Consider the following 84573-nt stretch of genomic DNA (forward strand, 5'->3'; position numbering starts at 1 on the left):
GACGATCACCGAGGTCAGTGCCCAGTCGGGCGAGGTGAGCCAGCCCACCGGGTCCACGCCGATCACGTGCAGGGCGTAGTTCACCACGCCCGACTCGCTGTTGAACATCCAGGACCAGCTCGACGCGGACACGATCAGCGGCAGCAGCCAGGGGATCAGGAACAGGGCCCGCAGGGTCGGGGCCAGGCGGAAGTGCCGGTTGAAGAAGACGGCGAGGGCGAGCCCGATGACGTACTGGAAGGCGATCGAGACGAACGTGAACACCAGGGTGTGGCGCAGCGCCGGGCCGAACGTCGGGTCGTCGAGCACCTTGCGGAAGTTGTCCCAGCCGGTGAAGGGCGCGTCGCCGGAGACGAAGGAGCGGACCGTGTAGTCGCGCAGGCTCAGATCGAGGTTGCGGTAGAGCGGATACAGGTAGAAGGCGGCGAGGTAGGCGATCAGCGGTGCGACGAAGGCGAGCGCGGCCAGCCGGCCGCGTAACCGGCCGGGACGTCGCGGCGACGCCGCGTCGGAGCCGGCCGCCTTCGCCTCCGCCCGCCGGGGCCGGTCTGCAGGGACGACGGTCATGTCGGCCTAGCCCTTCTGCGCGCCGGCCTGGGCCGTGTCGAGAGCGGACTGCGCGCTCTTGCCGCCGGAGAGCGCGGCCTGGACGGCGGTCCACAACGGCTGGGAGATGGTCGGGTATGTGGTGCCCAGCCCGCCGCTGGTGCGGCCGCGCGCCGCCGCCACCGCGGCCACCCACGGCTTCAGCTTCGGGTTCTGCCTCACCTGCTCGGCCTGGACGGCGGCGACGGGCGCCACGTAGGTGAGCGTGGTGTCGCTGGCCAGCAGGTTCGCGTCGCTGGTCAGACAGGTGACGATCTTCCCGGTGACGTCGTAGCGGGCGGTGTCCTTCTGCACGGGCACCGTGACGAACTCGCCTCCTGTCGGCACCGGCGCCGAACCGCCCTTCTGTGCGGGGATGTTGATGACGCCGTAGTCGAAGCCGGCCTTGTCGGCGTTGCCGAGCTGCCAGGTGCCGTTCTCGCCGAAGGCGTACTCGCCGGTGGCGAACTCCTGCCAGCTGGTGGTCTGGGTGTTCTGCAGGACGTCCTTGGGAGCCAGTCCGTCGTCCACCCACTGCTTCCACAGTGACAGCGCGGCCACGCCCTTCGCCGAGTTCAGCTCCTTGAGGTCGGCGCCCGCCCCCCAGAACCAGGGCAGGAACTGGAAGCTGCCCTCCTCCGTGCCGATCGCGGAGAAGGTGATGCCCTTCTTGCCGGTCGACCTGACCTTCTGCAGGGCCGCGGTGAGGGAGTTCCAGTCCTTGACGGAGGCCGGGTCGACGCCGGCGGCGGACAGGACCTTCTTGTTGTAGTAGAGGCCGAGCGTGTTGGCCCCGATCGGGATGCCGTACGCGGCCCCGTCGATGGTGCCGGCGCCGATGATGTTCTGCTGGACCGACTTGGTGTCGAGACCGAGGTCGCTCGTCCTGTTGAGGATTCCCGCCTCCACCAGGGTGGAGACGACGGGGTTGTCCACCAGCATCACATCGGGCGCGTTGCCCTGCTGGGCGGCCAGCAGCGCCTTGTTGCCCAGGTCGGTGGTGTCGTAAGCCGTCCGCTTGAGCGTGACGCCGGCCTTGGTCCCGCACCGGCTGACGCGCTTGCCCCACGCGGAGGAGGCGTCGAACTGCGGGTACGGGTCCCAGAAGGAGTAGGTCCCGCCGCCGGCGTCGGAGGCGCCGGAACTGTCCGAGCCCCCTGCGCAGGCGGCGAGCGACGCGAGCGTGCCGACGGCGGCGAGCGCGGCGAGGAGGGTGCGGCGGGACGGTATCACGGGGTGACCTCGTTGTCGTAGTGGTCTGTAGTTGTCCGTGGTGGTGCGTGGTGGTAGGTGGTGGTCCGTGGTGATTCGTCATGGTCCTTGGCGGTCCGCGGTCCTGCGGTCGTCGGTGCGGGGCGTGGCCGCCGTGAGGCCGCGCGGGAGCCGGGTTCAGGACAGGGGCAGCCAGACGCGCATGCCTCCGTCCTCGCGGTTGGCCCAGGCGTAGTAGGGGACTGCGGTCAGTTCGACGCGGTCGCCGCCGTCCGGTCCGGGGATCTCGACCGCGTCCGCGGGGACGTAGGGCCACCAGCCCCGGTCGGGGACGGCGCGCCGGCGGCCGGCCGCCACCACCGTCGTGACGCCGCCGAGCAGGTCGGGTCGCTGTTTCACGACGAGCGGGCGGGTGGGGTCGAGGACGATGTCGTCCAGACCGCCGTCGGGATGGTCGGCCTGTTCCAGGCAGTACACGAGAGGTCCGCGCTCGATCGCGACACAGCCGCGCACCGCGTCCACCCGGGGGTCGGCGGCGGTCAGCCGGGGTTCGAGCGGCAGCTCCAGGACCACTTCGTCGCCGGGCGACCAGGTGCGCTCCAGGCGCAGCCAGCCCTCGGCCGCGGGCGCGTCGTACGGCTCTCCCGCGCAGCGGACGCGGAAGTCGCGGGACCACTGCGGGATGCGCAGGGAGAGCGTCCAGGGCCGGTCGGCGGGAGTCTCCTCCACGGTCAGGCGGATCGTGCCGTCCCAGGGGTAGTCCGTCTCGGCGCGCACGGCGATGCCCTCGGCCGTGTAGCGGCCGCCGACGTACTGGTGGATCTGCAGCCCCGATGCGTCGCCGCTGGCCAGGTAGTGCTCGAGGCTCGCCAGCAGCCGCATGACGTTGGGCGGGCAGCACGCGCAGCGGAACCAGCGGGTGCGGCGGGCCGACTGGTCGCCCCCGGGGTCGGTGTGACCGTCGCGGACCTGGAGCGGGTTGACGTACAGCCAGCGCTCGCCGTCCAGGGAGACGCCGGCCAGGAAGCCGTTGTAGAGGGTGCGTTCGATCAGATCGCCGTAGCGGGCCTCGCCGGTGAGCAGGGCCATGCGCCAGCTCCACTGGACCGAGGCGACGGCCGCGCAGGTCTCGCAGTAGGCGCGCTCGTTGGGCAGTTCGTACGGGTCCCCGAAGTCCTCCGCGTCGTGATGGGCGCCGAGTCCGCCGGTCAGGTGCGTCTTGGTGGCGGTCATGGCCCGCCACAGCCGTTCGCCCGCCGCGCGCAGTTCCGCGTCCCCGGTCTCCAGCGCCAGGTCGGCCGCCCCGGCCAGCAGGTACAACTGCCGTACGGCGTGCCCCTCCACGTCCGTGGCCTCGCGCAGCGGCACGCGGTCCTGGCAGTAGGCCTCGCCGCCGAGCAGACCGTGTCCGTAGCGGTCGACGAAGTAGCCGGCCAGGTCGAGGTAGCGGCGCTCCCCGGTCTCCCGGTACAGCTCGACCAGGGCGGTCTCGACCTCGGGGTGTCCGTCCACGCCGTCGACGGGCCTGCCGCTGCCGGGCGGTCCGAAGACGGAGTCGATGTGGTCGGCGAACCGGACCGCGACGTCGAGGAGTTCGGTCCCGCCGGTGGCCCGGTGGTGGGCGACCGCGGCCTGGATGAGATGGCCCGCGCAGTACAACTCGTGGCCCCAGCGCAGGTCCTGGTAGCGCCGGCCGTCCTTGACCAGCTGGAACCAGGTGTTGAGGTAGCCGTCGGGCTGCTGTGCGGCGGCGACCAGGCCGACGATCCGGGCCACCTGGTCGGCCAGACCTGGGTCAGGAGCCTGGGCGAGCTGCCAGGCGGCCGCCTCCAGCCACTTGTACACGTCGGTGTCCACGAAGGGGTAGGCGCCCCGGAACTCGCCCTCGTCCGCGCCGGCCGCGAGCCGCAGGTTGTGCAGGTTCCCGGCGGACTCCAGCAGTTCCGGTCCCTGCGGGACGCAGACACGGGCGTTGGTCGCGCGGCGGGCGTGCCAGAAGCCCGTGGTGATGCCCACCGCCGTGGGGCGTAACGCGGCACGGGCGTCCGGACCGAGGCGGACCGGCCCCGGGGCGGGGAGGGCGGAACGGGTGCGGGGCATGACTCTCCGGGGGTGAGGGCGCCGAGGAGGAGGGGCGAGTCGGCGTCTGATGCGGAAGCTGGTTGGGAAACCGTTTTCTCGTCGTGAAAGTAGAGGGCAGCGGACCTGTACGGTCAAGAGCCCGGGCACGGATTCTTCTGGCCCGCGCACGGATCTCCCCGGACTGGCGCATCCCGTCACCGCCTGCCACCATGGCGGACGTCCCCTCGCTGAGGAAAAGGTTTGCTCGTGACCTCTGCTCCAGGTTCTCCCTCCGACGGCCGGGCCCGGCTGACCGACGTCGCCGCCCTCGCCGGCGTCAGCGTCGGCACGGCGTCGAAAGCGCTGAACGGTGGGGGGCGCATGCGTCCCGAGACGCGTCAACGCGTGATGGACGCGGTCGAGGAGCTCGGATTCAGGCCGAACCAGCACGCGCAGAGCCTGCACAGCGGCCGCAGCTGGACGGTCGGCCTGATGACGACGGACGGCATCGGCCGCTTCAGCATCCCCGTGCTGCTGGGCGCCGAGGACGCGCTCGGCGCGGGGAAGATCTCTGTCCTGCTGTGCGACACCCGGGGCGACTCGATCCGTGAGCAGCACCATCTGCGCAACCTCATGGACCGCCGGGTCGACGGCATCATCGTCGCCGGACGCCGTACCGACCCGCGGCCGCCGCTGCCCGGGGTGGAGTCCGTTCCCGTCGTCTACGCGCTCTCACCGTCCACCGATCCCTCCGACACCTCCGTCGTCACCGACGACCGCGGGGGAGTGCGGCTGGCGATCGACCATCTGGTGTCCACCGGACGCACCCGCATCGCGCACGTCACCGGTCCCGAACACCATGCCGCAGCCCGCGAACGGGCGCGGTACGCGGTCGAGGAACTGGCGGACTCCTCGCTGGAACCGTCGACGCGGCGGATCCACTTCGGCGAGTGGAGCGAGGCGTGGGGCCGTCGGGCCGCCGACGCGGTGCTGCGCACGGCCCCGGACACGGACGCCTTCTTCTGCGGCAACGACCAGATCGCCCGGGGTGTGGCGGATGCCCTGCGCGAGCGCGGGGTCGCGGTGCCGGCGGACGTCGCCGTCGTGGGCTACGACAACTGGGACACCATGGCCCTGGCCAGCCGTCCGCCGCTCACCACCGTCGACACCAACCTCGCCGAGATCGGCCGGATCGCCGCCCTGGAACTGCTGCGGGCCATCGACGCCGGGCCCGGGCCCGGCGTGCACACCGTGCCGTGCCGACTGGTGGTCCGGGAGTCCAGCTGAGCGACGCCGTCGAGGTGCGGCCCCGAGGCCGTGCCGTCACCGGGCCCTGTCCGACGCCCACGACGCCCGAGGGCGGGGCCGTGGGCCGCCTGGAGGGCGCCGTGCTCAGGGGCGGGGCGCACGCGCCCGGCTCCCGTGAGGACCGCTCACCGGCGAGCGGCTGACCGGGGCGAGCGAGGTCTCCTTCGGCGGCTGCCGCGTCCTGCCCGTCACCGGCCGGGGCCGGGCGCTCATGACGTCGGGAACGGTGCCCGCCGCCGTCGGGCCCGGCCGCGTCGAGGCCCGCCTCCGGGGCCTCCTCCGGGGGACGCGGTGGCCGGGAACGAACACGCGGCGCGACCGGGGCCGTCGCTCAGACGTTGCGGCGGTACTGGCCGCCCACCTCGAAGAAGGCGTCGGTGATCTGCTGGAGGGAGCAGACCCGGGCTGCGTCCATGAGGACGGCGAAGACGTTGCGGTCGTTCACCGCCGCGTCCTTGAGGGCGGCCAGCGCCGTATGCGCCGCGTCACGGTGACCTGCCTGGAAGTTCCGCACGCGCTCCAGCTGCGAGAGCTTCTCCTCCTCGGTGGCGCGGGCGAGTTCGATGACGCCGGGCTCGGCGGTGTCGGCGTGCGGGTTGCGGAAGGTGTTCACGCCGATGATGGGCAGCGTGCCGTCGTGCTTGCGCTGCTCGTAGAGCATCGACTCGTCCTGGATCCGCCCGCGCTGGTAGCCGGTCTCCATGGCGCCGAGCACGCCGCCGCGCTCGCTGATCCGGTCGAACTCCTGCAGCACCGCCTCCTCGACCAGGTCGGTGAGCTCGTCGATGACGAACGACCCCTGCAGGGGGTTCTCGTTCATCGCCAGGCCCCATTCCCGGTTGATGATCAGCTGGATGGCCAGGGCCCGGCGCACCGACTCCTCGGTGGGCGTGGTCACCGCCTCGTCGTAGGCGTTGGTGTGCAGGCTGTTGCAGTTGTCGTAGATCGCGATGAGCGCCTGCAGACTGGTGCGGATGTCGTTGAAGTCCATCTCCTGGGCGTGCAGGGAGCGTCCGGAGGTCTGGACGTGGTACTTCAGCTTCTGGCTGCGCTCGTTCGCGCCGTACTTCTCCTTCATGGCGACGGCCCAGATGCGGCGGGCCACCCGGCCGAGGACGGAGTACTCCGGGTCCATGCCGTTGGAGAAGAAGAACGACAGGTTGGGCGCGAAGTCGTCGATGTGCATGCCCCGGGCGAGGTAGGCCTCCACGTAGGTGAAGCCGTTGGCCAGGGTGAAGGCGAGCTGGCTGATCGGGTTCGCCCCGGCCTCGGCGATGTGGTAGCCGGAGATGGACACCGAGTAGAAGTTGCGGACCTTCTGCGCGATGAACCACTCCTGGATGTCGGCCATCATCCGCAGGCTGAACTCGGTGGAGAACAGGCAGGTGTTCTGGCCCTGGTCCTCTTTGAGGATGTCGGCCTGGACCGTGCCGCGCACGTTCGCCAGCGCCCGCGCCCGCAGTTCGGCCGCCTCCTCGGGGGAGGGCGCGCGGCCCTCGGCGGCGCGGAAGGCGTCCGTCTGCTGGTCGATGGCGGTGTTCAGGAAGAACGCCAGGACCGTCGGAGCCGGTCCGTTGATGGTCATGGACACGGAGGTGGTGGGCGCGACGAGGTCGAAGCCGTCGTACAGCGCCTTCATGTCGTCCAGGGTGGCCACCGACACGCCGGAGGTGCCGACCTTGCCGTAGATGTCGGGTCGTTCGTCGGGGTCGCGGCCGTAGAGGGTGACCGAGTCGAACGCGGTGGACAGGCGGGTGGCCGGCTGGCCCTCGGAGAGCAGTTTGAAGCGTCGGTTGGTGCGGAACGGGTCGCCCTCGCCGGCGAACATGCGCGCCGGGTCCTCGCCGTCGCGCTTGAACGGGAACACCCCGGCGGTGAAGGGGAACCGGCCGGGCAGGTTCTCCCGGCGCCAGAACCGCACCAGTTCGCCGTGGTCGGTGAAGCGGGGCAGCGCGACGCGCGGGATCTTGTTCCCCGACAGCGACTCGCGGGTCAGCTCGGTGCGGATCTCCTTGTCCCGGATCCGCACCACCTGCTCGTCCCCGGAGTAGGAGGCCACGACGGCCGGCCACTCGCGGAGCTGCTCGGCGATCGCGTGCGGGAGGCCCGCTCGGGCCGTTTCGAGGAGCCCCCGCACGTTCGCGGCGTCGGAGCCGGCCTCGGCGAGCTCCTCGCCGACCGTCTCCAGGCGCTGCACCCGGCGCGCCGCCTCGGCCAGCCGGTCGGTCTCGGCGTGATAGGCGCGGATGCTGTCGGTGATCTCGGCGAGGTAGCGCACACGGTCCGCGGGGACCACCTGCCGGATCGCGGAGGAGTGGCGCACGTCGACCGGCGCCAGCGTGCCCTCCGACAGCGGCAGTCCCTTCTCCGCCAGGGCGGCCTTGAGATGTTGGTGGAGCGCGGTGACCCCGTCGTCGTTGAAGGTGGCCGCCGAGGTGCCGAACACCGGCATGTCCTCGGGCCGCATGCCGAACGCCTCGCGGTTGCGCACCAGTTGACGTCCCACATCACGCATCGCGTCCTTGGCGCCGCGCCGTTCGAACTTGTTGATCGCCACGACGTCGGCGAAGTCGAGCATGTCGATCTTCTCCAGCTGTGAGGCGGCCCCGAACTCCGGCGTCATCACGTACAGCGAGGTGTCGACGAACGGCACGATCGCCGCGTCGCCCTGGCCGATGCCCGGCGTCTCCACGATCACCAGGTCGAAACCGGCCGCCTTGACCACGTCGATCACGTCGGACAGGTGCTCCGGCAGCTCATGGCTGCCGCGGGTGGCCAGGCTGCGGAAGAAGACCCGGTTGCCGTCGAGCGAGTTCATCCGGATCCGGTCGCCGAGCAGCGCGCCGCCGCCGCGCCGCCGGGTGGGGTCCACCGCGATCACCGCGATCCGCAGCTTGTCCTGCTGGTCGACCCGGAACCGGCGCACCAGTTCGTCCGTCAGCGACGACTTGCCCGAGCCGCCGGTGCCGGTGATGCCCAGCACCGGGGTGTTCCGCCCCGCCGCGGTGGCCCGCAGCTGGTCGACGAAGTCCCGCGGCAGCTTGCCGAGTTCCGCGCCGGTGATCGCGCGGGCGATGGCGAACCGGTCGCCGGCGAGCACACCGGACGCGTCGGCAGGCTTGCCGTCCCACAGATCGAAGTCGCAGTCCCGGACCACCGAGTTGACCATCCCGGCCAGGCCCATCCGCTGCCCGTCCTCCGGTGAGAAGATCGTCACTCCGGCGGCGCGCAGCCGGGCGATCTCCTCGGGGACGATGACGCCGCCTCCGCCGCCCACCACCCGCACGTGATCCGCTCCCCGCGCGTGCAGTGACTCGACCAGGTACTCGAAGTACTCCACGTGCCCGCCCTGGTACGAGGAGACGGCCACGCCGTGCGCGTCCTCCTCCAGCGCCGCGTCCACGACCTCCTGGACGGAGCGGTTGTGCCCGAGGTGGATCACCTCCGCGCCCTGGGACTGGAAGATCCGCCGCATGATGTTGATCGATGCGTCATGCCCGTCGAACAGGGCCGAAGCCGTGACCAGACGGACGGGGTGCACGGGACGGTGCAGATCGCTCATGGGGCCTTCCCAGACAGATCACGGTAACGCTGACTGAGAAAATAGTAGGACGTCCTAGTAAATGTTGCGAGTGCGGTGTGACCGGATGCACAGACAGTGAAGGGGGAAAGCGGAGGGGGACGGCGGCGGGGAGAGCCGAGCCGCACGCGGAGGCGGGGCCGGTGCCCGGGGGCGGTCGAACGACGCCCCCGCGCCCCCGGGGCCGGCCGGGGCGGGGCGGGGGCCCCGCCGGCCGGTCGGCTCGGCGCTCTCGGATCAGAGCTGGCCGGACGCCGAGATGGTGATCTTCGCCGAGGTGTTGCCGCCACGGGAGCCGAGCGCCTCGATCTTCCTGACGAGGGCCATGCTGTCCTCGTCGGCGACCTCGCCGAACACCACGTGCTTGCCGTCGAGCCAGTCCGTCACGACCGTGGTGACGAAGAACTGCGAGCCGTTGGTGTTCGGGCCCGCGTTGGCCATGGACAGCAGGCCGGGACGGTCGTGCTTGAGCTGGAAGTTCTCGTCGGCGAACTTCTCGCCGTAGATGCTCTTGCCGCCGGTGCCGTTGCCCCGGGTGAAGTCGCCGCCCTGGAGCATGAAGGAGGGGATGACCCGGTGGAAGGAGGAGCCGGCGTAGCCGAAGCCCTTCTCGCCGGTGGCCAGCGCGCGGAAGTTCTCCGCCGTCTTCGGCACGACGTCCTCGAAGAGGTTGAAGTTGATGCGGCCCGCGGGCTCGTCGTTGATGGTGATGTCGAAGTAAACCTTGATCGTCATACCTCTATCCTGCACGGTCCCCCGGGTGCTGTCGCACCGCGGGGTGCCGTGTCGCGGGCCCGCGGCCTCACGGGCGTCTCGCCCCGGCCGGGCCGGGCGGATCGGCGACCACGCTGATCTGCGCAGACGTCGCACGCACGGTCAGTCGACCGGCCAGGTGTGCGCCGGCGCGTTGAGATGCATGTAGTCGATGTACTGCCGCGTCATCCGGCGCAGCGCCTCATGGCGGCCGACGTGGGCGGCGGCCGAGACGCGATGGAACGCCTCCTTCTGCCAGACGGCCCCGTTACGGCCGGTGACACAGCGCTGCTCGATGATGCCGAGCAACGGCTCCCGCCAGGCCGCGTCCATGCCGGAGCGCTCCAGACCCCGGTGGGCCAGCGGCAGCAGCCGCCGCAGGACCAGCTCCGGCACCGGCACCTCGCCCGCCCCGGGCCAGTACAGCCGCGCCTCGATGCCGTGCCGGGCCGCCGCGTGCAGGTTGTCCTCGGCGGCCCGGAAGGACATGCGCGACCACACCGGCCGCTCCTCCTCCACCAGGGCACGGGTGATCCCGTAGTAGAAGGCGCCGTTGGCGAGCGTGTCGGCCACGGTCGGGCCGGCCGGCAGACAGCGGTTCTCCACCCTGACGTGCGGCTGGTCGTTCGCGACGGCGTACACCGGGCGGTTCCAGCGGTAGATCGTTCCGTTGTGCAGGGTCAGCTCGGCGAGTTCGGGCACGTCCCCCGCGGCCAGCGTCTCGCGCGGATCCTGGTCGTCGCAGATCGGGAGCAGCGCAGGGAAGTAGCGCAGGTTCTCCTCGAAGAGGTCGAAGACGCTGGTGATCCACCGCTCTCCGAACCACACCCGGGGGCGCACGCCCTGCACCCTGATCTCCTGCGGGCGGGTGTCGGTGGCCTGCTCGAACAGCGGGATCCGGGTCTCGTGCCACAGCTCCCGGCCGAACAGGAACGGCGAGTTCGCCGCCAGTGCCACCTGGACGCCGGCGACCGCCTGCGCGGCGTTCCAGTACGGGGCGAACTCGTCGGGGGAGACCTGGAGGTGGAACTGGGTGCTGGTGCACGCGGCCTCGGGGGTGATGGTGTCCGCGTAGGTGCGCAGACGGTCCACGCCGTCCAGCTCGATGCGCAGGTCCTCGCCCCGCGCGGCGAAGACCTGGTCGTTGAGCAGCCGGTAGCGGGCGTTCTCCGACAGCGCCTCCTCGCCGACGTCCTCCTGCCGCAGGGTCGGCAGGATCCCGACCATGATCAGGTGTGTGCCGACCGAGCCGGCGCGCTCCTCGGCGTGATTGAGCGCGGCACGGATCTCGGACTCCCAGGCGTCCGGCCCGCCCTGGGTCAGACGGCGGGGCGGAACGTTGATCTCCAGGTTGAAGCGGCCCAGCTCGGTGGACCAGGCCGGGTCCGCGATCGCCTCCAGGACATCGGTGTTGCGCATGGCCGGCTCGGCCTCGTCGTCGACGAGGTTCAGCTCGATCTCCAGGCCCACCTGCGGCCGCTCGGACTCGAACCGGGACTCGCGCAGCATCTGCGCGAACACGTCGAGGTTCTCCTGCATCTTGACCCGGTACCGGCGGCGGTCCTCGCGGGTGAAGACCAGCGCCGGGACATCTCGTCCCATCGGTCCTCCCGGCTCGCCCGGTGGCGGACGCCTCGTGCCTCCAGCCTGGCACCACGGGCCGTCCGGCACCACGCGGAACGACGGACGCCGCCCGGGGTGTGCGTGCGGCCGTCGAGACGTCCCGGATCGGGGCGTGCCGGAGCGGGGCGTCCGGGCGGCCGGGGCGTCCCGGACGGGTGCCTCAGGCGGGGCCGGACGTCTGGCCGGTCAGGCGCCGCAGCTTCCGTTCGGCGTCCCGGGCCTCCTGTTCGGCCCGGGCCACGGCGTCCGCGGCCGCCCGGCGCCGTTCGTCGGCCGCCCGGCGCTCCCGCTCCGCCCGGCGGAGGTCCTCCTGCGCATGGCGCAGGTCCTGCTCGGCCCGGCTCAGCCGCTGCTCGGCCTCGGCCTGCTGCCGACGTGCCTGGTCCTGGCGGTCCTGTGCGTGCCGCAGTTCCCCCTCGGCGTCCGCGTGCGCCGCCCGCAGCTCGCCGAGCCGACGGCCGGCCGACTCGGCCGCCCGGCGGGCCTCGTCCTCCTGCTCCTGCCGGCGACGGCGCCGTTCGGCGAGTTCGTCCTTCGCCCGCGACCGCGCCGACGGCTGCGACGACTTCGACGGCCGCGGCGCAGCCACCGCTCCGGCCGGCTCCCCGGTCGTCGTGCCTGCGCCGGCGGGGAAGTCCGCCGGCGGCGTCAGGGCGTTCTCCAGGCGGCCCGCGGCCCATCGGTCGGCGGCGTCCTGGTCGGCGAGCACGGCGCGCAGAGTCGCCTCGACGTCCTGCCGGGCCGCGTCCGAGAGCCTGTGACCGGCCTCGCCGGCCAGCTCGGCGGCCTGCCGGGACAGCGCCGAGACGATGCTCCGCCGCTGCTCGGACAGCTCCTTGATCCCCTCGGCGTCCAGGTTCCCGTAGGCCTCACGCAGCGCCCGCCCCAGTTCCAGGAAGCGCCGGCTCTCCTGTCCCCGCGCGCGCAGCAGCAGGTTCGCCGCCCAGGCCGCGAGCGTGGGGCGGCGCGCCGCGTGGATCCTGCGGGCGTCCTGCGGCCGTCCGTCGGTCCTGGCCGCGGCGGCCCGCTGCTCACGCAGCGAGACGAAGTCGGACGGCGGCGTGGCGTAGAGCTCGTCGAGGACCTCCTCCACGTCGTGCGTCCCGCCGGGCCGCCGCACTCCCTTGCCCACCATGATCGCCAGCTTCCACCCGCCCGGCCGGTGACGCACCTCGAGGCCGGTCCCCGCCCCCGTCCCGTCCCCGCCTCGTTCCCGTATGACGTGGGCGTCGTCCGGAGCCCGTTCGCCGTACGTCCGCTGACGTCCCGACAGCACCGGCCGGCCGCACTGTTCGGCGGGGCGACCGGCGACGAGGGGACAGGTTCGCGCACACGCGCCGGACGGAGGGCCACGGCGGGACCGTCGTCCTGCCGGACGTGTGCGCCTGGCGGGCCGGGAGGACCGGGCAGCGGGTCGGCGGGTCGGCGGGGGCGATCACGTCGGCTTCGTCCACGGCGCTCACCGACGGGGCGACGGAGGAGCGGCCCGCGCGCCGCTGACGGGCACGGCCGGGCAGGACGACCGCACGGCTGCGGGACCGGATTCCACGCCGGGCCGGAGAAGCGATGACGCCGCCGCCCCGGCCCGTGCGTCAGCGACTGCGCAGGGCGCTGGTGGTGAAGAATCCCGTAGCTGCGGCGCTGACCAGAGCGCAGACGGCCAGGAGGGCGGTACGTCGCATCGAAGGGCCTTTCCGGTGATGACGAGTGGGTCCTGCCCAACGCCGCCGGGCCCCCTGCCGGTTCGCTGTCGGACCTGAGCCACTCGTTCGGACGCGGCCAGGCGTGTGCGGGCCCACTCCGGGCGGACGGCACGACGCGCGGGCGCCGCACCGGACGGGCGGCGCCGGCGGGCGACCAGCAGCCGTCGCGCCCTGCCCGGCACGGCCGCCTCCGCCCGCTCCCACCGCCCGCCCCCGGGCTCCCGCCCGCGCCGGCCTGGCCGGCGACCGGGCCGGCGGTCGGGTCGGCCGGCGTTCCGGTCAGCCGTCGACGGCGGGATGTGACCGCCTCCATTGCACCGAGGGCGTCGGGCGGCCAGTCTCTGTCCTCGCACGTTTTTCCGAAGAACTGTTATTCGTCGCTTCCGTGGAGATCCCCGATGCGACGGACAGCATCGTTCGGATTCGACGACAGGGAAGCTGCAATGAGTGAACGGCACACGGTGGAGGCGACGGCGCTGGTGACCGCCGCGCGAGCGGGCGACCAGGCGGCCCAGGACGCGCTCGTCGGCGAGTACCTCCCGCTCGTCTACAACATCGTGGGCCGGGCGTTGAACGGCTCGGTGGACGTGGACGACGTCGTGCAGGACACCATGCTGCGCGCCCTGGACTCGCTCGGCGCGCTGCGCGATCCGGAGAGCTTCCGCTCCTGGCTGGTGGCCATCGCGATGAACCAGGTCCGGGCGCACTGGAACCGGCGGCAGCCGACCGGTGCCGCCGTGGACGAGGCCGACGAAGTGGCCGATCCGGGCGCCGACTTCGTCGACCTGACCATCGTGCGACTGCAGTTGTCCGGCCAGCGGCAGGAGACCGCGCGGGCCACGCGCTGGCTGGAGCCGGACGACCGGGGGCTGCTGTCCCTGTGGTGGCTGGAGTGCGCCGGTGAACTGACCCGTGCCGAGATCGCCGAGGCCCTCGCCCTGACGCCGCGGCACACGGCGGTCCGCGTCCAGCGGATGAAGGCTCGACTCGAGGCGGCCCGCGTGGTCGTGCGGGCCGTGGACGCGCAGCCGCCCTGCCAGGAGCTGCGCGGTGAACTCGCGGGCTGGGACGGCCGGCCCTCGGCGCTGTGGCGCAAGCGCATAGCCCGGCACGCGCGCGAGTGCGCGCAGTGCTCCGGCCTGTGGAGCGGACTGGTGCCCGCGGAAGGGCTGCTGGCCGGTCTCGCGCTGGTCGCGGCGTCGTCCGCCCTGCTCGCCCGGACGCGCTCCGCCGCCGACGCCGTCGCCCTGGCCGGTTCGGCGTCCTCGCTCCCCGAGGGCGGACCCGACGTCACCGTCCGGCCGGGCTCGCGCCACGCGGAGGGCGGCCGGACCGCCTCCCGTACCGCGGCCCGGCGCAGGCGGCGCACCCGGCGACGCGCGGTCGGCGGCGCGATCGCGGCGGCATGCCTGGCGGGCGGCGGCCTCCTCTACTTCGGCCTGCGGCCGCAGGACGGGGCGCAGGACAGCACCGCCGTACGACCCGTGGACGACGCGCTGGTCACCGGCCGTCCCACGCCCCGCCTCGGCGACGAGAACCCGCCGTCCTCCTCCCCGACGCCGTCCGCCTCGCCGAGCGCGAGCGTCTCGCCGCGTCCCCGCAAGAGCGCCACCGCGTCCGCGTCGCCCGCGGCGAAGCCGGCCGGGTCGCGTCCGCCGGCCTCCCGGACGCCGACCGTGCGGTCCGGGTCGTCCGACCGCTCGGCCCAGGTGATCGCGCTCGTCAACCAGGAGCGGGCGACGGCGGGCTGCGGGCCCCTCACCGAGGACCCCCTCCTGCGCAAGGCCGCGCAAGGGCACTCCGACGACATGGCCGCCCGCGGCTACTTCGACCACACCGACCCCGACGGCGTCGACCCGGGTCAGCGCATCACGGCCGCGGGCTACCGCTGGTCCACGTACGGGGAGAACATCGCCATGGGGCAGCAGACGGCCCGGTCGGTGATGACCTCCTGGATGAACAGCCCCGGTCACCGCGCCAACATCCTCAACTGCGCCTTCAAGAACATCGGCGTGGGCATCCACGACGGGGCGGGCGGCCCGTGGTGGACGCAGAACTTCGGGGCCAAGCTCTGAGAGCTCCGAGCTCTGACCGCGCTGCCCGCTCCGACCGGGTGCCGCGACTCCGCGCGCCGGGAGGAGCGGGCGCGCGTCGTACGGACCGGCGCCCCACGGTTCCACCGCCGCTACCCCGCCGTCGCCCCGCCGCCGTCGCCCCGCCGCGCCGCGTGGTCGCGCGGCCCCGGGCGGCAGGTCATCCGCCCGAGGTCAGGTGGGCTCCCGGGTCGGCCAGGCGTCCGGCGTTCGCCCGGTCGGCCAGCAGGCGCCGCACGGCGGGCGCGGGCATGCGGACCACCACCGGCTGCGGCAGCGTCACCTCCTGCACGGCCGTCGAGCCCCGCCCCGACACCCGGTCGGACACCTGGGCCACGACCCGTACGTCCAGCGTGAACTGCACCAGCACCGACTCGAACTTGGGCTTGTGCAGCGGCATGGAACCGGCGCCGTTGGCGGTCGTGTCCGTTGCGCTGCCGACGCCCTCCGCGACCCCGAGGAGCTGGTTCAACCGGAACTCGTCGGCATTCAGGACACCCGCGCCGAACAGACCGCGTGCCGACCTGCCGTGCTCGTTCGCCTGCTGGCCGTCGCCCCCGGTCGGGCGCGGCGCGTCCAGCCCGCTCTGCGCGACGGTCTCGAACGTCATCTTGTCGCCCACCCCCAGCACCCGGCCGCCGCGCAGCCGGGCGTGCAGAGAGGTGTGCAGGTCCTGGCCGGACGCGCCGGTCGCGTGCACCGGCGGGAGGTCCACGCCCGCGGCGGTCAGCAGCGGCAGCGCCGCGATGAGCCACTCCGTGGAGACGGCCTCGCGCAGCAGATGGAAGGCAGCCTCTCCGCCGGTGCGGAAGCGTGCGCTCCCGCCCGCCCGCCGCACCGCGTCGTCCACGGCCTGCTGTACCCGGGGCGTGCCCTGGAACCCGTTGACCTGCGCCTCCATCGGCAGCCGCACCCCACCCCCGCGCCAGGCGCCGAGCCGGTCGGCGCCGCCCTCCGAGGCGTCGAACCCGCGCCTGCCGGCCTGCCGGGACGGCACGGGAACGAGCTCCGCGAGAGCGCGCAGGTCCGCGGTGAGGACGCGATGGGTGAGCTGCAGACCGTCCAGCTCGGCCAGGGCCACCCGGCGGTCGCCCTCGAAGATCTCCAGGCGCGCCGCCATGGGAAGGCTCATCCGGGCCGACGGCGCGGACGCCGCCTCGGCGACGGTCTTCACCCCCGTCTGGGCCCGCCCGACGTTCACCGAGCGCCGCGAGTCGCTCGCCGACACGCCGAGGCCCGCGGCCGCGCCGACGCCCTTCAGCTGCCCCGCGCCGCCGTCGGGCTTCCCCGAGCCCGCCAGCACGCCCTCCACGCCCCGGCTGTCGCTCTCGTCATGGGCGGCCGCCCGCTGAGCGGCGGCGGAGGTGATGTACTCCATGTCCCGGCCGTCGGACGCCGTCTGCGCGTACCTGCCCCGACCGGTCCGGCGGACGCTGAACACCGCCCGGTAGGGCCGCTTGCGGCCGTCGAACAACTCGACGCCCACACCGCCGTCCATCGCGCTCGACAGCAGGCCCGCGGAGCCGTCCCGGTCGAGCACCCGCAGCAGCCGCTGCACGTTGTCGTGGCGGTCCGTCAGCCGGGTCCGCGGCAGCAGGCCGTCGGCGAGGGGCGCGCCGAGCCTGCCGCGGACCGCCTCCAGCAGGGGCACGAAGTCGGGGAGGTCCTCGATCATGCCGAAGCCGAGCGGCAGTCTCCGGGGCAGCCCGGGGGCGGGGGCCGGCGACGGCCTCTCGGCCCCCTTCGCGGAACTTTCCGTCCCTTCCCCCTCGGTTTCACGCGTCCGCGTGGCCCGCGAGGGCTCGCCGCTCTTCCCGGCGGCCGCCCTGCCGCCCGTGCCGGAGACCGCGTCCTCGCGCCGCTCCTCGCCGGGCACGGTCAGCCCGGCCGCCCGCACCTGGTCCGCGGTGAGCCACACGGACACGGCCGCCGGCGCCGTGCGACCGCCGCGGGCCACGTACGGGCCGCCCCCGGTCACCTTGACCTCGGCGACCATCCGCACCACCAGATCGCACTGGACGAGGTGGAGAGCGCTCTTGCGGGAGGTGTGGGCGTTGCGTTCCACGGTGCCGACGAGGGTGTGCGCCGCGGTGTCCCCGGCGCCCAGGGTGCGGCCGGCCGCGACCCCCTCGGCGAGCCGCCACTCGGAGCCGTTCTCCAACCCCGTCAGCCCGCCCTGCACCGTGGTGTTCCGGCTCCTGCCCTCCTGGCCGGTGACCTGGTGCCCGCCCAGCACGAACGTCTCGGTGCCCGCCCCGGCGCCCTGGTGCACGATCCGCGGGGCGGTCAGCGCGAACCGGACGCCGACCGCGCCGTTCAGCTCGGCCGCGCGCCGCGCGTACCGCAGGCCGGACACCACCCAGCCCGCGGACACCGCCTGCCGCAGCGCCGCCGTCACGGCCTGCGGACCGAACCGCTCCTCGATCGCGAGCCGGGGCGCGAGCCCCTCCGTCTCCAGTGCCCTGTCCCTGCGCGGCCGCCCCGCGGGATCCCGCTCGTTCCGTGCCGCGGCCCGTGCCAGCAGGTCGAACGCCAGCTCCCGCACGGGCCGTCCGTCGCCGACGGTCTCCACCAGCGTCCAGTCGCGCAGGCCCCCGCCGCCCAGCTGCGCGGGAGCCAGGCCGGCCAGGTCGCCGATGCCCGCCGCGCCGAAGTCGGCGTTCCCGGGGTGGTGTCGCGCCCTGCGGGAGGCGGTGCCGGTGTCCAGCCGCTGCTTGCCGGCGTCGTCCAGGGTGAACGCGGTCGGGGTGAGCAGCCGCACGTCCTGCGCGTCGAGCGGCAGCGTCTCGAGGTGCTCGGCCGTCGGCGTGTCCCGGCCCGGCGCGCCCGGCGTGAGGGCGCGGGCCGTCTTGCGCTGCCTGCTGGTCATGGTGACGCCCACGCTCAGACTCAGCGCCCCGCCGAACACGCTCGCGCTCTCCGAGCCGTTGGTGAGGACGTCCGTGCGCAGGGTCGGGCCGGCCTGCCCGCGCCGGGTCGTCGTACGGCCCTTCTCGGCGCGCGCCGACAGCGTCAGCGCGCCGGGGATCAGCCGGAACTGCCCGAGGGCCATCCCGGCCACGGTCCGCGAACTCGCCCGCCCGCTCTGCACGTTGCCGGAGACGCTCGCGTGGGAGCGCACCAGCCAGTCCTCCCTGTCGCCGAGATAGCCGGTCTCCCGCAGCGAACCGGTGACCCTCAGCTGCACGTCGTGCGTGTGGAAGCGGGACTTGCGCCGCATCCGCACCCGGATGCCCGACGACAGCAACTGGTCCTTGTTGACGCGCAGGTTGGTCTCCGACAGGACGGTGACCAGCTCGCGGTAGTTGCGGCGCTGGACCTCGGCCTCCTCCGGGCCGGGCTCGCGCTCCCGCTCCTCCTCGCCGAAGGCGGGCAGATAGCCGGCCAGCCGGGGGTCGGTCGCGAAGAGCTCCCGCACGGCCCGCATCATGGGCTCGGTGTCCAGCCGGCTGATCGCCACGCTGGACCCCATCGCGCCGAAGGGCAGATGCCGTACGAGGTGCTCGGGCGCCAGGCCCGCGGCCCCCCGCTCCTGAGGTTCCGCACCGGCTCCGCCCCTGCCGTCGGCGTCCCGTGGCTCCGGCGACCCGTGCGTCCGCGGTGTCTCCTGCGCTCGGCCCTTCCCCTTGCCCTCGGTCTCCCCGGGGCCGCCGGAGTTCCCGGCGTCCGTGCCCGGCCGCAGCGGCCGCTTCACGAACTCGCCCGCGGTCACGCCGTCCGGCAACGGCAGGCCCAGCTCCTTGGCCTCGTCGGCGCGCAGACTGATCCACACCCGCATGGAATGGTGCGCGGTGCGGCCGCCGCCCCGCGCCCGGGTCAGGGGCGAGCTGGGACCGCTGCCCTCGACGGTGAACAGGACCGTGCCCAGATAGAGCACCTTCTCGCCGCGTACTTCCGCGCCCTGCCGGCTGGACACCGTCTGCTCGGCGACGCTGAACCGCGTCTGACGCGCACCGACCACCGGCATGACGGTGCCGCGCACGGCCGCGGCGTTGCCGAGGACGCCGAACCCCGCCGCCGGGCCGACGCCGAAAGCCCCGCCGCGGCCCTTGCCCGCGGTGTCCGTGACCGCGTGCTGGGTCTGCTGGTGGGTGCGCAACTGCGTCTTCCCGGTGCTCCAGCCCGGAGCCAGCCCGGTGATCGCGGCACGCATCCGGTAGGTGCCCGTGGTGCTGCCGTCCCGGCTGGTCAGATCCTCGCCGACCACCCCTTCGCGCAGCAGCCGGGGCAGGTCCTCCAGCACCGTCGCGGTGGCGGTGGCCTCGTACAGCCTGGCCCGGCCGGGGGCGCCGGGCCAGGTCAGCGACGGATGCAGCGCAGCGGCGACCGCGTCGAAGAGCCCGCCGCCGCCCTGGTGCGGGGCGGCGGTGTCCGCGACGGCGAGCGGGGCCATCGAGTCGGCCAGGGACACCGCCCGCGCGGTCGTGGCCTCCACCGGACGCGGCGGCGCAGACGCCCCGGCGGAGACCGGCACCAGATGCTCCACCGGCACGCGCATCGTGAGGGCGCCGGTCCCGCTGAAGCGCCGCGCCGCGCGCGTGCCCTCCTTGCTGAGACGCACGCCGTAGCGCACGCGGCGCGGCACCTCGACGGACCCCTTGTCGCTGCGCAGCACCCGGGGTTCGGCGACGGCGCGCTGGGTGCGCGAGTCCCGGGACGACTGGAACGGCTGGGCGTTGACGGTGGCCGCCGCTCCCGCCCAGACGGCGGGCGCCACCGGGGCCAGCCCGAACGCGGTGAACGACAGGCCCTTGGAGGCGGAGGACCCCGCGCTGTGGGCCACGGCCGCCGCGGTCTGGTGCTGCACGTCCACCTTGGTGGCCGCGCCCTCCGCGTCGGGGTTCGTGAGGGAGAAGACGCCGGGCCGGTCGTCGTCGGCGGGGGAGACGGTCACCGTGACGTCGTAGTGGTCCGTGCCCGGGGACCCGGAGACCGCGAAGGCCCGGCCGCGCCCGTAGAACGACTCGGGCCGCCCGGCGAGTTCCGCGGCGATCTCGGCGACGACGCCGTCGCGGCGGCCCACGTGGGCGGCGAGGGTGTCCGTGACGAACTCGTGGCCGGTGAGGCCGTACGCCGTCGACAGCCCGCCCGCCTCCATGTACCGCAGATACGGCGGGAGTTCGAGGGCGTCGTCGTCGACCTCGGGGAGCGCGTCCAGCGCCGGCCGGGCGCCGCGGCCGGCGGCGGAGGAACCTGTCCGTCCGGCCGCGGACGTGCCGGTCCGGCCGGCTGGACCGGCCCCTCTGAGGGTCGCGACGGTGGCCGCGTTGCCCGCGGTCTGCTGCAGCCCCAGCAGGGGGTTCGGCTCACGGCCGGGTCCGGCCGCCCGGGGCCCACGGGGCGCCGGGGAGAACCGCTCGCGGGCACTGCCGTGACGGTCGCCGCCCGGCTGTTGTCGATCTCGCACGCGCGTCAGCGTAGGGACGGACCGACCGGCCGGCGGCCGGTGCACGAAGTGTTCAACTCCCGTACGTCCAGGCGTCGTCGACCCACTCCGCAGCGACGCCTGGACCGGTCAGCCGAACCTGATGTCGGCCTGGCCGAACACGCAGTTCACGCCGTCCGCCGTCGCGTCGAGCTTCTCGGGCTCGCCCCCGGTCACACCCCGGAACTTCTGGCAGGGCACGATCTCGCGGTCGGGGTCGCCCAGCACGGTGATGCCGCTCAGCCGGGCCGTGTCGCCGAAGTTGCCGTTGATCCCGACCAGTTCACCCCCGGGAGCGGTGGCCGTGACGTTCTCCAGCACGACGTCGCGCCGGAACTGCTTCGAGCAGTTGCCGCAGGAGCGCACGAGCTTGCCGAAGTCGGCCACCTCGAAGTTCCGCACGGTCAGCGTGCCGGCCCCGTTGAACTGGAACACCTTGTCCGCGGCCCGGGCGGCGCCACCGCCGTTGACGACGTACCTGGCGTCGGCCGACTCGCCGAGGAAGGTCGCGGCGTCCTCGCCGACGTCCTCCCAGAACACGTTCTCCAGGGTGCAGCCGCCCAGACAGTGGACGCCGTCCGCGGCGGGGGCGCCGAGGACGACGTTCTTCAGGACGGCGCCGTCGGCGAGTTCGAACAGCGGGTCCTGGCCCTCTTCCTGACCGTCCCCGGCCGGCGCGCCCGCTGCCGTGAACCGGGTCCGGCCCCCGTCGAAGACGCCGGTGACCCGTCGTGTCGCGGTGAGCTGCACCTCGCCGGCCGCCTGCGGCCCGGCGAGCACCCGCACACCCGCCGCCGTGCCGCCCGCCTGCGGCCGGTCGGTCGCGAGAGCGGCCTGCGCCGCTATCGCGAGGCTCAGGACGCCGGCCGCGACCGCGGCGATCAGCGGAGTTCTGTTCTGAGACCTGCGGTGCCCGGAGTGGGGAGAGCGAGCTGTCACGTGATCACCGCGCCTTTCCGAAAGCAGTCAGGACTGCATACGGGCACCGCGGCACGGGTGTTCACCGGTACGGACGGGCCGGGCGGGGGTGGCCGCGCCCGACATGCGGCCACCCCCGCCCCTGTGATCCGGGCGCTCCCGGGCCCCGAGCGAATGTCTCGGGGAGGAGGGCCGGAGGCGTCCCGGAGGTGTGCTCCGCCGGCCGTGCGAACCGCGGTCCGGGCGTCGCACCGCGGGGACGGCGGTTCGAGCTCAGTAGGTGTGCAGGGTGAGTCCGTAGCGGCCGAGGATCTCGTTGACCGGCTGGAACCAGGTCTCGCCGCCGGAGGAGCAGTTGCCCCAGCCGCCGGAGGTGACGCCCTGTGCCTGGTCCCCGCTGATGAACGAGCCGCCGGAGTCGCCGCCTTCGGCGCAGACGCTCGTCTTCGTCATCTGGTGCACGGCGCCCTGGCTGTAGTTGACGGTCTCGTTCTTCGCGAGCACCGTCCCGCAGTGCCAGTGGGTGGTCGACCCGGAGCGGCAGACGGAGGAACCCACGGGCGCCTCGGCGGAACCGCGCACCAACTGGTCGGGGACCGTGCCCCAGCCGAGCACGACCGGCACGGTCCACCAGCCGCTGCCCACGCTCACCCAGGCGTAGTCGTTGTCGGGGAACGAGGAGCCCCGGAACTCGCCGACGTACGAGCCGTCCCAGCCCCGGACGCCCGCGCCGGCGCCGCCGCAGTGGCCGGCGGTGACGAACCCGCCGTAGACCGAGAAGCCTATGGAGCAGCGGACGTTGCCGGTGTAATAGGGGTCGCCGCCGACCGTGCCGGCCGCGAAGGTGCGCGGGGTCGCCGCGACGGTCTCGACGGAGACGGGAGCGGTGGCGCGGGCCTGCGCGAGGAAGCGCCGGACATCGTTGTCGTCGCGCCGGTCGCGGAGGACCGTGATCACGACGCTGTTCGCCGCCGGGTCGACGTGCCAGCTCGCCACCGCGGCGGGCGCGGTGAGCCGGTCGACGCGTGACTTGGCCGCGTCCAGCGTCCGCGCGCTGTGCTGGACGACGCGGACCACGGCTCCCGCGGAGCCGATCGCCGCGCGCGTGGCCTGCGACGCCCGCGAGGTGACGGCCACCGTCAGACGGCCGTCGGCGGCGTCGAACCACGACCCGGCGTACGCGGGGCCCGCCGTGCGGCGCGCCTCCGGTTCGAGCGAGGCGGCATCTCGCTCGGCCCGCAGCCGGGCGCTCGCCTGACGCTCGGTGAGCCCGAACTGCTGCCGCATGGCCCGCAACAGGCCTGCGGAGACGGGAGCCGCATCGCCGACGGCGGAGCCGGGCGCGTGGGAGGAGGAGTGTGTGGCGGGCGGGGCCGAGGCCTCGCCGCTCGCCGCCGCGGGGGAGATGCCCGCGCCGACGAGCCCGCCCAGGGTCAGCAGTGCGGCCAGACAGAGGCGGCCGGACCTTGTGCGTCTCATGGGAGTTGCCCTTCGTCGTTCCAGGAGTGGGGGTGGAACAGGGGCGGAACAAGGGTGGAACACATGCGTGAGAGCGCTCTCAGGTGGGGCGGGCAGAGCTTATTCCTTACTGAGTGTCAGGTCTATGCCAATGCGGAGACGGGTTTCGGACGCAGCCCGCCGCTCGCCGCCCCGTACCCTTTCCGGGTGCCGTCCTCCCGCCTGCAACGTGTCGCCGTCCTCGTGCTCGAAGGGGCGAAGCCGCTCGACGTCGGCATCCCCGCGCAGGTCTTCTCGACCCGCGCGAGCATGCCGTACGAGGTGCGGGTGTGCGGCGCGGCGCCCGGCCTGGTGACGGGCGGCGACGGCCTGTCCTACCACGTCGCCCACGGGCTCGAGGCGCTCGCCTGGGCCGACGTCGTCTTCGTCCCCGGCTACCGCCACCCCGACCGGGACGCCCCGCCGCGGGCGGTCGTCGACGCGCTGCGCGCCGCCCATGAGCGGGGCGCCCGGCTCGCCGCCATCTCGACCGGCGCCTTCGCGCTCGCCGCCACGGGCCTGCTCGACGGCAGACGCGCCACGACCCACTGGCACTACACGCGGGCGCTGGCGGCCGGACACCCGCACGTCCGGGTCGACGAGAACGTCCTCTTCGTCGACGAGGGCAGTGTGCTGACCTCGGCCGGCGCCGCTTCCGGCATCGACCTGTGCCTGCACGTCCTGCGCCGCGACCTCGGCGTGGCCGCCTCCAACCACGCGGCCCGGCGGCTGGTCGCGGCCCCCTACCGCAGCGGCGGCCAGGCGCAGTACGTGCCGCGCAGCGTGCCGGAGCCGCTCGGCGAGCGATTCGCCGCCACCCGCGAGTGGGCGCTGCACCACCTCGACGAGCCCCTCACCCTGGAGACCCTGGCCCGGCACGCGGCCGTCTCGGAACGCACCCTGTCGCGGCGCTTCGTCGAGGACACCGGATACACCCCCATGCAGTGGGTGATGCGCGCCCGCATCGACCGGGCGCGTGAGCTGCTGGAGCGCTCCGAGCGCGGCGTCGAGCAGATCGCGGGCGACGTGGGCCTCGGCACCGGCGCGAACCTGAGGGCGCACTTCCAGCAGATCCTCGGCACCACGCCGAGCGAGTACCGGCGCACGTTCACCCGCGGCGAGTAGCCGCGACCGGCGGTTGGCGGGATCCTTGCGAACCATGGCGCTCACGCCCGGGTCACCCGCGGGCGCGGCGCGCGAGGCTGGTGACGAACCGAAGGGACATCACTCATGACTCGCATCGCCATCAACGGATTCGGCCGCATCGGACGCAACGTGCTGCGCGCGCTCCTGGAACGCGACAGCGACCTGGAGATCGTCGCCGTCAACGACCTCACCGAACCGGCCGCCCTGGCCCGGCTGCTCGCCTTCGACTCGACGTCCGGCCGGCTGGGCCGCCCGGTCGCCGTGGACGGCGACGTCCTCGTCGTCGACGGCCGCCGTATCAAGGTCCTCGCCGAGCGCGAGCCGGCGCAGCTGCCCTGGGCGGCGCTGGAAGTCGACATCGTGCTGGAGGCGACCGGCCGGTTCACCTCGGCCAAGGCCGCCCGCGCCCACCTCGACGCGGGCGCGCGCAAGGTGCTCGTCAGCGCGCCCTCGGACGGCGCCGACGTCACGCTCGCGTACGGCGTCAACACGGACGCCTACGACCCCGAGCTGCACACGATCGTCTCGAACGCGTCCTGCACCACCAACGCGCTCGCCCCGCTGGCCGCCGTCCTGGACGACCTGGCCGGCATCGAGCACGGCTTCATGACGACCGTGCACGCCTACACGCAGGAGCAGAACCTGCAGGACGGCCCGCACCGCGATCCGCGCCGTGCCCGCGCCGCCGGCGTCAACATCGTCCCGACCACGACCGGCGCCGCCAAGGCGATCGGCCTCGTGCTGCCCGACCTGGACGGCAAGCTGTCCGGCGACTCCATCCGGGTCCCGGTCCCGGTGGGCTCGATCGTCGAGCTCAACACGACCGTGGCCCGCGACGTCACCCGTGACGACGTGCTGGCGGCGTACCGCACGGCCGCCGAGGGCCCGCTGGCCGGCGTCCTCGAGTACTCGGAGGACCCGCTCGTGTCGTCCGACATCACCGGCAACCCGGCCTCGTCGATCTTCGACTCGGCGCTCACCCGTGTCGAGGGCCGCCACGTCAAGGTCGTCGCCTGGTACGACAACGAGTGGGGCTTCTCCCACCGGGTGATCGACACGCTCGAACTCCTCGCCGCCCGCTGACCCGGCCGTTCAACGGGCCCGGACGGACACCGCGCGGACGGTCGTCCGGACCGGCGGACAGCCCGTGCGGCAGGTCTGCCGCCGGCCAGGCCGCGCCCGCGGTGGCGCGTCCCGGCCTGAGCGGGCCCGGCGGCCCGCGGAAGCCGTGCGTGAGGTCCAGCGAACCCGGCGTCGGCCGGGCCGGGGCGGGACCGGGTCAGCCGTGGAGCAGGGTCTGGCGGGGGGTGCGCCGGTAGACCTCGCGGTAGAGCGAGGCGAAGCGGCCCGGGTGGAAGAAGCCCCAGCGGGCCGCGACCTCGGTGACCGTCGTCTCGGCGTGGGGGTCCGCGGCCTGCAGTTCCCGGTGGGCGTGGGAGAGCCGGACCCGGCGAAGATGGGCGAGCGGCGTGCTGTCCAGGTGCCGGCGGAAGGCGTACTGGAGCGCGCGGACGGTGACGTGCGCCTCCGCCGCGATGTCGGCGACCGTGATCGGCTGGTCGGCGTGGTCGTCGATGTAGGCGAGCGCCCGGCGCAGCGCGTCCGGGTGCGCGTCGCGGCGGTCGGCCGGCGTGGGGTCCGTCAGCGCCGTGTTGGGGAACGTGCTCAGCACGGTCGCGGCCAGGTGCTGGGCGGCGGTCGACACCACCAGCGGCTGGTCCGCCACGGCCGGCTCGGTCAGGACGTGGTCGCGGACGTAGGTGATCGCCTGCCGCAGCCGCTCGGCCGCGGCGGGCGAGTGCGGCCGGTGGCCGGTCAGCCGGACCGGCTCGGTCAGGGTGGGCGCCGCGGTGGCGGCCACCTGGTCCAGGAGGGCGGGGTCCAGCATGGTGATGTTGTAGCGGGCGCCGCAGACCCGGCCCGCGTAGGACAGCGTCGGCGGTGCGAAGGACACCACGTCACCGGGGCCGAAGGAGTCCTCGACCCCCTGGTACACATGATCGCGGATCGTGCCCTCGTGCACCGCGCACAGGCAGATCCGGTTCAGCGGGGTGACGGCGTAGCTCATGTCGAAGTCGAGGTCGAGCTCGTCGACGGTGATCGGGCCGAGGCCGCTGCGGCTGATCCGCGCCCGGCTCGTCTCCGGCGTGTTGCTGCCGATCCGCATCTTCGCGTAGGCGCGGCTGAGGAAGTCCTCGGTCCGCTCCAGGTCGTCGCTGTCGAATGTCAGCGTGTGCATGCGCCCGGATCTCCTCGCCCTGACACGGTGTACGTCGATTCAGCGTACGTATGCCCCACATTTCCTCCACGAAGCCCGCGCAGCCGATGCGCGACCGGACCTTCTTTCGTTGTGCGGCCGGTCTCCCCCGGATTCTTTCGTTTCCCGGATCGCGGCGAGCGTCCCGGCCGCGCAGAGTGGACCGGAACTGCGCCCTGCGCGTGCTGTGTGCCGGTGCCCCCGGGGGCACAAGGAGGAGAAGCGACCTCGCATGCCGGACAACGACGAACTCGTACAGAAGGTCGCCGCCCTCGAGGAGGAGGTGGACCAGCTGCGCCGGGCGTTGGCCTCGCGCGCCGAGATCGACCAGGCCATGGGCGCGGTGGCGGCGGTGTGCCGGATGAGCCCCGAGCACAGCTGGGACGTGCTCAGGCAGGTCTCCCAGCACACCAACATCAAGCTGCGCGAAGTCGCCCAGCACGTCATGCGCTGGGTGGTGACCGGGCGTCTCCCCGACGAGATCCGCCCGGCGATGCGCGCCGCGCTGCTCAGGACCCGGCATCGGGCCCGGCACGGCGCCGCGCCCGGCCTTGGCGCCGAACCCGGGAGCTGTGCCGGACCCGACCGCGGCGCCGGGAGCGGCGACGGCCGGGAGCCGGCCGCCCAGGAGGCGTGAGCCCGCGCCGCGCGGACCGCCCGGCCGGGACGCGGCCGTGCGGGGGCGGCCGCTCTCTGGCATCCTCGACCCTCGGCCGGACCTGGTGTGTCCGAAGGGCCGGACGCGACGGGCAGGCGCCGAACGGCGAGAGCGGGGGAGCAGTGGGCGAACGAGAAGCCGTCACCGAGGCCGGGACCGCGTTGGTGGTGCGTCGCCGGCCGCCGACGCCGGCGGGAGCCGCGGTCCTGGTCCTGCACGGCGGCCGGGAACACGGCCGTGAGCGGTCCCGGCCCTGGCACCCGGCGGCTCTGCGGATGCGTCCCGTGCTGCGGGCCGCCCTCGCCGCGACGGACCGCCGGGACGTGCTGCTGGGCGAGGTCCGCTACCGCTACCGGGGGTGGAACGCGACCGCCGACCCGGTGGCCGACACCGTGCGCGCCCTCGAGGAGCTGCGCGCGTCGACGGGCGAGGTGCCGGTGGTCCTGGTGGGGCACTCGATGGGTGGCCGGGCGGCGCTGCGGGCGGCCGCCGACCCCTCGGTGCACGCGGTGCTGGCTCTGGCGCCGTGGTGTCCGCCCGGCGAACCCGTCGAGCATCTCGGCGGGACGAGCATCGTCGTCCTGCACGGCGACCGTGACCGGGTGACCGACCCCGAGGAGTCCGCGCGGTACGTACGCCGCGCCCGTCGGGCGGACGCGCGCGCCGGTCTCGTCCTCGTGCGCGGCGGGGACCACGCGATGCTGCGCCGCGGCGCCGACTGGCATCGGGCCACCGCCTCGGTCGTCGCCCAACTGCTGCGTCCTGAGACAGGGTTGACGGGACTCGCCGGTGAAGCCTGTGCGGCACAGGACTCTCTGAGGTGGTGAACGGGACCGCATCCGGCCGCGCGGCGGGCAGTTCGCGTGCCCTCGGTGTCGGCACTCGCCGCCCCGTCGGGGACAATACGATGATGTCGTCGCCCGCGGTCGCCTTGCCGAACCGTCAGGCGACGTCCCGTAAACGCCGGTTCGCCCCCTCGGATCGTCGGCCGTGTCCCCTGTCCGTCCTGCCGCGTCGGCCCGCCCGACCGTCCACGAAAGCAGAGCCTCTCCGGTGATTTCCGCCTTCGACGACACCCCCATCTACCACCGTCTCGTCACCGAACGCGGCGACGTGCCCGCCGATGTGCGCGGCGAGGCCGAACGCATCAAGCGCGCCCTGGACCGCGTCATGAGCGCCCCGTCCTCCTTCGCCCAGGGAGGGCTGCCCGCGCAGCGGTCGTTCTTCTCCTGAGGACGCGACCGGACGTCCCGCAGGTAACGGACAGCGAGGGATTAGGCCTCCCGTCGCGTGCTCCCGGCGGCACCGCCGGACTCGTCACGCCGGCAGCGGCCGCAGCAGCGTGGCGACGCGCACGAGCGGCAGCCGGCGGATGACGCCGACGCCGACGAACCGACGACGCCGATGGCGACGTAGAGGCCCGCTGGACAGGACGACCTCCTGGGCGGGCGAGCCGGCCGGCACCGGCCCGCTTCGTCCTGTACACCCCCCAGGACGCACCACCGGCCCACCGTCTTCCGTCCCGGCACAGGCATGCCCCGCTCCGGTCCCGGCGCGCGAAGCCTCACCGCACGCTCGGCCCCCCGCGCCGGCGCGCCGCCATGCCGTCGGCTCTTCCGCCCGCGCCGAGCAGCCCGGTGGGCCGGAACGGCTCGGCCGCCTCCAGCCGGGGCAGCTCGCGCCGGGACATACGCAGGACCAGCGGCGGCAGCGCCGCGCGCACCCCCTGCACCAGGCGCAGCCAGGCCGGGACGTAGACGGCGGTGCGCCGGTGCTCGACGGCCGCGGCGAGCCGCCGTGCGACGAACTCGGGCGGATACACGCGCCGGGCGGGCCCCGGCATGTGGGCGCGCAGCTCGCGCAGCACCGCATGACGGTCGGCGTCCCGGACCATGTCCGTGTCGGTCCAGTTCAGATAGGCGATGCCGACGGCCACGCCGTGCTGGGCCACCTCGGCCCGCAGCGCGTGCGCGAAGGCCTCCACGCCGGCCTTCGACGCGCAGTAGGCGCTCATCAGGGGAGCCGGGCCCAGCGAGGCCGTGGAGGCGATCTGCAGGAAGTAGCCGGCCGTCGCCAGCAGGTCCGGCAGGAACGTGCGCGCCGTCAGGGCGCTCCCCACCAGGTTGACGTCGACGACCCGCCGCCAGGAGGCCATGTCCACGCGGGCGAACGGCCCGCCCTCGGCGACGCCCGCGTTGGCGACGACCACGGACGGCGGCCCCAGCCGCGCCCGCACGGCCGCCGCCGCGCGGCCGAGCGCCTCGGCGTCGGTGACGTCGGCCTCCAGAGCCATGGCGGGGCCGGGCAGCGACGCGGCCAACTCCCGCAACGCCTGCCCTTCGTGCCCGATCAGCGCCAGCCGGGCGCCGCGCCGGGACAGTTCCCGCGCCTGGGCCGCGCCCAGTCCGCGCGCCGCTCCCGTGATCACGACGGTGCGGTCTTGCAGGGGACTCTCGTGCACGGGCTGCTCCCTTCCTCGACGATGGTGACGTTCAGCCGGTGGAAGGCCTCTTCGCACCGGTGCGGTCGCGGCGGGCCAGGACCCGCTGCAGGTACGTGCGGCCGGGCGGGACACGGCGGCGCAGTGCCGCGCGGGCCGCGTTGGCCCCCGGCGCCCCGTGGACGCCGCCGCCCGGGTGGGCGCCTGCGGACGCCAGGAACAGTCCGCGCACGGCCGTCTCCGGGCGCCCGGTGCCGGCCAGCGGACGGAAGAAGAGCTGCTGGTGGAGCGCGGTCGTGCCGCCGTTGATCGCGCCGCCGTGCAGGTTGGCGTCGAGTGACTGCAGCGTGGGCGGAGCCAGGACGCGCCGGGCGCGGATCAGGGCCCGGAAGCCGGGGGCGAACCGCTCGACCTGCCGTTCGATCCGGTCGGCCATCACCTCCTGCTCCCTCGCGTCCCAGACACCCGTCAGTCCCGCGTCGCCCGCGTCGCCCGCGACCTCCTGCGGGACGTGGGTGTAGGCCCAGGCCGCCTCGGTGCCGGCGGGGGAGCGGACCGGGTCGGTCGTCGTCATCTGGCCGAACAGCGCGAAGGGACGGTCGGGGATGCGGTGCATGGCGATCTGGGCCGCGAAGCGGGTGAGCTCGTCGAGTCCGTCCGCCAGATGCACGGTTCCGGCCCGCCGGGCCGCCTCGGCCTGCCAGGGCACGGGCCCGTCCAGCGCCCAGTCGACCTTGAAGGTCGCGAAGTCCCACTGGAATCGCTCCAGGTCGGCCGAGACCTGGGCGGGCAGGTGTTCCGGCTCCAGGAGCGACCCGTACAGCGCGGGGACCGACACGTCGGCCAGCACGGCGCGACGTGCGGCGACCGGCTCGCCTTCCGTGGTGCGCACCCCGACCGCCCGCCCGTCGCGGACCACGACCCGGCCGACCCGCTGCCCGCAGCGCAGGGAACCGCCGCGGGAGCGCAGCCGCTCGACCAGCGCGGCCGTCAGGGCGCCGGAGCCGCCGACCGGCGCGGGAAAGCCGTAGCTCTGGCCGAGCATCGACATCAGCCAGCCGAAACCACCGCTGCCCGCGGCCTCCGGGGCGAGATCCGCATGCAGGGCGTTCCCGGCGAGCAGCAGCCGGCCGCCCTCGCCCGCGAACTCCTCCTCGCCCATCCGGCGCACCGGCAGGACGAGCGTGCGGGCCATGCGCAGCCCGCCCGCCCCGCGCAGCCGGGCTGCCAGGCGGGCCGTCGCCCGCAGCGGCGGGAAGGGGGTGAACAGCGCGTCGAGGATGTCGGGGCGCAACCGCTCCCAGACCTCGTGCAGCCGGCGCCAGGCGTCTCCGTCACCGGGCCCGAAGGCGTCCAGCGAGTCGGCGGTGACGGCGATCCTGCGGTCCAGGAGCGCGCAGCGGCCGTCCGCGAGGGGGTGGGCCAGGACGCTGGGCGCATGGCTCCACCGCAGGCCGTGCTCGTGCAGCCGCAGCCCGGACAGGACGGGGGAGGAGGCGGCCAGCGGGTAGAAAGAGCTGAACAGGTCGTTGACGAAAGCGGGGTCGACTGCCCGGTCGTGCCGCACCGCGCCCCCGGGTTCGGGCTGTTCCTCGAGCACCTCCACGCTCCACCCTGCGTCCACCAGGAGGTTCGCCGCGACCAGTCCGTTCGGTCCGGCGCCGATCACCACCGCGTCAGGCATCGCCACCTCCGGGGGCGTGCGAGAGCGCCGCGCCCGTCCGCGGCCGCCGGCCTCGCGTCCGCCGCGACGACGTGGCGCCGGCCGCCCGCCGCGCGCAGCAGTCACCGTCGGCGAGCGGGGCCCGCACGGACCTCGCGGCCGCTCCGACCGGTCGATGCCGAACCGCCACCCGTGCCTCCTGCGATCGCTGCGGACGAGGTTCGCCAAGTGCCCATATCGGCGATCGTCAACCCTGTCGCGGTGTGCGGGGCGGGCTCCGGGGCAGGAGTGACACCTGTGGGGAGGTCGCGATGTCAGTGCCGTGATGAAGGATGCCCCAGGTGAGATCAACTCCGGCTCAGCCGGGTAGGCGGTCTCATGTCCCCCGTCCAGGAAAGGTCACCGACGATGCCGCTCACCGCCGACCAGCCGCAGATCCTCGACATACGTTCCGCCGCGCGTCGCCCGACGCGTGAGGAGTGGGCGGCGCCCGTCGCGCCGCGCCCCGTCGTCGCGGTCGTGGCCGGCGTGCCCCGCCCCCGCGAGGCACGGCGTCAGCCCCTCCCCGCCGCCGCGCCGCGTCCCGCCGCCGCGCCGCGCCGCGGGGGGACCGACGTGCTGCGCATCGTCTCCGACCCGCGTACGCCCGTGTTCGTCACCGAGCACGCCAACGGACGCCGGGTGTACGGCTACTGGCGGCCGTTGGACGCCGAGGGCGGGCGCGGAGGCTGTTACGTGGCCCTCCCGGCCGCCGAGTGCGACGAGTTGTACTCGGCCGGCCGGATCACGCTCGGCGAGCCGGTCACGGACCCAGCCAAGACGACCTACCGGGTCCTGCCCGCGCGTACCCGGGCCGCGGCCGCCCGCCCGGCGCCCGCTCCCGCGCCGGCCGCGCCGGCCGGACCGCGCCGGCGCGCGTCGCGGGCGGCCTGATCGGCCGGTTCGGGGGTAGCCGACGTCCAGAAGCGGTCCGCACGACGACGGGCGACGCCGACGGAACCACAGAGGGACCGATCAGGAGACGTGCAGCAGGACCGTGCAGCGGGACCGTGCGGACGGACTGCGCAGACAGACCAGGGGAGGAGAACGATGAGCGTCATCCAGCGCATCAAGGAGTTCAGCAGGAGCCCCCAGGGGCGGCGCACGATCGAGCAGGTGCGCCGTACCGCGGCCGACCCGCGCCGTCGTGCCCAGGCACGCGGGCTGCTCGCACGGCTGCGCACCCGGCGCTGAGCGGCCGACGGCCCCTCACAGCGCTACGCCCAGCCCGCCCGCCGTCCTCCCGACGGCGGGCGGCCGGCTGTGAGGGGCCGTCGGCCGCTCAGGAACCGCGGTCAGGAACCGGTGGTCTGCGGGCTGAAGCAGGCCGTGATGGTCTTGCCGTGCGGGCACGGGTGCGCCTCCCAGCTGTCGGCCAGCGCGTCGACGAGGAACATGCCGCGTCCCCCGGTGCGGTCGGTGCTGGGGCTCCGGGGAGCGGGCAGCTCGGCCGACTCGTCGTGGACCGCGATGTGCAGACAGCGGCTGTCCCAGGTCATCACGAGCTGCGCGTCGCTGTGCGCGTGCCGGTGGGCGTTGGTCACCAGCTCGGAGACGGTCAGCAGCACGGCGTCGACCGTGTCCGGAGCGGTGGTGGCCCAGCCCAGGGTGTCGAGGTGCCGCCGGGCCCAGTCGCGGGCCGTCTTCACCGTGCACTCCAGGGGCAGAGAGCGGGCCCATCCGACGGCCCGCAGTGCTGATCGGTCCATTCCTGATCCCTCCGAGAAACCGTCCACCGGCCCTCCGTCTACCCCCGGACGCCGAGGTGACGCCGCGCCCGCCGCGGTCCACCCGGCGGGCGTGCGCCTCACATCCCTCCCGACACCCCCGCCGCAGCGGTCCTCCCGCGGATTTTCCAGGCATGGTGGAGACATGATCGTGCTCGCCCTGCTCTTCGCCGTCCTCGGGGCCGCCAGCAACGCGGTGGGCACGGCGTTCCAGCGCAAGGCCGCCTCCACCGTTCCCCGGGGCGGCGGCCTGCGGCTGCTGCGTGCCCTCGTGCGGCGGCCCGCCTGGGCCATCGGCATCGCCGGCGTCATCGGCGCCGCGGTGTGCCAGGCGCTGGCCCTCGTCAACGGGCCCATGGCTCTCGTGCAGCCCGTGTTCATCCTGGAACTGCCGTTCGCCCTGCTGGTGGCCGCGCCCCTGCTGCACCGCCGGCTGTCGGCCGACGCCTGGCGGGCGGTCGCGGCGGTGGTGGCGGGCCTCGCGCTGCTGCTGGCCTCGGCGGCCCCGCACGGGACCCGGCAGCAGGGGGCCATGGAGCGGTGGATCCCGGTCCTGGCGCTCTGTCTGGGCGCGATGGCCGCCGCGGTCGCCCTCACGCGTACGTCCGCTTCGCCGTTGTTCCGGGCAGCGGCGCTGGGCTCGGCCGCGGCGATCGGCAACGCCCTGACCGCCGCCCTGATGAAATCGTCCACCGGGCAGCTCGCCGACGACGGACTGCCCGCCTTCCTGACCGCATGGCAGACCTACGGCTTCGCGCTCACCGGCATCGCGGCGGTCCTGCTGCTGGAGAACGCGCTTCAGGCCGGCCCCCTCACCGCCTCGCAGCCTGCCCTGACCATCGGCGACGCGACGGTGAGCCTCCTGCTGGGCATCGTCCTGTTCGACGAGGAGATCCGGTCCGGCCGGTGGCTGCTGCCCGAGGCGATCGGCGTGCTCCTCATCCTGGGGGGAGTGGTCCGGCTGACGCGCGTGGTGCCCCACCTGTCCGACGTCGTCCACTGAGAACGGCCGTGCGGGAGCGGCCTGATCACTCCGGACAGGCCACGGTGTCCTTCTGCAGTTCCACCGCCGCCAGCAGGCTCAGCTTCTTCTCCGCCCGGCGCAGCGCCCTCACCGCCGCGATCGAGGAGACGTCGCCCGTGAAGCCGACGGCGGCCAGCCGGGAGCGCACCCAGTCGGCGCGCAGCCGGGTCTCGGTGGCCTCGGCGGCGGCCCCGACGAGCGCGACGGCGCGCTCCAGGCCCGGGCGCTCCTCGGGGGAAGCCCCGGCCAGGGCCTCGCGCAACGCCGCCGTGACCACGTCCGCGTCCCGGACGACCAGCACGAAGTTGTGCTTCTTGTTGAGTCCCGCGATTCCTGTCATGCGGATCATCGTGGCCCCGAGTGCCGCCGCTGCCAAGCGACTTGAGGAGCCTCAGAGCCTTCGTCGGAGTCGGGGGCGAGCCGGGCGCGGGGCGGGGTAGGCGGGAGGGAGCAGACCGACGAAGGGAAGCCCATGACGACCTACGTGATCACCGTCCCCGGCACGTTCACGGCCGGGATCGAGGACGAGGCGCGCACGCGGCTGAGCCGGGCCCTGCGGCCCGCCGATCCGCATCACACCCGGATGGGCGACGCACAGGACCTCGACCCTCTCACCGTGAACGAGGACGACACGTTCACCATCCGGCTCGCCGTCGAAGCGGACAGCGTCCCCCACGCGGAGGAGGACGCCCGCAGGCTCGCGGACGCCGCCCTGCGCGCCGCCGGTCTCGACGGGAGCGACGCACCGCTCGGGCCTGCGGTGATCACCGGCATCGACTCCGAGATGTGAGCTGCGGGCCGCCCGCCGGCGGCGCACGCCCGCGGGCCGCGACTCCGGGTCAGCGGCCGCCCCGTCCGTGTGCCAGGCGCTGCCACACCGCGCCCGCCATCGCCTCCTCGCCCTTGGCGTTGGGGTGTGCGGGGGCGGCGGGCGAGGCGGGTTGCAGCGGTTCGACCCACCGGACCTCGGGGGACGTGCACATGTCGTGGCCGACGGTCGGCCCGTAGGTGTCGACGTACTCCGCACGGTTCCAGCGGGCCACCAGGCGGAGCATCAGGTTCAGGCGCCTGCCGGTGTCCCTGAGGTAGGGGAAGTCGCCCGCGGCGAAGGGCACCGACGGCGCGCAGCCGCTGCCGTCGTCGGGCAGCAGGTCGGGATAACCGACGAGGAGGACCCGGGCCCGCGGAGCACGGTCGTGCACGGCCCGAAGCACCCGCGCGATGCTGGGGGCGGTCTTCGCGATCCTCACCGAGAGCTCGTCGACGCCCGACGTGCCGAAGTGACGTCGGCACGGATCGCCGACCGGGTCCTGCGAGGCCACCTGCGCGCAGGTGGCGATGATGGAGCCGAAGCCGATGTCGTTGCCGCCGACCTGGACGGTCACGAGGTCGCTGCCGCGGTTCACCGCGTCCAGCTGGGGCCCGTTGGCCCCCTGCGGCTTCCACATGTTCTCGGTGGTCGCCCCGCTGCAGCTGACGTCCTTGAACTCGGTGGCGCGCAGCCTCGCGGCGACGAGGGAGGGGTAGTTGCGGTCGGAGCGTGCGCAACCGGGGTCCACCTGGCGGGGGATGAAGGGTCCGGAGGTGTAGGAGTCGCCCAGCGCCGCGTAACGGACCGCGCCGCTCGCCCCGTGCGCCGCGACCGGCGTCGCAGAAGCGGCGACCAGAGCACAACCTGCCAGTGCGGACAGCCAGGTGACGCCTCGTCGGCGACCGCCTGCCGGCCTCGCCGTGCCTGTTTCGCGTTGCATCGAGTCTCTCCCCTCGCGGCCCGTGTGCCGCCGTCGCCGAGTCGTGAGGCGGTCGTGACGGCCCGACCGGGCTTGTATACCGCCCGGTCGGTCGCCGGTGCCAGACTCGGGAGCGAACCCGTTCGCCTCGTGGAAGGAGAACCGACATGCCTGAGGGATGGCAGTGGGACAAGACCCTGTTCGCCGGAAGCGCGGCCTACTACGAGCGCGGCCGGCTTCCGTACGCTCCCGGGTTCGCCGAGGCCCTGGCCGCCGCTCTCGGTCTGGACGGCCGGGGCCGGCTCCTCGACGTGGGCTGCGGGCCGGGCGTCGTCCTGCTGGCCCTGGCGCGCTTCTTCCACGAGGCGGTCGGCCTCGACCCCGACGAGGACATGCTCGCCGAGGCCGAGCGGCAGGCCGGACGCCGTGGCGTGGGCAACACCCGGCTGGTCGCGGCGCGGGCCGAGGAACTCCCGGCGGGTCTGGGGGAGTTCAGAATGGTGGTGTTCGCCCAGTCCTTCCACTGGACGGACCGTGACCACGTCGCGGCGACCGTGCTGCGGATGCTGGAGCCGGGCGGCGCCCTCGTCCACATCAGCGAGCTCCAGGACCCGCCCGCCGCACCGGAGCCGACGCCGTCGCCCGCGCCCCCCTACGAGGAGATGGCCGCGCTGGTGCGCCGGTACCTGGGCCCGGTGCGCCGGGCGGGACAGGGAACGCTCGTCGACGGCACACCGGACGGGGAGGGCCTCGTCATCGCCCGGGCCGGCTTCGAGCACTTCGGGCGACTCGTCGTGCCGGCCGGAGGGGTGACCGAGCGCACCGCGGACGACCTGGTCGCCTGGGCGTTCTCCCGATCCGCGTCCGCACCGCACCTGTTCGGCGGCCGGCGGCCGGACTTCGAGCGGGACCTGCGGGCGCTGCTGCGGCGGGCGGCGCCCGACGGCCGCTTCGCGGAGCGTCTCCCGGACACAGAGATCATGATCTGGCGCAGGCCGTCGGCCACATGAGCCCGGGGCCTGCTCCGGGCGGGCTCGGCGGCTCGGCGGGGCCGTCGGCCGAACCGGCCGACGGCACGACGCCCGCCGTCATGCGTGACGCGCTGTCCCACGGAGACGGCTCGCGGTGGACGGCTGCCTGCGGCGCCTCTGCGCACTCCCGAGCCGCCGTACGTGCCCTGCCCGGCCCGTTCGGGTCCATCGGCCTACGTGGAAAGGGCATTGGCGGAGCGTCAGGAAATCATGGGCTCACCTCGCTCCGGGCCCGCCTGATCCACCGCAGGTCCGGCCGGGGCCGGCGTCCTGCACCCGGCGGCTGACGGCGCCGCGCCGCCGGGGCGCCCGCACGCCCCGGGAGACCCGTGAGACCCGGGTGCCACCGTGCCGATCAGGCCCGCGAGACGCGGGGGGACGGCGGACCGGGCGTGGCGCTCGCGCCCGCCGGGTGGGCCGCCTCGCTCCGGGTCTCCAGGGCGTGCAGGACGGCCGCCATGTCCTCGCCGCCGTGCCCCTGGGCGACAGTCTCGCCGTACAGGGCGTGACAGACGTCGAGCAGCGGGGAGACGAGGCCGGTCCCGCGGGCGGCCTCCGCGATCAACCGGTTGTTCTTCAGGATGTCCGCGGCGGCCGCCTGCACGCTGAAGTCACGCTCCAGCAGCTTGGATCCCTTGACCCGGGAGACGGCGCTGGCCATCGGGCCCGCGTCCAGCACGTCGCGCAGCAGACGCCGGTCGAGCCCGTGCCGCTCCGCGAAGTGGAAGGCCTCGGCCAGCCCGGTGACCAGGGTGATCAGAAACAGGTTCACCGAGAACTTCATGAGCAGCGCGCCCGGGACCCGGCCGCAGTCGAAGGTCTCCCGGCACAGGGGGGCGAGCAGCGGACGCACGGCCGCCACGGCGTCGTCGTCGCCCGCGAGCAGCCCGACCAGTTCCCCTCGCTCGGCCGGGACGCGGGACCCCGACACCGGGGCCTCGACGTAACGTCCGCCGGCCGCACGGACGTCCGTCTGCAGGCCGGCCGAGTACTCGGCGGACGTGGTGCCCATGTGGACGACCGTGTGCCCGGCGACGCGGGAGGCGAAGGCGGGGGCGCCGCGCCCGAGCACGTCGTCGATCGCGGTCTCGTCCGCCAGCATGAGGATCACGGTCCCGGCCCGGTCGAAGACCTCGCCGGGGCTCGCCGCGACCTCGGCCCCCAGCGCGCGCAGCGGCGCGCAGCGGCCCGGGGTGCGGTTTCCCACGACGAGAGGCGTCCCGGCACGGGCGAGGTTGCCGGCCATGGGCTGTCCCATGACCCCGAGTCCGATGAATCCGACGTGCACGACGCACCGCCTTTCCCGCCTCCCGCGCCCGACCGGGCCGTCTCGCACGGCCGGGCAGCCGCGGGCGTGCCCAGAGGGCCGACTATGACGACGGTCATAGTAGTCCACTTCATGACCCCCGTCATAAGGTGGACCGGGTGGGTCCGGAGCAGTCACGCAACGGCCGGAGGAGGTCGACGATGGCGGTGTCCGAGCGGGGGCCGCGTGAGCGGATGGTCTTCAGCGCCGCCCAGCTGATCCGGCGCGAGGGGGTCGCCGCCACCGGCATGCGCGAGGTCGCCGCCCACGCGGGCGCGCCGCGCGGCTCGCTGCAGCACTACTTTCCGGGCGGCAAGGAACAACTGGTCAACGAGGCGGTGGGCTGGGCGGGCCGGTACGCCGGCAACCGCGTCGCCCGCTTCCTCGCCGCACTGCCCGAGCCGACGCCCGCCGCGCTGTTCGCCGAGATGGTGCGGCAGTGGACCGACGAGTACGAGGCCGCAGGTTTCGCGGGAGGCTGCCCGGTGGCGGCCGCCACGGTGGACTGCGCGCAGTCCACCGACTCCACACGGGAGGCGACGGCCGCCGCGTTCGCCGCCTGGACCGCTCCGGTGGCCCGCGCGCTGACGGACCTCGGCGTGCCCGGGGAGCGGGCCGAGCCGCTCGCCACGCTCATGATCAGTGCCCTGGAAGGGGCGATCCTGATCGCCCGCGCGGAGCGCGACGTCCGCGCCCTGACGACGGTGGCCCACGAACTGGGCCCGCTCCTCGACGCGGCGGTGCGCGAGCGGACCTGACCGGCCGCCCCGACCTGACCGGCCGCTCCGACCGATCGCTCCGACCGGCCCGCCGGTCGGCCGCGTCAGAGCGCGGCCAGGAACTTCTCCAGCCGGGCGAGCCCCTCGCGCAGTTCGCCGGCTGACGCCGCGTACGAGAGGCGGACGTGCGTCTGCGCCGAGTGCACGCCGAAATCCCGGCCCGGCGTCAGGGCCACATGCGCCTCCTGCAGGGCTCGTTCGCAGAACTGCCACGAGGTGAGCCCGGTGCCGCTGACGTCGAAGTAGACGTAGAACGCCCCGTCGGGCGGGACGGGCACCGGCAGGCCGATCCGCGCCAGGCCGTCCAGGACGAGCGCCCGGCGTTCCGCGAACTCGGCGCGGCGGGCCTCGCACACCGCGAGGGACTCGGCGGTGAAGCAGGCCAGAGCGGCGTGCTGGGCGGGAACGGACGCGCAGAGGAAGTAGTTCTGAGCCAGGCGCTCCATCGCGGGCACGAGTCCCTCGGGGACGACGCACCAGCCCAGCCGCCAGCCCGTCATGCCGAAGTACTTCGAGAAGCTGTTGACGACGACGGCGTCGGGGTCGAACGACAGGGCGCTGCGCGGCGGACGGCCCCGGGCGTCGTGGTCGGCGAGCTCCAGGTAGATCTCGTCGACGATGCGCCACGCGTCGCGCTCCCGGGCGACGTCGCAGATCGCGGCGAGTTCGCCGGCCGGAACCGACGTGCCCGTGGGGTTGGACGGGGTGGCGACCATGACGCCGCGCGTGTCATCCGTCCAGCTCGCCCGCACCGAGGCGGCGTCCAGCTGGAACCGGCTCCCGGCGGTGGCGGGCACCAGGGTGACGCGCGCGCCGAAGCTCTCCGCGATCTGCCGGTTGCAGGGATACGACGGGTCGCCGATGAGCACCTCGTCGCCGGGGTCGATCAGCGCGGCGGCGGTCAGCACCAGCGCGGCCGAGGCTCCCGCGGTCACGACGATCCGGGCCGGATCGACCTCGACCTCGTGCCGCTCCGCGTAGAACCGGGCGATGGCCTCCCGCAGCGCGGGGAGCCCGAGGGCCTCGGTGTAGGCCATGGGCCGCCCGTCCATGGCCTCCCGCATCGCGCTGAGGACGGCCGGTGGCGCGCCGAAGTCGGGTTCGCCGAGGCTGAGTTTGACGATATGACGTCCCCCGGCCTCCAGGGCCGCGGCCTGCTTGCCGAACTCCATGGCGTAGAACGGAGCGACGGCCCGCGCCCGTCGCGAGATCCGTGGGGTGCTCATGCCGCGGCCTCCTGCTCTGTTCCCTGCTGCGTCCGGTCTCGCACGGTTCTCCTTCGGCTCGGGCCTGTGGCTCAGCCGATTATCGACCGCTCGGCGCGGCCCTCGTCACCCGGCCCGGCGCGATCCGCCGCCTCGGAAACGCTGACGAACGAGTCGTCGGCGAGGACGGCGTCGGCCGACGGCGGACCGTCGGCGGTCAGCCGGTGCCGCGGGTCGGATGGCCGTGGCCGCCCGGGACGCAGCACCGGCACGCGTCGGACGGCGTTGCCGGCGAACCCGCCCCGGTTCCGGGGCTGTTCCGGCGACCGGGCGTTTCCCACCCCGTCACCGGCCCCGGAAGTCCCGGTGACTGCGCGTGGCCGGCGCCGGCCGGTCCCGCCCGAGGCCCTCGCCCGGCGCGGCCGGCCGGGGTGGGTCGCCCACGTCGGCGGGTCGACGCCTCACGCCCCGATTCTCCTCCTCGCCGGGGAGCCGTGCAGGCGGCGCCGGCCGGTGGCGTCGGCCGATGGCTCCGGCCAGCGGTGATCCGCGGCGGTCCGTGCTTCAGAGGCTCGCCGCGTGGTCGGGGACGTAGGTCTGCAGATCCCTCGGCGGGCGCTCGTAGCCGGTCGACGCCGGCCGCTTCGGGAGTTCCAGCACGGGCGGCGGCACCTCGTGGTACGGCACGGTCGACAGCAGATGCGCGATCATGTTCAGCCGGGCCCGGCGCTTGTCGTCGCTCTCGACGACGAACCAGGGCGCCTCCGAGATGTCGGTGTGCACCATCATCGCGTCCTTGGCCCGCGAGTACGCCTCCCAGTGGGTGATCGACTCCAGGTCCATCGGCGACAGCTTCCAGCGCCGCAACGGGTCCTCCAGCCTGCGCCGGAAGCGGTCCTGCTGCTCGGTGTCGCTCACCGAGAACCAGTACTTGCGCAGCAGCACACCGTCCTCGACCAGCATGCGCTCGAAGATCGGGCACTGACGCAGGAACAGCTGGTGCTCCTCCTTCGAGCAGAACCCCATCACGTGCTCGACCCCGGCGCGGTTGTACCAGGACCGGTCGAACAGCACGATCTCCCCGGCCGCCGGCAGGTGCTCGACGTACCGCTGGAAATACCACTGGGTGCGCTCGCGCTCGGTCGGCTTCGGCAGCGCCGCGATCCGTGCCACACGAGGGTTGAGGTGCTCGGCGACCCGCTTGATGGTGCCGCCCTTGCCGGCCGCGTCCCGCCCCTCGAACACGATCACCATCCGGGTGCCCGACGCCCGCACCCACTCCTGCAGCCTCACCAACTCCGTCTGCAGCCGCAGCAGTTCCTTCTCGTACTCCCTGCGCGGCAGAGTCGCCGCCTTCTTGCCGGCCATGCCGCCTCCACCGCCCGATGATCCGTACGCCGCCGACTTCCGGAGTCCGCGCCCCGGTCCGGGCTCGAACACCAGGACGCCACCGTACTGATCTAGGAGGCGCCGCGCACCCCGGCGCCCGCCACGGCCGGCCCGCGTCCTCCCGCGCCCGGGGACGGATCCGGCCCTCCCCGCGGGTCCGGTTTCGCGCTCACACCGGACGGGTGGGGCTCGGCGGGGTCATGACCCAGCGGATGGCCCGGGTCAGCATCTGTCCGGTGGGGCGTACGGCGAGCCCTTCGACGACCGGCACCCGGGGCAGCCACAGCATGCCGCGGGCCCAGGGCGGGAGCAGGGCGACGGCGTTCGCGGCCAGCCCGCCGTAGAAGGGCCGTACGGCGAGCGGCACAGGGGGCCGGAGCAGCAGGAACCGGGCGGCGGCCCGCGCCTCGGGCGTGGCCCGGAGCTCGGGCCGGTAGCCGGCCAGGCGCTCGGCCAGCTCACGGCGGTCGCGCGGCGGGTCGCTCACCCCCAGCGCCTCGGCGACCCGGGCCGTGTCGGCGACGTAGCCGTCGTAGCCGCCGGCGTCCAGCGGAGCGGCTCCGAAGCGCTCATGGGCGCGCAGGAAGCTGTCCGTCTCGGCCGCGTGCACCCAGCCGAGCAGATGGGGATCGGCCGCGTGGTAGGGCACGCCCTCGGCCGTCGTCCCGCGGATCCGGTCGTGGATGCCGCGCACGTGGTCGACGGCCCGCTGGGCGTCCTCGGCGGTGCCGTACGTCGTGACGGCCAGGAAGGTGCTCGTGCGCTGGAGCCGCCCCCACGGGTCGCCCCGGAAGCCCGAGTGCCCGGCGACCGCCGCCATGGCGAGCGGATGCAGGGACTGCAGCAGGAGCGCGCTGAGACCCCCGATGAACATCGAGGCGTCACCGTGGACGACGCGGACCGGGCGGTCCGGCCCGAACCACCGCGGGCCCGGGGTGTCGTGGATGCGGGCGCGGTTCGCCGGTCCGTCGGGTCCGGCGACACGCCGGAACAAGGCCTGTCCCAGCTGGTCGCGGACGCTGGTCAGCACGGTCGGTCACCCCTCTTCCGCTGCCCGGTCTTCTGCAGTCCCGGTCTTCCGCTCTCCGGCTCCTGTGCTGTTCCGGCACTTCTGCTGCCCGGTCTTCTGCTGTCCAGTGTCCTCGATGTCCTCGATGTCCGCCCGGACCCGGGTGGCCGCGGGCCGTGCACGGGCGAGGCGGCGTTCAGGAACCCGGCCGACGAGGGCCTCGGCGCTGGTCACCGCTGGTCCGGCGGAGCGTCTCGGCGTGGCGTGCGACGTCGTCGACGCGGGCCGCGAGGTCGGGGTGGCCGGACGACAGATACGTCCGCGTGTCCGTGAGGGGGCCGACGAGGGCGGCGGCGTCGTCGGCAGCGAGGGCCGTGCCGAGCTCGACCAGCGGGGCCCGGGCGGCGGCCGGGAGGTCGGCGAGTGCGGTGATCTGGCCGGCGAGCCGGCGCAGGTCCGCCGCGTTGGCGCGGGCCCAGGCGGTGACGGTGCGGTCGGCCGCGCGCCGGTCGCGGGTGGCCTGCACCCGCTGCTCGCTCGTGGACCCGGGGTTTCCGGGGCGTACGCGAAGGTAGCGGCGTTCGGCGGCCTGCCGGCTGGAGACGCCGAGCGGCTGGGCGAGGTCCGCCCAGCTGGCCCCCGCCTGGCGGGCCTCCTCGATCAGCCCCGGCTCCCATGCGGCGAGCTGGTCGCGTACCTCGCGCAGCATCAGCAGCGCGGCGAGCGCCTGCTCTGATCCGGTCCCGGCCGCGCCGGGCGGCTCTCCGCCCGGCTGCTCGCCCTCCGGGGACGTCCGGGCGGTGTGCAGGGTCTCGTGGATCGTCCGGAGCGCCGCGGCGGCCAGGAAGGAGGCCGGGGTGAGATCGCGGGCGCGGGGAACGGCCTGATCGTCGGTGGTCATGGAGCCTCCAGGACACTGTCATCACTTCGACGACATTCAACTTGTCATCACTTCGATGACATGTTACAACGGGTGTCAGGTGAACCGCATTGGCAGCTACGTGCCTGGCCCGAACACTGGAGGTGTCCCCCGATGTTGATGCGCACCGACCCGTTCCGTGAGTTCGACCGACTCACCCAGCAGCTCCTGCACACGCCCGGCACCTGGTCGCGGCCGTCGGCGATGCCGATGGACGCCTACCGCGAGGGCGAGGAGTACGTCATCGCCCTCGACCTGCCCGGCGTCTCGCCGGACGCCATCGACGTCGACGTCGAGCGGAACATGCTGACCGTCAAGGCCGAGCGGCGACCCGTCGCCAAGGCGGACGACGTGCAGATGGAGCTCTCCGAGCGTCCCCTGGGCGTCTTCTCCCGGCAGGTCGTGCTGGCCGACACCCTGGACACCGAGCGCATCGAGGCGCACTACGACGCCGGTGTCCTCACCCTGCGCATCCCGATCGCCGAGCGCGCCAAGCCCCGCAAGGTCACCGTCGGCGGCGGTTCCGCGCACAAGGAGATCAGCGGCTGAGCGGACCCCGCGGACCGCACCACCCCCACCCCTGACCACGGGCGCCGTCGGCGGCCGGCGGGCGAGCCCGGCCGCCGACGCGCGCACCGCGGACCGCAGACGAGAAAGGCAACCGCGTCACCGATGTTTTCGCTGCAGGAACGCCCGTCCGCCGTCGGCATGACGTTCGAGCAGATGCTGGAGAGAGTGCGGTACGAGGGCGCGTATCCGACCCGGGCACGGGCCGAGGAGTCCGTGCGTGCCGTACTGGCCGCCCTCGGGCGTCAGATCACCGGCGACGAGCGTGTGGCACTCGCGGCGCGGCTGCCGCAGGAGGCCGCCCGCGTCCTCACCTCCGAGATCCCCGCCGGGGAGGACCTCACCGGCTGGGGCTTCGTCAAGGACCTGGCGTCCCGCACCGGCGGCACGGCCGCCACCACCCGCTGGGACGCCGGCACCGTCCTGCGCGTCGTGGCCCAGCTCGCCGGCGAGGAGCTCCTCAGCCGGATCCTCGCCCGGCTCCCTTCCGGTTACGCCCTGTTGTTCGGCCGCGCCGAGCTCGTCCAGGCGGCCTGAACGGCGCGGGCACGTGGACGTACCCGCACCCGGTGAGGAGCTCGCGGCCATGGCGGCCGCGGGCTCCCGCCGGTTCGGGCACCCCGCCCGGCCGAGGCATCGCCCGGCTCACCGGGCCACGCACCGACCGGCGGCCGAACCCCGACGGCGCACGGCCGACCGCTCGACCGACGGCGACCGCTCGACCGACGGCCCGGCCGACCGGGCGGGCGGATCGGCCTCGGGGCGGGTCAGCGTGTGACCGTGCTGCGCTCGCGGAAGCGTTCCGACCGCTCGGCACGGTCCTGCTCCTCGCAGACGCGGGCGAGCCGGGCCAGCATCGCGCGGTGCCGCAGCTGGATCACCGCCTCCGCACCGGCGTTGTGGAACCGCCCGCCCGCCCCCTGCAGCGGGTGTTCGTCGACGATCACCAGACAGTGTTCGCCCCAGGGGCGCAGCTCGACGGCGATCCGCGCGGTGCCCAGTACGCCCGCGTGGGCCTCCAGCTCCAGCTCGGAGCCCTCCTCGCAACGCCGGACGACGGTCTCGTTGGTCAGCTTGAGCGGGCCGAGGCGCACCGCGTAGCCGATCGCCGCACCGACCTGCGGCCACTGTCCCCGCACGGGTTCGGAGGACGACGTCCCGACCACCCAGTCCGCATAGCGGCTGCCGTCCGAGAGGACGGCCCACACGGTCCGCGGACTCACCTTGATCAGACGATGCCGTACCGCCACTCCACACCTCCAGGACACCGGGACTCGGTCCTCTGCCAAGTGCCCGGCCCTGCGAAGACCAACCGGCAGACAGCCGATCTGTCCGCCCATGCCGGGGGAGAGGCCCCGACCGGCTGTGGGTGGTGCTGACACCACCGACAGCCGGGGTGGTGGCCGGAGTGATTCACGGACCGGGGCAGCCTAGCGTCACACTGCATGGGACTTCTGAATCATCCGCGCACGGCGACGGCGACGGCCGCTCTGGCCGCCGCGCTGGCGCTGGCGGCGGCCGCCGTTCCGGCCGCCGCATCCGGCCGGCCCGCCCCCGCCTCCGCCCCGCGCCTCTCGGCCTCGCCAACGGCGTTACCCGGCTGCGGCTCGCACACCGCCCTGCACGGGACGCTGCGCACGCTGACCGAGGACGACGGCCTCGCCGGGGCCGCCGTCGAGGTCACCGATCCGGTCTGCGGCCGCTGGAACGACGCGACGGGAACGGCCGATCTCGCCACCGGCCGCCCCATGAACGCCCAGGACCGGCTCCGCGCCGGCAGCGTCACCAAGACGTTCACCGCGACGGCCGTCCTCCAGCTGGCCGCCGAGCACCGCGTCGACCTGGACGCGCCCGTGGCCCGCTATCTGCCCGGCCTGATCGCGAGCAACGGCTACGACGGCCGGAAGATCACGGTGCGCCGGCTGCTCCAGCACACCAGCGGGCTGCCCGACTACCTCGAGGGCTCGGAGTGGGAGCACCCCGGGCGACTGCGTTACCGCCACTTCACCCCGCGCGAGCTGATCGCGCGGGCGCTCACCCTGCCGGCCCCCGGGACGCGGCCCGGCTCCGGATTCCACTACGCGACCACCAACTACCTCGTCGCCGGCCTGATCGTCCAGGAGGTCACCGGTCGCTCGGCCGAGTCCGAGATCACCCGTCGCATCATCCGGCCGCTGGCCCTGCGCGACACCTACTGGCCCGGCGACGACCCCCGCCTGCGAGGCCCGCACTCGCACAGCTATCACGCATCCGACGCGGATACGGACGCCGACGCGGTGCGCACGGACGGCACCGACTGGAACATGACCTTCGGCGGCGTCGGCGGCGCGCTGGTCTCCTCTCCGGCCGACCTTGAACGTTTCTTCGGCGCCTTGCTCGACGGCCGGCTGCTGCCCTCGGAGCTGATGGCGCAGATGCGACGGACGGTGGCCGCCGACGCGGACCGCCTCTGGCCGGGCGCCAGGTACGGGCTCGGCCTGATCTCCAGCCCGCTGCCCTGCGGCGGGGTGTGGTGGGGCCATGCGGGGACCGTGCCGGGCGGCCATCGCGCCCTCGGCGCGGTGGGCCCCGGCGGGCGCCGCGTGGCCGTCGCGCTCAATGAGGTGCCGGCCACGGAAGAGGCCGAGGCGGACTTCCGCGCCGTGGTCGAGGCGGCCCTGTGTGAAGGCCGCCCGCCGCATTCCGCCTCCACCGCCCCGCCCGGTCCCACCTCCACCGCCCCTGCGCACGCCACGCCCACCGCCCCCCGGATCCCCGCCGCCCGAACCCTCACCGCCCGGATCCCCCACACCGCACAGGAGTCCGCATGAGCCTGCGTGCCGCCGCGCTGGCCCTGACCGCCACCGCCGGTCTGACCGTCCTGCCCGCTTCCCCCCAGCCCTCGACTCCGGCCGCCTCGGCGACCACCGCCGCCTCCTCGTCGTCCGCGTCCGGACGGCCGTCCGCCGACGCCCTGGCCCGCTACCACCACCAGCGGCCGACCTGGAAGAGCTGCGTCCTCGGTCCGGGCGACGCCGCCGGGCAGGAACTGGAGAAGGCCGGGGCGCGCTGCGCCGACGTCACCGTGCCCCTCGACTACGCCCACCCCGACGGCCGCACGATCACCGTCGCCGTTTCGCGGATCAAGGCCGCCGACACCGCGCACCGCGTCGGCTCGCTCCTGCTCAACACGGGCGGCCCCGGCGGACAGGCCGTCGCCGACCCGCCCTGGGTGCGCGACGCGATGAAGGACGTGGGCGGCCGCTACGACATCGTGGGCATGGATCCCCGGTTCGTCGGCCGCAGCACCCCGCTGGACTGCGGCTGGCCCACCGGCAGCCCGTTCCGCTGGGCCGGCGAGGACCGGGCCGGCTTCGCCCGCGTGACGGCCCTCGCCCGGGACCTCGCCGACCGGTGCCGCAAGACGAACGCGGACGTGCTCCCGTACGTCACCACCCGCGACACGGCCCGCGACATGGACGTCGTCCGCGCGGTCCTCGGCGAGCGCCGTATCTCCTACCTGGGCTACTCGTACGGCACGTACCTCGGGGAGGTCTACGCCACGATGTTCCCCGGCCGCACCGACCGCATGGTCCTCGACGGAGTGATCGACCCGGCCCGCTACAGCCCCCGGCTGCTCGTCGGCACCGAGGACGCCAACGAACGGGCGCTGCGCCACTGGGCCGCCTGGGCCGCGCAACGCCACGCCGAGTACGGCCTCGGCGCGACCCGTGAAGCAGTCCTGGCCACCGTCGACCGGATCCGGCGCACCGCCGCCGAGCGGCCCCTGGTGATCGGCGGCGGGTCGTCGGCGACCTACCGACTCGACGTGCACACCGTGCCGTTCGTCGTCTTCAACGGTCTGTCGGACGACACGGACGCAGCGCGACGGTCGTTCGCGTCCTCCGTCCGCACCCTGCACCAGGCCGCGCGGGGGCGGCACGCCGAACCGGACGCCGACTTCGCGAGCGCTCTGGACTTCCTGCTGAAGGGCGGCGCCGGCGGGTCGGCCTACGGCAGCGTGCAGACCGCGATCCTCTGCGGTGACGTGCCCGCCCCGCGCGACCCCGAGGTTTACTGGCGGGACGTCCGGCGCAGCCGTGAACGCCACCCGCTGATGGGACCGTTCACCCACGACATCACCCCGTGCGCCTTCTGGGACCGGCCCCGCGAACGAGCCACCGTGGTGCGACGCGACTTCCCCGCCCTGATGGTCAACGCCACGGGAGACCCCCGCACCACCTATGCCGGGGCGACCGCGATGCACGGCGCCTGGGCCAGCTCGCGTCTGGTCACCGTCGCCGGCTCCGACCGGCACGGCGTCTACGGCGCGTACGGCGACGACTGCGCCGACAGCACGGTCAACGCCTACCTGCGCACGGGCAGGCTGCCGGCCGCGGACATCACCTGTTCGGGGCCCCGTCCGGACGGTGATTCCGCCGCGGCGGGGTAGAGGGACGTCGACCGGCCGCCCCCCACGCGGGCGAGTCTCCCCGGAGAAGGAGTGAGCATGACCGACGACGCCTACCTGTTCCTGCTCGACGACGCGACCACGACGCTCGGCGTCCCGCCGTCAGCCGTCGGCGACCTCGCGTGCATGGACACTCCCGCGGTGCAGGCGTGGCTCGCCGCCCAGGGAAGCTCGGCGACGTCGCCGCTCCTGCGCCTCCTGCCGCCGGAGGAGCGGGGGGCCGTCCCGGAGGGAGCGGAACGCCTGCCGGTCCCGCTCAGCGACGAGGAGCTGTCCCGTGTGCGCTGTCGGACGGCCCCGGCGGCGCTCGCGGACCTGGAGGAGGAACTCCTCGCCTACCGGGACTGTGCCGGCGGCAGGGACGGCCTGATCGGGAGGGCGCTCGCCGCCGGCGTGCCGCCGCACCGCATCGTGGAGCTGACCGGCGTGGATCCCACGACGGTGACGGCGGCGGCCGAACGATGACCGCGGCGGCCCCGGCCAGGAGCGGAGCAGAAGCTCAGGGGTGAGGCTCCGCGGTCGCCGCCGCACCGTCCGGCGTCCGTCGGCGCGTCGAACGGACCCGCGCCGCCCGGCCCGTGCCGTCGGCGGAGCGCTCGCCGTGTCCCGGGCGCGGCCCCGGGCAGGGCGGACGCCATTGCCGGCGACGTCCGCTCTGCCGGCCCGACGGGGTCACAGCCCGGTGACTTTGGCGCTCGCCGACAGCTCGTAGACCAGGGTGACCGTGCGCCGGCCGCCGGGTGGGAGGACGAGGTTCCACCGGGCGATGCCGTCCGCGTCGACCGTGTCGGGGGCGGGGGAGCAGGCCTCTTCCCGTATGCGTGTCTGCACCGCCGAGACCTCGGACACCGGGATCCGCTCGCGCAGGACGACCGTCTGGTCGCCGTGTTCGCCGGGGGTGGAGAACCTGGACAGGTGAAGCCGTACCGTGCGGGTGATCAGGGTCCGTTGGGTGAGCGCGGAGGTGTCGCGGGTCTCCTCGGTCTGCCGGGTGATCCGGTGGTCGTCGCGGCTGCCGTAGGCGAGCTCGGCGGCGGCGCCCGGAGCGGTGAAGTCCAGTGCGCCACGGCCGCTGAAGCCGCTGTGGCGGACCAGGTCGACGGGGCCGGCGAGGAGTGCGTGGCCCGACAGGTTGTCGAACCGCACCACCTGGGTGACCAGCGGCGACAGCTCGGGTGCGCAGGCGTACTCGATGCCGGCGGTCGTGGTGAAGGCGGACAGCGGCACCCGGTGGGCACGGCCGTCGGCGGGCACGGAGACCGGCGCGGGGGCGCTCAGCACCCGGACCTCGCCGCCGTCGTCCACCCCCGGCAGGCCGAGCACCGGGGCCGGCCCGAGGCCGAAGACGTCCTCCTCGCGCAGCTCGACGTCGACCGTGCGGCGCTCCGCCGAGGAACGGTCCTGAAGCGTCAGCCGGTCCTCGCCCAGCCGGGGCGGCTCCGTCGCCAGTGCCGAGCGCGCCGTCGACAGCGTCAACCGCACGTCCGACCAGTCCTCGCCCGTGCGCTGCCAGACCATCGCGTCGGTCTCCAGCGTGAGGGAGTCGCCGTCGAGCACGCTCCGGTAGACGGGCCGCCACAGCGCGCACGGTGTGAGATGGCTCAGCCGTAGCCCGGCCGGACCGGCGGCCGCGGCCTCGACGGTCAGCTCGATGTGGCCGATCAGCTCGGCCGGTTCGTCCCCCGCGAGGTCCATGGCCCGCCGGATCTCGCCCAGTTCGGCGTTCAGGGCGGCCGACTCGGCGTCCGCGGCGCGCAGTCGCTCGCCGTGGGTGTCGCGTTCGGCGTCCACCCGGTCCAGTTCGCGGTGCCAGCGGGGCGCCTCGCTCTCCCCGGAGCCCGCGCCTTCGCCGATCTCCCGCAGCAGATCCGCGGCGAGCCGGCCGAGCACGCCCAGCCGGGTCTGCAGCCGGTCGCGCTCCCGGCCCAGGGCCCCCAGCTCGGCTTCGAGGGTCCTCATGCGGCGACGCAGGGGGGACTCGTCGTCGGAGGGCTGCGGCCCGCGCGGCTGCCAGGTGCGCACGATGCGCACGTCGAGCACGGTCGCCGGGTGCGGGGCGGTCAGTTCGGCGTGCAGCGTACGGTCGACGGTCAGCGCGCTGACCGGCCCCAGCCGCAGCCGCTGGACTCCGGCCGCGAGGGCGAGCTCGGTGCTGCGTTCGACGTGCGCGCGGTCCTCCAGACAGGTGACGGCGGTGACGGGGAGAGGAATCGGCTCCGGTGCCGTGGACATGGGCTGTGTCAGCTCCTGCGGTTGCCGCCGGCCAGGGCTCTGGCGGACGGGATGCGGATCTCGTAGCCGCCGTCGAGGGCGGTGACGCCGCCGGCGGGCAGCTCCACCCGCCAGACGCGGGCGCCGGGGGTGTGGTGCTCCGCGTCGGCGTCGTCGCGGGGCTTCGACCAGTCGGCCCGTTCCTCGATGCGCACGTCCGCGTCGGAGGTGACGGGGACCCGTTCGCGGACCTCAACGGTGACCGGTCCGGCGAGGCGGTTGGCCAGCTCCACATGGACGCGGTGATCGAGCACGGTGGTGGAGTTGCGCAGCCCCGAGGTCGACTCGTGCACCGTGGTGCGGCGGGTGACCCGGATGCCCTCGGCCGGTCCGAGCCCCACCCGGCACACACCGCCCGGGGCGAGCGTGGGCAGCGCGGCGGTCAGCAGGAACTCGTCCCCGACGACGACCTCCACCGGCCCGGCCAGCAGCGCCTGGTCGGTGGAGTGGGAGAGGAGCAGCGTCCCGTACACCGTCTGCTCCACGGACGGCACGCAGAGGTACTCGGTGCGCAGTCCGACCGTGATCTCGCCGACGGTGACGGTGTGCCAGGCGCCGTCCGAGGGGATGTCGGCGCGGGCGACGGCGTCGAAACGGTGGTCGAAGGAACCGGCCGACACCCGGGGCGGCACGGCGTGGCCGGGCAGCGGCAGCGCGGCCACCGCCTCGGCGCGGCGGCGGTGCTCGGCCGCCACCGGATCGTAGGGGGTGTCGGGGAACAGCCGGCCACGACGGCTCCCCTGCTCCTCCGGGCCGCTCAGGACGAGCGCGGGGTAGTCGAGCTCGGCGGCGCTCGGCTGCGGCGGACCGGACACCGGCGGCGGCGCGCCCTGCGGCGCCGCCGAGCCGGGCGCCGCGGGTGCGGGGGGAGGCGGCGGCGCCGCCCGGCCGTAGGCCGCGGGCGCCATGACGGCGGAGGCCATGACCGCGGGGGCCGTCGGTGGCACCGGGCCGGTCCGCAGACGCTCCCCGCCGCCCGGCCCCGGCCGGGAGCGGGGCGGCGCCGCGAGGTCGGCCGAGCCGCCGGTGAAGGCCTTGGGCTGGGCGCCCCCGGGGAGCGGCACGGAGGGGGGAGGGCCGTAACCGGCCGGCGCCCCCACGGTGAGCGGCAGGCCGTCGCCTGCGGCCATGGCGTCGCCGCCGGGCGCGGCGGCTCCGCCCCGGCCGGTGCGGACGCCTGCCCCGTCGTACCCGGCGAACAGGTCGTCCAGACCCGTCGGCGGCTCGCGCCAGCCGGACGGCGCGGGGGAGGGCTGACGGCGTCCGATGCGCATCGAACGAAGTGCGGGCAGGTCGGTACGGCGCCGCAGGTCGGCGGTGGCCAGGGCGATGCGCACGCCGGTCCAGTCCTCGCCGGTGCGCTGGGCGACGGCGGCCCTCAGCACCAGACGGCCGCTGCCCTCGCCCTGACGGTGGGTGAGACGGTAGGCCGGCGCCCACACAGCGCCCGGCACCGCGTACTCGACCTCCACCTCCACCTCTGCATGTGCCTCTGCCTCGGACCCCGCTCCTGCCTCGGCCCGCCCGCTTCCCCCGGCTCCGGCCTCCGCGGTCGGGCCGGCAGAGACGTCGAAGGTCAGGACCGCCGAGACCGTCGTCCGCACCTGTGCGGGCGGTGCGTCGGTGGAGGCGCGGTCGAGCCGGTCGGAGGCGACCAGGAACGCGTGCTCGGCGCGCTCCAGCGCCTCCTCCAGCTCGATGAGACGGGAGTGCAGCCGGGTCAGCCGCTCGTCGACGAACGCGGCGAGTCCCAGCCACGCGTCCACGGGAGTGCGGCGGTGCGGGTCCTCGCGTCTGCGCGTGGGCGGGACCGGGCGCAGAGCCCTGACCTCCTCGATCAGACCCAGTTGCCGGTCCCGGCGGCCCTGCGCCGCCGCCCACTGCTCGCGCAGCCGCTCGACCTCGCGTCGCAACGCGTCGGACGCGGCGGCGTCGAGCGGCTCGGCCTCGACCTCCACGCGCGCCTCGACGACGCGCACCGCACGGGCGCCCGTGACACGGGCCCGCAGAGATCCCGGGTCCAGCGAGCGGGGCAGTCCCGTCACCCGGACACGGCCGTCCGGTGGCACGGCGCCCCGGGCCAGCCGGCGGCAGAGCGCCCCTTGCGCGTACACCACGACCGCGTCGAGGGCCGACCCCCACCGCTGTGCCGTCTCAGCCGTCATGTGCTCCGTCCCCCGTCACGCCGGTTGGAGGGGAAGCCTACTCGGGGGCCTTCGGCCGCGCGCGGACGGAACGTGGTACGACGGACGGAAGGTCGTACCACGGGCGGAACGTCGTACGACGGTCGTCGCGGCGGTCTGCGGCGGCAGGGGTCTCACCCGGCGCGCAGCCCCCGGTCGGCGAAGGCGATCAGCCACTCGAAGCTCTCGTCGACGTCGACGCTCCACTGGAAGCCGTTGGCCGACTGCAACGTGGCGAAGCCGTGGCAGAGGCTGCGGAGCGTGCGCAGGGCGTGGTCCACGTCGGACTCCGCGATCTCGTAGCCGCGCAGGACCGCCGTGAACGCGTCCAGCAGCCGCCTGCCCTCGACGGCCAGCGGATCGTCGGGGCCGGACGGTTCCACGCCGATCGAGGCGGCGTACCGGCCGGGGTGCTCCACGACGAAGGAGCGGAAGGCGCGCGCCGCGGCCGCCAGGGCGTCCCGGCCCGCGCGCCCCTGGACCGCGACGCCGACGGCGTCGGCGGCCTGGCTCAGGGCCAGGGCCCCGATACGGCGGTGGAGGTCTTCCTGGCCGCCCACATGCTTGTACAGGGAAGGGGTGCGCACGCCGACCCGCTCGGCCAGCAGCCCCATCGTCAGCTGCGCGAGGCCCACCTCGTCGGCCAGGGCGGCGCCGGCCGCGACGACGGCGGCCGGGTCGAGGCCGGCCCTAGGCACGGGCGGCGTCCGACCGGAGGAAGCCGAGCACCAGGGAGACCACCTGGTCGGGGAACTGATGGTGCGGGTAGTGCCCCGCGCCCTCGATCATCTCGAGGCGGCCGAGGCCCGGCGGCAGGGCGTCCACGATCGCCGAGCCCTCGGCCTGCGGGTCGGCCCAGTCGGGGTCGAGCGTGCCCATCACGACCAGGACCGGGCAGCGGACGGCGCCGAGCTGCGCGCCGGCGTCGGTGGGGGCGCTGCGGCCCATGCCCTGCATGGCCTTCATCCGTCCCGGCTCGCGCAGCAGGGAGTCGACGCGGCCGAGCCGCTCGGCCCAGTCGGCCGGCTTCGCACCGGGGTAGGCCAGGTCGAGATACGAGCGCCAGAGCCGCACGCTGCCGAACAGGCCCGTGCCGAGGAGCCGCAGCATGCCCTGACGGAAACGCTTCACCCTCAGGTCGCCCAGGCGCGGCGACTGCTTGCGGGTGAAGGGCGCCAGCTCGACGACGGCGGTGATCAGCGAGGGCTCCCGCGCCGCGGCGATGGTGGCGGCGCCGCCGGACACGGAGTGGCCGACGAGGACGGCGGGTCCGCCCAGACGGCGGACGACGGCGAGCAGATCGCCGGCGATGGCGGTGCGGCTCCAGTCCGGCCAGTCGACGCCGGACTCGCCGCAGCCGCGCAGATCGACGGCGGCGACCCGGTAACCCGCCGCGAGGAGCTGGGGAACGACGGCGCGGTAGGCGGCGCGGCTGTCGCCCATGCCGTGCGCGAGCACGATCAGGGGTCCGGACCCCGCCACCTCGTAAGCGATCGTGCCGCCGTCGACGGTCAGGTACTCGGTCATGGCATCCCCTGGAGATAGGCTAATTGCGTTAGCTAGAAGCTAATGAAGTTAGCCATGCTTGTCAACGTCGAGACCTCCGGGCGGTGTCGGCGGGTTCTCACGGAGGGGCGGTCGGCCCGGGCGAGGTGGCGTCCCGAGCCGCGGACGACTGATCGGCATGGAGAAAATCTGTAGTGGCGGTAGTAGACATGGGCTCACTGCAGAGTTAGAGTTTCTGGCGTACTCGGAAAGTCGAGAAAGAAGGCGCGGCCTGTTCGGACCGCCGCGCACGCACGTCCAGCAGGACGCGGCCCCTCGGGGCCGTGAGCAGTATCCGCGGTAACCAGCAGTGCAACCGAGTAACCGAAAGTAAGGAGCGCACGCCATCAGGATCGCCCGGGCGAGGAAGCAGTCCGCCCGGGTACCGCAGGCCCCGGATTGGAAGGTGGTCCCCGGTCACGCATCCGCGATCCCCGCAGCCGCATCCTCCCGGATGCACCCTGCGGAACAAAAAACCGGCGCAGTCGGCCGGCAGATGGTGTTGAAGGCTCGGGGCCCGGGTGCCGGCAAGGCACCCGGGCCCCCCTACGCGTCTTGTGGAAGAAGAGGTCTATGCCCCCTCGCAGTACCCGATCCGTCGCCCCGATCGACGACGACGACTACCCCGCCTACACCATGGGCCGGGCCGCCGAGATGCTCGGCACCACCCCCGCCTTCCTCCGTGCCCTCGGCGAACACCGGCTGATCACCCCGCTGCGCTCCGAAGGCGGCCATCGCCGTTACTCCCGCTACCAACTGCGCGTCGCGGGCCGGGCCCGCGAACTCGTCGACCAGGGCACCCCGATCGAGGCCGCCTGCCGCATCGTCATCCTCGAGGACCAGCTCGAGGAGGCCCAGCGCATCAACGACCAGCTGCGCGCCCGGGACGGCGCACCGCACCCGACGACCTCGACGACCTCCACCTCGCCCTGATCCCCCGGCGGACGCCGATCCCGGTCGCCCGACTGGCCTTCGCCCCCACTGTGTGCGCCGCGCCCGCGCGGGTATCCGCTGCGCACACTGCGCGATTCGGGGATGGCCCCGGACCCGACCGGGAGAGGCGCCGCATGTCCGCGTCCCTCGTGGCGACCGTCGATCCAGCTCGACGCCCACCCCTGTCGACTCGGTGCTCGCCGGGTACGGCCCCGGCGAGGCCCGGAGACCGGCCGGGGCGGTTGCGGCGTCCTGACCCGCACGAGCGCAGGTCGCCCCGGACCCCCGGACGGCAGGCTCCTGCCCGCGCACCCTCCGTCGCGGGACGTGTGGGGGAATCGGGGGGATCACGACCCTGCATTGCACAGGACCAGCGGATGAGGGATGGTTGCCGGACGACAATTTTTTTCCGAGCGGCAGAGAGGTGGTGGGGTGCGCAGTGCGTTCCCCCGCTTGTGATTCCTTCCCCGGGTACCTCTGAGCGCCCGCGCGGCGGTGACATCGGCACGGCATGGAGCGACGCCCCTTGCCCCGCCGTCCTCGTGGACAGCGGCGGGAGCGTCGTCGAAGCCAACGACGCGGCCCGAGCCCTGTTCGGCCGGCACACCGCGGACGGCTCGGCGCAGAGCGGCCTGCCCCACTGGCTGGCCGAGGCGCACCGCCGTCTCGGAACGGCCGGGCTGCCCGCGCACGTCGTCTCGGGCGCGGTGGCGCACCGCACCTTCCAGGCGCACCCCTCGCCCGGCGAGGGCGGGAACGTGGTCTGGTGGCTGGTGGAGGACACCGCGCTGCGCTCCGCCGAGCAGGCGCTGCGCAGCGAACGGGAACGCACGGCACTGCTGGCGGACATCTCCGGCGCCCTGCTCTCGTCGCTGAACGTGGACCGGTGCACCGAGGTGACAGCGCGGATGGCCGCTGATCATCTGGCCGACGCCGCTCTCATCGTCACCCCCGCCCAAGGGCGCCGCCATTCCCTGACCCACGCGCAGGCGGACCGCGCGGTCACCCAGACGACGGCCCACATCGACGCCGGATCGGTCCCCGGGCTCGCGGAGGCGTTGCAGGGGTTCCCGCCGGTCCCCACCCGGTGGATCGACCCGGAGGACCTCCCCGACTGGGTGGTCCCTCCCGGTTTCGACCGGCCGATCGGATCGGTGATCGTCACTCCGCTGCCCGGGCACGGGGTGCCGGCCGGCGTGCTGATCCTGCTCCGCTCCAGCACACAGCGCGCGTTCACGGACGGCGAGGAGATCTTCGCCCGGCTGTTCGCGGCGCGGGCCGGCGCTGCCCTGTCCGCGGCACGCCTGTACGCCGAGCAGGCGTCGATCACGGCCACCCTGCTGCAGGAGCTGCTGCCGCCGAGGCTGGAACGGGTGCACGGCGTGGAGTACGCGGGAGCCTTCCGGGCGTCGCAGGACCACGAACGCGTCGGCGGCGACTTCTACGACGTCCACCCCGGCGCCGACCCCTCGAAGGAGACGGTGGTCGTCCTGGGCGATGTGGCCGGCAAGGGCCTGGAGGCCGCTGTGCTGACCGGGAAGATCCGCACGGTGCTCCAGGCGCTCCTCCCGCTGTCGGGCGACCACCACCAGGTCCTCGGCCTGCTCAACGACGCCCTGCTCCACTCCCGCCACACGCGGTTCGCGACGCTCGTGCTGGCCTCCGCCCGTCGCCGGTCAGGGCAGGTGGAGCTGCGGCTGACCAGCGCGGGGCACCTGCCGCCGCTGATCATCCGCGCCGACGGCCGGGTCGAGGAAGCCGACACCGGCGGCATGCTGGTGGGCGCGCTGCCCCGCATCGCCGTGCGCAGCACGGACGTCGTCCTCGCGCCGGGGGAGACGTGTCTGCTCTACACGGACGGGATCACCGAGGCCCGCGGCGGGCCGCTTGGCGACCAGCTCTACGGTGAGGCCCGCTTGCAGGAGGCGCTGCGCGAGTGCGCGCGGATGCCGGCCCGGGCGGTCGTGGAGCGCGTGCAGATGATCGCGGCGCAGTGGCTGGGCGAAGGTCGCCACGACGATCTGGCGACCCTGGCGATCACCAACCCCGTGGGCGGCCACGGCGCGTTGCGCATCGTCGACGGGCACGAGGACCGGCGCAGGCGCCGGGAGGAGCGGTGATGGCGGAAAGCCTCGGCTCCGCGGCACCGGAGGGGCTGGCGGACCGGTTGTGGGCCGCCGTGATCGGCAGGGACGAGTCGACGGCGGTGCGGACGGTGTGCGCGGCGGCCGACTCCGGCGTGGACGAGGAGACGCTGCTCTTGGACGTTGTCGCCGTCGTGCAGCACCGGGTGGGGGTCGAGTGGGCCGCCGGCCGGATCAGCGTGGCCGAGGAACACGCCGCCAGCGCCATCACCGACCGGGTCGTCGCCGCTCTCGCCCACCGGCATGCCGCAGCGGCCGGGCCCGGCTCGCGAGGACGGGTGACGGTGGCCTGTGCGGACGGCGAGTGGCACGCCCTTCCCGCCCGGCTGCTGGCCGAGGTCCTCACCCGGCGCGGCTGGTCGGTGGACTTCCTCGGCGCCCGCACCCCCACCCCGCATCTGATCGCCGACGTCCACCGGACCAATCCGGCGGCCGTGCTGCTGTCGGCGTCGATCCCCACCCATCTGCCCGCCGCGCACAAGGCGGTGACCGCCGTGCAGTCCCTGGGCATCCCCGTCATGGTCGGCGGCGCCGCCTTCGGCCCCGGCGGCCGCTACGCGCGCCTCATCCAGGCCGACGCGTGGGCCCCCGACGCCCGCACCGCGGCGGACCGCCTCGCCGAAGGCCTCACCGCGCCGCAGTCGAGCCGGCGGCACCAGGTCGACGATCTTCCCCACCTGGCCGATCAGGAGTACACCTTCGTCAAGAACAGCCGCACGGTGCTGGTCAGGCAGTGCCTGGCCGTGCTGGACGAGCGCGGGCCGGACATGGGCACCCACAGCCCCGCCCGGCGTGAGCGTACGGCCGAAGACCTCGCCCACCTCGTGGACTTCCTGGCCGCCGCCCTCTATGTCGATGACGACGCGCTGTTCACCACGTTCGTCGCCTGGACCGCGGACGTCCTCACCGCCCGCCGGGTCCCCGCCCGTGGCCTGGTCCACGGGCTGAGCATCCTGGCCGAGCAGCTGCACGACTTCCCCCGCGCACTCGCCTTCCTCGGCACGGCCGCCGAGGCCCTGCCCGTGACGTCCGTCCCTCCCGGCCCAGGAATCACCGTATGACCCGCTACCAGCCGACCGAATTCTCCGTGACCGTGCGCGCCGCCGACGCCCGCACACTGCGGGTGGCCGTACGCGGCGACCTCGACTACGACACCAGTGACGACTTCGCTCTCGCGATGTACGACACGCTGCACGCGCACGCCGAGGAACACGGCCCCACCCTGCGCGACCTGCACCTGGACTGGGCGGAGCTGAACGCCTTCGACTCCAGCGGACTGTCCGCCCTGCTCGGCCTGCGCCGCCGCGCGCACTCCGCCGGAATCAGCCTCCACCTGGATCGCCGGCCGGAGTTCCTGGTCCGCATGCTCCAGGTCACCGGCATCGCCGACCACCTCACGCAGCCCGCGAACCGGGGCGTGCCTTCGTCGTCGCCCGCGATCGGCGAGGGCGAGTCCGCCCCGATGTCCTGAACGGGACCCGGCGTAACGGGTTGTGACGGTCCGTCAGAATGCAGTATGCGCGTGGGAAGAGTCCATGACCCGGGAGGCGAGGGCGACACCCGGCGCGCTCCCACGGCGGCCGGGACGTGCGTCTGCGTGCCCGGCGACCGCTCCGCGCGCCGCCGGGCACGCGACCTCAGCAGGTGGGGACGTCGGAGAGCCAGGCCGGGCCCTCGATGTAGATGTTGGTCAGCCACGAGCCGTCGGTCAGCTTCGACCAGGCGTCGTTGGTGTACCCCTCCGCAGTCACCTCCTGGGCGTGCGCCTGGCACACCACGTTGATCGTGGTCGGCTGCGCGAAGTAGTCGACGACCACGGCGTTGACGTTCGGCTCGCTGTGGGTGCGCACCCCCGTGCCCCAGGTCTGGTGCGCCTTGCTGCCGCCCGTCGGCGGCGGGGTGCTGCTGCCGCCGCAGTCCGGGATGCCGGGCAGTTCGGCCGGGCCCTTGATGTAGATGTTCGTCAGCCACGAGCCGTCGGCCAGCTTCGACCAGATGTCGTTGGTGTAGCCCTCGGCGGACACCGTCTCCGCGTGCTCCTGGCACTGCACCGACACCTGGGTCGGCCCGGGGAAGGTGTCCACGACCGAGGAGCGCACGCTCGGCGTGGAGTGGGTGCGCACCCCCGTGCCCCAGGTCTCGAAGGTCGTGCCGCCGTTCGCGGGCGGCGGAGTCGGGGTGCCGGACCCGTTGATCCGGACCGCGCCGGCGTAGTCGCCGCCGGTGCGGACCGGCGCGACCCGGATGTGGGTGCCCGACTCGTAGGCCTCGACCATCTGCCCGCCGCCCAGATACATGGCGACGTGGTGGACGTGCCCGGAGCCCCAGAACATCAGGTCGCCCGGCAGGAGCGGAGCGGTGCCCTGGGAGGCGGAGAAGCGGGCGGCGGCCTGCGAGCTGCGGAACTGGTCGTCGGCGGTGCCGTTGAGCAGGTCCTTGCCGGTCGCCTGGTAGTACGCGTAGCGCATCAGACCGGAGCAGTCGAAGCCCTTGCGCTCGTTGTCGTGCGCGCTGTCGGGGTCGGAGCCGTCGTAGTAGCCGTAGGTGGCGCCCGGCGTGGGGCCGTGGCCGCCGCCCCAGCTGTACCAGACGCCGATCTGGGAGCAGGCGGCGGACACGGCGGCCTGCGCGGTGGCCGACGCGCCCGGCGCGAGGACACCGCAGGAGGCGTCGGGCGCGGCGTGGGCCGGGGCGGAGAAGAAGGCGGAGAGGGCCAGAACGGAGGCGCCCAGGACCGCGCCGCCGGTCCGGCGGCGCATGCTGGTGATCTTCAAGGAACTCTTCCTTCGTCGACGTGACGTCACCGGCGTCTGCGGTGACGGCGGAGAGAACGGGCGTGTCGCACCCACCCCCGTGGGATGCGACACGCGGCCGGAGGACGGAAGCAGCGGCGGCGGCCCGGCTTCCCCGAGCGGGACCCCTTCGGTCAGGCCGTCGGGCGGGGCGGGGCGGCGGGGCCGTAGCGGGCGGCCGGGGCGCCCAGCAGCAGCGCCCAGTACCGGTCGCCGTAGGACCAGTGCCACCATTCGGTCGGGTAGTTGACGAACCCGGTCGACGTGAGAGCCCGGGCCATCAGCGCCCGGTTCGCGCACGCCTCGGCGGCGATGCCGCGAGCTTCGGTCCGACAGGCGCCCGCGCTCTCCTCCGGGGTCGCGTTGACCTCCGTGCCCAGCGGCAGTTCACGGCCGTCCCGGTCGCACAGCGTCAGGTCGACCGCTCCGCCGCTGACGTGCGGTGCGACCTCCGGCGGGGAGATGTAGGCGCTCGCCAGCTCCCGTATCCGCTCGGGCGCCGCGTCGGGATGCGCCCGCCGCATCGTCGCCGCGTACTGCTCGAAGTAGCGCCGCTGGAGGTCCGGCGGGCGGTATCCCTCCACCACCAGGAACCGGACGCCGGCCGGCAGCAGGCGCTGCGCCAGGACGAGCCGCCGCAGCGCACCCGACCTCAGAAGGGCGAAACTGCCGTCGTCGTCGGACTGGCGGTGGTCGAGCCGCAGTCCGCCGCCGCGCACGTCGACCAGCGGTTCACCGCATTCGTCCTCCGCGACGGCGGCGACCCGAGGGTCCGAGAGGGTGATGATGTCGGTCACGGGGAAAGCGTCCCCCAGGTCGCTGCAAATGCTCTGCAGGTTGCCTGCAAGCACCGGACCAGGCCTTTCGCAGCCGGTCCTGGCTATTCCGCGTCGTCGCTCCGCTCCCGCGCCTCACGGCAGTCCAGCTCCCGGAAGACCGCGAGCGCCGCCGCCCGCGCCGCACGCGCCCGGACCTCGTCGCCGTCCGCGGTCCACACCTGCGCCAGGTCCCAGGCCGTACGCGCCCGCCACAGCGGCAGCCGAAGCGCCTCCCAGCCCGACAGCGCCCGCTCCAACGGCTCCCGGGCGCTGTCGGGTTCACCGGCCGCCAGATGCCGTTCGCCGAGGGTGCGCAGGACCAGCGCCTCGCCGAACCGGTCCTCGCGCTCCTGCGCCACCTCCAGGCACCGGCCCAGCCGTTCGGCCGCCTCCTCCAGCCGGCCCTGCCGCAGTTCCACCTTGGCCAGCGACTGCTCGGCGTACATCACGCCGAACGTGTCCCGCAGACCGGTGAAGATCCGCAGCGCCTGGTGCAGCAGCGGCTCGGCCCGCTCCAGCGCGCCCTCCGCCCGGTGGCACAAGGCCAGCGACCGCAGCGTGAGCGCCTCGCCGTGCCGGTCGGCCTGAGCGCGGTACAGCTCCAGCGCCTCGGTCAGGGCCTCCCAGGCCCGCGGAGCTCGTCCCTGCTCCCGGTGCACGTACCCGATGCCGTACAGCACGCGGGCCCGGGCGCCGCGCTCGGCGTCCGGCCCGTACCGGTCGAGGGCCGCGTCCAGCAACCGGAGCGCCTCGGGGTAGCGGGCCTGCTCGCGCCGTGCCGTGCCCATCCCCGCCAGCGCCATCGCCGCCCCCTGCGACGGGCCCCCGCGCTCCTCGAACAGGCGCAGGGCTTCACTGAACCGGGCGTACGATTCCTCGAACTCGTCCTGTTCGTAACAGAGTTGACCCAGGCCGTTGAGGAGCCAGGCCTCGCCCTCGCTGTCCTCGCTGCGGCGCACCGCCGCGATCGCCGCGACGTGCGAACGGGACCAGGCGTCGAACTGGTTGTACAGCGCGGCCGAACTCGCGATCAGCGCCCCGGCCAGGTCCCGGGCGGGCCGGTCCAGCCGGTGGCCGGCGCAGTACTCCACCGCCGCCAGCAGCGAGGCCTGCTCGGCCGCGAACCAGGCCGCGGGCCGCTCCAGCAGCGACTCCTCGGTGTCCGAGTCGAGGCGACGCACGGCCGCCGGCTGCGGGAAGTACCTCACCGCGCCGCCGGGGCCGCGCGCGGCCGCCTTCTCGGCGAGCCCCAGCCAGCAGCCCACCAGCCGCAGCACGGCCGCCTCGCGCTGGTCCGCGCTCTCCTCGGACAGACAGCGCTCACGGGCGTGTTCACGGGCCAGGTCGTGGATGCGGTAGCGGCTGCGGCCCGTGTCGTCCACGCCGATGACGTCGATGAAGTGGCAGTCCACCAGCCGCTCCACCGCCTCCTCGGCGTCCTCGGCGCCGATGTCCAGCAGAGGGGCGGCGATCCAGCCCGCGAAGTCGGGCAGATCGAGCAATGCGAGCCGGCGCAGCGCCCGGCGCTCCTGCGGATCGAGGTCGGCATAACCGAGCTCCAGGCTCGTACGCAACTCCAGGTCCCCCGCGCGCAGTTCGTTGAGCCGGCGGCGTTCGTCGCGCAGCCGCCCGGCGAGCCGTCCCGGCGCCCAGTGCGGACGGGCGGCCAGCCGGGCCCCGGCGATGCGCACGGCCAGGGGCAGCCGGCCGCACAGCGCGACGATCTCGGCCGCCCGCTCCGGTTGCGCGCCGGTCCGCTCCCGGCCCGCCACGCGCCGCAGGAGTTCCAGCGCCTCCTCCTCGTCCGGCACGGTCAGGTCCAGGTGGGCCGCGCCCTCCAGGGCCACCAGCCGGCGGCGGCTGGTCACGAGCACCGCGGAACCGGGACCCGGCGGCAGCAGCGGCCGTACGTGCGCCTCACCGGCCGCATTGTCGAGGATCAGCAGGGTGCGCCGGTGCCCGATGTGCGTGCGGTACAGGCCCGTCAGCTCCTCGGTGGAGCCGGGCAGCGCCTTGGGGTCCGCGCCCATGGCCCGCAGCAGCCGGGCGAGCGCGTCGGCCGGCCGCAACGGCGCGGTGTCGGCGGCCCGCAGGTCTATGAACAGCCGTCCGTCGGGGAAGAGCGCGGCGGTGCGGTGGCCGACGTGCACGGCCAGCGCGGTCTTGCCGGTACCGGAGCGCCCCGAGATCACGCCGATCGGAGGCGCGGTGCGGTCCGCGTCGTCGACACCGCGCACCAGCGCCTCGGCCCACTGGACCTGCCGGGTGCGGCCGACGAAGTCGGCGATGTCGGGCGGGAGATGGGAAGGAGCGGGAGGCGCCGGCCGCACGGCCTGCGCGGGAGCCGGCACGAGGGCGTCACCGGTCGGCCGTGCCTTCGCAGGGCCGGCCGGCCGCATGCCGGACGACGGGCCCGCGTCCGTGCCCAGCAGAGCGGTGTCGTTGGTCAGCACCGCCCGGTGCAGGGCCCGCAGTTCGGGACCGGCGTCGATGCCCAGTGCGTCGCGCAGGGCCGCGCGGCCCTCCTGGTACGTGCGCAGGGCGTCGGAGACCCTGCCGGTGCGGAACAGCGCCCTCATCAACTGGCCCCGCGGCCGTTCCCTGAGGGGATGGGCGGCCACGTGCGCGAGGAGCGGCGCGATCGTCCGGTCCGCGCGTCCCAGCGTCAGCTGCAGTCCGAAGGACTCCTCCTGCGCGACGAGGCGCAGTTCCGCCAGCCGGGCCGCCTCGATCCGGGCGAACGGCTGGCCGAGGCCTTCGAGGGCCTCCTGCCCCCGCCACAGGCCCAGCGCCGAGGCCAGCAGGTCGGCGGCCTCGTCCGGGCGGCCGCCCGTGGCCGACGCCCGGCTCGCCGTGAGCAGTTGCTCGAACCGGCGGGCGTCGACCTGGGAGGGCTCGAGTGCGGCGAGATAGCCGGGCGGCCGGGTGCGGATCGCCTCGGCCCCGCCGACGCGGGCCAGCGCACGGCGGACGGCGGAGACGTGGGTGGCCACCAGGGCGCCGGCGGTCGCGGGAGCCTGCTCGTCCCAGACGAGGTCCACGAGCCGTTCGGTGGAGAGCACCTGCCCGAGGTGGACGACGAGCGCGGACAGTAGGGCCAGCGGCCTGACCCCACCGAGCGGGGCCCGCCGCTCCCCTTCCCACACCTCGACCGGACCGAGTAGACATACCTCGAGCATGGGTCCCCGATCGCTGTACCGTTCCCGCACCGCGGAGCGCGCCAACGATATCGACGGGCGTCTTCCGGAGGATGCCGGGCGCAGGGCCGCCTGGCCGGATCCGTACGGTGCGGCGAAGCGCACCCGCCCTCGCGCGGGCCGGGCGCCGGGGCGTACACGGCGGCCCGTCGGTTCCCGCCCCCGACGGCAGTTGGCCGGATCGGTGCGCGCCGGACGGGTGGCTCGTCCGAGGAACGGCGCGCGCGAGGCGGCCGGACGAGTGCGGCGGCCCGAGAACACCGTTCGGGCCGGGCGTCGACGGGCCCGCCGCCCGCGGAGTCAGCGGCTCTTGCGCACCCGGGCCGCGGCCCGGGCCTCCGCCGTCTTGCGGGCCTCGGCGGCTTTGCGGGACTCCTTGGCGGGGCGGCCCGGACGGGTGCCCATCCCGCGGAAGGGCGCGTTGCCGGTCTTCGCCTCGGTCGGCGGGCGCTTCGCCCCCGTGATGGCCGTCAGCCTCTCCTCGCCGGAGCGCACCTGCGTGACCGCGGGCCGGATGCCGGCCTCGGACATCATGCGGTTCACGTCGCGCCGCTGGTCGGGGGTGACCAGGGTGACCACGCGCCCCGACTCCCCGGCGCGCGCCGTGCGCCCGCCCCGGTGCAGATAGTCCTTGGCGTCGGCCGGCGGGTCGACGTTGACGACGAGGTCGAGCGCGTCGATGTGGATGCCGCGTGCCGCGACGTTCGTGGCCACCAGCACCGTGATCTCGCCCTCCTTGAACCGGGCGAGGGTGTGCGTGCGCTGCGGCTGCGACTTCCCGCTGTGCAGGGCGGCGGCCCGGACGCCGGCCGCCCGCAGATGCCGGGTGAACTGGTCCACGCCGGCCTTGGTGTCCAGGAACATCAGCACCCTGCCGTCGCGCGCGGCGATCTCGGTGGCGGTGGCGTACTTGTCGGCGGCGTGGACGTTCAGGACGTGGTGGTCCATCGTGGCGACCGAGCCCGCGATCCGGTCGACCGACACGACCACCGGATCGTGCAGGTGCTCGCGCACCAGCCGGTCGACGCCCCGGTCGAGCGTGGCCGAGAACAGCAGCCGCTGCCCGTCGGCGGGGACCTGCGCCAGGAGGTCCGAGACCTGCGGCAGGAACCCCAGGTCGCACATCTGGTCGGCCTCGTCCAGGACCGTGATCCGTACCCGGTTCAACTGGCAGTCGCGCCGGGACACCAGGTCGGTCAGCCGCCCCGGCGTGGCGATGACCACCTCGACGCCCTCCCGCAGCTGCGCCTGCTGACGGTTGATGGACAGCCCGCCGACCACCGTCGCCAGCCGCACCTTCAGCGTCTGCGCGTACGGCGCGAGCGCTTCGCCGACCTGCTGGGCGAGTTCCCGGGTCGGCACCAGCACCAGCGCGAGCGGCCGCTTCGCCTCCGCCCGCAGGCCCGCCGTCCGCGCGAGCAGCGCCAGGCCGAAGGCGAGCGTCTTGCCGGACCCGGTCCGGGCCCGCCCGAGGACGTCACGGCCGGCCAGCGCGTTGGGCAGGGTCGCCGCCTGGACGGGGAAGGGCTCCGTCACGCCGAGGCCGTTCATCGTCTCCACCAACGCCGCGGGCAGCCCGAGCGCGTCGAAGGACACGGCCGGCGGCAGGCCGGGGGACACCGCGTCCGGCGTGGACGGATCGTCGTCGGCAGTCGTCGACCGCCGGATCCTGCCGGCCTGCGGGAGTCCGGGTTCCGGCAGCTGCGCGTTCATGGGGGAGCCTTCCTGGTCCGACGCCCGGAACGCGCCGGGGCCCGTACCCCTCGGTACGGGCCCCGGCGGTGTCGAAGCGTGCCCCCACTTTACCAGCGGCCCGCGTACCGGCGCCCGGGCGTCCGCACGCCGAGGCGTCCGCACTCCCGGGAGCCGTGGGAGCAGCGCCGGTCAGAAGCTGCCGTAGTTGACCTGCCAGGTCGGCAGGCCCATCCGGCGCCATACGGCGACGACCCGGTCGCGGTCGTCGAGGGAGACCCGCACCGCGAAACGGTGGCGCACGTGCCGGTCGAAGAGCTCGGCCTTCACCACGTCGTCCCGGCGGCCGTCACCGGCGGCGCGCATCCACAGCTCGTCGTAGGGGACCTCGTGCGCCCGCAGCCACGCCTCCGTCCGGCCGCGGTGCTCCTCGCCCCGGCCGGAGAGCAGGACGACGACGTCGCCGTCGGCACTGCGGAAGGAGCGCAGCGCCCCGCGCACCGACTCGTTGAGCAGGTCCTCCTCGCAGCGGGTGAAGTCGAAGGGCCCCCGCGCGCCCCGGAGGGCGAGGGTGCCGTCGATGTCGCACATGACGGCCGACGGGAGCGCCGGGTCGGGCGTGTACGGCTCGACAGGCGGCTCGTCGTTGAACCACTCCGCGGTGAGCCGCCAGCCGCCGCGCCTGGACGCGGCGTGCTTGTCGGCGAGGAGGCGGATGATCTCCTCGCCGACCGGGCGCTCCCGCGCGGCGTCGCGCCGGATGCACTCCTCCACCGGAACGTCGGTGAAGTCGTGCACGACGAAGGCCGCCTGCCCGGCCACCGCGGCCTTGAGCCGCTTCGGGATGTGGGGCGTCATGTGCGTGTTGTCCACCACGACGTCGAAACCGTCGTCGACGGCCGCCCGCACCGCCGCGTCCTGGATCGCCAGCACGGTCTGCTCGTGCGCGTACGAGCGGCCGCGCTCGGGGGCGGGGACGTCGAGCATCGCCCGCAGGTCGTCGAGGTTGACCCGGCGCATGCGGCCCTCGGACTCCGCCTGCATCCTGCGCGCTGCGGTCGTCTTGCCCGAGGCCGGCAGGCCTGTCATGACGTGTACTACGGGCACGGTCAGTTCTCCTCGTCGGTCTGGAACGGGTCGGACGCCTCCGGCCGGACGGAACGGTAGGTCACGAGCTCGGTCGGACGCCCGTCCAGGCGCAGGAACATGGCGGGGCGCAGGGCCGGCTCGGGCAGCGCCCCCACGGCGCGGGCGAACGCTCCCCGGTCGCCGGCGAGCGGCGCCAGGGACCGGAAGGCGTCGTCGATCGCCCGCTCACGGTCGGCCACCTGCTTCTCGATGTCCGCGACGATGCCGCGCACCCATGCGTCGAACTCGTCGGGCACCTGCTCCAGGAGCGCTTCCAGGGGGCGGCCACCGGAGGCGTCGATGTCCTCGGCCGAGCAGCCGAGCACCTGGGCCACCTGCTTGGCGGGCAGGCCCGCGAACCGCTGGACGCCGTGGCCGCGCCAGACGTCCCGCTCGCTCACACCGGTGAGGACCTTGTGGAGCCGCACGTACTCGGCGAGCTTCGCCTTCGCCCGGACGCCCGAGGCGAAGCGCAGCACGAACCCCTCGGCCTCGGTCCCGGTGGCCTCCCGGCCGCCGGGCAGCCGGTTGGCCTCGGCCATCGCCAGCAGTTCGGCCAGCGGCACGGCGGGCCACACCGTGACGACCGAGCCGATGCCGGCCCAGTGCGGCGCGGCGTCGGCAAGGGCGACTTCCGTGCCGTCCTTGGCGAACGCGGCCAGCAGCACAAGGTCACGACGCTCGCCGTAGTCGACGACGATCCGGTTCTGCGGGTACAGGATCTCGGCGAGGTAGGTCACCCCGGGGACGAGAGCGGACGTGTCCTTGCCGTCGAGCAGCCGCTGCGCCCAGGTTGCCTGGGTGCTGACGAACGAGCCCTTGGAGGCGACGCGCCACCGGCCGGCGTAGTGGAAGACCACGGCCAGGCTGCCGTCGACCTTGTCGTACACCTCGAACGGCTCGTCGGGGAGGCCGGGCGCGTAGGGCTGACCGGCCTCGTGCTCACCGACGTTGAAGAACTTGGGCAGCGGCAGCGCGACGATCTCGCCGGTGCCGTCGTCGGCCACCAGCCCGCGGCAACGGACGGTCACCCGGTTCCACACCCGCTCGTACTGGCACACCCGCGTGTACGTGTAGATCGACAGCGGCAGTTCCGGGTGCGCCTTGCGCGTGACGTGCCCCGCGTCGAGCGCTGCCGCCAACTCCTGCGGCGGCAGCAGCTCATGAAGAGTCAGGTAGGCCTGGCTCATGGTGTTCCTCCCCTTGCCGGTCCCTGATTGTCATGTGCAAGAAGGCCCGGAGACATCTGATTATTCGCAGGGAGCCCGGGAGAGGCACAGGTCACAGCAGTGTTCGGCCCGTCGTCAGCCGGCCGGCAGGGGCTGTGACGGCGTCTCGGTCTCCCCGGCTGCGGCGGCGGACCGGCGTTCGTTGCGCCAGGACGCCGCCCAGGCGAGCACCGTGCCGCCCACGGCGTACGCGGCGAGCACCCAGAGCGCCTGCGTGACGGCGTGGCCGGAGAAGTAGACGGTGTTGCGGACCAGGGTCGTCCCCGCTCCCGGCGGAAGGAGCTGTCCGATCGCGCTCCAGAACGACGGGAGCAGCGGCGCCGGGTAGACGCCGCCGGAACTCGGGTTGCCCAGCACCACGAACAGCAGGATGACCACGCCCGTGCCCAGGAGGCCCAGCAGGGTCTGCAGGGCGAGCGCGGTCGCCGCCGAGGCGAGGACGACCAGGGCGCCGATGCCGCTCAGGGCCCAGAAGTGACCGTCGAGCGCGTCGAACACCGGTCCCACGACGGCCGCTCCGGCCGCTCCCGACACGGCCGCGTACAGCGCGAGTACCGCCAGGCGGATCACGGTGCGCTGACGGTTGGCGGGACGGGAACCGGCCGCCATGCCCATGATCGTCGCGGTGAGATAGCCGCCGATCACCCAGCCCAGCACGAGGTAGAAGGAGGTCATGCCGCGCCCGTCCCCGGCGTTCGGGGGCCGGATGTCGGTGACGGTGATCTGCCGTTTCTGCGACGTCTCGATCTTCTGCGCGATCTGCGCGGCGGTCTGCGACACCGACGGCCCGCCCGCGGAAGCGACCAGCAGGGTGTCTTGGGCGCCGGTGGCGTCGAAGAGGAAGGCGGCGTCCGCCTTCCTGGTGAGGACCCACTGCCGGGCCGCCGCGGCGCTCGGCGCCGCCGTCGCCTCGACGGGGGCGCCGGCGAGTGCGTCCAGCTGGGCGACGATCTTCGCGGACGCCTGTTGCGGAGCGACGACCGCCACGGGTATCCGGTGCGGTGTGGGGGAGTGGAAGGCCCCGACGTAGGACACGACGAAGGCGAGCTGGACGAGCAGGCCCCCGAGCACGAGCGCGAAGGCCCGTAGCGTGACCGCGTCCTTGAACTCTGCTGCGAATCCGGGCGACTTGGCGCCGTCCTCGGCTGAAGCCACGGCCGGTGAAGGGCTGGAGGGTGCGTTCACGGGCGAATGATCGCACAGGCAGATGAATCCGTGGCTCCGCTTCGCCCGGCGCCGGTGGGGACGTCGACGCCCACGACGGCGTCCACGGCGTCCCTCTCCCGGCGCGGCGGCCTACGTCCTCCGTCCGCCCGCCACCGTGACCGTCGCCCCGTCCACGGTCATGGGAGTCCTGACGCCTTGACATCCTCGAACCCCGCGGCTCCCGCGCTTTCGCCGGACGCCGGCTCGGCGACGGCGCGCCTGTTCGCGTCTGTTCCGGGGCGGAGGGCCGTTCACGGCGGCGGCTCCCGCCCTGCGAACAGGGGGGAGCCGTCCGGATGCCCGTGAGCGTGCGACGTCCGTGCGTCAGGCGTGGCGGTGCGAGTGCCGGTTGCCGGTGACGAGGCGGTAGAGGGCGAGCAGGATGAAGGATCCGACGATCGCGGCGATCCAGGTGGAGAGATCGAAGAACCCGTCGATGGAGTCGACGCCGAAGATCACCTTGCCGAGCCAGCCGCCGAGGAGACCGCCCGCGATGCCGATGAGCATGGTGATGATGATGCCGCCCGGGTCCTTGCCCGGCATCAAGGCCTTGGCGATGGCGCCGGCGAGCAGGCCGATGATGATCCACGCGATGATGCCCATGATGCGTCTCCGCTTCGTCTTGTAAGAACGGTGTCAGCTCACGTGTGCACCGTCCGCGCCCGTGCAAACGTCTCTTTTCCCGAGTCGTCGACCGGACGGCGAAAGATCTTCGGCCGCTCGCGCGGGGCTGCCGTCACTGCGCGGCGTCGGCGGGACCTCGCAACGCCAGGTACACGGACCAGACCACGGCCACCAGCGGCACGGCGACCACGGCGCCGACGACCCCGGCCGCGACCGCTCCGCCCACGACGGCCAGAGCGACCACCACCGGGTGCAACCGGACCGCCCAGCTCATCACGAGGGGATGCAGGAGATGACCCTCGATCTGGCCGATGACCACGATCAGGATCACCACCAGCAGGGCGATGAAGACCCCCTTCGCCGCGAGGGCGACCACGGCCGCGATCGCCAGGGCGATCGGCGAGCCGATCAGGGGGATGAAGGCGGCCACGAACTCCAGCAACGCCAGCGGGACGGCGAGCGGCACCCCGAGAACGAACAGCGCGACGCCCACGAGGATCGCGTTGGTCGCCGCCACCAGCAGGATGCCGCGCGTGTACCCGGTGAAGGTCCGCCAGGCCGCCCGGCCCGCCACCATGAAGTTCCGCCGTCCCCCGGCGGGGAGCTGATCGCACACCCACTGCCACTGCCGGTCCCCGGAGTGCGTGAAGAAGGCCGAGCAGAACAGGGCCAGGGCGAGCACGGTCACCACCTCCACCAGTCGGCTCGCCCCGCTGAGCGCCGTGCTGAAGAGGGCGGAGCGGTGGCTGGACAGGAGTTCGCCGATGCGGGACCGGAGATCGTCGAACGCGTGCGACGAGAGCCGGAAGGGAGGCCCCTCGAGCTGACGCTCGATCCGGTCGACGCCCGCCGCGAACTCCTTCTGCAGCCCGCCACGCTGACCTGCCGCGGACTCACCCACCAGCGTCAGCACACCGAGGACGAGGAGGACGCCGCCGATGAGCGCCGCGGCCACCGCGAGCGGACGGGGCACGAACCGGGCGAGGAAGCCGGCCACGGGGCGCAGCACCGTGGTGATGACCAGACCGAGGAAGACGGCGACGGCGATCTGGTGGAACTGCCCGAGCAGCGAGAAGGCGACATGGACGACGATGCCGACGGCGATGATCCGCCAGGCGTACGCGGCCGCCGTCCGCAGCAGGTCCGGCACGCGCGGATCCGTGCCGCTTCGGCGTCCGGGCGGCGAGGCGGGGCGATCCGGGGGTGTGGACACCCCATGCCCGTACCACCGGTCGGCCTGGCGATCGCGGCGCCGACGCGGAGTTCCCCCGAAGGCCGGTACCGGTCGGGTGAAGCGGGCCGCCGCCTCGCCCGACGAGCGGCGGCCGGGGGCGGGCAGGGGAGCCGTCCTGGGCGTTCGTCCGCCTCGGGTCTCGGCGAGTGAGCCGGTGGAGGAGTTCACTGACCCGCTGGGTGCGACGGACCACGACGTGCCCTCCCTGCCGACGGCGGTGGACGAGACCGGAGTCCTCGAGCCGGGCGCAGGGGCGGGACAGCGTGCCGAGCGCGTCGGCGGCGTGCGGCGAGCCGAAGCCGTCCGACTGTCACATCCCTGTGCGGGCCCGGTCACAGGCCTCCGCCGAACCCGCTTCACCCCGCGCCCGGGCCCGGACCGCCGTGGCACCATGCTCGCTCAGGCACCGCGTCCAGGGGGGACACATCATGCGCACCCGCGTCACCATCGTCACGGCGGCACTGCTCCTCGCCGCGCTCACCGCCTGCTCCTCGTCCGGGTCCGGCGACGACGGCCCGGCCGCCGATGACTCGGGCGCCCCGGTCGACGAACCCACCGTCAGCGTCCCCGCCGCACACCAGGGCGACGACCTCAAGGCCGCCGTCGCGGTCTACACCGCCGCCTACTTCGCCGGCGACGCGGACACCGCGTACAGCATGCTGTCCACGCGCTGCGCGAAGAAGGTCGCCAAGGGCTCGTACGCCGACGTCGTGAAGCAGGCGTCGGCCGAGCACGGCGAGGACCATGCGGTGAGCGACGTCCAGGCCGAGGTGTCCGGCATGACGGGCCGTGCCACCTACAAGGTGACGGGGCTGCCCGAGTTCGATCGGAAGGCGCAGCCGTGGGCGCTGGAGGGCGACGCCTGGAAGTACGACGCCTGCTGACCCGCTGCGACACGTCCTGGCCGTTCGATCGCCCGGCGACGACGTGCGGCGGCGCCTCGGCGTGCGGTTCCGCGTCGGCGGCTCACGGTCTCGGCGGCGGCCGGTCTCAGCGGCGGCCGGTCTCCGCGGCGAAGGCGTCGAGCAGGGCGAACGTCCGCGCCGGCTGCTCGAGATGGGGCAGGTGGCCCGCTTCCGGCACGGTGGCGAAGCGTCCGTCGGGGAAGGACGCGGCGTACTCCTTGCCGTAGGCCGGGGTCACGATGCCGTCGCTCTCACCCCACACGACCAGGGTCGGGGCGGTGACGGCCGCGAGCCTGGGGCGCAGAGCGGGGTCGCTCATGCCGGGGCCGCCGGAGAAGACGCGCAGGGACGCCATGTTGGCCTGGATGCCGGCGAGCCGCTCCGCCGGGACGGTCGCCGGGTCGACGTAGAAGCGCTCGGAGTCGTGGTAGGCGTGCTCGGCGACGCCCCGCGCGTCGAGGCCGAAGAAGTCACGGACCGGCTCGCCGTCGACCTCGATGCCGACCGCGTTCACCAGGACGAGCCCGCTGACCAGGCCCTCCGTGTCGGCTGCGGCCAACTCGGCCCCGATCCAGCCGCCGAGGGAGGAGCCGATCACCAGGACGTCGGACAGGCGGCGTTCGCGCAGCAGGCGGAGGTAGACGGCGGCGAGACCGCCCACCGTCGTGAGGTCGGCGGGCCGGGGGGCGCCGTTCCAGCCCGGATGGGTGGGCAGCAGGGTGTGTGCGGTCGCGGCGAAGTGCTCGGCGACGGGGGCGACGGTGAAGGGACCGCCGCCGCCGTGCAGGACGAGGACGGGGCGGCCGGCGGCGGGGCCGGATTCAGTGAGCGTCAGTTCCGAAGTCATGACGAGGACCCTAACTAAGGATGTTTATATAAGCAAGTTTAGTTGAGGTGCTAGCCTGGCCGGCATGGCCGTTGAACCGCAGATCCTCGGAAGGGCCGTGAAGGCCGTCCAGTACCGCCAGCACCGGGCGCTCGACAGCCGCCTCGCGTCGGTCGGCAGCACGCTCGCCCAGTGGGACGCCCTCCGGGCGATCGGCCGCACACCGGGAGCCAGTGCGCGCGCACTGGCGGCGGCGACGTTCCAGAGCGAGCAGGCGTTCGGCACGCTCGCGGGACGGCTGGTGGCGCAGGGGCTGGTGGACCGGCGCCCCGGACACGGCCGGCGCATCGAGCACCACCTCACCGCCGAGGGGGAGCGGGTGCTGAACGCGGGCCACGAGGTGGCGGACTCGGTGCTCCGGCAGTGCTTCGGGCAACTGACGGAGCCGGAGCGGGAGACGCTGCTGCGTCTGCTGCTGAAGATCGAGGGGCCGCGGCCCGAAGGCCGGGCGGGCTGACCGCACCGCCGGACCCGGGACGACGGACCGGCGCGCCGCGGGACGTCGTCCACCAGGCCAAACGGCTGCCTCAGGTGACGTCGTGCAGATCCGGGGAAGAAGGTGCGGCAACCGATGGGAGGTTGTCGTGGAGGGTGGAGATCTGGAACTGGGCGAATTGCTGGCCGCCGCGGAGGCGGCCCCGCCCGGTGAGTCGGTCGACGTGGTGGCACACGACCTGCAGAAGCGGTTCGGCGCCGAACACGTGTCGTTTCTGTTCGCCGATCTCGTCGGGCGACGGCTGGTGCGGCTCGCCGCGGTCGGTGACGACGACGCCGTCGACGCCGGGCCGATCGACCTGCGGGGCAGCGTCTACGACGAAGTCCTGCGCAGCCAGCGCCAGCACGTGGAAGCCGACGGCCAGGGCGGGCAGCGCGTCATCACGCCCGTCACCAACCGCGGTGACTGCATCGGCGTGCTGGAGGTGACCCTGCAGTCCGTGGACGAGACCGTGCTGCGGCAGGTCCGGGAGGCGGCACACGCGCTGGCGTACATCATCGTCACCGACCGGCGCTTCACCGATCTGTACCACCTGGGCCGCCGCACCACCGAGACCAGCCTGGCCGCCGAGATCCAGCACCAGTTGCTGCCCTCGGCCCCCTGCTGCGAGGGGGAGCAGTTCACTCTCGCCGCCGGACTGATCCCGGCCGACGACATCGGCGGCGACACCTACGACTACACCCTCGACCGCGACACCCTGCACCTGTCCATCACCGACGCCATGGGCCACGACACGAACTCGGCCCTGCTGGCCACCCTGCTGGTCGGAGCGCTGCGGCGGGCCCGCCGCAGCGGCTGTGACGCGCTCAGGCAGGCCCAGCACGCGCACCAGGCCCTGTTGAGCCACAGCCGCGGCCTGGCCACCGGGCAGTTGCTCTGCGTCGACCTCGACACCGGCCTGTGCGACCTGGTCAACGCCGGTCACCCCTGGCCGCTGCGGCTGCGCGACGGCGCCGTCGAGGAGGTCAGACTCGCCGTCAACCTGCCGTTCGGCGTGGCGGCGCCCACCTCCTTCCGGGTGCAGGAACTGCAACTGCTGCCCGGCGACCGCCTGATCCTGCTCACGGACGGCATGCAGGAACGGGGCGCCGCGGCCGCCGACCTCGCCTCGATCGTCCACGGCAGCCGCGCCCTGCACCCGCGCGAGGCCGTCCAGAGGCTGACCGCCGCCGTGATCGAGGCCTGCCACGGCAGTCTCAGGGACGACGCCACGGTCGTGGTGCTGGACTGGCACGGCAACCGCCGCCGGCCGGCCGCAGCGGGACCGGATCCCCGACGGTGAACGAGCGGGCGCCGCAGCGGGCCTGACAGCCACGGACCCTCATCCCAGCAGGGCCTCCTCGACGGTGGGACGGCAGGGGATGAGCATGTCGATGCCGACCAGGTGCAGCACACGGGAGACGGGCGCCTGCGCGCCCGCGATGCGCAGCCATCCCTGAGCGCCACTCGCCCGCTGATGGGCGGCGACCAGGACGTTGATCCCGCTCGAGTCCATGAAGGTCACACCGCTGAGATCGGCGACGATCCGCGGCGGCGTCGCGCCGTCCCCGGATGTCAGCGCCCGGCCGAGCACATCCGTCACGTCATGGTCGATCTCTCCGCGCACCCGCACGACGCGGACGCCGTCGACCACTTGGGGACGGACGGAGAGCCGTTCCGGCGGGTCGGTTCGCTGGTTGTCCGTCACGGTCTCCTCGACTGCGCTCGGGGCGGCCCCGGGAAAACGGGCGTGCGCGGGATTCTGCCCCGATGCCATGGCGGCATGCACCCGGGCGGCCGCGCCTGACCGCACCCGCCGGACGACATCCCTGGCATGAACGACGCCGTCGTGGGTACCGGCGCACGTGAACGGGGGAGTGAGGGCGAACGCGTGGAATCCCATGCCGACGATGACGGCTGCAGCGGTCCGGACGAGTACCTGATGCGGGCCGCCTACGCGCTGGGAGCGGACGACGGCTGCATCGCCGACGCCCGCCACCACGCCGTGGCCTTCCTCGACCGGGCCCAAGCCGAGCATCGTCTCCCCCTGCCGGCGCGCGTGCGGGACCTCACCCAACTGGTGGTCAGCGAGCTGGTCACCAACGCCCGCAAGTACGCCCCCGGACCCGTGCTGATGGAACTGCGCATCACCGCCGGCAGCGTCGACGTCGTCGTCCGGGACAGCGACCCCAGCGTTCCCGCGGCCCGGGCCGCCAACCCCGGGCGCATCGGCCAGCACGGTCTGGAGATCGTCAAGGCCGTCACCGAGGTGCTCTTCGTCGAGCAGGAGGCGGTCGGCAAGCGCATCACGGCACGCATCGCCCTTGCCGAGCCGCCCGGCAGCGGCGCCCACGCGGCCCACACCCTGACCTAGCGTCCAGCGCACCACGGTCGCCTTCCGGCCCCGCCGGCCGCGGCACGCCGCCATCGACACGGCGGTGCCGCACTGCAGTCTCGAGCTCGCAGGGCCCGACGGAGCCGGGGTCCGTGCGGCAGGGCGAAGTGAGACCGCGTCAGAAGTCGCTCCCACCGCGCCCCGAGCCCACCTCGCCGCCGGCCCGGTCCGCGGTGCGCGACGGGAACTGAACGGCTCCCGCGTCCGACCCGTAAGGAGGAGACGGATACCACCAGGGGGAACGAGGCGGTGATGATCATGCGCAGGCGCGGGGAGTGTTTCCCCGGGGGCATGACACCGTCGAACGGCATGACCGCGTCCAGGGCGGTGCGGAGCGTGCGCGCCGCCGTGTTCGCCGTTCTCTGCGTCCTGCTCGCGGCGGGAGGCCATACGCTGGCCACCGGTGTGACGCCCGCGGCCCGGGTGCAGATCGCCGGGGCCGCGGCGGTCTTCGTGGTCGCCTGTCTGCTGGGCGGTCGGGAGCGGTCCCTCGTCGGCATCGGCGCGGGCACGCTGGCGTCGCAGGGCGCGCTGCACCTCGCCTTCCACGCCGCCCGGCCGCACCCCGCGACGGTCATGCACGGGATGCGGATGTCTCCCTCCGCCCATGTCCTGAGCCCGCACGCCGTGAGCCCCCACGTCCTGAGCCCGCACGCCGTGACGCCCCACGCCACCGTCGCCCACCTCGTCGCCACGCTGGCACTGACCTGGTGGCTGCGGCGCGGTGAGGCCGCGCTGTGGTCGCTGCTGCGGTGGGCCGTCGCTCTCGTGTCGGGGCTCGCCGCCTGGTGGCGCCTGGCGAGGAACCTCCGCGGCGGTCCGGGGACTCCCGCTCGCGTGCGCTGCGCGAGCGGCGGGACGCGCCCGCCGCGCCGGGCGCGGTTGCGGTACGCCGTGCACCGGCGGGGACCGCCGACGGGGACGTCGTACGCGATCTGACCTCACACGTCCCTCGTCCTTCAGTACGGAGACCTCCTCAGCCATGTCCACGACCCGCACCACCACCCGTCTGCGCCGCACCACCGACCTGCGCCGCGCCGGGGCCGTCACCGCCCTCGCCGCCGCCGCGGTCCTCGCCGCGGCCGGCGCCGCCTCCGCGCACGTCACCGTGCACCCCGAGAGCTACGCACAGGGCGCCACGGACGGCGTCCTGACCTTCCGCGTCCCCAACGAGGAGAACACGGCCGCGACCACGAAGGTGCAGGTCTTCCTGCCGACCGACCACCCCCTGCTCGGCGTGCTCGTGTCGCCCCGGGACGGCTGGACCGCCAAGGTCACGAACACGAAGCTCAGGACGCCGGTCAAGACCGACGACGGCACCGTCACCGACGCCGTCTCCGAGATCACCTGGACCGGCGGGAAGATCGGCGCCGGGCAGTTCGAGGACTTCGACGTGGCCTTCGGGCAACTGCCCGACGACGCCGGCCGGCTCGCCTTCAAGACCCTGCAGACGTACGCCGACGGCAAGACCGTCCGCTGGATCGAGGAAGGGCAGGCCGGCGGCGACGAGCCGGAGAACCCGGCCCCCGTCCTCGAGCTCACCGCCAAAGCCGCCGACGGGACGGCGGAGGGGACGGCGCAGAACGGCGCCGCCGCCCCCGACCCTTCGACGGCCACGAAGAACTCCCGCGGTTCCTCGGTCACCGCGTCCGCCGACGACTCGACCGCCCGCGGGCTGGGCGTCGCAGGGCTGGTGGCCGGCGTGCTGGGGCTGGTGGCGGCGGCCTTCACCGCCGTCCGCAGCCGCTCCGCCGGATCCCGGCCCGAGTAGGCCGGTCGTCGCCCCCTGCCGAACCGGTCGCCGTGCCGTGGAACTCTGTGTGTCCTGTATCACTCTCCCCGACGTGAGTGACGGGGCGGGGCTCCGTGCGTACCCACCCGTGACGGGCGGTGGCCGGATGCGAGGATGAGGCGGTCATGACTGCTGGGCGGGGTGCGCGCACGGTACGGGCCGCGGTGTTCGCGGCCGTCTGTGTGCTGCTCGCCGCCCTGGGCCACGTCCTGATGTCGGACTCCACCGTGCCCTGGTGGACGATGTCCGCCGGCTTCGCCGTCACCAGCGTCGTCGGCTGGACCCTGGCAGGCCGTGAACGCGGGCTCCCGACGGTGGTCTCCGTCGTGGTCGTCGCCCAGGGCGCGCTCCATTCGGCCTTCTCCTGGAGCGGTTCGGCGGCAGCAGGATCCGGCGCGGTCACCTCGGCGCAGGGCATGAACGGCATGTCCATGAGCCCGATGCCCATGGACGCGATGGACCCGGGCCCGATGGGATCCATGGCTCCCACGGGATCCATGGGGGCCGGTGGATCCCCGGGCATGGGGCAGGCAGCGCACTCCCTGTCCGCCGGACCTCTCGGCCACATGGCCCACGGCGCGGGCATGTCCTCGCTGGGCATGCTGGCCGCCCACACGCTGGCCGCCCTGCTGACCGGTCTGTGGCTGGCGTACGGCGAGCGGGCCGCGTTCCGGCTCCTGCGGGCCGTCGGCGGATGGCTGGCCGCTCCGCTGCGGCTGCCCCTCGTCGTCCTGCCCGTTCCGGCGCGGCGGCCCAGGCTGCGGCCGGCGCGCGAACGCGCCGAGCGGCTCCCACGGCTGACGCTCACCCACACGATCATCTCTCGAGGGCCTCCGGCAGGGACCGCTGTCATCTGAGACAGCCGGTTTCCCCGAGGCCGTTCTTCTGCCGCCGCATCAGCCGGCTCCCAGGCTTCGGGCACGGGGCGCGCACGGCGCACGCCCCCTCCCACTTCCCTGTCCCGGGACCGCCCCAGCGGCGTCTCTCGTGCCCGGCGCGCACCGCACGTCCGGCGTGTTCAGCACCCGGCGTGTTCAGCAGCCGCTCCGCGCGCGTCTCGCGCCGCGCGGGCTCGGTCCCGGACCCTCCGAGAAGGACAACAGGTGATCACTCCTGTCCTCCCCCTGCCGTCCGAGAAGCGCGAAACGGGATGCGTGACGGCGGACCGACCCGCCGAGACGACGCCGGCCGACGATCCGGCGACCGCCTGGGCCCTCGCCGCCCGCACCGGCGATCCCGACGCTGTCGACCGCTTCGTGCGTGCCCTGCGTCCGGACGTCGTCCGCTACGTCACCTATCTCTCCGCCGACCGCCAACTGGCCGACGACCTCACCCAGGAGACGTTCCTGCGGGCGCTGGGGAGTCTGCACCGGTTCGAGGGACGCTCGTCCGCCCGCACCTGGCTGCTGTCCATCGCGCGCCGCACGGTCGTCGACAGCCTGCGGTACGCCGCCGCCCGGCCGCGGCCGGCCGACGTGGACGACTGGACGATCTGGGCCGAACGCGCCCAGCCCGGCGGTCTGCCCGGATTCGACGACGGCGTGGCGCTGCTCGACCTGCTGGACGCGCTGCCGGCCGAGCGCCGCGAGGCGTTCGTCCTCACCCAGCTGACCGGCCTCCCCTACGACAAGGCCGCCGAAGCCAGCGGCTGCCCGGTCGGGACGATCCGCTCCCGGGTCGCACGGGCCCGCGCGGCCCTCGTCGTGCTGCTCGACGAGGCCGAGGGGCTCGGCGCCCCGAGCGCGGCCGCCTGACGCGCGGAGCGCCGGCGCCCGCCCGAGCGGGGGCGCCGGCCCCCGCCCGTCCTCGCCGCCGGACGGTGACCGGGGAGGCACGGGCGTCGACGGCGAGTTCCTTGACCGTTTCATGAGTCGTTCGGGCGGAAGCGAGGTGCATGAGAAACGGCCGGCGGGCAAGGTGCGAAGGGTGACACGCGTCGGAATCGTTCTGTTGACCTTGCTCGTCGCTCTCGTGGCCGTGGCGGTCGGGATCTCCCTGTACTGGCTGTTCGCCGCTGTCCCGCTGCTGTTTCTGGGGTTCCTGGGAGCCTGGGACCTGCTCCAGCGCCGCCACTCGGTGCTGCGCAACTATCCCGTCCTGGGCCACGCCCGCTACCTCATGGAGCGGATCCGTCCGGAACTCCAGCAGTACTTCATCGAGCGGAACTACGACGGGCGCCCCTTCGACCGGGACGTGCGCAGCATCGTCTACGAGCGGGCGAAGGGCACCGCCGCGGAGGAGCCGTACGGCACCGAACGCGACGTCTACCAGCCCGGCCACGAGTTCCTGGTCCCCTCGATGGCGCCCTGCGAGGTGCCGAAGACACCGCCGCGCGTGCACATCGGCGGCCCCGACTGCACGCGCCCCTACGACATGGCACTGCTCAACGTGTCGGCCATGAGCTTCGGGTCCCTGTCGGCCAACGCGATCCTCGCGCTCAACGGCGGCGCAGCGGCCGGAGGCTTCGCCCACGACACCGGAGAGGGCGGCCTCTCCGAGTACCACCTGCGTCCCGGGGGCGACCTCGTCTGGGAGATCGGCACCGGCTACTTCGGCTGCCGCACCGCAGACGGCGACTTCGACCCCTCGGAGTTCGCCGACAAGGCCGCACACGACCACGTCAAGTGCGTGTCCCTGAAACTGTCGCAGGGCGCCAAGCCGGGGATCGGAGGAGTCCTGCCCGGGGCGAAGGTCAACGCCGAGATCGCCCGGGTCCGGGACGTGCCCCCGGGGAAGACCGTCGTCTCACCGCCTTACCACAAGGTCTTCTCCACGCCGCGCGAACTCGTGCGCTTCATCGCTCACATGCGGGAGCTGGCCGACGGCAAGCCGACCGGGTTCAAGCTCTGCGTCGGGTCGCGCCGGCAGTTCCTCGCCGTGTGCAAAGCCATGCTGGAGGAGGGCGTCACTCCCGACTTCGTCGTCGTGGACGGCGCCGAGGGCGGTACCGGCGCCGCGCCGCTGGAGTTCGCCGACCACGTCGGCACCCCGCTCACCGAAGGACTCCTCACGGTGCACAACGCCCTGGTCGGAACGGGTCTGCGGGACATGGTCAAGGTCGGCGCGAGCGGCAAGATCGCCACCGGCGCCGATCTGGTCAAACGCATGGTCCAGGGCGCCGACTACGGCAACGCCGCGCGGGCGATGATGTTCGCCGTCGGCTGCATCCAGGCCCAGCGCTGCCACACCAACACCTGCCCCACCGGAGTCACGACCCAGGACCCCCGGCGCGCCCGTGCCCTCGACGTCGGCGACAAGACGCCGCGCGTCCGGCGCTTCCAGGAAGCGACCGTGGCCGGCGCCCTGCAGATCATGGCGTCCATGGGCGTCACCGACCCCTCCCAACTGCGTCCGCACATGCTCCGACGACGCATCGACCCCTACACCGAACGCTCCTACGCGGAGCTGTACGAGTGGCTCGAGCCGGGGCAGCTGCTCGCGGAGCCTCCCCTGGCCTGGGCGGCCGACTGGAAGGCCGCGGACCCTGACCGATTCACCGTCTGAACTGGAGCACCAAGTGGCCCGTACCGTTGCCCGCGTCATCGTGGACGCACTGAGCGAACTCGGCGTACGCCAGGTCTTCGGCGTTGTGGGAGACGCGCTGAACCCCGTGACCGACGCCATCCGCACCACCGAGGGCCTGGAGTGGGTGAGCTGCCGGCACGAGGAGGCGGCGGCCTTCGCCGCGAGCGCCCAGTCGCAGCTCGGCGACACGATCGGCGTCTGCATGGGCACCGTCGGACCCGGTTCCGTCCACCTGCTCAACGGGCTGTACGACGCGGCGAAGAGCCGTACCCCGGTGCTGGCGATCGCCGGCCAGGTGCCGCTCGCGGAACTGGGCAGCGACTACTTCCAGGAGATCGACAACGACGCCCTCTTCAGCGACGTGGCGGTCTTCCGCGCCACGATCACCTCGCCCGACCAGCTGCCGCAGATGCTGGAGACCGCGGTGCGCAACGCCCTCGGCCGCAAGGGGGTCGCCGTCCTGACCGTGCCAGGCGACCTGGGGGAGCAGAAGCTGACCGCCGACCGTCCGGCACGGTTCTCCCTGAACATGCCCCTGACCCGCCCCGACGAGTCCGCCGTGGGCCGGGCCGTGGAACTCCTCGACCGCGCCGAGCGGGTCACCCTGCTCGTCGGACAGGGCGCGCGCGACGCACGGGCGGACGTCCTCGCGCTGGCCGACCGGCTGGCCGCGCCGATGGTACTCACCCTGAAGGCCAAGGCCGGTTTCGAGGGCGACGCCAACCCCTACCAGGTCGGCCAGACGGGACTGATCGGCAACCCGGCGGCCGCGTCGGCACTCCAGGACGCGGACACGCTGCTGCTGCTCGGCACCGACTTCCCCTACCGGGACTGGTATCCCGAGGGCCGGACCGTCATCCAGGTGGACACCGAGGCCGCCCACATCGGCCGCCGGGTGCCCGTCGACGTCGGGCTCGTCGGCGACACGGGCGTCACCGTGCGCGACATCCTGGCCCGGCTCGACGCCGCGCCCGCCGGGACCCGGGGCGCACGCGACCGCTCGCACCTGGAGAAGGCGCGCGCACGCTTCGACAGGTGGCGCGCCGGACAGGCTCGGCTGGCCGACCCCTCGCACGACAGGGGTCTCGTGGGCCGCGTCCGCTCCGCACTGGACAACCGCGGCCACGACATCCGCCCGGAGGCGCTGGCCGCCCTCGTGGACCGGGTCGCCGCCGACGACGCCGTCTTCACCTCCGACACGGGCATGGCCACGGTGTGGCTGTCCCGCTTCGTCGAGATGCGCGGTGAGCGGCGGCTGATCGGCTCCTACAACCTCGGCTCCATGGCCAACGCCATGCCCCAGGCCCTGGGCGCCCAGTGCCTGGACCGTGAACGCCAGGTCGTCGCGTTCTGCGGCGACGGCGGGCTCAGCATGCTCCTCGGCGACCTGATGACGCTCAGGACGCACCGCCTTCCCGTCAAGCTCGTCGTCTTCGACAACCGCCGGCTCGGAATGGTGAAGCTGGAGCAGGAACAGGCCGGTCTTCCCGAGTTCGGCACCGTGCTGGACAACCCCGACTTCGCGGCCGTCGCCGAGGCCATGGGCATCACCGGCATCCGCGTGAGCGACCCGGCGGACCTCGAGGCCGCGGTGCGCCGCGCCTTCGACACTCCCGGCCCGGTGCTGCTGGACGTCCTCACCAATCCCGACGAGATCGCCGTCCCGGCGAAGCCGACCGTCGAGCAGGGCTGGGGTTTCGCCGTGGCCAAGGTGAAGGAGGTCGTGCGCAGCCGGGGGGAGGCCGGCGACGACTGAACAGGGGAGCGGAACGTCCTGCCGACGGGACACGGGACCCTGGCCGACCGATCTCCAGCACCCCGGACCGCACCGGATCCGGGTCCCGGAGATCGGTCGGCAGGAAACAGGCATGCACGCCGGATCACGGGGTAGCCGCGTCCTTGCCGGAGCAGGGACCGGCGAGAGAGACGCTGATCGACAGGGAGGGGCACATCATGTTGACGACGACCGCGCAGGCTGCTGGGCGGACCGTGGAGGTTCCGGAGATCGCGGATCCGTCCAAGGTGGCGCCGAAGGACGCGCGGGAGTTGTCGAAGGTGTTCTTCGACCAGCTCACGGTGCTGGAGGAGGGGACGCCCGAGTACCAGTACGCCCGCAACACGCTGATCGAGATGAACATGTCCCTGGTCCGCTACGCCGCCGGCCGGTTCCGCAGCCGCGGACCGGAGGAGATGGAGGACATCGTCCAGGTCGGGATGATCGGTCTGATCAAGGCCATCGACCGGTTCGAGCTCACCCGTGAGGTCGAGTTCACCTCCTTCGCCGTGCCGTACATCGTGGGCGAGATCAAGCGCTTCTTCCGCGACACCTCCTGGGCCGTGCATGTGCCGCGACGTCTGCAGGAAGCACGCGTCCAGCTGGCCCGCGCCAACGAGGAACTGCGCAGCCGTCTGGGCCGGACGCCGACCACCAGGGAACTCTCCGAGCTGATGAGCCTGCCGGAGGAGGAGGTCGTCGACGCGCAGCTGGCCTCCAACGGCTACCGGTCCGCCTCCCTCGACGCGGCGATCAGCGGCAGCGAGGACGGCGAGTCCGCGCTCGCCGACTTCATCGGCGACGAGGACGCCGCCCTCGGTCTGGTCGAGGACTTCCACGCCCTCGCGCCCATGCTCGCCGAGCTCGACGAGCGGGACCGCAGGATCATCCACTGGCGCTTCGTCGAGGAGCTCACCCAGAAGGAGATCGGCGAGCGTCTGGGCGTCTCCCAGATGCACGTCTCCCGCCTGATCACCCGCATGCTGACCCGTCTGCGGGAGGGAATGCTCACCACCCGGTGACGGATTTCGGCGTCGCCGCCGCGGCGGCACGCCGCGACCGCACACGCCAGGGAGGCGCCGCCCCCGTCGGCGCCGGACGGATCCGGGCGGCGACGGGGGCTCGTCGTGTTCGTCCGGCTCCCGGCCCCGGACGCACATGCAGGGGACGGCGACGGTATCCGGCGAGCTCCACCGCAACGGCGGCGAGGGGAACTTCCGCGCCGCCGTTGCCGGGCTGTGCCTGCGGGCGTGCGTTCGGGGCGGGGGTGGGGTCAGCGCCTGGTGTAGAGGAGGCCGATCTTGTCGATCTCCTCGCCGGCGCGGCCGTGGAATCCGGCGAGCTGCCATCCCGTGGGCGTGGTTCGTGTCACGCAGTCGGAGGTGGTGGTCCCGCCGGCCAGGCTGCGCCCGAGGTTGGTGGTGAACCTGGCGTAGAAGATCCGGGTCAGGCCGTCCTTCTGGCCCTGGCAGAGCTGGGTGGAGGTGACGTACTCCCCGCTGCCGAGCGTCAGGGTGGACGCCGTCCCGCCGGTGCCGCCGTGGGCGAGGACCTGGCCGTTGCCGAGGGTCAGGCCGACGCCGTCGACGCGGGAGCCGCTGCGCAGCGAGAGGCTGACGGGACGTGCGCCGGCCGGCACGGCGTCGATGTCGTTGTAGTAGTCGCCGTGGGGGCCGCCGAACTGGTCGCTGAGCTGGAGGTCGGGGTTGCGGGTCCAGGAGAAGGCGG

At 73.9% G+C, this 84573-nt stretch carries 72 protein-coding genes (1 of these 72 only partly in view); 33 read left to right on the plus strand and 39 right to left on the minus strand.

All coding sequences use genetic code 11. The features are described 5' to 3' along the window. From IE239_RS28550 to IE239_RS28560, 3 genes are all read right to left on the minus strand, one after another. Window positions 1-567 carry the 5' portion of a carbohydrate ABC transporter permease gene (locus IE239_RS28550; RefSeq protein ID WP_190152289.1) on the minus strand. Its footprint begins 396 nt before the window's first position, so the window shows 567 of its 963 coding nt (coding positions 1-567); the start codon lies at window positions 565-567; its stop codon lies off the left edge, out of view. A gap of 6 nt (window positions 568-573) precedes the next feature. Next, window positions 574-1818: a sugar ABC transporter substrate-binding protein gene (locus tag IE239_RS28555; protein WP_190152290.1), complete on the minus strand. Its 1245-nt coding sequence runs from the start codon at window positions 1816-1818 to the stop codon at window positions 574-576. A gap of 156 nt (window positions 1819-1974) precedes the next feature. After that, on the minus strand, window positions 1975-3897 hold the full coding sequence (locus IE239_RS28560; RefSeq protein WP_190152291.1) for a glycoside hydrolase family 127 protein: 1923 nt from the start codon (window positions 3895-3897) through the stop codon (window positions 1975-1977). 228 nt (window positions 3898-4125) lie between these two features. On the opposite strand from IE239_RS28560, the gene IE239_RS28565 reads away from it, so the two are divergent. After that, a complete protein-coding gene (locus IE239_RS28565; protein WP_190152292.1) occupies window positions 4126-5145 on the plus strand; it encodes a LacI family DNA-binding transcriptional regulator in 1020 nt (339 codons plus the stop codon). Window positions 5146-5497: 352 nt separating this feature from the next. Here the strand turns inward: IE239_RS28565 and icmF are convergent, their stop codons facing one another. The 4 genes from icmF to IE239_RS28585 form a co-directional block, all read right to left on the minus strand. Then, a complete protein-coding gene (icmF, locus tag IE239_RS28570) occupies window positions 5498-8728 on the minus strand; it encodes a fused isobutyryl-CoA mutase/GTPase IcmF (protein WP_190152293.1) in 3231 nt (1076 codons plus the stop codon). Window positions 8729-8983: 255 nt separating this feature from the next. Further along, the gene (locus IE239_RS28575) at window positions 8984-9481 is read right to left on the minus strand and encodes a peptidylprolyl isomerase (RefSeq protein WP_190152294.1); all 498 of its coding nucleotides are present in this window, start codon (window positions 9479-9481) and stop codon (window positions 8984-8986) included. 141 nt (window positions 9482-9622) lie between these two features. After that, window positions 9623-11101, minus strand: coding sequence for a glutamate-cysteine ligase family protein (locus IE239_RS28580; protein ID WP_190152295.1), 1479 nt, complete (start codon window positions 11099-11101; stop codon window positions 9623-9625). Window positions 11102-11282: 181 nt separating this feature from the next. Beyond that, window positions 11283-12257 carry a coiled-coil domain-containing protein gene (locus IE239_RS28585; protein ID WP_190152296.1) on the minus strand — a complete coding sequence of 325 codons (975 nt, stop codon included), beginning with the start codon at window positions 12255-12257 and terminating at the stop codon, window positions 11283-11285. A 1011-nt stretch (window positions 12258-13268) separates the two neighbouring features. On the opposite strand from IE239_RS28585, the gene IE239_RS28590 reads away from it, so the two are divergent. Continuing rightward, window positions 13269-14900 carry a sigma-70 family RNA polymerase sigma factor gene (locus IE239_RS28590; RefSeq protein ID WP_190152297.1) on the plus strand — a complete coding sequence of 544 codons (1632 nt, stop codon included), beginning with the start codon at window positions 13269-13271 and terminating at the stop codon, window positions 14898-14900. Between the two features lie 178 nt (window positions 14901-15078). Here the strand turns inward: IE239_RS28590 and IE239_RS28595 are convergent, their stop codons facing one another. The 3 genes from IE239_RS28595 to IE239_RS28605 form a co-directional block, all read right to left on the minus strand. Next, the gene (locus IE239_RS28595) at window positions 15079-20325 is read right to left on the minus strand and encodes a hypothetical protein (RefSeq protein WP_190152298.1); all 5247 of its coding nucleotides are present in this window, start codon (window positions 20323-20325) and stop codon (window positions 15079-15081) included. 108 nt (window positions 20326-20433) lie between these two features. Beyond that, entirely contained in the window at window positions 20434-21282 is an 849-nt protein-coding gene (locus IE239_RS28600) for a pectate lyase (protein ID WP_229878365.1), read from the minus strand. Window positions 21283-21534: 252 nt separating this feature from the next. Further along, window positions 21535-22740: a S1 family peptidase gene (locus IE239_RS28605; RefSeq protein WP_190152299.1), complete on the minus strand. Its 1206-nt coding sequence runs from the start codon at window positions 22738-22740 to the stop codon at window positions 21535-21537. 186 nt (window positions 22741-22926) lie between these two features. Between IE239_RS28605 and IE239_RS28610 the strand changes: the two genes are divergently transcribed. Next, window positions 22927-23883 carry a GlxA family transcriptional regulator gene (locus IE239_RS28610; RefSeq protein WP_190152300.1) on the plus strand — a complete coding sequence of 319 codons (957 nt, stop codon included), beginning with the start codon at window positions 22927-22929 and terminating at the stop codon, window positions 23881-23883. A gap of 105 nt (window positions 23884-23988) precedes the next feature. Then, window positions 23989-24987 carry a type I glyceraldehyde-3-phosphate dehydrogenase gene (gene gap, locus IE239_RS28615; protein WP_190152301.1) on the plus strand — a complete coding sequence of 333 codons (999 nt, stop codon included), beginning with the start codon at window positions 23989-23991 and terminating at the stop codon, window positions 24985-24987. Between the two features lie 196 nt (window positions 24988-25183). Here gap and IE239_RS28620 read toward each other — a convergent pair whose 3' ends face one another. Beyond that, window positions 25184-26143 (minus strand): AraC family transcriptional regulator, encoded by a 960-nt coding sequence (locus IE239_RS28620; RefSeq protein WP_190152302.1) that lies wholly within the window; start codon window positions 26141-26143, stop codon window positions 25184-25186. Window positions 26144-26393: 250 nt separating this feature from the next. Here IE239_RS28620 and IE239_RS28625 point away from each other — a divergent pair, with 250 nt between their 5' ends. The 3 genes from IE239_RS28625 to IE239_RS28635 all read left to right on the plus strand — a co-directional run bounded on the left by IE239_RS28625 (window position 26394) and on the right by IE239_RS28635 (window position 28052). Further along, window positions 26394-26798 (plus strand): ANTAR domain-containing protein, encoded by a 405-nt coding sequence (locus tag IE239_RS28625; RefSeq protein WP_190152303.1) that lies wholly within the window; start codon window positions 26394-26396, stop codon window positions 26796-26798. A gap of 143 nt (window positions 26799-26941) precedes the next feature. Next, window positions 26942-27646 carry an alpha/beta fold hydrolase gene (locus tag IE239_RS28630; protein WP_229878366.1) on the plus strand — a complete coding sequence of 235 codons (705 nt, stop codon included), beginning with the start codon at window positions 26942-26944 and terminating at the stop codon, window positions 27644-27646. Between the two features lie 226 nt (window positions 27647-27872). Next, window positions 27873-28052, plus strand: coding sequence for a hypothetical protein (locus IE239_RS28635; protein ID WP_190152304.1), 180 nt, complete (start codon window positions 27873-27875; stop codon window positions 28050-28052). An 84-nt stretch (window positions 28053-28136) separates the two neighbouring features. Here IE239_RS28635 and IE239_RS28640 read toward each other — a convergent pair whose 3' ends face one another. From IE239_RS28640 to IE239_RS28650, 3 genes are all read right to left on the minus strand, one after another. Next, window positions 28137-28283, minus strand: a complete 147-nt coding sequence (locus IE239_RS28640; RefSeq protein ID WP_190152305.1) for a hypothetical protein — start codon at window positions 28281-28283, stop codon at window positions 28137-28139. A gap of 100 nt (window positions 28284-28383) precedes the next feature. Further along, a complete protein-coding gene (locus IE239_RS28645) occupies window positions 28384-29280 on the minus strand; it encodes an SDR family oxidoreductase (RefSeq protein WP_190152306.1) in 897 nt (298 codons plus the stop codon). 31 nt (window positions 29281-29311) lie between these two features. After that, entirely contained in the window at window positions 29312-30943 is a 1632-nt protein-coding gene (locus IE239_RS28650; protein ID WP_190152307.1) for a phytoene desaturase family protein, read from the minus strand. 387 nt (window positions 30944-31330) lie between these two features. On the opposite strand from IE239_RS28650, the gene IE239_RS42440 reads away from it, so the two are divergent. Then, entirely contained in the window at window positions 31331-31855 is a 525-nt protein-coding gene (locus tag IE239_RS42440; RefSeq protein WP_308435432.1) for a hypothetical protein, read from the plus strand. A gap of 156 nt (window positions 31856-32011) precedes the next feature. Further along, window positions 32012-32155 carry a hypothetical protein gene (locus tag IE239_RS28660; RefSeq protein WP_190152308.1) on the plus strand — a complete coding sequence of 48 codons (144 nt, stop codon included), beginning with the start codon at window positions 32012-32014 and terminating at the stop codon, window positions 32153-32155. Between the two features lie 101 nt (window positions 32156-32256). On the opposite strand, the gene IE239_RS28665 is transcribed toward IE239_RS28660, so the two are convergent. Then, the gene (locus IE239_RS28665; protein WP_190152309.1) at window positions 32257-32670 is read right to left on the minus strand and encodes an ATP-binding protein; all 414 of its coding nucleotides are present in this window, start codon (window positions 32668-32670) and stop codon (window positions 32257-32259) included. A 163-nt stretch (window positions 32671-32833) separates the two neighbouring features. Here IE239_RS28665 and IE239_RS28670 point away from each other — a divergent pair, with 163 nt between their 5' ends. Continuing rightward, a complete protein-coding gene (locus IE239_RS28670) occupies window positions 32834-33691 on the plus strand; it encodes a DMT family transporter (RefSeq protein ID WP_190152310.1) in 858 nt (285 codons plus the stop codon). Between the two features lie 25 nt (window positions 33692-33716). Here the strand turns inward: IE239_RS28670 and IE239_RS28675 are convergent, their stop codons facing one another. After that, a complete protein-coding gene (locus IE239_RS28675) occupies window positions 33717-34052 on the minus strand; it encodes a hypothetical protein (RefSeq protein WP_190152311.1) in 336 nt (111 codons plus the stop codon). Window positions 34053-34184: 132 nt separating this feature from the next. Between IE239_RS28675 and IE239_RS28680 the strand changes: the two genes are divergently transcribed. After that, complete coding sequence (locus IE239_RS28680; protein WP_190152312.1) at window positions 34185-34502, plus strand: hypothetical protein; 318 nt, start codon at window positions 34185-34187, stop codon at window positions 34500-34502. A 49-nt stretch (window positions 34503-34551) separates the two neighbouring features. On the opposite strand, the gene IE239_RS28685 is transcribed toward IE239_RS28680, so the two are convergent. Beyond that, window positions 34552-35463 carry an SGNH/GDSL hydrolase family protein gene (locus IE239_RS28685; RefSeq protein WP_190152313.1) on the minus strand — a complete coding sequence of 304 codons (912 nt, stop codon included), beginning with the start codon at window positions 35461-35463 and terminating at the stop codon, window positions 34552-34554. A gap of 146 nt (window positions 35464-35609) precedes the next feature. Here IE239_RS28685 and IE239_RS28690 point away from each other — a divergent pair, with 146 nt between their 5' ends. Then, window positions 35610-36452 carry a class I SAM-dependent methyltransferase gene (locus IE239_RS28690; protein WP_190152314.1) on the plus strand — a complete coding sequence of 281 codons (843 nt, stop codon included), beginning with the start codon at window positions 35610-35612 and terminating at the stop codon, window positions 36450-36452. Between the two features lie 376 nt (window positions 36453-36828). Here the strand turns inward: IE239_RS28690 and IE239_RS28695 are convergent, their stop codons facing one another. After that, window positions 36829-37761: an NAD(P)-dependent oxidoreductase gene (locus IE239_RS28695; protein ID WP_190152315.1), complete on the minus strand. Its 933-nt coding sequence runs from the start codon at window positions 37759-37761 to the stop codon at window positions 36829-36831. A 179-nt stretch (window positions 37762-37940) separates the two neighbouring features. Between IE239_RS28695 and IE239_RS28700 the strand changes: the two genes are divergently transcribed. Continuing rightward, a complete protein-coding gene (locus tag IE239_RS28700; protein WP_190152316.1) occupies window positions 37941-38537 on the plus strand; it encodes a TetR/AcrR family transcriptional regulator in 597 nt (198 codons plus the stop codon). 65 nt (window positions 38538-38602) lie between these two features. Here the strand turns inward: IE239_RS28700 and IE239_RS28705 are convergent, their stop codons facing one another. From IE239_RS28705 to IE239_RS28720, 4 genes are all read right to left on the minus strand, one after another. Then, window positions 38603-39784: a pyridoxal phosphate-dependent aminotransferase gene (locus IE239_RS28705; protein ID WP_190152317.1), complete on the minus strand. Its 1182-nt coding sequence runs from the start codon at window positions 39782-39784 to the stop codon at window positions 38603-38605. Window positions 39785-40327: 543 nt separating this feature from the next. Then, window positions 40328-41131 carry a polyphosphate kinase 2 gene (gene ppk2 / locus IE239_RS28710; protein WP_190152318.1) on the minus strand — a complete coding sequence of 268 codons (804 nt, stop codon included), beginning with the start codon at window positions 41129-41131 and terminating at the stop codon, window positions 40328-40330. A gap of 190 nt (window positions 41132-41321) precedes the next feature. Then, window positions 41322-42182, minus strand: coding sequence for an oxygenase MpaB family protein (locus IE239_RS28715; RefSeq protein WP_190152319.1), 861 nt, complete (start codon window positions 42180-42182; stop codon window positions 41322-41324). Between the two features lie 175 nt (window positions 42183-42357). Next, entirely contained in the window at window positions 42358-43062 is a 705-nt protein-coding gene (locus IE239_RS28720) for a type III effector protein (protein ID WP_190152320.1), read from the minus strand. 132 nt (window positions 43063-43194) lie between these two features. On the opposite strand from IE239_RS28720, the gene IE239_RS28725 reads away from it, so the two are divergent. Then, window positions 43195-43629 carry an Hsp20/alpha crystallin family protein gene (locus IE239_RS28725; protein WP_190152321.1) on the plus strand — a complete coding sequence of 145 codons (435 nt, stop codon included), beginning with the start codon at window positions 43195-43197 and terminating at the stop codon, window positions 43627-43629. A gap of 123 nt (window positions 43630-43752) precedes the next feature. Further along, window positions 43753-44184 (plus strand): DUF2267 domain-containing protein, encoded by a 432-nt coding sequence (locus IE239_RS28730; protein ID WP_229878367.1) that lies wholly within the window; start codon window positions 43753-43755, stop codon window positions 44182-44184. A 230-nt stretch (window positions 44185-44414) separates the two neighbouring features. Here IE239_RS28730 and IE239_RS28735 read toward each other — a convergent pair whose 3' ends face one another. Next, a complete protein-coding gene (locus tag IE239_RS28735; RefSeq protein WP_190152322.1) occupies window positions 44415-44897 on the minus strand; it encodes an SRPBCC family protein in 483 nt (160 codons plus the stop codon). Between the two features lie 195 nt (window positions 44898-45092). On the opposite strand from IE239_RS28735, the gene IE239_RS28740 reads away from it, so the two are divergent. From IE239_RS28740 to IE239_RS28750, 3 genes are read left to right on the plus strand one after another with little or no spacing between them, the layout of a single operon-like run. Then, window positions 45093-46457, plus strand: a complete 1365-nt coding sequence (locus tag IE239_RS28740; protein ID WP_190152323.1) for a serine hydrolase domain-containing protein — start codon at window positions 45093-45095, stop codon at window positions 46455-46457. After that, window positions 46454-48079 carry an alpha/beta hydrolase gene (locus tag IE239_RS28745; protein WP_190152324.1) on the plus strand — a complete coding sequence of 542 codons (1626 nt, stop codon included), beginning with the start codon at window positions 46454-46456 and terminating at the stop codon, window positions 48077-48079. Before IE239_RS28740 ends, IE239_RS28745 begins: the two co-directional genes overlap by 4 nt. A gap of 57 nt (window positions 48080-48136) precedes the next feature. After that, entirely contained in the window at window positions 48137-48562 is a 426-nt protein-coding gene (locus IE239_RS28750) for a DUF6003 family protein (protein ID WP_190152325.1), read from the plus strand. Window positions 48563-48769: 207 nt separating this feature from the next. Here IE239_RS28750 and IE239_RS28755 read toward each other — a convergent pair whose 3' ends face one another. The 4 genes from IE239_RS28755 to IE239_RS28770 all read right to left on the minus strand — a co-directional run bounded on the left by IE239_RS28755 (window position 48770) and on the right by IE239_RS28770 (window position 54078). Continuing rightward, a complete protein-coding gene (locus tag IE239_RS28755; RefSeq protein ID WP_190152326.1) occupies window positions 48770-50329 on the minus strand; it encodes a mucoidy inhibitor MuiA family protein in 1560 nt (519 codons plus the stop codon). A gap of 8 nt (window positions 50330-50337) precedes the next feature. Next, window positions 50338-52533, minus strand: a complete 2196-nt coding sequence (locus tag IE239_RS28760) for a DUF4139 domain-containing protein (protein ID WP_190152327.1) — start codon at window positions 52531-52533, stop codon at window positions 50338-50340. A 152-nt stretch (window positions 52534-52685) separates the two neighbouring features. Beyond that, on the minus strand, window positions 52686-53249 hold the full coding sequence (locus IE239_RS28765) for a TetR/AcrR family transcriptional regulator (RefSeq protein WP_190152328.1): 564 nt from the start codon (window positions 53247-53249) through the stop codon (window positions 52686-52688). Then, window positions 53242-54078: an alpha/beta fold hydrolase gene (locus IE239_RS28770; RefSeq protein ID WP_190152329.1), complete on the minus strand. Its 837-nt coding sequence runs from the start codon at window positions 54076-54078 to the stop codon at window positions 53242-53244. The genes IE239_RS28765 and IE239_RS28770 overlap by 8 nt, the downstream gene beginning before the upstream one ends. A 591-nt stretch (window positions 54079-54669) precedes the next feature. On the opposite strand from IE239_RS28770, the gene IE239_RS28775 reads away from it, so the two are divergent. The 4 genes from IE239_RS28775 to IE239_RS28790 all read left to right on the plus strand — a co-directional run bounded on the left by IE239_RS28775 (window position 54670) and on the right by IE239_RS28790 (window position 58644). Beyond that, window positions 54670-55029, plus strand: a complete 360-nt coding sequence (locus tag IE239_RS28775; RefSeq protein ID WP_190152330.1) for a MerR family transcriptional regulator — start codon at window positions 54670-54672, stop codon at window positions 55027-55029. A gap of 542 nt (window positions 55030-55571) precedes the next feature. Beyond that, complete coding sequence (locus IE239_RS28780; RefSeq protein WP_308435433.1) at window positions 55572-57149, plus strand: PP2C family protein-serine/threonine phosphatase; 1578 nt, start codon at window positions 55572-55574, stop codon at window positions 57147-57149. Beyond that, complete coding sequence (locus tag IE239_RS28785; protein ID WP_190152332.1) at window positions 57149-58234, plus strand: cobalamin B12-binding domain-containing protein; 1086 nt, start codon at window positions 57149-57151, stop codon at window positions 58232-58234. The genes IE239_RS28780 and IE239_RS28785 overlap by 1 nt, the downstream gene beginning before the upstream one ends. Continuing rightward, a complete protein-coding gene (locus IE239_RS28790) occupies window positions 58231-58644 on the plus strand; it encodes an STAS domain-containing protein (protein WP_190152333.1) in 414 nt (137 codons plus the stop codon). Before IE239_RS28785 ends, IE239_RS28790 begins: the two co-directional genes overlap by 4 nt. A 166-nt stretch (window positions 58645-58810) precedes the next feature. Here the strand turns inward: IE239_RS28790 and IE239_RS28795 are convergent, their stop codons facing one another. The 9 genes from IE239_RS28795 to IE239_RS28835 form a co-directional block, all read right to left on the minus strand. Continuing rightward, complete coding sequence (locus IE239_RS28795; protein WP_190152363.1) at window positions 58811-59932, minus strand: C40 family peptidase; 1122 nt, start codon at window positions 59930-59932, stop codon at window positions 58811-58813. Window positions 59933-60099: 167 nt separating this feature from the next. After that, window positions 60100-60762, minus strand: a complete 663-nt coding sequence (locus IE239_RS28800; RefSeq protein ID WP_190152334.1) for a M15 family metallopeptidase — start codon at window positions 60760-60762, stop codon at window positions 60100-60102. An 83-nt stretch (window positions 60763-60845) separates the two neighbouring features. After that, a complete protein-coding gene (locus IE239_RS28805; protein WP_190152335.1) occupies window positions 60846-63962 on the minus strand; it encodes an AfsR/SARP family transcriptional regulator in 3117 nt (1038 codons plus the stop codon). 318 nt (window positions 63963-64280) lie between these two features. Further along, entirely contained in the window at window positions 64281-65693 is a 1413-nt protein-coding gene (locus tag IE239_RS28810; RefSeq protein ID WP_190152336.1) for a DEAD/DEAH box helicase, read from the minus strand. Between the two features lie 171 nt (window positions 65694-65864). Further along, window positions 65865-66779 (minus strand): phosphatase domain-containing protein, encoded by a 915-nt coding sequence (locus IE239_RS28815; RefSeq protein WP_229878369.1) that lies wholly within the window; start codon window positions 66777-66779, stop codon window positions 65865-65867. Window positions 66780-66781: 2 nt separating this feature from the next. Further along, window positions 66782-67990 carry an RNA ligase gene (locus IE239_RS28820; protein ID WP_190152337.1) on the minus strand — a complete coding sequence of 403 codons (1209 nt, stop codon included), beginning with the start codon at window positions 67988-67990 and terminating at the stop codon, window positions 66782-66784. 114 nt (window positions 67991-68104) lie between these two features. Continuing rightward, window positions 68105-69214, minus strand: coding sequence for an ABC-2 transporter permease (locus tag IE239_RS28825; RefSeq protein WP_190152338.1), 1110 nt, complete (start codon window positions 69212-69214; stop codon window positions 68105-68107). Between the two features lie 345 nt (window positions 69215-69559). Continuing rightward, on the minus strand, window positions 69560-69838 hold the full coding sequence (locus tag IE239_RS28830; RefSeq protein ID WP_069773456.1) for a GlsB/YeaQ/YmgE family stress response membrane protein: 279 nt from the start codon (window positions 69836-69838) through the stop codon (window positions 69560-69562). Between the two features lie 133 nt (window positions 69839-69971). Further along, window positions 69972-71009: an AI-2E family transporter gene (locus IE239_RS28835; RefSeq protein ID WP_229878370.1), complete on the minus strand. Its 1038-nt coding sequence runs from the start codon at window positions 71007-71009 to the stop codon at window positions 69972-69974. A gap of 512 nt (window positions 71010-71521) precedes the next feature. Here IE239_RS28835 and IE239_RS28840 point away from each other — a divergent pair. Beyond that, entirely contained in the window at window positions 71522-71977 is a 456-nt protein-coding gene (locus tag IE239_RS28840; protein WP_190152340.1) for a hypothetical protein, read from the plus strand. A gap of 106 nt (window positions 71978-72083) precedes the next feature. Here the strand turns inward: IE239_RS28840 and IE239_RS28845 are convergent, their stop codons facing one another. Beyond that, the gene (locus IE239_RS28845; RefSeq protein WP_190152341.1) at window positions 72084-72845 is read right to left on the minus strand and encodes an alpha/beta fold hydrolase; all 762 of its coding nucleotides are present in this window, start codon (window positions 72843-72845) and stop codon (window positions 72084-72086) included. A gap of 64 nt (window positions 72846-72909) precedes the next feature. On the opposite strand from IE239_RS28845, the gene IE239_RS28850 reads away from it, so the two are divergent. After that, entirely contained in the window at window positions 72910-73341 is a 432-nt protein-coding gene (locus tag IE239_RS28850) for a MarR family winged helix-turn-helix transcriptional regulator (RefSeq protein WP_190152342.1), read from the plus strand. 127 nt (window positions 73342-73468) lie between these two features. Further along, entirely contained in the window at window positions 73469-74662 is a 1194-nt protein-coding gene (locus IE239_RS28855) for a PP2C family protein-serine/threonine phosphatase (RefSeq protein WP_190152343.1), read from the plus strand. Between the two features lie 39 nt (window positions 74663-74701). On the opposite strand, the gene IE239_RS28860 is transcribed toward IE239_RS28855, so the two are convergent. Further along, window positions 74702-75067, minus strand: coding sequence for an STAS domain-containing protein (locus IE239_RS28860; RefSeq protein ID WP_229878371.1), 366 nt, complete (start codon window positions 75065-75067; stop codon window positions 74702-74704). Between the two features lie 183 nt (window positions 75068-75250). Between IE239_RS28860 and IE239_RS28865 the strand changes: the two genes are divergently transcribed. From IE239_RS28865 to IE239_RS28900, 8 genes are all read left to right on the plus strand, one after another. Then, window positions 75251-75733, plus strand: a complete 483-nt coding sequence (locus IE239_RS28865) for an ATP-binding protein (protein ID WP_190152345.1) — start codon at window positions 75251-75253, stop codon at window positions 75731-75733. 330 nt (window positions 75734-76063) lie between these two features. Then, a complete protein-coding gene (locus IE239_RS28870; RefSeq protein ID WP_190152346.1) occupies window positions 76064-76693 on the plus strand; it encodes a hypothetical protein in 630 nt (209 codons plus the stop codon). A 43-nt stretch (window positions 76694-76736) separates the two neighbouring features. After that, entirely contained in the window at window positions 76737-77525 is a 789-nt protein-coding gene (locus IE239_RS28875) for a YcnI family protein (RefSeq protein ID WP_190152347.1), read from the plus strand. 146 nt (window positions 77526-77671) lie between these two features. Next, entirely contained in the window at window positions 77672-78403 is a 732-nt protein-coding gene (locus IE239_RS28880; RefSeq protein ID WP_190152348.1) for a hypothetical protein, read from the plus strand. A gap of 246 nt (window positions 78404-78649) precedes the next feature. Next, complete coding sequence (locus IE239_RS28885; RefSeq protein WP_190152349.1) at window positions 78650-79300, plus strand: sigma-70 family RNA polymerase sigma factor; 651 nt, start codon at window positions 78650-78652, stop codon at window positions 79298-79300. Window positions 79301-79472: 172 nt separating this feature from the next. Then, window positions 79473-81050, plus strand: a complete 1578-nt coding sequence (locus tag IE239_RS28890; RefSeq protein ID WP_190152350.1) for an FMN-binding glutamate synthase family protein — start codon at window positions 79473-79475, stop codon at window positions 81048-81050. Window positions 81051-81063: 13 nt separating this feature from the next. Beyond that, on the plus strand, window positions 81064-82827 hold the full coding sequence (locus IE239_RS28895) for a thiamine pyrophosphate-dependent enzyme (RefSeq protein ID WP_190152351.1): 1764 nt from the start codon (window positions 81064-81066) through the stop codon (window positions 82825-82827). Between the two features lie 197 nt (window positions 82828-83024). Next, window positions 83025-83867 carry an RNA polymerase sigma factor SigF gene (locus IE239_RS28900; RefSeq protein ID WP_190152352.1) on the plus strand — a complete coding sequence of 281 codons (843 nt, stop codon included), beginning with the start codon at window positions 83025-83027 and terminating at the stop codon, window positions 83865-83867. Between the two features lie 251 nt (window positions 83868-84118). Here the strand turns inward: IE239_RS28900 and IE239_RS28905 are convergent. Then, the coding region (locus IE239_RS28905) for a jacalin-like lectin (protein WP_268254540.1) at window positions 84119-84573 on the minus strand (455 nt) is incomplete at its 5' end.

The sequence above is a fragment of the Streptomyces humidus genome, from assembly GCF_014649655.1.
Taxonomy (GTDB): Bacteria; Actinomycetota; Actinomycetes; order Streptomycetales; family Streptomycetaceae; genus Streptomyces; species Streptomyces humidus.

Coding starts and splice junctions, on each gene's coding strand:
- IE239_RS28560 (WP_190152291.1), bottom strand. CDS start 3,897: ATGCCCCGCACCCGTTCCGCCCTCCCCGCCCCGGGGCCGGTCCGCCTC.
- icmF (WP_190152293.1), bottom strand. CDS start 8,728: ATGAGCGATCTGCACCGTCCCGTGCACCCCGTCCGTCTGGTCACGGCT.
- IE239_RS28575 (WP_190152294.1), bottom strand. CDS start 9,481: ATGACGATCAAGGTTTACTTCGACATCACCATCAACGACGAGCCCGCG.
- IE239_RS28580 (WP_190152295.1), bottom strand. CDS start 11,101: ATGGGACGAGATGTCCCGGCGCTGGTCTTCACCCGCGAGGACCGCCGC.
- IE239_RS28585 (WP_190152296.1), bottom strand. CDS start 12,257: ATGGTGGGCAAGGGAGTGCGGCGGCCCGGCGGGACGCACGACGTGGAG.
- IE239_RS28590 (WP_190152297.1), top strand. CDS start 13,269: ATGAGTGAACGGCACACGGTGGAGGCGACGGCGCTGGTGACCGCCGCG.
- IE239_RS28605 (WP_190152299.1), bottom strand. CDS start 22,740: ATGAGACGCACAAGGTCCGGCCGCCTCTGTCTGGCCGCACTGCTGACC.
- gap (WP_190152301.1), top strand. CDS start 23,989: ATGACTCGCATCGCCATCAACGGATTCGGCCGCATCGGACGCAACGTG.
- IE239_RS28620 (WP_190152302.1), bottom strand. CDS start 26,143: ATGCACACGCTGACATTCGACAGCGACGACCTGGAGCGGACCGAGGAC.
- IE239_RS28625 (WP_190152303.1), top strand. CDS start 26,394: ATGCCGGACAACGACGAACTCGTACAGAAGGTCGCCGCCCTCGAGGAG.
- IE239_RS28650 (WP_190152307.1), bottom strand. CDS start 30,943: ATGCCTGACGCGGTGGTGATCGGCGCCGGACCGAACGGACTGGTCGCG.
- IE239_RS42440 (WP_308435432.1), top strand. CDS start 31,331: ATGCCGCTCACCGCCGACCAGCCGCAGATCCTCGACATACGTTCCGCC.
- IE239_RS28660 (WP_190152308.1), top strand. CDS start 32,012: ATGAGCGTCATCCAGCGCATCAAGGAGTTCAGCAGGAGCCCCCAGGGG.
- IE239_RS28665 (WP_190152309.1), bottom strand. CDS start 32,670: ATGGACCGATCAGCACTGCGGGCCGTCGGATGGGCCCGCTCTCTGCCC.
- IE239_RS28670 (WP_190152310.1), top strand. CDS start 32,834: ATGATCGTGCTCGCCCTGCTCTTCGCCGTCCTCGGGGCCGCCAGCAAC.
- IE239_RS28675 (WP_190152311.1), bottom strand. CDS start 34,052: ATGACAGGAATCGCGGGACTCAACAAGAAGCACAACTTCGTGCTGGTC.
- IE239_RS28680 (WP_190152312.1), top strand. CDS start 34,185: ATGACGACCTACGTGATCACCGTCCCCGGCACGTTCACGGCCGGGATC.
- IE239_RS28685 (WP_190152313.1), bottom strand. CDS start 35,463: ATGCAACGCGAAACAGGCACGGCGAGGCCGGCAGGCGGTCGCCGACGA.
- IE239_RS28690 (WP_190152314.1), top strand. CDS start 35,610: ATGCCTGAGGGATGGCAGTGGGACAAGACCCTGTTCGCCGGAAGCGCG.
- IE239_RS28700 (WP_190152316.1), top strand. CDS start 37,941: ATGGCGGTGTCCGAGCGGGGGCCGCGTGAGCGGATGGTCTTCAGCGCC.
- IE239_RS28705 (WP_190152317.1), bottom strand. CDS start 39,784: ATGAGCACCCCACGGATCTCGCGACGGGCGCGGGCCGTCGCTCCGTTC.
- ppk2 (WP_190152318.1), bottom strand. CDS start 41,131: ATGGCCGGCAAGAAGGCGGCGACTCTGCCGCGCAGGGAGTACGAGAAG.
- IE239_RS28720 (WP_190152320.1), bottom strand. CDS start 43,062: ATGACCACCGACGATCAGGCCGTTCCCCGCGCCCGCGATCTCACCCCG.
- IE239_RS28725 (WP_190152321.1), top strand. CDS start 43,195: ATGTTGATGCGCACCGACCCGTTCCGTGAGTTCGACCGACTCACCCAG.
- IE239_RS28730 (WP_229878367.1), top strand. CDS start 43,753: ATGTTTTCGCTGCAGGAACGCCCGTCCGCCGTCGGCATGACGTTCGAG.
- IE239_RS28740 (WP_190152323.1), top strand. CDS start 45,093: ATGGGACTTCTGAATCATCCGCGCACGGCGACGGCGACGGCCGCTCTG.
- IE239_RS28745 (WP_190152324.1), top strand. CDS start 46,454: ATGAGCCTGCGTGCCGCCGCGCTGGCCCTGACCGCCACCGCCGGTCTG.
- IE239_RS28750 (WP_190152325.1), top strand. CDS start 48,137: ATGACCGACGACGCCTACCTGTTCCTGCTCGACGACGCGACCACGACG.
- IE239_RS28755 (WP_190152326.1), bottom strand. CDS start 50,329: ATGTCCACGGCACCGGAGCCGATTCCTCTCCCCGTCACCGCCGTCACC.
- IE239_RS28760 (WP_190152327.1), bottom strand. CDS start 52,533: ATGACGGCTGAGACGGCACAGCGGTGGGGGTCGGCCCTCGACGCGGTC.
- IE239_RS28770 (WP_190152329.1), bottom strand. CDS start 54,078: ATGACCGAGTACCTGACCGTCGACGGCGGCACGATCGCTTACGAGGTG.
- IE239_RS28775 (WP_190152330.1), top strand. CDS start 54,670: ATGCCCCCTCGCAGTACCCGATCCGTCGCCCCGATCGACGACGACGAC.
- IE239_RS28785 (WP_190152332.1), top strand. CDS start 57,149: ATGGCGGAAAGCCTCGGCTCCGCGGCACCGGAGGGGCTGGCGGACCGG.
- IE239_RS28790 (WP_190152333.1), top strand. CDS start 58,231: ATGACCCGCTACCAGCCGACCGAATTCTCCGTGACCGTGCGCGCCGCC.
- IE239_RS28795 (WP_190152363.1), bottom strand. CDS start 59,932: ATGCGCCGCCGGACCGGCGGCGCGGTCCTGGGCGCCTCCGTTCTGGCC.
- IE239_RS28805 (WP_190152335.1), bottom strand. CDS start 63,962: ATGCTCGAGGTATGTCTACTCGGTCCGGTCGAGGTGTGGGAAGGGGAG.
- IE239_RS28810 (WP_190152336.1), bottom strand. CDS start 65,693: ATGAACGCGCAGCTGCCGGAACCCGGACTCCCGCAGGCCGGCAGGATC.
- IE239_RS28820 (WP_190152337.1), bottom strand. CDS start 67,990: ATGAGCCAGGCCTACCTGACTCTTCATGAGCTGCTGCCGCCGCAGGAG.
- IE239_RS28830 (WP_069773456.1), bottom strand. CDS start 69,838: ATGGGCATCATCGCGTGGATCATCATCGGCCTGCTCGCCGGCGCCATC.
- IE239_RS28840 (WP_190152340.1), top strand. CDS start 71,522: ATGCGCACCCGCGTCACCATCGTCACGGCGGCACTGCTCCTCGCCGCG.
- IE239_RS28845 (WP_190152341.1), bottom strand. CDS start 72,845: ATGACTTCGGAACTGACGCTCACTGAATCCGGCCCCGCCGCCGGCCGC.
- IE239_RS28850 (WP_190152342.1), top strand. CDS start 72,910: ATGGCCGTTGAACCGCAGATCCTCGGAAGGGCCGTGAAGGCCGTCCAG.
- IE239_RS28870 (WP_190152346.1), top strand. CDS start 76,064: ATGACCGCGTCCAGGGCGGTGCGGAGCGTGCGCGCCGCCGTGTTCGCC.
- IE239_RS28875 (WP_190152347.1), top strand. CDS start 76,737: ATGTCCACGACCCGCACCACCACCCGTCTGCGCCGCACCACCGACCTG.
- IE239_RS28880 (WP_190152348.1), top strand. CDS start 77,672: ATGACTGCTGGGCGGGGTGCGCGCACGGTACGGGCCGCGGTGTTCGCG.
- IE239_RS28900 (WP_190152352.1), top strand. CDS start 83,025: ATGTTGACGACGACCGCGCAGGCTGCTGGGCGGACCGTGGAGGTTCCG.